This window comes from Gammaproteobacteria bacterium (genome assembly GCA_017999615.1).
Lineage (GTDB): Bacteria > Pseudomonadota > Gammaproteobacteria > JAABTG01 > JAABTG01 > JAGNLM01.
In genome coordinates, this window is record JAGNLM010000004.1 from 450 (window position 1) to 115,792 (window position 115,343).

Genomic DNA, 115,343 nt, shown 5'->3' on the forward strand with positions numbered 1-115,343 from the left:
CTGCCGCAGGCTTCGCAGGGACCGCCGGCTGGGCCGGGAACGCCGGCATCGCGGGCTGGCTCACCGCAGGGGCCGCGGGCTTGGCAGGGACCGCCGGCTGGGCCGGGAACGCCGGCACCGCGGGCTGCGCTGCCGCAGGCTTCGCAGGGACCGCCGGCTGGGCCGGGAACGCCGGCATCGCGGGCTGGCTCACCGCAGGGGCCGCGGGCTTGGCAGGGACCGCCGGCTGGGCCGGGAACGCCGGCACCGCGGGCTGGCTCACCGCGGGCGCCGCGGCAGGAGCCGGGGCCTGGCTCGCGGGCGGAGCGAAGGCAGGGGCGCCATAGCCCTGGGGCCCGTATCCGGGGGCGCCGTAGCCGCGAAACGCCTGGCCTGGAGCACCGTAGGGGGGCGCGCCATAGCCAGGGGCGGGAGGCGCATAGCCAGGAGCGCCATAGCCCTGGCCGCCGTAGGCTGCACCGCCATCCTGGCCACGCATCCCCTTGCGGCAGTCTTCGACCTTCTTCTGGCACTCCTTCTTGCAATCACGGCCGCTCTCAGGGGTTACGGGTCCGTAGCGGCAGTAATCCAGGCAGCTCCGACGGATCTGCTCGCACTCCTGCTGGGCCTGCGCCAAAGGCGCCGCGACCAGTATCACCGCCGCGCTCGCCGACAGGCACATCCGCACGACCTTCTCGACTCTCATTGGGAAACTCCTCCATCCCTGCGACGCGCAGGGCCGGCCTGAAGTATAGGCCCCGCGTCTCCAGACCCTCCAGCCGGGATTTTCCCTCCCTCTGACTTCCCGCATGGGGGCTGCGAAGATTGGCCTCGGACCGTATGATGTGCCCTCGATTCTCGCCGGGAGGCTTCTCCATGCAGGTCGCAAACAACATGGTCGTGACCATCGACTACACGCTCACCGACAACGACGGAACGGTGCTCGACTCCTCCGACGGCGGCGAGCCGCTCGCGTATCTGCACGGACAAGGCAACATCATCGTCGGCCTGGAAGAGGCGCTTGAGGGGCTCTCCGCCGGCGACGCCGTGGACGTGACCGTCCTTCCCGAGAAGGCCTACGGCGAGCGGCGCGACGACCTGATTCAGGTCGTTCCCCGGGAGCGTTTCGTGACCGACGGGGAGATCGAGGTGGGAATGACGTTCCACAGCCACGAATCCGACAATGGCGGGCGGGTCGTCCGAGTGGTAGAGGTCTCGCCCGAACAGGTCACGATCGACGGGAACCACCCGCTCGCGGGGGTCACCCTCAATTTCTCGGTCAGGATTCAGGACGTGCGCGAGGCCAGCGCCGAGGAGCTCGACCACGGTCACGTCCACGGCCCGGGCACCCACCACCACTGATTGCGGGGGAGCGAGACGATGGCGATCGAGGAAGGGAAACCGGCACCGGCGTTCACCCTGACGGACGCATCGGGCAGGAAGGTCTCGCTGAAGGACTTCCAGGGCAAGGACGTCATCGTCTACTTCTATCCCAAGGACGACACCCCCGGCTGCACCAAGGAGGCCTGCGGCTTCCGGGACCTCTGGGCGGACATCGAGGCCCTGGGGGCGACGGTGGTCGGCGTGTCGCCGGACGACGCCTCCCGGCACGGCAAGTTCGCAGGCAAGTACGGGCTCCCCTTCACCCTGCTCTCCGATCCAGACCACGCCGTGATGGAGCAGTACGGCGCGTGGGGCGAGAAGAGCATGTACGGCAAGAAGACGATGGGCGTGATCCGCTCCACCGTCTGGGTGGGGCCAGACGGCAGGGTGAAGAAACACTGGAAGAAGGTGACCAAGGCCGAGGCCCACCCTGCGCAGGTTCTCGAGGCCCTCCAGTCCGGTTGACCGGTCTCGCCCGGTTTTTCGCAGCGCCTCCGAGCGAGCTGCTTGTGGCGCAAAAGACCCAGTTTTGCCCCTCACAACCGCGCAAGGTTGCAAAAAGGAAACAAAGTGTCGTAGTATTTAGACACTTCGAGACTCAGGCCCAGTGAGGCCAGCCGCCGGCAGGTGGTCCCGCGCAAGCGCAGGCACGGCCAGCGACACCTCGACAGGCCACAAGGGGCGAGACAGCGAAACCATGAAGGCGATCATCCTCAGCGCTGGGCAGGGCACACGGCTTCTTCCGGCGACCGAGCGTGCTCCCAAGTGCACCGTGCCGCTGGCGGGGAAACCACTCATCGAGTGGCAGCTCGACCACCTGGCCCAGTGCGGGGTCGAGGACGTCACCGTGGTGGTGGGCTTCGGCGCGGAGTATGTGGACGCCCTGGTCGCCCGCCGTGCGGGCTCCGGTCGCGTGCGTACCCTGTTCAACCCGGACTTCGCGGTAGCGGACAATCTCTTCAGCTGCTGGATGGCGCGCGGGGAGATGACCGAGGATTTCGTGCTTCTCAACGGGGATACGGTGTTCGAGCCGGCGATACTCGAGCGCCTGCTCGCGTCCCCCGTTCAGCCCGTGACGCTCGCCATCAACCGCAAGGCACACTACGACGACGACGACATGAAGGTGGAGCGCTCGGGAGCGCGGCTCCTCAAGGTCGGCAAGGACCTGCCCCTGGACCAGGTGGACGGCGAGTCCATCGGCATGATGGTCTTCCGTGGCCAGGGGCCGGCGCTGTTCCGCGAGGCCCTCGGTCGCGCCGTGCAGCGCAAAGAGTCCAAGAAGCAGTACTACCTCTCGGTCATCGCCGAGCTGGCTCGCGAGGGGTACGTCTGGACGCAGGACATCTCCGGGCTCGAGTGGAGCGAGATCGACTATCCGCTCGACCTGGTTCGCGCCTCGAAGCTCGCAGCCGGCTGGAAGCACGCGGCGGGAGAGCGCACCTCCCGGACGGCGGGCCCCGCCCGCTAGCGCGGGTCGACTCTACCGCGCAGGATCCGCTCGGCGTACTCCCGGTCGGAGACCTTGTCGACGTCCACCGCGGCCTCGGGATACGGCAAGAGCACGGTCCCGATCCGCACACCCAACTGGAGCGAAAGCCGCTCCAGGGCTTGGCCGAGGGTCAAGCGCCCCGTGAGGTAGCGCAGGACCGTTCCCCAGCCGAGCGCCCGCAGCATGCGCCAGGGCCGCTTGCGCTCCCCCTCGACGCGCCGCCAGAAGTCCGCCACACCCCGGGCCGCGGGTGAGAGGAAGGCGTAGAGATTGCACCCGCTGTAGACGTCGTCCCGAAAGCGCAGGCCCGTGCGGTGCATGCCGGGAAAGGCGGCCATGACCTCCTTGTAGCGGGCGAGCCCCACGACCAGTTCCGAGCCGGCCCTTCGCGCGTGGCCGCAGAAGTACTCCACCACCTCGGGGCGCAGCAGCGCGTGGTCCCCCGTGGTGAGGAGCACTGGCTCCGACTCGGGCAGGCTCTGCAGGGCCGCCAGCGCACTCGTGCTCGGGGTCGGACCAGGGGGCAGCCAGTCCCAGGCTCCCGTGGCCACACCCGCGCGTAGCTCGCCGTCCTGCTCCAGGGCCTCCCGGGGTGGACCGCAGAGCACGCAGCGGCCCACCTGGGGACTGCCCGCGAGGGCGTCGAGGACACGCAACAGCATGGCCCGCCCGCCGACCGGGACCAGGGACTTGTAGCGAACCCCGGCGGAGAGCGCCAGCGGGTCGTCGGGGGTGCGGTCGCCCGCGAGCACGACCGCCGTGAAACGCGGCGCTTCGTCCCGGACGCTAGCGGGGGACACGGCAGTTGACCCTCGAGGCCGCCATAACCATCATTCGATCCTCCCTCAGCGACAGGCCTCTGGCACCTTCCCCATGGCGATCAGCATACGCGAAGTCGAGACCCGGGCCGACCGCAAGGAATGGGTGCGCTTTGCCTTCGAGCTCTACCGGGACGACCCGCACTGGGTCCCGCCGATCATCTCCGACGACCACGCCTACTTCGACCCGGATCGAAACCCCGCCTTTGAAGTGAACCGGGCTCGGCGATTCCTCGCGCAGTCGGGAGGCCGCACCGTCGGCCGGGTCTGCGCCAGCGTCAACGAGCTCGAGGCCGGGAAGCTCGGCCACCTGCGGGGACGCTTCGGGTGGTTCGAGTCCATCGACGACCCGGAGGTCGCCGGACGTCTCCTGGAAGCCGCCCGCGATTGGCTGCGCGGGCAGCAGTGCACGGAGATGACGGGGCCCCAGGGGTTCACGGACCTCGATCCGGAGGGACTCCTGATCGAGGGATTCGAGCGCCTGCCCACCATCAGCGGAAGCTACAACCCGCCCTACTACCGGCAGCTCCTCGAGGGCTTCGGACTCACCCGGGACGCCGACTACATCGAGTATCGCCTGCGCGTCCCGGACGAATCGCCGCTGCTCGAGCGCCTGCGCAAGCGCTACGGTGGGAACGACCGGTACCGGGTCGTGACCTGCCGGAGCCGCCGCGAGCTGCTCGGACACGCGCCGGCCATCTGGGCGTTGCTGGAAGCCGCCTTCGCCCCGCTCTACGGGGTGGTACCGCTCACCGACACCCAGCGCGAGTACTACACCCGAAAGTACTTCAACTACCTCGACCCGGAGCTGGTGAAGCTGCCCTTCTCCCGCGAGGGCGAGCTGGTGGGATTCTTCATCGGCATGCCGGGGCTGAGCCGGGCCCTGCAGCGCGCCCGGGGCCGTCTGCTGCCCTTCGGTTTCCTGCCGATCCTGCGCGACTACCGCCGCCCGGAGACGGTGGAGTTCCTGCTGGCCGGGGTGAAACCGGGCGAGCCCTCCGCCATCGTCACAGCGGTCACGCTGATCGACATGTACGACACGCTGCGCCGGCGGGGCGTGCGCTTCATGGAGACCAACCGCGAGCTCGAGGACAACACCACCGTCAACCGGATCTGGCTCAATTTCGAGCAGGACTACTTCCGCCGCTCGCGCGTGTACCGGATGCCGGTCTGAGGTGGCGAGACCCTGACGTGACGGAACTGGTGCTCGCCCACCTCTCCGACCCGCACCTCACCCATCTGGGGGAGGTGCGCGGCCGGGAGCTCCTGAGCAAGCGGGTTCTCGGGTACCTCTCCTGGCGCACGCACCGCCGGCACGTGCACCGCTCGGAGGTCCTGGACGCGCTCCTCACCGACCTGCGCGGCGTCGCCGCAGACCAGGTGGTCGTCACCGGGGACCTCACCCACATCGGTCTGCCCCAGGAGTTCCGCCAGGCAGCCGCCTGGCTGCCCCGCATCGGCGCACCGGACCGCGTGTTCGTCATCCCGGGAAACCACGACGCCTACCGGTGGGCCCCCTGGTCCGAGACCTTCGCGCTCTGGGCCCCGTACCTCGCCTCCGACCCAGGGGCTCCGGCGGCGTCCACCGACGGCCGGGCCCCCCTGCCGACCCTGCGCGTGCGCAACGGCGTGGCCTTGATCGGTCTCAGCACCGCGCGACCGTCCCCTCCCTTCATGGCCACCGGCCGGATCGGACGGGCGCAGCTCGAGGCCCTGGGGGACATGCTCCGCACGACCGGGGAGCGAGGGCTCTTCCGGGTGCTGTTGATCCACCATCCCCCGGTGCCCGGCAGCATCCGCTGGCGCAAGCGGCTCACCGACGCGCCCGCGCTGGGTGCGGTGCTGGCCGAGCGGGGTGTCGAACTGGTGCTCCACGGTCACGCCCACCGCGACTCCCGTCTCTGGCTCCCGACCCCCGCCGGAAGGGCCCCGGTCATCGGCGTGCGGTCCGCATCAATGCACGGCCCGGACGCGGCGCGGCGCGCCCAGTACCATGTGTTCCGTATCTCGCGCCGGGGGCGAGGCTGGAACGTGCGCCTCTCGGTGCGGGAATACGCGCCCGAGGAGCACCGCTTCACCCCGGTGGGCGCGTGGGAGGTGGACTCGCCCGGCCCCCGGGAGAGGGGCACAGACAGCGACAGGGAGAAGGAGATGGAGACGGAGACGGAGACATGAACGAGACCATTCGCCGGTTCGGCTACCCCGCGACCCTCATCCGGGAGTATCCCGACTGGGTCGTCCTGCTGCGCCCCCGGCAGGCCACCCTGGGGACGCTCGTGGTCGCCTGCAAGGACGACGTCCTGCGGCTCTCCGACGTGTCCCTCGACGCCTTCGCCGCGCTGAAGCAGGTGGCGGTCGACGTGGAGACGACCCTGCGTGCCGAGTTCGACTGCCAGCGCATCAACTACCTGATGCTGATGATGGTCGACCCGCACGTCCACTGGCACGTCCTCCCCCGCTACCACAGCCCGAGGACCTTCGCCGGCATCACGTTCCCGGACCCCGGCTGGCCAGCCCTGCCGGACCTCTCCTTCGCGACCCCGACCGAGCCGGGCGTGCAGGCCGCGCTGGTGGAGCGTCTGCGGGCGGCGTGGCCGAAGAGCTGAACCGCCACCCTGACCCTCGACCCACCCTCTCCCTTCTCGGTACCCCAGGGCCCCATGTCACCGAACCCACTCAAAGTCTGCATTACCTCCTCGTCATCCTTCCCCACTCCTGGCGGCGTGGAGATGCGCATCAGCAGATACCTCAAGGGGTTCACCGAACGCGGCGTAGAAGTCGAAGTGATCGCCGGGACACCGGCACTCGCCAAGCTCACGGAGCACGACACGACCGCCGACTGGCGGAGCTTTCCCCTGGGCCACGTCTTCCCCCCAGAGTTCCTCGACAACGTGCCCATCCACCGCATCCGGCTGGGCGACAAAATGAACAAGGAGAGAATTCATTTTCTCGGGGAACAGATCATCAAGCTCTTGGACAGTGGTTTCGTCAACCCGCATATCTTCCACAGCCTTTCCACCAAGCCCAACTTCACCATCCCTCTTCTCAAGGCCTTGAAGGCCCGCGGCAAAGGGCTCGTCTTCTCCTACGCCATCGCCCACAACGCCCCCATTTGGCCACCCAAGAAACTGATCTCAGGGCTCGCAAAGAGATATTTCCTGCGGCAGGCCTACAATCAGTTCGACACCATCATCGTGGCGACAGACGCCCTGAAGGGCCTTCTCAGGTCGCTAGGCGTCACCTCGCAGATAGCCGTCATCCCCAACGGGGTCAACATCGAAATCTACAGGCCTGCCGAAACACCTGCCGAAAAGGTCTCGCTGCGAAAGGAACTCGGCCTGCCCCCCGACTGCCAGCTTGTTTGCGGCGTAGGCACCGTCTATCCCCGCAAAGGCTGCGACATACTCCTCGAGGCGTGGCATCGCCTGTCCGAGAAATACCCGAATCTACACGTCGTTTGGTTGGGTCGGCGGAGAGATCTCTTCGTCCCTGAGCTTGCGGACTACCGGAAGAGAATGGATGAGCTCCTCACGCGTGGAGATGCCCCCGCCCGCATTCACATGATCGGACACTCGGACAGGGTCTCCTCCTATCTCAGGGCCGCCGATATTTTTGCCTTCCCGAGCGAGAGAGAGGGCATGCCGAACGCTGTTCTGGAAGCCATGGCATCGGGACTGCCAACAGTCATGACGTACTACCGAGGGTACTCCGAGGAAATAGGCCGCAACCATCATGAATACATCATGACGGAACGAAACAGTGAACGGCTCGCTGCGTCACTCGAGTTATTGCTTTCTTCCGAGGAATTGAGGCGCAACCTGGGAAACAACGCGGTCAGCTTTATTCGCAAGACGATGCCATTGTCTCGGAGCATCGACCGACACGTTGACGTCTACCGTGCCGTTGCCGAGAAGACACATTACCCTCAATGACCTTTGCCAGGAACCGAAGTCCTGAGATGACTTCTGAGGCAATTATGTTCCCGACAGATCCTCGCCCCACGATTGCGTTTCCGACGCGACTGCTCGCGACCCGCGGAGGCCCGGGACCCAAATGACGCCAAACACTGTTCCATACGAGGATTACCGTCGATCACACCAAGGAAAAGGTTTGGATTACAACGAGAAGTTCTCCCACTATCCTCATCGCTCGGTAGCCTGGGGAATTGAGCAACGCATCCTCCTGGGAATTCTTCACGCCCGATTCCCCACCCCGGGAGCCGTGCGCCTGCTGGATTTTGCGTGCGGAACGGGACGGATACTTCGGCTCTTCGAAGACAGGGTCGGAACCTCCACCGGAGTCGACGTCGCCGACTCCATGCTGCAGGTGGCTCAGGCCACTCTCACGCGCTCGGAACTTCTCCTGGCCGACGTGACTCGGTCGAGCAGCTTCGACAATCGGCGGTTCGACCTGATCACGGCGTTTCGCTTCTTTCCTAACGCCGAACATGCCCTGCGCGACTCGGCAATGGCCAAGCTCGCGTCCTTGTTGGCGTCCGATGGATTGCTGATTTTTAACAACCATCTTCGCTGCACGGGAACAACCATGCGCGCGAGGCGAGTCCTACAGCGCCTTGGGCGCCCTCAGACCGAGCGCAGGCTTCATTGCATGAGTGACTCGGAGGTGGAGCAACTGGTGGCCACCCACGGCCTGCATATCGTGGAGCGACATCATCTCGCCCTGATGCCCGTACTCAAGGAAAAACGCAGTTTCTTGCCGCAGGCCGTGCTCACTCGCATCGAGGAATGGGCTGCGGACAACGCGCGTTTCGACCGCTTCTTCAACACGAAGATTTATGTCGTTCAATCCGGCACAGGGTGAGTTGGCTGCTGGCTTGCCACGGAAACGCCCGCTTCTGCTCATCGAGTTGATAGGGCCCGCCGGATCGGGCAAGACCACGGCAGCAGAACCGCTGACTCATGACCTCCAAGCCCGGGGGCTTTCGGTGCTTTCCTGCGAGAACCTGCGCAGGGGAGATTTGAGGCGGGGCGGCCGGCACGTCCAGAAATCCAGTCCCTTGTATCGGGCAGCCCGTTTATTGAGGCTCGCTGCGACTCACTGCGTATTCACCACGTCCGTGTTCCTTGCGGGCATTCTTCTCGGTCCTCCTTATCGCAAGCGTGCCTACTACGCCACCCGCGCCTGTGGGCAATTGGACTTCCTCACCCACCTCCGGCGTGAGGCGTCATTCGACGTCGTGCTGGTGGACGAGGGTATTGTGAACGTGCTCTGGTCCATGACGTTGGGGGCCCCGCGGTGGCGTGGGTCAGGGCTGCTCCGAACTGCTCTGGCTGCCTATGTGCGCGAATCGAATGCCAGGGGCATCGTAATGACGGCCGATGCGGACCTACTTGCCGCTCGTGCGTTCTCGCGCACCGGATCCTCCCGTTTCTCCGTGCGCGCCGATCCAGTGCAACGCGCAGAGTTCCGCAGATGGCTTGCCTATCACGAAAAACTGGTCGAATTGCTACCAGATGGGTTCGTCGTGGCCCAAGTGGATGCCAATCGCGACCCCGAGAGTGTGCGGGTGGAATTGCTAGCTGAGACGGAAGGCCTGTTCGACGCGAAGGTCTGACTGTCGGCCTGCTGGGTCAGTGTTCATCCTTACGCAAGAGGTCGCGCTCCGGAAGCCGCGAATTGTCCCACGGGCATGGGTACCAACGCCCCGTCTTCCAACCTCACCACCCGGTCCGCGATCTCGGCCAGCCCCGTCTGGTGCGATACGGCCAGCATCGTCACCTCGCCCCTCAACCGGGCCAGCGTCTCGCACAACGCCGCCTCGCTCGCAGGGTCCAGCGCGCTGGTCGCCTCGTCGAGGATCAGGAGCTTCGGGCGGCGGACCAGCGCCCGGGCAATGGAAATGCGCTGGCGCTGACCACCCGAGAGCATGCTGCCCCGCTCACCGACGGTCGTCTGCATCCCTTCCGGCATCGCACTCACGAACTCCCACGCCCCGGCTGCGCGCAACGCTCGCTCCGCGTCGCCCTCGGTGAGGTCGGGGTCACCCAGGATGACGTTGTGCAGCACGCTCTCGTGCAGCAGCAGGGTCTCCTGGGGAACGTAGCCGATCATCCGGCGCCACGCCTGGAGGTTGCACTCGCCCAGGGCAACCCCGTCCAGCGTCAGTCGGCCGGACGTGGGCTCGAGCAGACCGGTCACCAGGTCGAGGATGGTCGTCTTCCCCGCACCCGAAGGCCCCACGATCGTGGTGAAGGAGCTCGCTGGAAGCCTCAGGGTCAGGCCGCGCAGGATGGGCCGGTCGCCGAACGCGAAGTGCACGTCCTCGAGGGCCAGTTCGCGCTCGAACACCGGTGTACAGCCGTGGGGCTCGGCCTCAGGCGACCCCTCCGCTCGGTCGATGGTGCCCCGCAGCGACCAGTAGGCGCTCTCGTTGACCGACATCTTCTGATATTCGTGCTGCAGCTTGCCCGCGAGCTTCAGCACCCGCAGCAGGAGCAGCATCAGGACCACGACGCTCGCGAGAGGCAGGCCCCAGACGTTCACCACCAGGTAGGCGGCGCCAGCGACGAAGGCGATAGCCACGGGCTCGTGGATCGCCCGCAGGCCCTCGACGCTCAGGACCTCCTTGCGCATCGCCTTGTTCATGCGTCGCGTCTCCGCCTCCAGCACCACGTTGGCCCCGCCCGCGAGCCCCATGGTCTTGAGCGCCTTCACCGACTGCAGCGTGTCCGCCATGCGCCGCAACAGCGACACGAGCACGTCCGTCTGCCGGCGCCCGGCGCGGCGGGCCTTGCGCACCAGCCGCCCCAGGGAGAGCGTGATGGCCGCCCCCCCCAGCACCGCCGCGAGCGTGGCCTGCCAGGACACGAAGAGGGCAGCGACCGTGTACACCAACGTCTCGACGGCGTGCGCGAGCGCCCGTGCGCCGCTCAGATAGGCGTTGGATGCGCGCACCGTCTCCGTGGCCATCGCGTTGGCGAGCGAGCCCACCGGCTGATGCAGGAAGAACTCCCAGCGGGCGCGCAGCAAGGCACGCAGCAGCCGCAGGCGCAGGTCGGTGCCGATCTGCGCCACCGTGTACCCGACGTGGCGATTGGCCAGCAGCACCATCGCGGCCTTCAGGCTGACGCCGACGACGATGATCAGCAGCAGCGGCCCGAGGGATGGGTCGATGCCGAGGCCGTGGAGGAACTTCCCCAACCCACGCTCGCTCTGCCCCCCACTCTCGGCGTTGGCCGCAAGGTCCAGGATGGGGAACAGCGCCGACAGGCTGATCCCCTCGAACACACCCGCCACCAGAAGGGCGACCAGGGTGACCAGCGTGCGCCGGGGGTAGGCCCGGGCGATCTCACGGAGGAATCTCATGGTGGCCGGGTGGGTCTAGGGAGCCCCCGTCCCCCCCGCCTCCCCCGCGATCGGCCGCAGGGCGAGGAAGGCCGCGAGGATGGCGTCGACCTGCTCCGGCGTGTGGGCCGCGCTCAGGCTGCAGCGCAGCAGGCAGGCCCCCGAGGGCGTGGCGGGCGGAAGGATCAGGTTGACGTAGACACCGCGCGCCAGCAGGTCGTGCCACCAGACCAGCGCCTGCTCCTGGCTTCCCACCTCCACCGCCACCACCGGGCTCGGCTGGGGCCCCAGCCGGAAACCGGCGCCCGCGAGCCCGTCGTAGAGGTGATGGACGTTGCGCCAGAGGTGCTCGCGCAGTTCCTCGCGCTCGCGCAGGATGCGCAGGGCGACGCGGGTCGAGGCGATGACCGAGGGCGCGGGCGAGGCGGTGAAGATGTAGGAGCGCACCGCGTTGCGCATCAGGTCGAGCTCCGGGTGGCGGCTGACGCAGAACCCCCCGACCGAGCCGAGGCTCTTGCTGAAGGTGCCGACCACGAGGTCGACGTCGTCCTCCACGCCTGCCTCCTGGCAGAGGCCCCGCCCGGTCGCCCCGAGCACGCCAAGCGAGTGCGCCTCGTCCACGAGCAGACAGCCTCCCAGCTCCCGCTTGACCGCCGCCATCTCGGCGAGCGGGGCGCGGTCGCCGAGCATGCTGTAGATGCCCTCCACCACGATGAGGGTGCGCTCCGCCCTCTCGCCCAGCCGGCGCAAGCGCTTCTCGAGGTCGGCCGCCTCGTTGTGCCGGAAACGGACCACGTCGGCCCCGCTCAGGCGCGTGCCCTCGTAGATGCTCGCGTGGCAGTCGGCGTCGAGGAGGATCGTGTCGCCCTGTCCTGCCAGGGTGCTGACGACCCCCATCGTCGCCAGGAAGCCGGTGGAGAACACGACGGCGGAGGGTACCCCGTAGAATTCCGCGAGCTCGCGCTCGAGCGCCAGGTGGCTGCCATACGTGCCGTTCGCCATGCGCGAGCCGGTGGTTCCGGTGCCCTGCTCCGCCACGGCCCGCTGGGCGGCCTCGATGCATTCGCGCTCGAAGGTCAATCCGAGGTAGTTGTTGGTGCCGGCCAGGATCACCCGCCGGCCCTCGATGAGGCCCTCGGTGGCCGAGACGATCCGCTCGGTCACCACGCCGATGGGCAGGGTACCGAACGCCGCGAGCTGGGCCCGGGTGGCCGCGAGCGGCTGGAATTTCTCGAATAGCTTCATGGCAGGGGCCCCTTCACCGCGTCGGTGGCGGTAGCATACCGTATCCCTGACACCCCACCACGTACTCCTGAGCCTGCGTTGATCGCGACCCGGTACATCGCCCGCGAGATCTATCAGCCCTTCCTGGCGGTGGTGACGGTGCTGCTGGTGGTCTTCGCCGTGTACACCACGGCCATCGTCCTGAACGACGTGGTGGCGGGCGCGCTTCCCGCCCACGTCGTCCTGCGCCTGGTGCTGATCAAGTCGCTCATCGCGCTGGAGGTCCTGCTGCCCGTGGCGTTCTACTTCAGCGCCGTCATCGGGCTGGGGCGCCTGCACGCCAGCTCGGAGATGCTGGCGCTCGCCGCCTGCGGGATGGGGGAGCCCCGGGTACTCAGGACCGTCCTGCTACCCGCCTTCGCCGTCGCCTTGCTGTCAGCCGTACTCTCGGTGAGCGTGCGGCCCTGGGCCTTCCAGCAACTCTATGTGCTGAGGGCCGTGGCCGACGCCGAGTTCGACATCGAGGACCTGGAGGCAAAGCAACTCTTCGTCAGCCCGGACTCGCGCTATGCCGTCTATGCGGTGTCGGTGGACCACGCGGCGCGCAGCGCCCACGACGTGGTCGCCCAGATGCGCAACGGGGAACGGCTGCTCGTGATCGAGGCCGAGAGCCTCCATCAACCTCCGCAGCGTCTCGAGGACAGCCCGGTCTTCGAATTCTCGCGGGGCCGGGCCTTCCGCATCGACCGCCGGGGGACGCGCGACACGACGATGGACTTCGGGGTGCTGACGGTGCGGCTCGAGGCACCGGAACCCCCGGAGATCGGCTACAAGATCAAGATGCAGAGCACGGCGGCCCTGAGTCACGCCACGGCAGGCAAAGGACTCGCGGAGTTCCAGTGGCGCCTCTCCACGCCGGTGTTGACGCTCCTCCTCGCCGCGCTCTCGGTACCCCTCAGCCGCGCACCCCCGCGCCGAGGCCGGTTCCTTGGCCTGGTGATCGCGATGCTCGCCTTTGCCCTCTTCTACGCCCTGCTCCTCAGCGCCAAGAACCTGGTCCACGACCGGCTGGTGGGCCCGGTGCCCGGCCTGTGGTGGCCCATCGCGCTCCTCGCGCTGACGGTCCTCGCCCTGCTAGCCTGGCCCTGGGTCCGGCGCCGCTGGCACCCGCGATCTGCCTCACCCGCCTATGGCTGACGGGCGCGGGTCCACGCCGCGCGTCACTCTGATCGACCGCTACGTCGGCCGTACGGTCCTCGGCGCCCTCGTGCTCGTGCTGCTCGCGCTCCTCCCGCTGTTCACCATCCTCGACCTGGTCCAGCAGCTCGACGAGGTGGGCAAGGGCAACTACGGCTTTCTCGACGCGGTTCGCTACGAGCTGATGGTGCTCCCGCGCCGGGCGCTCGACCTGCTGCCGTTCCTCGTCCTCACGTCCACCACCATCGGGCTCGCGATCCTCTCTCACTTCGGCGAAACCATGGCCATGCGCTCCTGCGGCGTCTCGCGGCGCCGGCTCGGGCTCGCGGTGGTCAAGGTCGGGCTCGCGCTGATGGTGCTGGCAGCCCTCTCCGACGAATTCGTCGCCTCGCCCCTGAATCGGCAGGCCACCCGGGAGCGGGCCGTTGCGCTGGAGGGTCGGGAGGTGCTGCTCAGCGAGGACGGCTTCTGGATGCACGCCGGCTCCCGGTTCGTCAGCATCGGCCAGGTGCTCCACGGCCGCCTGCCCCAGGAGATCGACATTCTCGAGGAGGCCGAGGACGGCCACCTGCAGCGATTCGTCCACGCGCGCGAGGCCGACATCGCGAACCCCAGGTGCTGGCTGCTGCGGGACGTCATGGTCAAGCACCTCGGCCCGGGGGCGCCCCTCTCCGAACGGATGGAGGAGCTCCCGTGGGACTCCTACCTGTCGCTGAAGCAGGTCGAGATGCTGCAGCTGGAGCCCCATGTGATGTCGCCGGCGCAGCTCTTCGGCTATGCGAGGTATCTGGAAAAGACCGGTCAGAACCCGGCCCGTTACGAGATGGCGTTCTGGCAGAGGGCCACCTTGCCGCTCGTGACCAGCGCCATGGTCCTGCTCGCCCTGCCCGCGGGCTTCGGCCGGCCTCGGTCGTCGGACACCGGCAAGCTTGTCCTGTTGGCGGTTGCCGTGGGTCTGGCCTTCCAGGTCGTCAGCCAGCTCGCGGCAAACGCCGGGCTGGTGTTCTCCATCCCGGCGCCGGTGGTGACCCTCGGGCCGCTGCTGCTCGTCTTCGCGGGGGCCTTCTGGCTGTTGCGCAGGGCCGGCTGAATCGGGAGGGCGCTCCCCCACCCGCTGAGCTACCCCTACCGGAAGGCACCGCGCCGATACAGGCGCCAGGCGAGCCCCCAACCGTAGATCAGCGGGTGACGGCGCTCGCGCTCCGAGGCCTCGACCCGCACGCCCGAGTGGCGCTCGAGCTTCCATAGGAGGTAGTCGACCCCACCCTGGAAGGTGAATGCCGACTTCGCAAGGCGCAGCGCCGACAGGGTCTTGCCCTGGACCCGCCGCGCGGACCAGGCCAGCCGGCTCCGCCGCCGGGTCCGCGGCGGTATGCTGGCCTCGTGCAGGGGAATGCTGGCCTCGCCCATCGAGCCCCCCTCTCCGGCGACGCTGCGCACGGGCCAGGCCAGCACGCCCAGGGCGGGCGCGGTGACCTCCCGGTAATACTCCGGGTCGCTCTCGACGATCAGGGCACTGCGCTGGCTCTTCTCGGCCCGCAGCTCCGTGGCGTAGCTGAGGGCGAGTGCCCGTTCCCAGAGGTCCGCCTCCGTGAAGCGCTCGGGCAACGCCGGCAGGGCCCGCCAGAGCAGGGTGACCACCGCCTGCCCCAGGGCCTGCAGGAGCTCTCCCCTCACCCGCTCGTCCGCAGCGTAGAGGATCGCCGTCGGCTGGGCCAACCGGCCCCACAGGTACGACTGGAACCAGCGTGCGGAAGTCCCCCGGAGCAGGTGGCGCATGGAGAACACGGCGTACTTGCACCGCACCCGCCCGGCCGGGACTGGCACTTCGAGGTAGAACACGTTCGGGGGCAGCAGCGCGTTCGCGAGGGCCGTGAGGGGATCGCGGTACGCCGAGCGGTAGCGGTCCACCACCACGTACAGGTCCACGAGCCCGTCCAGGGCGTTGCCCGAGCGCAGGCAGGAGCCGTAGAAGAGGATGCCGCGCAGCGCCGGGCCATACCTGCGCCGAAGCGCCTCGCGCAGGGCACCGAGCTCCGTCCCGGGCACGTGGCGCGAGGCCAGCCGAACGAGCGCGGCGACGAGGCCCGTTCCCGGCGCCGGCGGGCTAGAAGCGGAGGAAAGCGACCCTTCCACCCACCGACACCCGCACCGGTCCCGCCTTCCGCGACGCCTGGTAGACCTCCCCGTCCACGGTCACGGGACCGTCCATCTCCAGGCTGAGACTGTCGAGCTTCCCGCTGTGGTAACCGTGCTCCGGCGTGGCGAACCGCCCTGCACGCCCCCAGAAGAGAGGGAGCAGCGTGCGCGCCGCGTGGCCAGCACGCGCCCTCAGCCGGCTGTGGTAGAAGGCACCCTCGGCGTCTCCCCAGTAGGGGCGAAGCCCTGCGAACAGTCGCTCGAGCGAACTGGCCAGCACCAGGAGATAATCCTGTTCCTGGTCTTCCTCCTCGCCGCCCGCCTGTTCCCTGGCCACGCGTCCCGCGACCGTCATCGGCCGGGGCGAGGCGTACCGCTCGTCACCGCGGGCCATCGCCCAGAGAACCCGCAGGGTGCAGAGGGCCGGGGCAAGGCTGTCCCGCAGACCCCGGCTGTGAACCCTCCGGTGGCAGAACTCGATCCCCCGGACGATGGCGCCGGTCCCGAAGAACATCCCGAACTGGGCTGGGCCCTCGGGGCTCACGTCGACCCGGAGCACGGGCCGCTCGACGAGCGTGCCCTCCAGCTCGCCCGACGGGTCCAGGAGCCGGCGCAGCGACGGCAGCAGGGCCTCCCTCGACCCGACGTCTCCCGCCGTCATGTTGGTCGTACCCCCGCGCAGCAGTACGAGCAGGGGCAGCCGGGGAAACGGCCCCTCGAGCAGGAGCGTGGTGAGCACTGCCGCCACGGTCCCGTCGCCGCCGTTGACCACAAGCAGGTCCGGCGGGTCGGCTCGCATCTCCCTCAGCGCCTCGGAGACGGCCCGCTGGCCCCGGGCCTCCCGGTACACGACGCCCGATCGCGCCGACAGCAGCGCCCGCACCTCTGCCAGGTGTCGACGGTTACGGCCGCTCTCGGGATTGGTGACGCAGGCGAGGCGCAGCGGCCGGCGCAGTCGGATGGGCTGGTCGGCCACGGCCGGGCGGCGGCGTCAGCTCCGGCCCCCGTTCGGGGACCGGGCCCCCCCGCCAGCGAACCAGCGCACCGCCAGGGAGCGGTCGGTCGGGTCCTTTCCGGCGCCTTCGAGCCAGGAGACCAGCGGCCCCACGGAGGCGCGCTCGCGGTAGGCCATCGCCAGACGAGCCAGAAGGAACGCCGCGGACAGCAGGGTCCAGAGGGTCACCGCCTCGAGCCCCAGGTCGGGCCGGCCCGCCAGGGCGCCCAGGGTGAGCAGGATGAGCGAAGGGTTGCGGCGCGCGGTGACGAGGCGCGAGTAGGAGTCGACCTTGCGCCAGCAGAAGATCCCGAAGCGCCCGAGCCACTGCTTGAAGGCCCCCTCCGTCAACCGCCCGAGGATGTAGCCCACGAAGAGCAGCCAGACCGTTACCTTGACGGACGCCGGCAGCAGCAGCGGCTGGTAAGAGGACAGGCCAACGGCCCAGGCGAGATACCAGAAGGGGGGAGAGATCAGGTCCAGGATGTGGTCGAAGAAGTGACCGAACGTGCTGGAGGTCACGGTGACCCGCGCGAGCTTACCGTCCACGGTGTCCAGATAGGTCATCAGCCAGGCGAGCGCCAGCCCCCACCCGAAGTGGCCGTACCCGAACAGGAACAGGACCACAGTCGCGAGGGCCCAGTTGAGCGCCGTGACCTGATTGGGCGTGATGCCCCAGTGGGCGCAGAGGCGCACACCCCACTGGGCAGGCACTGGCCAGACGAAGCGCGTCACCAGGTCCGTGATGCCCTTGTAGGCGGCGCCAAAGAGGAGCCGCTCCAGTTCGGCCCGCGACCCCTCCGTGATGGGGAGCACGAACGGCGGGTCCGCCTTGCGCAGACGCTCCTGGAAGGCAGGCGTCAGATCGTCCGCGGAGACCGTGCGCAGACCCCCCGGAAGGGGCTCCCCGGCGCCCCGGGCCTGCAGGCGCGCCGCCACCTCCCGGGCCAGGGCGCCCGGCACGTGCGCGGCCACGGGGATCGCCTCTTCTCCCACGCCCGCCCGCAGCACGGTGCCGGGGGCGTCGGTCAGCGCCCACAGCGTCCGGGCGTCCATCAGATAGTCGCCCCGCAGCAGGAGAACCGTGTCGCCGGCCGGAACCTGGGCCAGGCTGTCCACGAGGGCGAGGCTGCCCTTTCGGCGCATGAGCCGGCGCACCCGCTCGCGCAGGGACAGGTCCCAGAGGCGGACCGGCGTCTCGTCGAGGATGTGAATGACGGTGGCCATGTCAGCCCGCCCCTTCGACCAGCCGGTCGATCTGCAGGGCCAGGTCCCGGACCGTGCGCACGTCCGGCAGCACGTTCAGCGGCACCGTGATGTCATAGCGGTCCTCGACGTCCATCAGCAGCTCCATGATCTTCAGGGAACTGAGGTCCAGGTCCGCCGTGAGGTCGGTGTTCTCGTCGATGACCTGGCCTTCCGGGGCGAAGGGCCGCAGGATTTCGAAAAGGGCCGAGCAGACTTCCGCGTGCGTGGGCATGGCTCCTTGACCGCCTGTGTCCATACGAATGTGATGTTAGCGGGTTTCGCGCGAACCGCCCCGCGCCAGCGCGCGCGGGCCCTGCGGGCTCACGCCCCACCCTCCGGGGTTCCCGGGGCCAGGGTACGTTGCAGCCCCTCGGAGAACTCGACCTCCGGCCGCCAGCCCGTTGCTGCGCTGAAGGGCGCGTTGTCGCAGACCCAGTCGGGGTGGCCCAGCTCCCGGACCTTGCCGGGCGTCAGCATGGGCACCGCCCCGAAGAGCCGGGCCCGCGCGGCGTTCACGCGGGCCGCCCAGGCGAGCAGCGCGGTCGGCACGCTCAGAAGGCGCACAGGGCGACCCCTGAGACGGGCGGCGATCCCGGCGGCCTCGGGCCACGAGTAGCCTCCGGGACGGCCGTCGTGGAGCTCGAAGGGCCCCTCCGGCGCGGCATCCAGGTGCAGCAGACGCTCGACCGCCGCGACGAGGTCGTCCACGAAGAGCAGCGAAAATCGCCCGCTCCCGTTCCCCGGTGCCAGGGCGAGGCCGCGCATCATCATGCGCAGCAGCGGGCGCATCTCCCGGTCGCCCGGCCCGTACACGGCCGACGGACGAAGCACGACGCGCCGCAGCCCTGCGCCCGCCGAGGCCAGGGCCTCCTCCCCCGCGCGCTTGCTCGCCGCGTACGGGGAGAGCCCCGGCTCCCGCGCGGCCAGCGACGACAGCTGAACGAAGAGCGGTGCGGGATGGGCATTCGCCGCCGCCCGCGCGAGGTGGAACACCCCTTCGACGTTGGCGGTCCGGAAATCGGAATCGTCGAGCCCCCGCACGGCACCGGCGCAGTGGACCACGGCCCGGGCGCCGTCCACCAGGCGGGCGAGGCTCTCGGGCTGGGCCAGGTCGCCAGGCACCCACTCGATACCGGCCCGGCGCAGCCCCTCCGGGCGGGACTCCCCGCGCACGAGGGCCCTGACGAGCCAACCGCGGGCGGCGAGACGGCGCGCCGCCGCACCGCCGATGAAACCGGTCGCGCCGGTGATGGCGACGACCGACGCCTCCGGGGCCACCTCGCTCAAAGCGAAGGGATCAGGCGACGCGCAGGGCGCCCGCCGCCCCTTCACCGGCCTTCGCGTCCCCGGTCCGGGGAGCCGCGGCGGCCTGCTGGCCGCGCGAATCGATGAAGTTCTGGCGGGCCTTGGAGCGCGAGAGCTTGCCCGAGGAAGTCCGTGGCAGCGTCTGGGGCGGCACCAGCTCCACGTGACACTCGATGCCGAACTCCGAGCGCACGAGACCCTCGAGCCGCTTGACCAGGTCCGCCCGGACCGCGGGGTCCGTGTCGCGGTTCTGCACCACCATCATGACCCGCTCTTCGTCGTCGGACCAGGGCACCGAGAACGCCAGGCAATCGCCCGGACGCACCTCCGGCTGCTGGTGGGCCAGGTACTCGAGGTCCTGGGGCCAGACGTTGCGTCCATTGACGATCATCAGGTCCTTGCTGCGACCCGTCAGGAACAGGTTCCCTTCCGCGCGGTAACCGATGTCGCCGGTGTTGAGCCAGCCGTCCGGCGACAGGGTTTCGCTCGTCGACTGGGGGTCCCGGAAATAGCCCGACATCACGCTGGGGCCCCGCAGGAAGATCGTGCCGGTCGTCCGGTCACCGAGGGGCTGCCCGCTCTCGTCCCGGACCTCCACCTCGAAGTCCGGTATGGGCGCACCGCAGTTTACGAACGTGCTGATGCGCGCGGGGGACGCGTCCTCGTCGGAACCGGCTGCGACCGCCTTCCCTTCAACGGCGAGCCGCTCGCTGTCCACGCGGTCCACGGACACCCCGGTGCCCAGGGGCGAGAAACTCACCGCCAGGGCGCACTCGGCCATTCCGTAACACGGCAGGAAGGCGCCCGGATCAAAGCCGCTGGGTGCCACGGCCTCGGCGAAACGCTGGAGCACCTCCGGGTGGATCATCTCCGCGCCGACGCCGGCGACTCGCCACGCGCTCAAGTCGTAGTCCGCTGCCTCGCCCGGACGCAGGCGCCGGGCACAGAGCTCGAAGCCGAAGGGCGGGCTGAAGGAAATCGTGGCCTTCGACCGGGACAGCAGGCTGAGCCACTGGCGGGGACGCATGGCGAAGTCCCGTGTCGCGAGGTAATCGACCGAGACCTGCCCCGCCACGGGAGTCAGCACGAGACCGACCAGGCCCATGTCGTGATAGAACGGGAGCCAGGAGACCGCCCGGTCGCCGGGGCGCAGTTTCACGCCGTGGCGGATGATTCCCGCCAGGTTGCTGAGGACCGTTTCCTCGGTGATGGCGACACCGCGGGGGAACCGCGTGCTCCCGGAGGTGTATTGCAGGTAGGCGAGCTCACCGGGCCCCGATGGGACCAGCTCGTCCGTGCTCTCCGGCAAGGCGTCGAACACCGACGGCTCGCCCACGAGCCGCAGGTCCAGGTCCTGCGCCGCCTCCTTGAGGTATTCGAGGAATCCTGCAGGCGACATGGCCAGCGCCGCGGCCGAGCTCTCGAGCATGCCCCGCAGCAACTGCACGTAGGCGTTGTGGCTGCCGAGGCTGACATGCACCGGCACCGGCACCGGCACCAGGCCCACGTACTGGCACGCGAAGAAGAAACGCAGGAAATCCGGGGAGGTGTCCGCGACCAGGACGAGCCGGGACCCGCGCTCCAACCCGAGGCTCGCCAGCCGGCGTGCCAGCAGGAGCGCCTCCTCGCGCAAGCGCGAATAGGGCAGAACCGCCGTCAGTTCGCCGCGGGCCGAGTAGAAATTGCACCCCGTCTCGCCCAGCGCTGCGTAATCCAGCGCCTCCGCGAGATTCGTGAAGTCGGCAGCCCGAAAGGGCAACCGATTCATGGTCGGCGTGGGTCTCTGATCCGAGGATGCGCCCATTCTCGCTCTCTGTCCTCCGACACCCCTTGGTGCTACCCGCCCGCTTCGAGGCCCGTATCAGCCATGCGCCAAAGAGACCCACTCGGCGCGACCTCTGGCCACCGGTCAGACACTCGGTAAAAGTACCCCTCGCCAGGGGCATCGCCCCGGGCTGTCCTGTTGATGCAACACCTGTATTATTACAGCAACACGAGCGTTTGACAATATGACGTTCAAGCCGGATTCGCCTCGAAATCGACAGATACCTCGTGGATACCCTTTCGCCCGAGGAGGGAATTATAGTCGGTCGGGGCCAGCCGCAACGCCAGGATGAGGTCCATCACGTTGGTGCCGGTCATGCCCGTGTGGATCAGGTCACCGCTCGCCTCCAGGAAGTTTCCGGCATCGGCCCGGTCGAGGCAGTCCTCCGGTGAAAGGCCGGCGAGGGTTCCCCGCGCCACCGTGCCGCCGTCCACCACCGCCCCCGCGTCCTCGCTCGACCCATCGCGCCCGTCGGTTCCTGCGGCGAGCAGCACGACGTCGGGTGACCCCGCGAGGACCATCGCCGCGGCGAGAGCCAGGGTCTGGCAACGCCCCCCCCGCCCGGGCGTGGGGGGCAGGCGCACGGTGGTCTCACTGCTCCAGATCTGCAGCCCGGGAGGGCTCGCGAGGATCCGCTCCGCGATCCGCACACCGGCCTGGCGGGCATCGCCCACCAGTGGCTCTGCGTGCCGCTGCACCGCGTAGCCGAGCCGGCGGCCCCGGTGGGCGGCGACGAACCGGGCGTGGGCCCCTGAGGCGACCACGGCGTGGCGCAAACCCCTGAAGGACTCCTCCGGTGCCGGGGGTAGCGACCCTGCCACCAGGTTCTCCAGCCACTGCGGGAGGACGATCCCGCGACCGTCAAGGTCCGCTGCCCCATGGGGGACGACCAGGCCGGAGCCGATGCTTGCGAGCTCGTCACCGGGGACGTCCGCCATCACCAGATGAAGCGCGGGCCTCCCGCGCAGCCCGGCCGCGAGGCGCCCCCCTTTGATGGCGGACAACGCCTTGCGCACTCGGTTGACCGCGTGGATCGGCAGGCCCGAGGCCAGCAGCCAGCGGGTGGCTTCCCGCAGGGCATCGAGGGATACGCCGGGGGCCGGAAGCTACACCAGGCTCGAGGCACCGCCCGAGGTGAGGAACAGCAGGCTGCCCTCCGGGGGGATCTGGGCCAGTGCCTGCACCACGGCCTTGCCTGCCGCGACACTGCGCTCGTCCGGTACGGGGTGCGGGGCCTCGAGGCACCGCAGGCCGGGAAGCCCGGAGGGATGCTCCGCGCACGCGCCTTCAGGGGCCACCGCGAGCGCACCGGCGACCGCGGGGCCCAGGGCGTCCAGGGCCCCCTCGAGCATGGGGACCGCCGCCTTGCCCACCGCGACCACGTGGACCGGCGGCACCAGGTGCGCCTGGCGAAGGTATTCACGGACCCGGCGCCGGCCATCCACGGCCGCGAGCGCGGCGCGATAGAGCCCCAGCAACTGCCGGCGGGCCGTCTGTAGCGCTGCAGCGGCCATCACGCGGAGTTGTGCAACTCGATGTTGTCGCCCTCGATGCGCCGCCGGGTGTGCTCCTTCGCCTCGTCGTTGCGCGAGCGCTCGAGCCGCTGGAGGTAAGCGACGCTGACGTCGCCCGTCACGTACTCGCCGGTGAAGATCGAGGTGTCGAAACGCTGCAGTCTGGGGTTGTGCCGGTTCACGGCGCGGATCAGGTCCTCGAGGTCCTGGTAGAACAGGCGATCCGCACCGATGAAGGCCGCCACCTCCTCCACCGTACGCCCGTGGGCCACGAGCTCGTGGGCCGCCGGCATGTCGATGCCGTAGACGTTCGGGTAGCGCACGGGCGGGGCGGCGGAGGCGAAATACACCTTGCGCGCGCCCGCCTCCCGGGCCATCTGGATGATCTGCGCCGAGGTCGTCCCGCGGACGATCGAGTCGTCCACCAGCAGAACGTTCTTGCCGCGGAATTCGAGGTCGATGGCGTTCAGCTTCTGGCGCACCGAGCGCTTGCGCTCCTTCTGGCCCGGCATGATGAACGTGCGCCCGATGTAGCGGTTCTTGACGAACCCCTCGCGGAATTTCACCCCGAGCCGGTTCGCCAGAGGCAGCGCCGCCGTCCGGCTGGTGTCCGGCACCGGGATCACCACGTCGATGTCGTGGGCAGGCCACTCACGCAGGATGTGCTCGGCAAGCTTCTCGCCCATGCGCAGGCGCGCCTTGTACACGGAGACGTTGTCGATGATCGAGTCCGGGCGGGCCAGGTAGACGTATTCGAACAGGCAGGGCGCGTACTCAGCGTGCTCGGCACACTGGCGCGTGTGCACCCGGCCCTGGAGGTCCACGCACAGGGCCTCGCCAGGCTCCACGTCGCGAGACCGCTCGAAGCCCAGGGCGTCGAGCGCGACACTCTCCGAGGCCGCCATCACCTCCGGACCACCCGCCGTCGCACGCTCCCCGAACACCAGGGGACGGATCCCGAAGGGGTCGCGGAAGGCCACCAACCCGTAGCCGACGATGAGCGCGACCACGGCGTAACCACCCCGGCAACGGCGGTGTACCCCAGCCACCGCGCGGAAGATGGACTCCTCGGTGGGCCGGCGCTCACCCTGCTTGGAGAGCTCGTGCGCCAGCACGTTCAGGAGGATCTCGGAGTCCGAATCGGTGTTGATGTGCCGCAGGTCCTCCACGAAGAGGTCGCGCTTGAGGTCCGCAGCGTTGGTCAGGTTGCCGTTGTGAGCCAGCGCGATCCCGAAGGGCGAGTTGACGTAGAAGGGCTGAGCCTCGGCGGAGCTGACGCACCCGGCCGTGGGATAGCGCACGTGTCCGATCCCCGTGCGGCCGAGAAGGTTCAGCATGTGGCTCTGCTGGAAGACGTCCCGGGCAAGCCCGCGGTCCTTGCGCAGGTAGAGCCGGTCGTCGTCGCACGTCACGATGCCGGCCGCGTCCTGGCCCCGGTGCTGCAGGACCATCAGGGCGTCGTAGATCGACTGATTGACGGCGTCCCGGCCGACGATTCCGACTATCCCACACATGGCTTCACCTCGTGGCGCCCGGGCGGGGCTCGGTCCGCCGGTTCAGTAGCGGATCTGGGCGGCAATGTCAGGAGGGAGAAAGCCGCGTATCCACAGGGCAATCTGCTGAAACTGAGGCAGTAGCGACGAACCGCCCCACCAGGGGTCCCGCGGCAGCGCGGTGAACCCGGCAAGGAGCACCAGTATAGCGACGATCACCACGCCCCGGGCAACGCCGAACAGCACACCGAGCGTACGGTCCGTGCCCGACAGGCCCGTCTTCTCCACCAGGTGCACGGCGAGGAAGTTGACCAGGGCAGTGAGCAGCAGGGCCGCGAGGAACAGTCCGAGGAACGCCACGGCAAGGCGCAGGGAGGGAACGGTGATGCCGGCGGGAAGCCAGCGGGCCAGCTCGCGGGTGAAGGTCAGAGCGACCCAGAGGGCCAGAACCCAGCCAGCGAGAGACAGGGCCTCACGCACGAACCCGCGCAGCAGGCTCATGAGCGCCGACAGGCCGATGACACCGAGGATGCCGTAATCGACCGCGGTCACGGTCGGGGCGGTCCCCCGGCCGATTCACCGGCAGGAGCCTCGGTGCGGGCGGCGCCCGGATAGGGCACCACCACACCCTTGATCCCGAGGTCCCGCGCCAGCCGCTGCTGGGCCGAGACCGCGTTGGCCTTCTGCAGCTCCGGCCCCAGGTAGACCCGCGTCGTCTTGTCCGGCGCGGTCTCCACGAATGCCACGAAGCCCCGCCCGCGCAGGGCGTCCCGCAGGGCAACGGCATTCGCGGCGTTGGCGAACGACGACAACTGCACCGCCCAGGCCGCGAGACCCACACGGGCCTCTGCGGGCGGCACGGCCTCGGTCGCCTCGGGGCCAGCGCCCTTGCCGGGCGCCGCAACCTCAGGCGCGGCGGCCCTGGCTGCCTTGCCGGGAGGTGCAGCCTCCGGCGCGGCAGGCTTCGCACCTTTGCCGGGCGGAGGGAGGTCCGGGAGGGTGTCCGGTGGCGGGAGCGGCTCGGTGGGCTCCTCGAACGGAGCGCCGGCCTCGGGCGGTGCCGGCGGTGGCGTCAGGGGGGGCGAGACCTCGTCGAGACGCAGGAGGCGCCCGGGAAATGCCTGGGTCGGCGCAGGCGGGATCGGCGAGGCCCCCTTCCCGGCAGGCTCCAGCCGGCTGGGGTCCAGTACCATGGGCGTCACGATCACGAAGAGGCTGACCAGGATCGCCGCCCCGACCAGCCGCTTCTTCATGCGGTCATCCATGTACGAGAGTTTCCGAGCTTGCCCGGGAAGATTCAACGCGCAGGGCCGGTCCGACCGCGAGGAAGGAGCCGAACACGACGATCCGGTCCGGTGGGCGGACATCCTCGAGGACTGTCCGGTAGGCCGTCTCGATGTCCGGGTAAAGCGTAACCCCCCCCACGACGCCAAGACCCTCGAGGATAGCCCGGACCGCTTCGGCCCGCTCACCCCGGGGTCCCGGCAGGTCGGCGACGTGCCAGCGGTCCACCACCGGGGCCGCGGCCCGCAGCGCCGCGTCGAGGTCCTTGTCCCGGAGCATCCCGAACACCGCGTGCGTCACTCCTTCACAAGGGCGTTCCGCGAGGAACGCGGCCAGTTCGCGCACCCCTTGAGGGTTGTGGGCGACGTCGAGGATGCGCTCCACGGGCCCCTGGAGGATCTGCAAGCGCCCTGCGACGCTCGCCGTCCGCAGACCCCGCTCCACCGCGGCCCGGTCCACCGGCAACCGGCGGTCCACCGCCTCGAGGGCCGCGAGGGCCGTCGCGGCGTTCTGCAACTGGAATCGCCCGGGCAGGGAAGGCGGCGGCAGGTCTTCAAGCCGCTGGTGGAGTCCCGACCAGTCCCATCCGCCAGACCCTGCCTCGTAGCCGTACTCCCGGCCCAACCGGCGCAGGTCGACCCCGTGCTGACGGGCGGCCTCGAGCAGGCTTCGGGGCGGATCCCAGTCACCACAGACCGCGGGGCGCCCGGCGCGGAAGATGCCGGCCTTTTCACGTCCGATGGACTCGCGGTCGGAACCGAGCCAGTCCATGTGGTCGAGGTCGACGGTCGTCACCACCGCCACGTCGGGGTCGAAGGCGTTCACCGCGTCGAGCCTGCCTCCCAGGCCGACCTCCAGAACCACGGCGTCGAGTCCCGCCCTGCGAAACAGGTCCATCGCCCCCAGGGTGCCAAACTCGAAGTAGGTGAGCGAGGTCTCGCCCCGGGCGTGGTCCACCCGCGCGAAGGCCTCGCAGAGCGCGTCGTCGCCGACGGGCTGCCGGCGCAGGCGCACGCGCTCGTTGTACCGCAGCAGATGGGGGGAGGTGTAGGCACCGGTGCGGTAACCCGCCTCCTCCAGGATGGCCTCCAGGAACGCGACCGTGGAGCCCTTGCCGTTCGTGCCCCCGACGGTGAGGACGCTGCAACCGCACGCCGGCCACCCCATCCGTCCCGCCACCGCGTGCACCCGCTCGAGCCCGAGCGCGATGCTCTGGGGATGCAGGGTCTCCTGCCAGCGGAGCCAGTCGTCCAGGGTGCGAAAGCGCACGAGCGAGCCCCCCTTGCCCGCGGCAGGCACCTCGCCCCCCTGCCCTCTTCCCATCCTCAAGCTGCCGGCGCGGCAGCCTCTCCGGCGGGCGGCGGCGGGGATTCGCCCGCGGGGCCATTGGCGGCGGGCGGCAGCACCGGCGACGGGCGGCCGGTGAGGATCGCGATCAGCGAGGCGAGCGTCGCGCGCATCTTCCGGCGGTCCACGATCAGGTCGATGGCCCCGTGGTCCACCAGGAACTCGCTGCGCTGGAAGCCCTCGGGCAGGGTCTCGCGGACCGTCTGCTCGATCACTCGCGGCCCGGCGAAACCGATGAGGGCCTGCGGCTCGGCCACATTGATGTCGCCCAGCATCGCCAGGCTCGCGGAGACGCCGCCCATGGTGGGGTCGGTCAGCACGGAGATGAAAGGGATCCCGCGCTTGCTGAGCCGCGCCAGGGCGGCGCTGGTCTTCGCCATCTGCAGCAGCGAGTAGAGCGCCTCCTGCATGCGGGCACCGCCGCTGGCCGAGAAACAGACGAGGGGGGCGCCACTCTCCAGGCTTGCGTCCACACCCCGCACGAACCGCTCCCCGACCACCGAGCCCATCGACCCGCCCATGAACCGGAACTCGAAGGCCGCCGCCACGACCGGCATCCCCGCGAGCTGACCCTTGAGCACGACCAGCGCGTCCTTCTCGGACGTCGCCTTCTGGGCCTGGACGATGCGGTCCTTGTAGCGCTTGCTGTCCCGAAACTTCAGGACGTCCACCGGCGCCAACTCCTCCCCCAACTCCTCCCTCGGCTCGGCGTCGAGAAAGGCCTCGAGGCGGCGCCGGGCGTCGATGCGCATGTGGTAGCCGCACTTGGGGCAGACCTCGAGGTTGCGCTCGAGCTCGTTGCGGTACAGCACCGCGTTGCAGCCCGAGCACTTGGTCCACAGACCCTCGGGCACGGTGTGCTTGCTTCCGCCTTCGGTGCGGATCCGGGAGGGCAGCAACTTTTCGAACCAGCTCATAGTTTGTCCATCGCCCGTCGCATCTCCGCGAGCAAACTACCCAGCTCTTCCGGGACCCGTCGGGGCTCGCGAGCGAGCTGCTCCACGCGTCCCACCAGGGCACTGCCGACCACCACGGCGTCGGCGACCCGGGCCACCGCCGCGGCCGAGTCCGCGTCGCGCACCCCGAAGCCCACCGCGACGGGCAGAGTGGTGCAGGCCCGGATCCGGTCCAGCTGGCGCCCCACGTCCGCCACGTCCAACCGCGCGGCGCCCGTGACTCCCTTCAGGGACACGTAATAGACGAATCCCCGCGCACGCCCGCAGATGAGCGCGACCCGCTCGGGCGGGCTCGTGGGCGCCAGGAGAAAGATCGGGTCGACCTCGTGGCGCTCGAGACAGGACACCAGCTCGTCGGCCTCCTCCGGGGGCAGGTCGACGGTGAGCACCCCGTCCACGCCGGCCTCCTGCGCCGCGCTGGAGAAGGACTCGTAGCCCATGGCCTCGATGGGGTTCAGGTAGCCCATCAGCACGACGGGTGTCTCGGGGTCATCCCGCCGGAAGTCCCGCACCATTTCCAGGACCTTCCGCAGCGTCACGCCGTTCGCCAGCGCCCGCTCGCTCGCCCGCTGGATGACCGGGCCGTCGGCCATCGGGTCGGAGAAGGGAACGCCGAGCTCGAGCACGTCGGCGCCCGCCGCGACCAGGGCGTGGAGCAACGGGACCGTCACCCCGACCTGCGGGTCGCCCGCGGTGACGAAGGGGACGAGCGCCTTGCGGCGCCGCGCCGCGAGCTCCCCGAAGCGCCTGCCAATCCGGCTCATACGCGGATCCCCTCGCGCACCGCCACGGTGTGGATGTCCTTGTCCCCACGCCCCGAGAGGTTCACGACGACGACGCGGTCGCGGCCGAGGGTCGGCGCGAGGCGCGCGGCGTAGGCCAGGGCGTGGGCCGACTCGAGTGCAGGGATGATGCCTTCGGTGCGCGTGAGGTCGTGGAACGCGGCGAGGGCCTCCTCGTCCGTCACGCTGACATAGGTCGCCCGCCCGATGTCCTTCAGCCATGCGTGCTCCGGCCCCACGCCGGGATAGTCGAGGCCGGCCGAGATCGAGTGCGTCTCGATGATCTGGCCGGCGGCGTCCTCCATGAGATAGGTCCGGTTGCCGTGCAGGACACCCGGACGACCGGCCGACAGGGGCGCCGCGTGGCGCCCCGTCGCGAGTCCGTCACCACCGGCCTCGACCCCGTAGAGGGCCACCCCCGCGTCGTCCAGGAACGGGTGGAAGAGCCCGATCGCGTTGGAGCCCCCGCCGACGCAGGCCACCAGCGCGTCGGGCAGTCGCCCTGTGCGCTCGAGACACTGCTGGCGAGCCTCCCGCCCGATGACCGCCTGGAAATCCCGCACCATCGCCGGGTAGGGATGCGGACCCGCCACGGTGCCGATGATGTAGAAGGTGTCGTCCACGTTGGTGACCCAGTCCCGCATCGCCTCGTTCAGGGCGTCCTTCAGGGTGCGCGAGCCCGACGTGACGGGGACGACCTCCGCACCGAGCAGCTTCATGCGATAGACGTTGACCGTCTGGCGCTGGATGTCCTCCGCCCCCATATACACGACGCACGGCATGCCGTAGCGCGCCGCGACCGTGGCGGTCGCCACGCCGTGCTGCCCCGCGCCCGTCTCGGCGATGACCCGGCGTTTGCCCATCCGCCGCGCGAGCATGGCCTGCCCGACGGTGTTGTTCACTTTGTGCGCGCCGGTGTGGTTCAGGTCCTCGCGCTTCAGGTAGATCCGGGCCCCGCCCAGGCGGTCGGACCAGCGGGAGGCCAGATAGAGCGGTGAAGGCCGGCCCACGAAGTCCCGCAGGTCCGCGTCCAGTTCAGCCAGGAAATCCGGGTTCTCACGGTAACGCTCCCACGCGAGCCGCAACTCCTCGAGGGGCTGCATCAGGGTCTCGGCCACGAAGCGCCCACCGTACGGGCCGAAGTGGCCCCGAGCGTCGGGAAAGGCCCCGATCAGGCTGCCCACGGTCCTGTCATTCACCGACTGATGCACCGAGCACCTCACGCATGAACGCCTCGACCCGAGCCGGGTCCTTGACACCCTTCGAGGCCTCGACCCCACCGCTCACGTCGACCCCGTAGGGCCGCACCGTGCGCACGGCTCGGGCGACGTTCCCGGGGTCCAGGCCGCCGGCCAGCACCACGGGCAGGTCCAGATCCCCCGGCACGCGTGACCAGTCGAAGGTCGTGCCCGTTCCACCCCGGACACCCTCCCGGAAGCCGTCGAGCAGCAGCGCCCGGGCCGAGCGGTAACGCCGGGCCACCCCGCGCGGGTCGACACCCTCCCCCATGGACAGGGCCTTCATGTAGGGCCTGCCATAGGCCTCGCACGCCTCGGGGGGCTCGTCCCCGTGGAACTGCAGGAGGTCCACCGGCACCGCCCCCAGCACGCGCCGGACCCACTCCGGCTCAGGGTCCACGAAGAGCGCCACGACGCTCACGAAGGGCGGCAGGGCGGCCACCACCCCTCGGGCCTGTTCCACCTCCGCCGACCTCGGGCTGGGGGGGTAGAAAACCAGGCCGATGGCGTCGGCACCGCAGGCACCCGCCCAGGCCCCGTCCTCGGGACGGGTGATTCCGCAGACCTTGACCCGGGTACGTACCGGTCTTCCCGCCGCCACCCTCGCCCCGCGCCTCCCCTGCCCCCGGTCCTTGCGTGGCCTGCGCCGCGCCGCCAGGAGGGAAAGGTATCAGAGCCAGGGCAGGGGCGGAACCGCCGGCACTCCGAAGTGCCCGGGATACTCGACACGCGCCAGGTAGAGGCCCTGGGGCTCCGCAGTCACCCCGCCGAGGCGCCTGTCGCGTCCCTCGAGCACCTGGCGGGCCCAATCGGGCGGACTCTTGCCGAGGCCGATCGAGATCAGGACGCCCGCAATGTTCCGCACCATGTGGTGGAGGAAGGCGTTGGCCACCACGTCGATGCTGATCAGCCGGTCACGGCGGGACACCTCGAGGCGCTCGATCCGGCGCACCGGGCTACGGGCCTGGCAGGCCGAGGCGCGAAAGGCGGAGAAGTCGTGCTCGCCCAGCAGGAGGTCGCCACCCGCCTGCATGCGCTCCTCGTCGAGCGGCCGGCACTCCCAGCACACCCGGTCACGCAGCAGCGCGGGCCGCAGGGGATGGCAATAGATGAGGTAGCGGTAGTGCCGGCGGACCGCCGAGCGGCGGGCGTCGAAGTCCCCCGCCACAGGCCTCGCCCACGTGAAGCCCACGTCCGGGGGCAGATTGGCGTTACCCCCCAGGAGCCACGCCCTCTCGGCCCGTCGCACGGGAACCTCGCAGTGGACCACCTGCCCCCAGGCGTGGACCCCTGCGTCCGTGCGCCCTGCGCAGACCACACGCACGGGCCCATCCGCGACCTGCGACAAAGCGGTCTCGACGCTCTCCTGCACCGTGCGCCGGCCGGGCTGGGCCTCCCAGCCCGCGAACTGGCTCCCGTCGTACTCGACGCCGAGCGCTAGACGCAAGGCGTCCCCAGGACGCGTCAGGAGGCGAGGCGGGCGAGCAACTCTCGGGCCTCCCCCTGCTGGGTGTCGTTGCCCTCACTCAGGACCTCGCCCAGGATGCCCCGCGCGCCCTCGGTGTCGCCCATGTCGATGTAGGCCCGCGCCAGATCGAGCTTGGTGCCCACCTCGTCCAGGGACCCGAGCGCCTCCCCGTCGAGGAAGAAGCTCGCCTCGTCCGGCTCACCCCCCGAAACGTCGAGGTCGAGCTCGAAATCGACCTCCGGGGCCCCCTGCCCAGCACCCGGGGCCGCCTGGCGGCCTGCGCCAACGGCGGTACCCGAATCCCGCGGGGTCAGGCTCTGCAAGACCTCGTCCGGCACGCCTACCGACGACCGCACCGGGGCAGCGGGCAGATCGAGCGGTTCCAGGGCGAGGTCCAGGCTCGGCGGCTCGGCCGGCCCGGAGACCGCCGGCGGTGCGGCCCGCACCCCGGCCGCCAGCGGCGTGCCACGGGCGCTCACGGACAACGGCTCCAGGCGCAGGTCGACCGACGGCTCGGCCGCCACCGGGACGGCAGGCGACGGCTCGGCGAGTCTCTGCGTCGGCGCGAGCGTCGGGGAAGGCGCCTCCAACTCGAAATCGAGGAGGCTGCTCTCGGGCTCCGCATCCGCGGCCTCGGATCCCTCGCTCAGGTCCAGGTCCAAAGCCTCCGTCGCCTCCGCCAGCGCCGCGGCGATCGCGCTGTCGTCCGCCTCGAAGGCTGGCCGACCGACACCGGATTGCGCCGCGACCTTTTCCGTCGCCTCGTCGGGGAGGCCGAGGTCGAGGTCGAAGTCGATGGACTCGGAGGAAGGCTCTTCGGCGCCCATCAGACCCAGGTCGAAGTCCACGGCCCCGCCGCCCAGGTCCAGACCCTCCGCGACAGGCTCGCCCGCAGCGGCTTCGCTCTCCAGCCCCAGGTCGAGGGCCGACTGCATGTCTTCCGCAGACAGCTTCAGCGTGCGCTCGAAGTCAGGTCCACCCACTGCGGGGGCCATGGCGGGGGCCATCGCCGGCGCCACCGCGGCGGCAGCCGCGGCCACCGCCGCCGGCGCGAACAGGGCACGCCCCGGAGAGAGGTCGGCCCACCACTTGCGCGCGCGGCCCAGCAGCGGGCTGTCCTCACCGAAGGCGTCACGCAGCGCAGCGGCGTCGCGCTCGAACGCGGCGGGGTTCTTCGCTGCGTGTTGAACCTCGAGCAACTTCAGGCGGTACTCGGGACGTTCCGGGTGCGCCGCAATCGCCTCGCGGACCAACTCCTCGGCCTGGGAGAACCGCTCGTAGGCCAGGTAGACGTTGACCTCCGCCATCGGGTCCTCAGCCCTGGAGTCCTCCGCTTGCACCTCGGCGGTGGGCGACTCGATCACCGGCTCCTCGACCGGTTCCACGAAGGTCGGTTGGGCGACTGTCGCGACCGAGGGAGCGGCGGCGCGAGGCACCGCGCTCACGACCGCCGTCGACGGCTCGTCCGGGCGGGTTGCGGCGGCGGGACCGGGCGATTCCTCCGCGGGCCTGCGGCGACGCACCGAGAACAGGCCACCGACCAACGCCAGCAGGCCTGCGAGACCGCCCCAGAACACGCTGGGGTTCTCACTGACCGATTTCACAACGGACTGGGCCTTCTGGGAGGCCACCTCGCTCAGCGTGGGAGCCGGGGCCGAGGCCGGCGCAGCGTCCAAAGGAGCGGCTGGGGGAGCGGCCGGTTTCGAGACGGCCGGTTCAGGAGCAGTGGGCGCGGAAGCGGCCGGTGCCGGAGCGGCTGCGGTGGTCATCGGTTCCGCCGGAGCAGAGGGCGCAGGTGCGGTCGGGGTCGCGGGGACGGGCTTCGGCTCGGGCTCCGCGGCATTCACCCCGGCTTCCGGGGCCGTGGTCAAGCCGGCCTCCCCTGCGGGAGTCCCGGCAGGCAGGGGCTCGACCGCCGGCACAGGCGCCGGCTCCGTCACCACAGGCTCCTCCGCTCTGGCCTGGGCGACCAGGGCCTGCTGCTGCAACGCGGAGAGCGTCTCGTCCTTCAGCTTGATGAGCCGCTGAAGGTCCTGAATGAGGGCCTCCGCCTCGGCGAGCCGGGACTGCAGCTCCGCAATCTCCCGGCGGCGTCCGTCCAGATCCTCCTGAAGCACTGTCAACTCCCTCTTGAGTGCGGTGGTTCCACCACCCCGGCGGGTTCCCGATCCCTCCTCGGTACCAGCGGCGACGAGCTCGAGCCGCGACTGGGGCGCAACCGCCACAGGTGCCGGTGCCGGCTCCGCCGCGGGCTTGCGCGCCGGCCCTGCCACTGCCGCGGCCGTGGGGGCCGGGCGAGCGGTCCGCGCCGCACCCTGGCGGTAGTCCTCCCACGCCGTCTGCTGGCGCCGGAGGTCCGCAAGCGCCTGGGCGTGGGTCACGGCGTCCAGGGACTCCCGGTCCGGGACCCTGAGGACGTAGCCGCTCTTCAACGCGTTCACGTTGCCCATGGCGAAGGCCTCGGGATTCGCCTGCAGCAACGCCACCATCATCTGTTGAGTACTGACGGACGCATCCGGCCGGACCCGGTTCGCGATGCTCCAGAGCGTGTCGCCCGAGCGGACCGGACCATAGCTCTCCGCGCCGCCGACCTTCGGCTCCGGTGCCGGCGCTGCAGCCTTCGCGCCCTCGGAGGCAGCCTTGGGCTCGGCCGCGACGGCCGCCGGCGGCGGCTGAACCTCCACCGGCTTCACGGGCTCGGGGCGGGCAGGCCCTTCCGCAACCGGCATCTCCAACGGCGGCGGCAGGGGCTCGGGCTTCGCCCGAACCACGGGGCCCTGGACCCGGGCGGTGGCAGCGGCACCGTACACGGGCGGGTCGAGCAGGGCGGTGTACTCCCTCACCAACCGGCCCTGGGGCCAGTTCATCTCGAGCAAGAAATTCAGGAACGGTTCCTTGACCGGCTGGCGGGTCGAGACCTTCAGAACGGCCTTGCCCCCGGGGCGCTCCTCCACCTTGAAGCGCAGCCTGGAGAGGACGTAGGGACGGTCCACGCCGGCCCGCAGGAACTCCTCCGGCGAGGCGAGCTTGGCCCTGAGGTCGGCGAGGTCGTCGCCCCGGACCGAGAGCAGATCGATCTCCGCTTCGAACGGCTCGTTCAGCGAAGAACGGACCTTCAGGTCGCCGAGGGCCAGCGCGGATGCCCCCTGGGGGTACCCGAGGGCCAGCGCAACCAGGATCGGGATGATTTTTCTCGTCATCTCCAAGTCCCTACCATCCGAGGTTCCACAGTCAGAGGTATGTAGCGACCAGGACCTCGGCAATCTGAATGCTGTTGAGGGCCGCCCCCTTGCGGACGTTGTCCGAGACGACCCAGAGGTCGATCCCCCGGGGGTGGGAGATGTCCTCGCGGATGCGGCCTACGAAGACCGGGTCCTGGCCGGCCGCCTCGGTCACGGCGGTCGGGTAGCCGCCGGGCTTGCGCTCGTCGACCACCACGATCCCCGGAGCGCCGGTGAGGAGCTCGCGCACCCGCTCGGCGGAGATCTTCTCCCGGGTCTCGATGTGCACGGCCTCCGAGTGGCCGTAGAACACCGGCACGCGCACGGTGGTCGGGTTCACCTGGATGCGGTCGTCCCCCATGATCTTGCGGGTCTCCCACACCATCTTCATCTCCTCTTTCGTATACCCGTTGTCGAGGAAGACGTCGATGTGCGGCAGCACGTTGAAGGCGATCTGCTTCGGATAGACGTGCGCCTCGGCCGGGCGGCCGTTGAGGAGCGCGGCCGTCTGGGTCGCGAGCTCCTCGATGGCCTCCTTGCCGGTGCCCGAAACGGCCTGGTAGGTGCAGACGTTGACCCGCTCGATTCCGACAGCGTCGTAGATGGGCTTCAGGGCGACCAGCATCTGGATGGTCGAGCAGTTCGGGTTGGCGATGATGCCGCGGTTGCGGTAGTCGGCGATCTTCTCCGCGTTGACCTCGGGCACGACGAGAGGGATGTCGTCCTCGTAGCGGAACTGGGAGGTGTTGTCCACCACGACGCAACCCGCCGCGGCCGCCTTCGGTGCGTAGACCGCCGACACGCTGGCCCCCGGAGAGAACAGGCCAACCTGCGCCCGGGAGAAGTCGAACTCGGCGAGGTCGCCGACCGGAACGTCGCGGCCCTGGAACCGGACCGTCTTGCCTGCCGAGCGGCTGCTCGCCAGGGGGTAGAGCTGGCGCACCGGGAACTTCCGCTGCTCCAGGATCTCGATCATCGCCTCACCCACTGCACCCGTCGCACCCACCACTGCCACGTCGAAGGTCCGGTTCATTGCGTTCGAGCCCCTGTTCAGGTTCGGTCTAGAGTGCCGCGATGACGGCGTCGCCCATTTCGACGGTGCCGACCCGGCGCGTGCCCGACGACGCGATGTCGGCGGTGCGCAGCCCCTGGTCCAGCACGCGGCCAACGGCCGTTTCAATGCGCTCCGCCAGGTCCGCTCGGGCGAAACTGTGGCGCAGCATCATGGCCACGGAGAGGATGGTGGCGAGCGGGTTGGCCACACCCTTGCCGGCGATGTCCGGCGCCGAACCGTGGATGGGCTCGTACAGGCCCTTCCCGTGGGCGTCCAGCGAGGCCGAGGGCAGCATGCCGATGGAGCCCGTGAGCATCGAGGCCTGGTCGGAGAGGATGTCGCCGAACAGGTTCCCGGTCACGATGACGTCGAACTGCTTCGGCGCCCGCACCAGCTGCATCGCGGCGTTGTCCACGTACATGTGGGAGAGCTCGACGTCCGGGTAGTCGCGGCCCACCCGCGTGACCACCTCGCGCCAGAACGCGGTGGTCTCGAGCACGTTGGCCTTGTCGACCGAGCAGAGCCGGCGCTTGCGTCCACGGGCCAGCTCGAAGGCGACGCGCGCGATCCTCTCGATCTCGCTCTCCCGGTAGACCATCGTGTTGTAGCCCTGGCGCTCCCCGCTCGGCAGGGTACGGACCCCCCGCGGCTCGCCGAAGTACACGTCGCCGGTCAGCTCCCGCACGATCAGGACGTCGAGCCCGGAGACGACCTCCGGCTTGAGCGTCGAGGCGTCGGCGAGCTGCGGGTAGAGCAGCGCGGGCCGCAGGTTCGCGAAGGCCTCGAGCCCCTTGCGCAGGCCGAGCAGTCCCCTCTCGGGCCGGCGGGACGTCTCGAGGGAGTCCCACTTCGGCCCGCCCACCGCGCCGAGCAGGACGGCGTCCGCCGCCTGGGCACGGGCGAGCACCTCGTCCGGAAGGGGACTGCCGGTCGCGTCGATGGCGGCCCCACCCACCTGGGCGAATTCGAGCCGCACGTCGAGCCCCGCCGTCGCCCGCAGGGCCTCGAGGACCTTCACCGCCTCGGCGACGATCTCCGGCCCGATGCCGTCACCGGGGAGAATTAGAACGGTCTTGCTCATGGTCATGCCCCCCCACCCTGCGCCTTCACGTCCGCGAACAGCCACGGGGCCTCCTGGCGCCGGCGCACCTCGTAGCCGCGGATGGCCTCCGCGTGCTGCAGCGTCAGGCCAATCTCGTCGAGGCCGTTCAGCAGGCAGTGCTTGCGGTAGGAATCGACCTCGAAGTGCAGCACCGCCCCCGCCGGCGTCGCCACGGTCTGCTCCGGAAGGCTCACCGTGAGACGGTACCCCGGCGTCGCCTGCACTTCACGGAACAGGCGGTCCACCTCGTCCTCGGGCAACACGATGGGAAGGATGCCGTTCTTGAAGCAGTTGTTGTAGAAGATGTCGGCGAAGCTCGGGGCGATGAGCGCCCGGAAACCGTAGTCGAGCAGGGCCCAGGGGGCGTGCTCGCGGCTCGACCCGCAACCGAAGTTGGTGCGGGCGAGCAACACCGTGGCCCCCTGGTAGCGCTCCTGGTTCAGCACGAAGGCCGGGTTGAGGGGCCGGGTCGAGCAGTCCTGGCCCGGCTCGCCCCGGTCGAGGTAGCGCCACTCGTCGAAGAGATAGGGGCCGAAGCCGGTGCGGCGGATGGACTTCAGGAACTGCTTGGGAATGATCGCGTCGGTGTCGACGTTGGCGCGGTCGAGAGGAGCGACCAGGCCGGTGTGCTCGGTGAAGGGTTGCATGCGTGGTGTCCGGATGCCTCGAGGGCGCGCTCGCGCGCGCTATCGCTTGAATGTTCAAGGATACCGGAAACCCCAGGGGCCGGCGACTGCGCCACGCCGGGAGGGTGAGCCGGCACGCTGGATGCGCAAGGCATGAGGCCCGCTCCACCCCCCGGGCCCGAGCCCGGCGGCCCGCCCGAGGGAGGGTCCGAGCTGGCCGCCCGCATCCGGGCCTGGGGCCGCGCCCTCGGGCTGCAGGCCATCGGATTCACGGGGGTCGACCCCGGCCCCGCCGAGGCCCACCTCCTGGAGTGGCTCGCGCGGGGCCACCAGGGCGGGATGGACTGGATGGCCCGTCACGGCACCCGCCGCAGCCGGCCCTCGGAGCTCGTCCCGGGCACCCGGACGGTCATCTCCGCGCGCATGGGCTACCTTTCCGCCGTCGCCGCCCCCTCGGCCAAGGTCCTGGCGGACCCGCTGCTCGGCCACGTCTCGCGCTACGCGCTGGGGCGCGATTACCACGAGGTCCTGCGAAGGCGCCTGGGGCAGCTCGCCCTGCGCATCGCCGAGGCCACCGGTCCCTTCGCCCACCGGGTATTCGTGGACAGCGCCCCGGTGCTCGAGAAGCCCCTGGCCGCGCAGGCCGGCCTCGGGTGGGTGGGCAAGCACACCAGTCTGCTGAGCCGGGACGCCGGCTCCTGGTTCTTCCTCGGGGAGATCTACACGGACCTCGAGCTCCCCCACGACGCACCCGGCGGAAGCCACTGCGGCCGCTGCACCGCCTGCATCGACGCCTGCCCGACGGGTGCCATCGTGGCTCCCTACCGCCTGGACGCGCGACGGTGCATCGCCTACCTCACCATCGAGCTGCAGGGCCCCATCCCCGTCGAGATGCGCCCCGGGATGGGCAACCGTATCTTCGGCTGCGACGACTGTCAGCTCGCCTGCCCCTGGAACCGATTCGCGCGGCCCACCCCGGAGGCCGACTTCCTTCCGCGCCACGGCCTGGATGCTCCCCGCCTGTTGGAGCTCTTCGCGTGGACCGAGGAGCAGTTCCGGGAGCGCACCGCCGGAAGCCCCCTGCGCCGCACCGGCTACGAGCGCTGGCTGCGCAACCTCGCGGTCGCTCTCGGCAACGCCCCGACCCGGCCCGAGGTCGTCGAGGCGCTGCGCTGGCGCCAGGGGCACCCCTCGGCCCTCGTCCGGGAGCACGTGCTCTGGGCGCTCGGCCGGCACGAGTCGGCGCACGGCGAATGACCGCCCCCTATCCCCGCTGGCCCATGGAGCGGCCCCCGCCCGTTCCCTATACTGGACTCATTGAGGAGGGTCCGCGATGCAAAAACTGAAGAAGGTCATCGAGAATGCTTACGAGCGGCGGGCCGAGATCACGCCGCGCAACGTGGAGAGCGCCCTCCGGGACGCGGTCGACGCGGTCATCGATCAGCTCGACCGCGGAGAGCTGCGCGTCGCCGAGAAGAAATCGCGGGACTGGGTCCTCAACGAGTGGGTGAAGAAGGCCGTGCTGCTGGCGTTCCGCATCCAGGACAACAATTTCCTGAAGGGCGGCTTCACCAACTACTTCGACAAGTTCCCCTCGAAGTACGCCGCCTTCAACGTGCGGGACTTCCGGGATTCCGGGGTGCGCGTCGTGCCGCCGGCCTCCGCCCGCAAGGGCGCCTACATCGCTCCCGGCATCGTGTTGATGCCCTCCTACGTGAACCTCGGGGCCTACGTCGACAGCGGCACCACGATCGAGACCTGGGCGACGGTCGGCGCGTGCGCCCAGATCGGGAAGAACGTGACACTGTCCCCCGGCGTCGGCATCGGCGGGGTGCTGGAGCCCGCCTCCGCCCGGCCCACCATCGTCGAGGACAACTGCTTCATCGGGGCGCGCTCCGAGGTCGCCGAAGGGGTCATCGTCGGCGAGGGCTCGGTGCTCGCGATGGGTGTGTTCCTCGGCCAGAGCACGCGCATCTACAACCGGGAGACGGGCGAGGTCACCTTCGGACGGGTGCCCCCCGGCTCGGTCGTGGTCCCGGGCAGCCTGCCTTCGGCGGACGGCCGCTACAGCCTGTACGCGGCGGTGATCGTCAAGCAGGTGGACGAGAAGACGCGCGCCAGGGTCGGCGTCCACGAGTTGCTGCAGACGCTCTGAGGCGAGAGGCGGGCGCGCCGCACGAGGCGGCGTCCCGGCGGGCCGCGGCGCACCGGGCAGCGGCTCCCCGGACAGCGGCTCCCGGGGTAGTTGCGCGGCCGGCGCCCGACCCGCCGCCTCAGGGCCGCGGCGCGGCGGGCTTCCGGGTCGTGTCGGCCCCGGCCTGGCAGAGCACGCGCGGGATCCCCTGGGCAACGTACCAGCGCTTGGCCTTCTCGTCGTACCACCACGTCTGGGGCTCGCTCGCCTCGCGCACGACGCCGGTGTCGAGCTCCACGTACGCCAGCGCCGCCCGCACCTGGGCCTCGTCGAGGTTCGGCCCGAACTGCACGTCGCGGGGCTGGAAACTGCTCACCCGCACGTCGGTGCGCGGCACGCAGGGCTGGGGAGGCGGATCCCCCGGGCGCGGCCGGATCGCGCTGGCCGCGGTGTCGAAATAGGCCCAGCGCAGGGCAGAGCCGTAGTTGCGGAGCGTGAGGTCGAAATCCATCGTCCGCGCCGTCTCGTGGACCGCGCAGCCTGCGAGGCCGAGCGGCACCAGCAGAAGCCCGAGCATGCGGTTCGTCATGGGTGAGAGCACCTGAAGTCACGAACGCGTGAAGAACGCGGTGGCCATCTTAACCGGCGGGGAGGCCCTGCCGCGAATCACCCGAAGTCCCGCGAGCGCGCCTGCAAGGTGCCGATGAGCGCACTCAGGTCCTCCAGCCGGCTCGCCACCACGTGCACCACCGCCCCCTCGCGCTCCACCGTCCCCGTGACGGCCAGCAGGCGGGACGCCAGCAGGGCCTGGCGCTGACGCTCGGCGAGGCGCGGCCACACCACCAGGCTCAGGGTGCCGGTCTCGTCCTCCAGCGTCACGAAGGTGACCCCCGAGGCCGTCACCGGGCGCTGGCGACAGGTGACCAACCCCGCGGTCCGCACGCGCGCGCCCGGTGCCAGCCCGTTCACCACCGAGGCCGGGAGCAGGCGCCTCCTCCCCAGGGAGGGGCGCAGGAGGGCCATGGGATGCCGGCCCAGGGTGAGCCCGAGGCTCGCGTAGTCGGCCAGCAGGTCGTCGGCCTCCCCCGGCACCGGCAGGTCGGGCTCGACTTCCTTCTCGGGCAGCCCCGCCAGGAGCGGCGGCGGCTCCGCCACGCCGAGGACCGCCCAGCGCGCCCGGTGCCGGTCGCCCGCGAGACCCGCGAGCGCACCCGCGGCAGCCAGGGCCTCCAGGTCCCTGCGCTCGAGCCCCGCCCGCCGGGCCAGGTCCGACACGCCCTGGAGCGACGCCCGTTGGCGCGCCTCGACGACCCTCTGGGCGCCCACCCGCGAGAGCCCCTTCACCATCCGCAGGCCGAGCCGCACGGCCGGCCCCTTCGATGCCGTCGGCCCTTCGAGGGTGCAGTCCCAGTCGCTCACGGTCGCGTCCACCCCGCGCACCTCGACCCCGTGGCGGCGCACGTCCTGGACGACCTGGGACGGGCCATAGAAGCCCATGGGCTGGCTGTTCAACAGGGCTGCGGCGAAGGCCGCCGGCTCGTGGCACTTGAGCCAGGCCGAGACGTAGACCAGCAGCGCGAAGCTCGCGGCGTGGGATTCCGGGAAGCCGTATTCGCCGAACCCCAGGATCTGCTGGAAGATGCGCTCGGCAAACTCCTCCGCATAGCCGCGCGCGCGCATCCCCTCGACGAGGCGGACCCGGAAGGGCTCGAGTCCGCCCTTGCGGCGCCACGCCGCCATGGAGCGGCGCAGGCCATCGGCCTCCCCTGGCGTGAACCCCGCCGCGACCACCGCGAGCTTCATCACCTGCTCCTGGAAGATGGGCACGCCCAGGGTGCGCTCGAGCACCCCGCGCACCGCCGGGCTCGGGTAGGTCACCGGCTCGGCCCCCTGCCGGCGGCGCAGGTAGGGGTGGACCATCCCGCCCTGGATCGGCCCGGGGCGCACGATCGCGACCTCGATCACCAGGTCGTAGAACGTGGCGGGCCGCAGGCGCGGCAGCATCGCCATCTGGGCCCGGGACTCGATCTGGAACACGCCCACCGTGTCGGCCCGCTGGATCATCGCGTAGACCCGCGGGTCCTCGGCCGGAATGTTGTCCAGGCCGAGGGGGTGCGGCACCCCGCTCCCGGCGGGCGGTGCGCCGCCCCAGGCGGAGCGATAGCCGTTCACCAGGTCGAGGGCGCGGCGGATCGCCGAGAGCATGCCCAGGGCCAGCAGGTCGACCTTGAGCAGGCCCAGGGCGTCGAGGTCGTCCTTGTCCCACTGGATGACCGTTCGCCCCGGCATGGCCGCGTTCTCGATCGGGACCAGCCGCGAGAGCGGGCCCCGCGAGACCACGAAGCCGCCCACGTGCTGGGAGAGGTGGCGGGGAAAGCCCACGAGGTCGCGGACCACGCGGGCCAGACGGTCCAGCACGGGACTTCGTGGGTCGAGACCCACCTCGGCGAGCCGCTCGTCCGCCAACGGCTTGCCGTCCCACCAGTGCAGGGACTTCGCCAGGCGGTCGACCTGCTCGGGGGCCAGCCCGAGCGCCTTGCCCGCGTCGCGCACCGCGCTGCGGGGCCGGTAGGTGGTGACCGAGCCCGTGAGCGCGGCCCGGTCCCGGCCGTACTTGCCGTACACGTACTGGATCACCTCTTCGCGCCGCTCGTGCTCGAAATCCACGTCGATGTCGGGCGGCTCGCCGCGCTCGCGCGAGATGAAGCGCTCGAAAAGCATCTGCGATCGCGCGGGGTCGACCTCGGTGATCCCGAGGCAGAAGCAGACCGCGGAGTTGGCCGCCGAGCCCCGGCCCTGGCACAGGATCCCCCGGCCCCGGGCGAAGCGGACGATGTCGTGCACGGTGAGGAAATAGGGCTCGTAGGCGAGCTCGGCGATGAGGGCGAGCTCGTGCTCCACGAGCCCCCACACCCTCCGGGGCGCACCGTCCGGCCACCGGGCGCGCATCCCCTCCTCCGTCAGCCGGCGCAGGTGACTCGTCGGTGTCTCGCCCGGCGGCACCAGCTCCTCCGGGTACTCGTAGCGCAGGCACTCGAGGGAGAGCTCGCAACGCCCGGCCACGGCGACGGACTCGGCCAGGAGCGCGGGCGGGTAGAGGCGCTCGAGCACCTCCCGCGGGCGCAGGTGGCGCTCCCCGTTGGGGTACAGGGCGTATCCCGCCTCGGCCAGCGGCACCCCCAGACGGATGGCCGTGAGCGTGTCCTGCAGTTCCCGGCGTCCCCGCTCGTGCATGTGCACGTCGCCCGCGGCGACCGCCGGCAGACCGGCCGCCCCGGCGAGGGCCTGGCAGTGCGCGAGCCATCGGCGGTCGCCGGGACCCCGGGAGAGCTCGACCGCGAGCCAGGCGCGGCCGGCAAAGCACTCGGCCACCCGCCGGGCCTCGGCCGCGGTCGTGCCCGAGCTGGGAAGCAGCAGCGCGAGGCAGCCCGGAAGCCCCCCGCCGAGGTCCGCCCACTCCAGTCGATAGCCCCCCTTCACGGACTGCCGCCGGCCGAGGGTGACGAGCTGCGACAGGTTGCCGTAGCCGTCCCGATCGGTCGCGAGCAGGACGAGCGCCGGTCCGTCGGCGAGCCGCACCTCGCTGCCGATCAGGAGCTTCAGCCCCCTCGCCTTCGCCGCTCCGTGGGCACGCACCACACCGGCGAGCGAGCATTCGTCGGTCAGGGCCAGGGCCTCGTAACCGAGCTCGGCCGCCCGTTCCACCAGTTCCTCGGGGTGCGAGGCCCCCCGCAGGAAGGTGAAGTTGCTGAGACAATGCAGCTCGGCGTAGGGCAGTGTCATCGAAGCCGTTTACCTCTCCGCGCCTCCGCGCCTCCGCGCCTCTGCGGTAGACCCGGCAACCGCTCAACCGAACAGGCCGTGCAGGAACCAGCCGTGGGGCGGGGACCGGTCACGGTAGACCCAGAGACGCTCGCCGGCCTCGCTCTCGGCCACGTAGTAATCTCGGGCGACGTCCTCGCCGTCCCACCACCCCCCCTCGATGCGCTCCGGTCCCTCCCGCAGCGCGAGCGCCCCACCCCAGCGGGGCCGGCCCTCCGAGGTTTCGAGGGCCCGCGGCGCGTCCAGGAGCCAGAGGGGCCGCCGTCCGGGGCGGGGTCCCCCCGTTCCCCCTTCCCCCGCGCGGGGACACCAGGCCCGCTCCGGACGGTGGTCCGGGAGCGCGGACAGGCCGTGGACGGCCTCGGGGCCCAGGCGCACCCGGAGACGGTCGATCAGCTGCTGCCAACCCTCCTCGGAGCGCTCGGCCGCATCGAACAGGTCGAGGCTGCGCCCCGCCAGGTGAACGACGCGGTCCGCCTTCAGGGCAAGGCCCTCCACCGGGGAGGGCAAGAGCACCTGCCGCACGCGCTCGCGCAGGAGCAGCTGCAGATGGGGGGCGCTCCGGGAGGGACCCGCCAGGCCGATGTCCAGGCAAGTGGCGGGACCCCTGGCGTGCTCGAGCACGACGGTCACCCGCTCGACCGCCCCCGCCACTGCCCGCAGGTAGCCCGCGAGGTCCAGGATCAGCCGGTTCAGCGGGAAGAGGAGCTCCTCGGCGTCAACCGCCTCGCCCGGCAAGCGCAGGCGGGCCGAGAAGGTACGCGGGGGCACCCAGGACTCGCGCGGGTCGGGCACCGTGCCGAGCGCCCGGTCCAGGAGGCCGAGCACCTCGTTTCCCAGGCGGCGCCCGAGACCGTCCCGGGGCAAGCGCAGGAGGTCCCCGAGGGACAGGACCCCCAGACCGGCAAGGGTCTCCAGGGTTTCGGCAGCCAGCTCCGTACAGGTCAGGGGGAGCGGCGCCAGGCGTTCCCGCAGACGGCCTTCGTCCACCTGCACTTCCGGCCTGCCTGCGCGCGCCAGCAGCCAGGCACCGCCCGGCGTGGGGGCCACCGCCAGGACGGACCGATACCCCATCCCCGCCAGACCCGCCGCCACCGCGCCCCGAAGCGCATCGATCCCGCCGAAGAGGTCCAGGCTGCCCCCCACTTCCAGGAGGAGTCCGCGAGCGGGCATCAAGCTTACAAACGACGTGAACTGTACAGCCCAACTACCTATATTACTTACCGCTTCTTCTTCCGCTCCCCGGTCCCGCTCCAGCACCCGCAGGTGCGGCGCCAGGGCCCAGGCCGCCGGCAGGCTCAGTCCGGGGCGGACCCCGAGGGAGCGGGCGCCCTCGTTGACGGCGACGAGGCGCCGGCGCCCTCCCCGGCCTTCCACCACGGCGAGGGACGACCCCGGCGCAGAGACCCGGCCGAGCAGGTCCAGCGACAGGTCCGGCAGATAGGCCGCGAGCCAGAGCACCGGTGGTACACCCTCACTCGACGGGCACCAGCAGGCTGCCGGAGGGACCCCGCCCCCGGCATTTGAGCAAGCGAACGGCCAACCCCTGCCCCGAAGGCTCCAGCAACAGGCGCAGGCGCGCCGGCGAGGGCACGTCCGCGTGGCGGTGGGAGCGGAACACGATCCCCAGGGTCCGGCCTTCCTCGGCGGCGAGTTGCAGGCGACGCAGGGTCCGGTCGTCTGCCGGCCGCTCCCGCGGCCAGGCCAGAACCGCCCCGCACAACCCCGAGCGCAGGACCTGCTCGGCCGCCCAGAAGACGTCCCCCGCCGCCCGCACCACCAGCAGGCGCGAGAGATCGAGACCCCCGCCCATCAGCGCGGGCGCATAGGGGACGTGGGGGGGATCGACCCAGGCGGTGCGCCGGCCCTGCCCGACGAGCCGCGCCAGCGCGGGGAGCAGGAGACTCACCTCCCCGATCCCGGCGTGTCTCGCCAGGACCTCCACCAGCCCCTCCTGCGGCCACCCCCCGCCCGGCAAGGCCCGGTCGAGTCCCGGCCACCCCGTCGGCACCGCCGCGCCGGACACCGCAGGCCCCTGGCGGCCGCGCCACAGGTCGGGACGCTGGAGAAGGCTGTCGAGGGCGCCCGTCATCGGCAGTCCGGAACCGGCGAACGGCGATCTCCCTGGGGGATGCCCCGCATCTACGGCGCCTCACCGTTGCGGATGAGCCCCACCCCCAATCCCTCGAGGACGAGCGGCTGGCGCTCCAGATCCACCTCGATGGGGGAGAAATCGGGATTGGCGGGCAACAACCAGACCCGCCGCCCCTCCCGCCGCAGGCGTTTGACGGTGACCTCGTCGCCGAGGCGGGCCACCACGACACTCCCGTCCCCCGCCTCCGGCGTGCGGTGCACGGCCAGCAGGTCGCCGTCCAGGATGCCGGCATCCCGCATGCTCATCCCCCTCACCCGCAGGAGGTAATCCGCGCGCGGCCGGAACAGCCTGGGGTCGATCTGGTAGCGGGCCTCGATGTGCTCCTGGGCCAGGATGGGGCTGCCCGCCGCGACCCGCCCGACCACCGGCAGCCCCGTCCCCCCGCGCAGGCGGATGCCGCGGGAGGCGCCTGCCAGGACCTCCAGGACGCCCTTGCGCGCCAGGGCGCGCAGGTGCTCTTCCGCGGCGTTCACCGATCGATAGCCCATGGCCGAGGCAATCTCGGACCGGGTGGGCGGCAAGCCGTGCTCCCGGACGAAGTCCTGGATGAACTGGAACACGGCTTGCTGCCTTGGCGTCAGGTCGGACATGGCCTCTCCGGAGACTGTAAATATATACAGTCATCCCAAGAACGCAAGACTGGCAGGGACGCGTTCCCGGGCCGGCGATGCCCCTCGTTCCAGGGAAGCTTGTTCCGAGAGCCCAGGTCCATTAGAATTCCCTTATATGTCAAGCGGAGGACTGCCCTCCGCGCGCACCGACCAGGGAGATGGCAGCAAGCAGCGGGGCAAGGATGCCCACTTTGCCCGGGAGGCAATCGCCTCCCGTTTTTTTTTGCCCGTGCCACGACTATCCTGGCCAGCGAATGGAGAGGAGCCCCTCCCCCGCGATGCCCGGCACCCCCGCCCAACCGCTGCCGGCCACGCCCCCCGCGCCCCCTGACCACCGGCTCTCCGTGGCGCCGATGCTGGACCTCACGGATCGGCACGCCCGCTATCTGATGCGCCTGCTGACGCGCCGCACCCTGCTCTACACCGAGATGGTCACGACGGGGGCGCTCCTGCGAGGGGATGCGGCCCGCCACCTGGACCACGATCCGGCGGAGCACCCCCTGGCGCTCCAGCTCGGGGGCAGCGAGCCCGCGGACCTCGCGGCCTGTGCCCGCCTCGGCGCCCGCTGGGGGTACGACGAGATCAACCTCAACGTCGGCTGCCCGAGCCCGCGCGTGCGCTCGGGCGCCTTCGGGGCCTGCCTGATGAACGAACCGGGGACCGTGGCGGATTGCGTGCGCGCCATGGCCGACGCCTCGCCGGTGCCGGTGACGGTCAAGACCCGCGTGGGCGTGGACCACCGGGACTCCTACGAGGAGCTCGCCGAGCTCGTGGCCACCGTTGCCGAGGCCGGCTGCCGGACGTTCATCGTGCACGCCCGCAAGGCCTGGCTCTCCGGGCTGAGCCCGGCGGAGAATCGCAGCGTCCCGCCGCTGCGATACGACCTGGTCTACCGGCTGAAACGCGATTTCCCGGACCTGCGGGTGGTCCTGAACGGCGGAGTCACCAGCCTCGCCTCGGCCCTGGGGCACCTCGAGCACGTGGACGGCGTGATGATTGGCCGGGCCGCCTACGAGGACTGCTACCTGCTCTCCGAGGCGGACCAGGTCATCTTCGGCGAGCCGGGGCCCGGCCCGAGCCGCGAAGAGGTCGTGCAGGCCTACCTCCCCTACGTGGAGCGAGAGCTCGCCCGGGGCGTTCCCCTTGCGAGGATGACCCGCCACCTCTTCGGCCTCTTCCACGCCCAGCCAGGCGCCCGGGCCTGGCGCAGGCACCTGACGGAAGGGGCGGCACACCCGGAGGCCGGGGCCGAGGTGGTCCACGAGGCGGTCCGCCGCCAGGGTGGGCTGGACGCGCCCCCCCGGCGCCAGAACCCAGCGACCGACACCGGGTCGAACCCACGAGACTGAACTGGAAGCCCTGCCATGCGCGACGCCACTCCCCGCACCACCCACCTGCAGGATTACGCACCCCCGCCCTACCGCGTGGAGACCGTCGAGCTGCGCTTCGAGCTCGGCGAGGGGACGACCCGGGTGGGCTCCACGCTGAGGCTCCGGCGCGACCCGTCGGCCGCGCCCGGCACGCCACTGGTGCTCGACGGGCAGGACCTGGAGCTGCTCGCCCTCGCCCTCGACGGCGTGCCCCTCGAGCCGGGCCGCTACCGGACGGACCCCGGGTCGCTCACCGTCGAGGACGTCCCCGAGAGCTTCACGCTCACGGTCGAGACCCGCATCCGCCCCGAGGAGAACACGGCGCTCGAGGGGCTCTACCGGGTGGGAGGCCTGTACTGCACCCAGTGCGAGGCGGAGGGGTTCCGCAAGATCACCTATTTCCCCGACCGGCCGGACGTGATGGCCCGCTACACGACCACCCTCGTGGCCAACCGTGAGGCCTGCCCCGTGCTGCTCTCGAACGGCAACCCCGTCGAGCGCGGGGAGCTCGGCGACGGGCGCTACTGGGTGCGGTGGGAGGACCCGTTCCCCAAGCCCTCCTACCTCTTCGCCCTGGTCGCCGGCAGGCTGGTCGAGGTGTCCGGCAGCTTCGTCACCCGCTCGGGGCGCGAGGTGGCGCTGCGCATCTACGTCGAGCCCCGGAACGCCGACCAGTGTGCCCACGCCCTGCGCTCCCTGCAGGAAGCGATGCGCTGGGACGAGGAGGTCTTCGGGCGCGAGTACGACCTGGACATCTACATGATCGTCGCGGTCGACAGCTTCAACATGGGGGCGATGGAGAACAAGGGCCTGAACGTCTTCAACTCGAAGTACGTGCTGGCCCGGCCGGACACCGCCACCGACGCGGATTATTCCGGGATCCAGGGTGTCATCGCCCACGAGTACTTCCACAACTGGACCGGGAACCGCGTCACCTGCCGGGACTGGTTCCAGCTGAGCCTGAAGGAGGGACTCACGGTCTTCCGCGACCAGGAGTTCTCGGCCGACAGGAACAGCCGCCCGGTGAAGCGGATCGCCGACGTGCGCCGCCTGCGCACCCACCAGTTCGCCGAGGACGCGGGCCCCATGGCGCACCCGGTGCGCCCGGAGTCCTACATCGAGATCAACAACTTCTACACCTCCACGGTCTACGAGAAGGGGGCCGAGGTGGTCCGCATGGCCCACACCCTGCTCGGGCGCGAGCGCTTCCGCCGAGGCATGGATCTCTACTTCGCGCGCCACGACGGCCAGGCGGTGACCATCGAGGATTTCCTCGGTGCCCTGGAGGACGCCAACGGCGCGGACCTGGGCCAGTTCCGGCTCTGGTACAGCCAGGCCGGCACGCCGGAGGTGGGCGTGCGCGAGGCCTACGACCCGGCGGCGCACACCTTCGAGCTGACCCTCTCCCAGCGCTGTCCGCCCACGCCGGGACAGCCCGCCAAACGGCCGATGCACATCCCGGTCGCCCTGGGGCTCCTCGGGGCGCGCGGTGAGGACCTTCCCCTGCGGCTCGAGGGCGAGCCCAGCGCGGGCGGGACCACCAGGGTCCTCTCCTTGCGGGAGGCCGAGCAGACCTTCCGCTTCGTCGACGTTCCCGCGCGTCCCGTGCCCTCGCTGTTCCGGGGCTTCTCGTCCCCGGTGCGCCTGCGCGCCGAGCAGGGCGACGAGGACCTCGCCTTCCTGATGACGCACGACTCGGACGCCTTCAACCGCTGGGACGCGGGCCAGCGGCTGGCCACGCGCGTGCTCCTCGCGCTCAGCGCGGACGCCCGGGCCGGGCGCCCGCTCCACTGCCCCGAGCACCTGGTGCGCGCCTTTCGCCGGGTGCTCGAGGGGAGCGCCGCCGACCCCGCCTTCGCCGCCGAGGCCCTGACCCTGCCCGGCGAGTCCTATCTGATGGACGAGATGGCGGTGGCCGACCCGGAAGCCGCCCACGGCGCGCGGGAGTTCCTGCGGGGCGCACTGGCCACCGGGCTCGCGGAACCGCTCGCGGTGACCTACCACGTCCACCGGGGCGGCGGACCCTATCGGGTCGAGCCCCGGGAGATGGGGCGAAGAGCGCTTCGGAATCTCTGCCTCGCCTACCTCGCGGAGGTCCCGGGGCCGGCCCGCGCGGCGCTCGCCGTGGAGCAGTTGCGGCAGGCCGACAACATGACCGACACCGTGGGCGCCCTCGGGGTGCTCGCGAACCTGGACGTCCCCGAGCGGGCCGAGGCCCTCGACGCCTTCTACCGGCGCTGGCACCCGGACCCCCTGGTCGTCGACAAGTGGTTCAGCCTGCAGGCCACCTCGCGCCTGCCCGGCACCCTCGCCGAGGTCCAGCGCCTGCTCGGGCACCCGGCCTTCGAGCTCCGCAACCCCAACCGTGTGCGGGCGCTCGTGGGCGCCTTCGCCCAGGGCAACCCCGTCCGCTTCCACGCCGCCTCGGGCGAGGGCTATGCCTTCCTCGCCGACCGGGTGCTGGAGCTCGACCCCCTGAACCCCCAGGTGGCGGCGCGGATGCTGGGCCCCATGACCCGCTGGAGGCGCTTCGACCCGGCCCGCCAGGCGCTCCTGCGCACCCAGCTCGAGCGCGTGCTCGGGCGCCCCGGCCTGTCCAGGGACGTGTTCGAGGTGGCCTCGAAGAGCCTGGCTGAATGAAGAGGAGCCTGGCCGACCGGGTCTAGGGCCGGTGACCGGCCGCGTAGGTGGCGATGAAGTCCGCCACCTCCTCCGGTCGCCCCAGGTCCAGGACCGGAACCTGGGGGCGCGGGTCGAGGGGGCCGTCGGTCGCCACCGCGATCACGTGGGGGTCCTGGGGGTAGAGCGGCGGCCGACCCAGGGCGGACCGATAGAGCTCGATCTTGGGAAAGGCCTCGTGCTTGAAGCCCTCGACCAGGATCAGGTCGACCTCGCCCGGGTCGAAGCGGGCCAGCAGGTCTGCGAGCGCAGGGTCTGCCCCGGCGGGGGTCTCGCCCATCATCGCCCAGCGCATGCTTGAGGCCACCAGGACCGGTGAGGCGCCCGCGGCGCGGAGCTCGTAGCTGTCCTTGCCGGGGGTGTCCACCTCGATGGCGTGGTGGCTCTGCTTGAGGAGCCCGACCCGCAGGCCGCGCTGGCTCAGCATGGGCAGGACCGCCACGAGCAGAGTGGTCTTGCCGGTGCCGCTCCAGGCCGCGACGCCCAGCACGGGCACACCGATGTCCAACGGGCCGCTTGACACTTCCGCTCCCTCCCGATTCGTCTTACGCCCGCGGGCCCCGGCGCCGTACCGCGCTCAGCCCGAAAGCCCCGACAGGCGCCGCTCGATCGCCGCCCGCTCCTCGGGCGTGTTGACGTTCGCGAAGACCTCTCCCCGTGCGGAGAAGTCGGCAGTCACCAGGCGGTGCCGGGCGTACCAGACCTGGACCTTGCGCTCCCCCGCGGCCAGGTACTCCCCCAGGTCGCCGAGGAGCCGGCAGGACAGCAGGGCGAAGGCCTGCTGCATCCGCTCGCCGTCGTGGGCCACGGCGATGTCGGCGCCCTCGCCCCTCAGCGCCCGGTACAGCACCGCGGCCAGGTCGCCGGGGACCAGCGGGGCGTCGCAAGGCACGGTGAGCAGGTAGGGGGAGCGCGCGACGCGCATCGCGCTGGCCACTCCCGCGAGCGGCCCCCAGAAGTCCCCCACCGCGTCCGCGACCACCGGGTATCCCAGCGCCTCGTAGCGCTCCCGATTGCGGTTGGCACTCAGCACCACCGCGCCGACCTGGGGCTGCACCGCCTGGAGCACGTGCTCCACCATCGGACGACCCGCCAGCGGGACGAGGCCCTTGTCCTCCCCCCCCATGCGGCGGCCCCGTCCACCCGCGAGCACGACGGCCGTGACCTGGCCACGCACCTCGGCGAAGGGGGGGGGTTGGGGCAGTGCAGGTCCCATGGAGGTGCCGAGTCCCGGGTCAGACCGGAACGATCCCCTGGATCTCGATCCCGCTCGCGGCCACCACCTCGTGCGCGGTCTCGGCGTGCTCGCGCGCGACCTGCACGCAGGCCCCGCAGTCCGAGCTCAGGTGCCGCGGCACGGGGATCATCCGGCAGGGCACGCCCCGGGCGGTCAGCAGCCTCTCGATGCGCACGGCATGGCTCGTCGAGTGAACCAGGATGACGACGTGGCCACTATCGCTCATCGCACCCCCGCCGCCAATCTCCCGACCGCCTCCAGCGCGTCAGCCACCTCCGCGGACGTATTGAAGGTCCCCAGTCCGAAGCGCACCGTCCCCCCGGGGAAGGTCCCGAGCGTGCGGTGCGCCGCCGGCGAGCAGTGCAGCCCCACACGGCAGAGCACTCCGTGCTCCTCGTCCAGCCGGAGCCCCACCTCCGATGGTGCGAGCCCTGCGATGTTGAGCGAGACGGTAGCGGTCTGCCGCCCCGCGTCCCGAGGACCGTACACCACCACCCCGGGAATCGCGGAGAGTCCGGCCAGCAGTTCGGCCGTGAGCCCCCGCTCGTGGTCGCGGATCGCCCCCACCCCCCGCGCCAGGACCCAGCGCACCGCCGCAGCGAGTCCGGCGAGCCCCACCGCGTTCGGGGTACCGCTCTCGCACCGGTCCGGGAGGAACTCCGGCTGCTCCTCCCGCTCCGAGCGGCTGCCGGTGCCCCCGTACTTGAGCGGCGTGAGCGCGGCGGCGTCCACCCGCTCCCCGACCACGAGCCCACCCGTCCCCATCGGGCCGCAGAGGGACTTGTGTCCCGAGAAGGCCAACAGGTCGATCGCCTGCGCCTCGACGTCGATCGGCACGGCACCCGCCGTCTGGGCCGCGTCCAGCAGGAACAAGACCCCGCGCCGGCGGGCGAGCCGGCCAACCTCCTCGACCGGCAGGAGCGTGCCGCAGACGTTCGAGGCGTGCGTGAGGACGATCATCCGCGTGGCGGGAGCGAGCGCGGCCTCCAGGGCCGCCACGTCGAGCTCACCCGCCGCCGAACAGGGCACCACCGTCACCGCCACACCCTGCGCCTCGAGCGCGCGCAGGGGGCGCATCACGGAGTTGTGCTCCAGGCTGGACGTGACCACGTGGTCGCCGGGGCGCAACAGCCCCAGGAGGGCCAGATTGAGCGCCTCGGTCGCGTTGGCCCCGAACACCACCCGCAGGGGGTCGGCGGCGTGGAAGAGCTCTGCCACCGCCTCGCGCGCCCCGTACACGACCCGGGCCGCCTCCACCGCCAGGCGGTGCCCCGCGCGCCCCGGGTTGGCGCCTACCTCCGCCAGGAACCGGGCCATCGCCTCGGCGACACAGGGCGGCTTCGGCCAGGAGGTGGCTGCGTTGTCGAAGTAGACCATGGCGAGCGGGGCGCCGGGCCGCCAGGTGTCCCGCGGCCCGGCGCCCTCTCCTCCTGTTTCCCTATTTCCGGATCGTGAGCTTGAACCCGTCCCCTGCCGGTTCCACGTCGACCGAGCAGCCCGCCATGCGCGCGATGCGGCGCACGTTCTCGCGCGAGGTCACCGTGTCCACCACCACCTCGATTGGAAACTGGCCCGCCTGGATCGCCTCGCGGGCCATCATCGCCGGCTGCGGACAGGAGAGCCCCCGGGCATCCACTTCGATGAAGTTCATCGCGCACCTCCCCTGGACACCTTCTCGCGCATGGTGAAGCCCATCAGGACGGTGGCCACCAGACCCAGGACCACCGCCCCCATGCCGTAGACGGTCAGGCCGCCCACTTTCACGACCCCCTCCACGACCGTGTCGGGGGTGCCGGCCAATCCGAAATTGTGCGCAATCCCGGCCCCGACGATCATCCCCAGCACGAACACGGCCGCGTCACCGTCCCCCTCCCCTGCGAGGAAGAGTTGCCGCCCGGGGCAGCCGCCAGCGAGCGCGAACGCGAGGCCAGCGAGCACCATCCCGAGGAAATTCCAGAAGTAATCGCTGTGGGCCACCGGCTGGGGCGAGAACCCGAAACTCACCTGGCCGAGGTACAGGTTGGTGGCGAACGCGACCACCAGCAGCGCGACGAGGCCGCTCAGCAGGTGCGTGTCGCGCATCAGCATGACGTCGCGCACCGCACCCATGGTGCAGAAACGGGTGCGCTGGGCCAGGATGCCGATGAAGAGCCCCGCACCCAGCGCGATCCACAACGGCGCGTGCATCGAGCCCGGCCCACTCTTGCTGAAGAAGATCGGCCCGTCCTTCGTGAACGTCGGCTCGAAGACGAGGAGCGCCAGCAAGCCAACCATGAGAAGGGGCAGGACCCAACCGACGGCCGTGTGGGTCTTCTGGGCGCGGCCGAGGTTGAAGCCCGCCTTGAGGAACTGCACGCCGACCGCGATGCCGGTCACGAGCCCCGCGAGGCCGAGGACCGCGTTCAGGTCACCGCCGGCGAGGCGCAGCACCGCCCGCCAGGGGCAACCGAGGAAGGCGAGCGCCCCGATCATGGCGAACACGCCGAGCACGAAGCGGACGATCGGCGCCGACCCGGCGCGGGCCCGGAACTCGCGGAAAAGATAGGCCGCGACCAGCGCCCCGAGCACGAATCCGATGATCTCGGGACGGATGTACTGCACGACGGCGGCGCGATGGAGCCCGAGCGCGCCGGCGATGTCGCGCTCGAAGCAGGCCACACAGATCCCCATGTTCTTCGGGTTTCCCAGGTACTGAAGCAGTGGGGCCAGAACGCCAATGGCCGTCCCGGCCAGGATGATGCCCCACCCCGACGCAAAGAACCGCGTCATTGCGGACATGACTTGCCTCTCTTCGGTCGTTTCATTGCGCGGCACGCGCGCCGGGTTCCGCCGTCACGCGGCGGATGGGGTCACCCACGGGGGCGCCATGGGGTGCGGACCGGAACAGCCCGCCGGAGTGTCGGCGGCAGGGTCGCGGGGCGCCCAGGGGCTCGAGTGCGAACCGTAGTCCATCGCCTGCAGCGGGGTCAATCGAAAGTTGTCATGCCAGCACGCGGGGTCCCCGCGGAACGCCCCGCGCTGGGCCCGCAGGGCGGGGGCGCCGGCAAGCCGTTGGCCGTGCGAATGGCACGAAGCCCTCCCTGGCGCTAGCATCTGCGCCTGGGCCCCTCGCGGGCGAGAATCCAGTCCATGTGCCCCGCATCCCCCGTATCCCCCCTGCCGGCAGTCCACCGGGTCCTCGCGCTGCCGGAGGCCGGTCCCCTCACCGAGCGCTTCGGCCACACGGCGGTGACCGAGTCGGTGCGCGCCGTCCTCGCGGAGGCCCGGCGCCAGCTGACGGGCGGAGCAGACCACCCGAGGCACGACGTCGATGCCGCCTCAGTCCTCGCCCGGGCGCGGGAGAGCCTCGAGGCGGGGGCCCAACCGTCGCTGCGGCGGGTGTTCAACCTGACGGGCACCGTGCTCCACACCAATCTCGGGCGGGCCCTCCTCCCGGCCGAGGCGGTCGAGGCAGTCGCTGCCGTGCTCGCCCGCCCCTCGAACCTGGAGTACGACCTGGAGCGGGGACGCCGGGGTGACCGGGACGACCACGTGGAGGGCCTGCTGCGCGAGATCACGGGGGCCGAGGCCGCCACCGTGGTCAACAACAACGCCGCGGCGGTGTTCCTCTGCCTGAACACCCTGGGCCTGCGCCGGGAGGTGTTGGTATCGCGAGGCGAGCTGGTGGAGATCGGCGGCTCGTTCCGGGTGCCCGACATCATGGCCCGGGCTGGCTGCCGGCTGCGGGAGGTGGGAACGACGAATCGGACCCACCGCCGGGATTTCGAGGAGGCGCTCGGGCCCCGCACCGCGCTCGTCATGAAGGTCCACACGAGCAACTACGAGGTGCAGGGCTTCACCGCCTCCGTCCCTGAGCCAGAGCTGGCCGCCCTGGCCCACGAGCACGGAATCCCGTTCGTCGTGGACCTGGGGAGCGGCAGCCTCCTGCACCTCGAGGACTGGGGCCTGCCGGCCGAGCCGACCCCTCGGGACACCCTCGCCCACGGGGCGGACCTCGTCACCTTCAGCGGGGACAAGCTGCTCGGTGGACTGCAGGCCGGTCTCGTCGTGGGGCGCAGGGACCTGGTGGCCCGGGTGAAGAGGAACCCGCTCAAGCGGGTCCTGCGGGTCGGGAAGGAGACGCTGGCCGCCCTCGAGGCCATCCTGCGCCTCTACCGGGACCCGGACCGGCTCACCGAGCGCCTGCCCACGCTGCGCCTGCTGACGCGCCCCGAGGCCGACATCCGCGGCGCGGCCGAGCGCCTTCGCCCCGCACTCGCCCGGGCGCTCGAGGGCATCGCGGTGGTGGAGGTCGCGCCCTGCTCGAGCCAGGTGGGCAGCGGGTCGCTTCCGGTCGACCGCCTGCCGAGCGCCTGCCTCGCCCTGACACCGGCGCGCCGGCGCCAGGGCGAAGGCACGGCGTTGAAGCGCCTGGAGAAGGCCCTGCGAGCGCTGCCCGTTCCGGTCGTGGGGCGCGTCGGCGACGGCGCCCTGCGCCTCGACCTCCGTTGCCTCGAGCCGGCCGACGAGCCGGCGTTCATCGGCCAGCTCGGGCAGCTCGCCCAGGCCCTCGCGGGGTGAGCGCCCCATGCTGATCGGCACCGCCGGACACATCGACCACGGCAAGACGGCCCTGGTCAAAGCCCTGACGGGCGTCGACGCCGACCGCCTGCCCGAAGAGAAGGCCCGCGGCATCACCCTCGACCTCGGCTATGCCTACGTGCCCCTGCCCGACGGCACGGTTCTCGGCTTCGTCGACGTCCCGGGCCACGAGCGGCTGGTGCACAACATGCTCGCGGGCGCGACGGGCATCGACTTCGTGCTCCTCGTGGTGGCGGCGGACGACGGCCCCATGCCCCAGACCCGCGAGCACCTGGAGATCCTCGACCTCCTGGGGCTCGCCCGGGGCGCCGTGGCCCTGAACAAGACGGACCTGGTGGACACGAGTCGGCTGGCAGCGGCCACGGCCGAGGTGGAGGCGCTGCTCGCCGGTACCGGACTCGCCGGCAGCCCCATCTTTCCCGTGTCCGCCCGCACCGGCGAGGGGATCGAGGTCCTGCGCCGCCACCTCGAGGCGGCCGTGGCCTCCACTCCCGCGCGGGAGACCCGCGGGCGGTTCCGTCTCGCCATCGACCGCTCGTTCACGCTGGCCGGCGCGGGTACGGTCGTCACGGGCACGGTGTTCTCGGGTGTCGTGCGCGTGGGCGACCGGCTGACGCTCTCCCCCGCCGGGACCGCAGTCCGCGTGCGCAGCCTTCACGCCCAGAACCGCCCGGCCGACGAGGGCCGGGCCGGGCAGCGCTGTGCACTGAACCTCTCCGGCGTGGAGCGCGAGGAGGTCCACAGGGGCGAGTGGGTGCTTGACCCCGCCCTCCACGCCCCGAGCCCCCGGCTCGACGGGCGGATGCGGCTCCTGCCCACCGAAGCGCGGCCCATCAAGCACTGGGCCCCCGTGCACGTCCACCTGGCGGCCGAGGACGTGACCGGCCGGCTCGCGCTCCTCGACAGGGAAGAGCTCGAGCCGGGCGACGAGGCGCCCGTGCAGCTGGTTCTCGATCGTCCCGTCGGGGCCCTGCACGGTGACCGCTTCATCCTGCGCGACCAGTCGGCCACCCGGACGATCGGGGGCGGCAGGGTGCTCGACCCGTTCCCTCCAACCAGGGGCCGTCGCGCCCCGGAGCGTCTCGCCCTGCTGAGCGCCCTGGACGCCGACGACTCGGTGGCGGCGCTCTCCGGAATGCTCCAGGCGACGACCAGGGCCATCGATCTCGACCGTTTTGCCCTCGCATGGAACCTGCGGACGGAGGAGCTGGAAGGCCTCCTCGGCACGCTCGACGCCGTGCGTGTCGACTCGGGGGGCGTGCGCATGGCGCTTCCCCGCACACGCTGGGACCGGCTGAAGCAGGCCGTTTTGGATGCCCTCGGCGCCGAGCACGAGCGTGTCCCCGAGAACCTCGGACCCAACGCGGAGCAGCTTCGCCGCCTGGCCTCCCCGGCGCTGGACCGGGCGGTCTTCGCCCGACTGGTCGAGGAGCTCCGGCAGGCCGGCGCGCTCACGCGCTCGGGGCCCTGGCTGCACCTCCCGGGGCACCGGCTGCGCCTCTCGCCATCCGAACAGATGCTGTGGGACCGGGTACGCCCCTTGCTGCGCGTGGAGCCCTACCAGCCGCCCAGGGTGCGGGACCTCGCCCACCGGCTGGGGGTGGCCGAGGCAGTCGTACGGCTCACCCTGCGGCGCGTAGCGGCCATGGGCGACGCCTACCAGGTGGCCCACGATCACTTCTACCTGCCCGTCAGCCTCCAGGAACTCGCCGCCATCGCCCTGCGGCTCTCGCAAGAGGAATCCGGGCTGCACGCCGCCGTGTTTCGCGACCAGATCGGGACGGGCCGCAAGATCGCGATCCAGATCCTGGAGTTCCTCGACCGGTCGGGCTTCACACGGCGGGTGGGCGACCAACACCGAGTGGTCCAGCCCGAGCTCTTCTCCGGGCTGTCCTAGGGACGAGGGCCGGCTCCCTTAGCCCGCTTAGCCCGGCGAAAGCCCGGCGGCTTACCTCCAGAAAAAATGGCCCGGGCGAGCCCGGGCCAAGCCATTGGAGTAAGGAGTCGGAGGTCACTCGCCCACGGTATCCCGGCGCGATCTCCGCCGCAGACTATAGAGTCGCGGGACGTTGGACCGGGGCGGCCCATTGATCCATTTCGTGTAATTTATGATGGGTCCCGCGTCCGATTCCTGAGCACGGGGACCGCCGCGCCGGGGACCCCCGCCCACTCGCGCCCGGAGGTCGCCTCGGGGTATGCTCGCGTCCTCACAGCGCCACCTTCGCGAAGAAAAGAAGGAAGAGATCGCTCCCGGTGGGGCGGCCGGGCTTCAAACCCGGTAGGGGCCGCAGGCGGTCCCTGGTGGGTTCGACTCCCACTCTCTTCCGCCAACCCCCAAAGGCCCGCCCTCGGGCCAACCCGAAAAAGATCAGAAGCCGAAAAGGTTCGGCGAGATCTTGTGGAACCCCTTCTGCTGGATCCACAGGTCCAGGGTCATGGTCGCCACGTCCTCGAGCTCCGGCGTGCGGGAGCCTTGCCGGGCGTCGACCATCTTGATGTAGCCCCCGCAAGCCGAGCAGGCCTGAACCGTCACGACCGAGGGCACACCCTCGGACATGTAGTAGTGCAGCTCGTGGTCGTTCGTGGTACCGCAGGACAGACAGCTCGCCCGGCCGTAATACCAGTCCGAGTGGCACACACCGCAGCGGGCGAAGCGCCCGCCTTCGAGGTCGTCCTCGTCCGCCAGATAGGAGACGACCGGGGGAAAGCCGCAGACCGGGCAGACCGGCTTCAGCCACTGCTGACGGTCATACCCTGAGAACGAGGCCGGGATCACGAGCGCTCCGCCGAGAAAACCCATCAAGGCAAATCGCTCCACCGGCGGGGCCTGCTTGTCCCGGAGGAACGACTGCACGAGCCGCTCGAGCCCGTCGTCGTCCGTCTCCAGAAGACGCCGGGAGCCTGCCGCAAGCTCGGCGGCCGGCGCACCCGAGCAGAGATCCAGGAAGGCCCGCAGTGACCCCACGTGCTCCTTCCAGGGGATCTCCGCGACCGGCCTGGCGTCCGGCCTCCCCTCCTGCACCATACCGAGTTGACGCTCGAGCACCTGCCCATAGAAATCGAGGATCGACTCGACCTCTGGGTGTTGTTGCTTGAGCGACGGGAGCCGCCCGAGGGCGGCCCCCGTCTCGGCACGAAACCTCTCGATGCCGTTCAGCTCCATGCCGCTTACGCCTTCCTGACCATCTCACGGTACCACTTGGGATGGTGGGCCTTCGCCCAGTCCGCCGTCACCTTGCCCGTCGCCAACGCCGACAGGGTCCCTGGCATGCCCAGGGTGCCCATGTAGATGTGGACGATGAAGAAGGCGCCCGCGGCGATGAACATCACCTCGTGCACCACAGTGGCCAGCAGCACCAGGTCACGGACCCCGAAACCGGGCAGCCATGGACCCACCTGCGCGGCGAAGGCGTCCGGGAACCACATGGCCAACCCCGAGACGAGGAAGACGATCGTCCCCCAGAACACCGTGACCCAGAAGTACATCTTCTGGCCCGCGTTGTACTTCCGGGTCTCGGGAAGCTTCTCCTCGTGATTGGTCATGTAGTGGACGATCCCCACCATCCACTTGATGTCGTCCGTGTCGAAGAACATGTCCTTGATGTAGGCGAGGATCATCAGGAGCCCGAAGACGCTGAAGACGACTCCCGCCCAGGGGTGCAGCCAGCGAGCGAACTCGCCACCCCCCAGGACAGTGAGCAGCCAGTGCATTTTCGGGAAGGCGATCCCGATACCGGAGAGGAACGCATACAGGAAGCTCACCGCGGTACCGAGGTGGACCAGCCGGTCGAAGGCCGTCAGACGCGTGATCATCACGTTGGCCATGGTCATTCCTCCTTCCCGTGCGATTCAACGGTCTTCGGTCCGGCCGTGACCAGGTGCATGAACATCGCGGCGATCGAGCCGAGAATGGCCGCGCCACCGATCCACTTCAACGGCCCCTTCCAGAGGTGGACCAGGGACGAGATGGCCGGGTCTTTCGGCAGGTCGCCGTAGTGCTCGACCTTGTCCCCGTGCGGCAGGGCGTAGACGTAGCCCGCGCCGCCGACCCCCGCGGAGTCGTAGAGCGCCGCATTGGGGAAGCCCCGATCCTTGAGGCCCGCCACGACCTTGTGGCCCAGTTCCACCATGTCGGCGCGGGTGCCGAAGTGCAGCGCGTTGGTCGGACAGGCCTTCGCACATGCCGGCGTCATCCCGTTGCCGACCCGGTCCAGGCAGAAGTTGCACTTGAACGGATGGTCGTTGGCATCGTAGCGGGGGATGTCGAACGGGCATCCCGTCCGGCACATCCCGCAGCCGATGCACTTGGACTGGTCGAAGTCCACCACGCCGTTGGCGTACTGCACAATCGCGCCCGGCGACGGGCAGGCCGTGAGGCAGCCCGGGTCGTCGCAGTGCATGCACTGACGCTTGGTGATGAACCAGGTCCAGCCGCGATCCGTCTCCGCCTCCTGGTACTTCATCAGCATGAACAGGTTGGCGGCGAGGTCCGGTGCCGACTGGTAGCTGAATCCGTTCTCCCGCAACTCCTCCTCGGTTGCGATGGCCGGGTTGAGGTCGTGCCACTGGATGCACGCGACCTCGCAGGCCTTGCAGCCCGTGCAGGCGGAGATGTCCACGAGGATCCCCAGCTGCTCCTGCTCCTTGATGTCGAGCACCGGCTCCTTGGTGGCACTCATCCTGCGGATGGCGAGCCCCGTCGTACTGCCGCTGGTCAGGTAGCTCATGCCGCACCTCCCGTCGCCTTCTCGACGTTGACGAGGAACCCCTTGTACTCAGGAGTGAGCGCGTTGGGGTCCCAGACGAACGGCGTCAGAAGGTTCACCAGGCCACCCTTCGCCAGCCCCTGGAAGCCCCAGTGGATGGGAATGCCGACCTGATAGACCGCCTTCCCGTCACAGGTCAGCGGCTTGATGCGTCGGGTCACCATGGCCAACGCCTCGAGCGAGCCCCGGGCGGAACTGACCCGCACGCGGTCGCCGTTGGCGATTCCCTTCTCCTTCGCAAGCTCCACCGGCATCTCGATGAACATGTGCGGGAACGCCCGAGCGGGCCCCTTCATGAACTTCGTGTAGAAGTGGTAGTGCTCGGTGACCCGGTAGGTCAGGGCGACGTACGGGAACTTGTCCGGCGTTCCGAGGACGTCGTGCTCCGACTTGTAGACCTTCACCACCGGATTGGTCGGGTTCGCCGGATGCAGCGCATTGGCGATGGGCGACTCGTACGGCTCGTAGTACTCCGGGAACGGGCCCTCGACGAGCGCGGGTGCGAACAGCCGTCCGACGCCCTCCGCGTTCATGATGAACGGCCCCGTCGCGGGGGGCAGCGTCGGGCCGATGTCGGGCACGTCGTGGCCGACCCAGCTCTTCGTCCCCTCGTTCCACCACAGGTACTTATTCTTGTCGCTCCAGGGCTTGCCGGAAGCGTCCGCCGAGGCACGGTTGTAGAGGATCCGGCGGTTGGCGGGCCAACTGAAGGCGTAGTTGGGGAACACACCGAGCCCCGAGGGGTCCTCGGTTCCCACCGCCGCGGAGCGGTTGCCAGAGGGCGGATAGACGCCACCGTAGATCCACATGCCGCAGGAGGTGGTGCCGTCGTCCTTCAGCTGCCCGAAGGTCGACAACCGATCACCCTTCTTCACCACGACGTTGCCCTTGTCGTCGACCAGGTTCTCCAGGGCGAATCCGTTCATCTCCTGGAGGATCTCGTCGGCGCTCGGGCTCTCCGGGTTCTTGTAATTCCAGGTGAGGTTCACGATCGGGTCGGGGAAGGGACCCCCTTCCTTCTGGTACAGGGCCTTCAGGCGCCGGTAGAGCTGCGAGAAGATCCATTTCTCGTCGCGGCAGTCACCCTGGGCATCCGGCCCCTTGTAGCGCCACTTGATGGTCCGGCCGCTGTTGACGAAGGTGCCGTCCTTCTCGGCGAAACCGAGGCCGGGCAGCAGGAAGCACTCCGTCTGGATCTTGGCCGGGTCGAGGTCCTTCGAGGTCTTCCAGAAGTACGCCGTGTCGATCGGGAAGAGATCGACGTTGACCATCCACTTCAGCTTCGACATGCCAATCGCGGACTTGTTCGCGTTCGGGCTGCTGGTCAGGATGTTCGCGCCCAGCACGAACAACCCGTCCATCTTGCCGTTGTACATGTCGTCCAGGATGGAGTTGTACGCCTTCGGCGTCTCGTACTTCGGCAGGTAGTCGTAGGCGAATTCGTTCTCCTTCGTCGCCGCCGAGCCCCACCAGGCCTTCATCAGGCTCACGAAGAACTTCGGGGTGTTCCCCCAGTAGTTCATCGAGTTCTCACGGTTCGCCTTGGGGGTGAACGCGTCCAGGTACTGCTGCAGCGTCTTGTGCTCCGCTTTCGGCGCCTTCAGGTAGCCGGGCAGCGCCGCGGTGAGCGCGCCGAGGTCGGTCGTCCCCTGCACGTTGCCGTGGCCGCGAAGCGCACCGATCTGCCCGCCGGGCACACCGATGTTGCCGAGCAGAAGCTGCAGCACCGCCATGGAGCCGATGAGCTGGGTGCCGAAGGAGTGCTCCGTCCAGCCCAGCGCGTAGAGGTGGGTCATCGCCTTGTCGGGCGCACCCGTCTCGCCAATCATCTTGGCGACCTCGAGGAACTCCTCCTTCTTGACGCCGCAGACCCTCTCCACCAGCTCCGGCGTGTAGCGCTCGTAGTGCTTCTTCGTCAACTGGAAGGCGCACCGCGGGTCGCTCAGCGTCGGGTCCTGCTTCGCCATCTTGTTCTCTTCGACCTCGTAGCCCCAGAGCGACTGGTCGTACTTGCGCGCCTTGGGGTCATAGCCCGAGAACAGTCCGGTGGCAGCGTCGAAGGAATACGTGTCCTTGACGATGAAGGGTGCGTTGGTGAAGGCCTTCACGTAGGCCTCGTGGTACATCTTGTTCTGGAGGACGTGGTTGATGACGGCCCCCATGAACACGAGGTCGGACCCGCAGCGGATGGCGACGTGCTTGTCCGCCACCGCAGCGGTGCGGTTCAACCTCGGATCGACCACGACGATCTTCGCGCCCTTCTTCTGCCGCGCCTTGATCGCCCACTTGAACCCGCAGGGGTGAGCCTCCGCGGGGTTGCCGCCCATGACCAGGATCAGGTCGGCGTTCTGGATGTCCATCCAGCCATTCGTCATCGCACCACGACCAAACCGCGGGGCCAGACTGGCCACCGTGGGGGAGTGTCAGATGCGCGCCGGTGTTTCGAGTGGTACCAGCCCCAGGGCGCGGTTGAGCTTGACGCCCAGGTACCCCTCCTCGTTGCCGGTCTGGCTCCCGATCACGGTCGCCATGTTCACGACGCGGTTGACCGTCTGACCCTTGTCATCGGTCGCCTGGAAGCCCCGGTCGCGGGTCTCCTTGATCAGCTTCGCGATGCGGTCGAGCGCGAAATCCCAGGTCGTCTCCTCGTACTCCGAGGAACCGGCCTTGCGGTGCATCGGCTTCGTGACCCGCATGGGGTTGTTGATCTGGTCGATAAGCGAGGCGCCCTTCGGGCAGAGCGTCCCACGGTTGACGGGGTCGTCCGGGTTCCCCTCCACGTGGATGGCCCGCGCCTTGGCGTTCATCGACCCATCGGTCTGGGAGTAGACCAGAACGCCGCAGCTCACCGAGCAGTACACGCAGACGTTCTTCGAAACCTTCGCGGCGCTGACCTTCAGTGCCGGCACCGCTGCCTCGGCCGATCGGGTGTCGAAGCCAAGGGCTCCGGCCCCGACCGCCGTACCGGCGGTCAACTTCAGAAAACCTCGCCGTGTCAAATCCATCGAGTGCTCCCCCTGTCGGGTTGCCCTGCTTCCTGGCCGACCCAAGCGTCGGCCGTTGACTCCCCGGTCCCGGCCCGTCCCCACAGCGAGGTCCGGTCCGATTCCCGGGGGGACACCAGAGTTTACGTGGATCTATTTCTGATGAAATGCGTTGGGTCAATTCCACCCACCGCCTCATGCGCATCATGCATATCCCGTGAGGGATATCCCGGCTAAACATTGGGGGCACTCCGGGGGACCTCAAAAAAGCGGCCGGCCACGGAAACCGCGGCCGGCCGTTTCTCTCAGAGCGGTCGCATCCCCCCGGGGAGCGGACGGCCGAGACCCGGCCGCACCACCCTGCCCGGCGGGGCAGAATCTAGCGGAACGGGGTCATGATGCTCTCGGGACGAGTGAACTTGTTGATGTCGAAGGCCATCTGATTCATCGTCCCGGTCATCACGCCGATCGACCCGTTCATCGTCGCCATCGAGCCGTTCATCTGGTTCATGGCCTTCGTCATGTTCCCGATGTTGCCGGTCATGGCGCCGATGTTCTCGTTCAGGGCGTGCATGTCCTTGCTCATGCTGCCGATGTTGGAGGCGATGTAGTCCATGCCCCCGCGCATCGCGTTCAGGTCACCCCCCATCGCCGCCTGCCCATCCACCATGCTCTTGGCCATGACCTTCATCTGAGCGGTCATGATCCCCATGTCATTGGCCATGCTGGTGACGTCCTTGCCCATCTGGACCACGGCCGTCGTCATCATGGTCATGTCCCGACCCATGTTGAACATGAACAGGCCCATCCCCAGAAAGGCACCGGCAGCCACGATCATCAACACACCGACGATGCCGACCTTCGCCGCTTTGCCTACGGTCCGGCCCCCACCCGGCTCCGCATCCGCAGCGGGCGCGGAATTGCGGTGGGCGCGGTGAGACACTTCGCCTTCCTTCGTCTCGGACACGGCATTCACTCCAGGTTCTCGGGCCGCCGGAAGCGGCGCCAGTCGCGGAAGCCCTCGCGCTCGCTCAGACCAACCTGACTCGCGCCAGAGCAGGCGGAACAACGGTCGGGATGCGCGGCCTCCGGGCCGCAGAGAAACTCAAACGGCCTGCCTGCCCCCCTCCACGGGGGCAGGCAGGCTTACCGATTGACTGCCTGGCGGATCGCCCCGTAGCGCCCTCCCGGCGCCACTGACTACAGGCTCCCCGCCCAACGACCTCAGGTGAACATGTCGCTGACGATGTTGTTGTACCAGCTCACGCCGTACACCGCCTCACGCTTGCGCGTATCCAGAGGTGCGCCCACCGTAGAAATCCCGCCCGAGCCTTTCACGTCGGCCAGCACACCCTCGGGATTGACCTCGTAGACACCGGCCACGGAGATCCCGTAGTCGTGCGACAGCAGGCTGTAGCAGGTGTTGGTGAGGAAGGGCTTCTCGACCTTCATGCCGAGGATGGCAGCGGCGACGTTCGCCGCCGCGACCTTGGCCTGCGTGTTCGCCGCGTAGCCGGACTTCGGCATCGCACCGGCGATGCAGGAGTCGCCCACCACGAACACACCTTTGGCCTTCTTGGACTCGAAGGTCGCCTGGTTGACCGGGCACCAGCCGGAGTCGTCGGTCAGGCCGACCTTCGCAGCGATCGCGCCGCAGCGATGGGGCGGGATGACGTTCAGGACGTTCGCCTTGTAGTCCTCGAACTCCGTCTTCGCGGTCAGGGACTTCGCATCGACCTCCATGACCTTGCCACCCGCGGAGGCGCCGACCCACTGGATCATGTCACCGTAGTTGTGCTTCCAACCCTCGACGAACAGCGCCTGCTTGGAGAAGGCCTCCTTGGCGTCCAGGATCATTACCTTGGCCTTCTTCTTGCCGGCATGCGTGAGGTTCATCGCAATCTGGGCGGCACGCTCGTACGGCCCCGGCGGGCAACGGAACGGATTCGCCGGCGCCACGATGACGACCAGTCCACCGTCGGGCACGGCGTCGATCTGCTTCTTCAGCAGCAGCGTCTGGGGACCCGCCTCCCACGCGTGGGGGGCAAGCTCGGCGGCTTCCTGACCATAGCCCGGAATGGCACCCCACTTGATCTCGATGCCCGGCGCGACAATCAGGTAGTCGGCCTTCAGGCTCTTGCCACCCTTCGTCTTCACGGTCTTCGAGACGATGTCGATGTCCAGGACCTCGTCCTGAAGCACCTTGATGCCCCGCTTCTCGAGGCCCGCGTAGGTGAAGGTCAGCGACTTGATGTCGCGCTCTCCGCCCAGCACCTCGTTGCTGAACGGGTGGGAGATGTACTCCTTCTTCCGCTCGATCAGCGTGACCTCGGCATCGGGCACGTACATCTTCGTGTACTTGGCGGCGATGGCGCCGGCATAACCGCCACCAATCACCACCACGGTGGCCTTGGGGGCCCCGAAACCGATCATCGGGAAGCCGACTGTGCCCACTGCGGTCGCAGCACCGGCCAGCTTGACGAAATCGCGACGATTCATAGTGCTCATGACGTTCTCCCTCCTCACTTCGCGCTGGCGTAGAACGCGGCGAGCGCCTTCACGTCGTCGTCGCTGACCGGGGTCAACATGTTGCGCATGATCATCGCGGCGCCCGGGATGGCCTTCTTGGCATCCTTGTAGTCCAGCATCTGGAAATACAGGTAGTCGGCGTACTGGCCGGCCATGCGGGGGGCGCTCGGCATCGGGGAGATGCCGGTCGGCCCGTGGCAGCCCGCGCAGCCGTTGGCGCTGTGAATGGTCTTGCCCTTCTCAGCCGCCTTCGCGTCGACCGGGATCTTGCCCGAGACCCACGGCTGGGCCGCGAGGAACTTGGACATATCCAGGATCTCGCCCGGGGTGTAGCCCCTGCCGAGACGCTCCATCACCGTCCCGAAGCGGGTCCCGTCCTTGTACGCGGCCATCGTGGAGGCCAGGTACGCCTCCGACAGCCCGCCGATGATCGGGGCGGGGCCGACGCTCGCGCCCAGGGTCCCGTGGCAACCCGCGCAGGTGTTTCCGACGACCGCCGCCGCGGTGGGTCCGTTGGCACCTGCGGAGGCGCTTGCGGCCAACATGCCGGCAGCCAGCACCGCACCTAGTTTCTTGTTGTACATCTCGAGCCTCCCGTGGCTTGGCACAAATGATGAGGGGGAATCACCCCTACGCGTACGCCCCAAGGGGGTACCAGCTGAATTGTCGCCCCCGCGCCCCCTCGGGGGCGCGGGTCGACTGATTGAAATCAGTGATACCCCCTTGTCTGACCTTCCCAGCCCCACCGTCACTTCGCGGCGGCGACCTTACCCTTGGTGACGGAGAACTCCTTCGTCACGCTCTCCATCTCGAAGGAGGGGATCTTCACCGCCCCCTTGCCCAGGATGATGTCCGCCACGCCCTGCGGGTACGAGCGGTAGTGCAGCTTCGCCACGACCTTGAGGTTGCCAGCGTCGGCGGGCACGTTGAACGGGTACTTGGCGTACTTGTAGCCTCTCGGCGGAATGGTCGGGCTGTCGACGAACCGGGCAACCTCCCAGGGCAGCACGGTGTCTTTGCCGTCCTTGTCCACGGCGTGCGAATTGAACGCCACCGCGTCGGCGGGCAGCTCGTTCTCGGCGGTGAGGGTGCCCGAGCGCATCAGCTCCCGGCCCTTGTTGTCGGTGACGACCGCCTCGACCCAGATCTGCCGGACCTCGGTCAGGCTGGTGGGGAGGTGGTGCCCGGCACGGGCGTTGATGACCTTCACCTTGAGCAGGTGCAGGTTGTCCTTCAACTGCTCCACCTTGACCTCGAGCTCGGCGGCGTTCTGCAGGCGCTCGACGGCGATCGCCTTGTGCTCCTCACCGCCCTGGACCTTCATCAGGGGCGCGATGATTGCGTTGCCACCGACGAAGCCGTGCTCGTGGACCAGGGAGCGGTCGGTCGGGCCACCCATGCCGGCCGCGCCGCCCAACTCCTTCTCACCCACCTCCTTGGCGGGCTTCAGGGTGTCCGCCACCTTGATCGCCGTCTTCACCGGCGTCATGTGGCAGTCCTGGCACTGGATGCCGTTCTGGGCGTAGATGGAGTACTTCCACTCGTCGTAGGTCCGCTCGACCGGGAAGTGATTGGTCGGGTGGAAGATGTTGTGGCAGTTGCCGCAGAAGGCCGCCTTCGTGTGGAGCTCGGAGTGGGCCGTCTCGTGGAACGGCGACTTGGAGTCCTGCAGCGGGCCGCGCTTCACGGGCCCCGGCGACATCACGAAGGACGCGTTGCCGTGCTCCAGGGTGGCCGTCTTCAGCACGTTGGAGGCCGAGATGGTGTGGCAGAGGTCACAGGAGACGCCCTTGGCCGCCACCCCGGGCGCCGTGAACTCGCCGTGTACCGGCTTGTTCGGGTCGAACTTCACGGTTCCGCTCGCGATGCCCGGTCCCGTGTGGCAGGCGCCGCAGTGGTTGAACGTCGCACCCTTGGTCGCCTTGTCACCGAGGGCCCAGAGATTCTGGAACACGGGGTCCGTGAACGCGATGGAGTGCATCGAGCCCTGCCAGCCCGCCGCCTGGCGCGGGTGGCAACCCACGCACATCGACGGGTCCTGCCAGTCATCGACCTTCGCAGCCTTACCGCCTTCGACCGTGATGTACGAGGGCGGGAAGGGTTGTTCGGCAGTGGCACCCGCCTGGGGCGCTGCTGCATCCGCAAGGGCAAGTGCGGGGATACCTACGACGAAAGCCGCCACGGCAGCCAGGCCGCGTCCTCTCATGGCATTCTCCTCATGGCTTGGTTTTGTGCTCCGCCCGGGTGCTGGTGGTCAGTCCGGGGGGCCGGTATGGCATGTTTTGCGCTTGTATTTGCAGCAATCGACATGCCATAGCGTAACTCCTTGATCCGCTGTACAACACGTGACGCGGCACGTTGCGAGTTGCGCAACGCGCGGAGTTATCCTAAGGCAATGCCGAGCATCGGGGACGACCGGGGCCCCTTTTTCGTGTGTGTCCTGCGGACGCCTTGCCAGGGACGCGTCTCGCGGGTCCCGGGGGCCCTGCCGTTGCATGATGTTGCGGTGTTGCGCGGCGCGAAAGGAAACGGTCGGGTACTTCGAGGGGAGGCGGCGTGCTGGAAGACATCGAGCCTGTGCTGGACCTGCTCGCCGCCCAGACCGAGAGCGGCGTGCTGATTGCGGAGAAGGACGGGCGCCTTCTCTACCTGAACGACACCGCCCGCACGCTCCTGCGCGTGCCCGCCGAGACTCGCCTGCAGGCCCTGGGGGACCTCGCCGCCGTGCTTCCGTTGCCGGTCCTCGCCGCGTGCAAGGAGGCGTCCTCCAGCTTCCCGGAAACGCGCCTGCAGACCTTTCGGGAGGAGTTCCAGGGGCCGGACGGCACGCGCTACTACGAATTTCACCGGGGCCTCGTGCACCTGCCCGTGAGCGGCCGGGACGTGGTGGTGCTGATCGTCTGCGACCGCACCGAGCATCGCCAGTGGGAGGCCATCTTCCAGGGCAAGTCCGGGTTCGGTCTGGTCACGGCGGACCCCGAGATGCTGCAGATCGTCGCCCGGCTGCAACAGATCGCCCCGACCGACGCCTTCGTGCTCTTCCAGGGGGAGTCGGGAACCGGAAAGAGCGAGCTCGCGCGCTACCTGCACCAGATCAGCAGGCGCAAGGAGGGCCCCCTCGTCGAGTTGAACTGCGCAGCCATCCCGGACAGCCTGATCGAGTCCGAGCTCTTCGGCCACGTGAAGGGGGCCTTCACGGGGGCGATTCGCGACCGCCCCGGGCGCTTCCAGGTGGCCAACGGCGGCACGCTCTTCCTGGACGAGGTCGCCGAGATCCCCCTGCACCTGCAGCCCAAGTTGCTCGGCGCCCTGCAGGACGGGCGCTTCGAGCCCGTGGGCTCCGACCGCAGCGTCTCCGTCGACGTACGTGTCATCAGCGCCTCGAACCGAAACCTGCGGGCGGCGGTCGACACGGGGGCCTTCCGGCCCGACCTCTATTACCGTCTGGCCGTCATCCCGATCTACGTGCCTCCGTTGCGGGAGCGCCCCGGCGACATCCCCATGCTGGTGAGGCACTTCCACTCGAAGTTGACCGCGCGCGGCTACCCGTCGGGCGTAACCTTCGGCCGCGAGGCCATGAAGCTGCTGATGGACTATCCCTGGCCGGGCAACGTCCGCGAGCTCGCCAACGCGGTCGAGCACAGCGTCATCTGCGCGGAGAACGGCCTGGTCACCCTCGCGAGCCTGCCCCAGGACCTCTGCCGTTTCCAACGGGAACAGGTCCCGCAGGCGCCACGGACCGACTCCCTGCCCCCGGGCGGCGACCATCAGTGCCAGGAATTGCTCGAAGCGCTGGAGCGAACCGGCGGCAACCGCGCCGAGGCCGCGCAGATTTTGGGGATTGACCGCAGCACCCTGTGGCGGCGCATGCGCCGCCTGGGTCTGGAACGCTGACCCCCCCTCAGCGCGCCGGGACGTACGGCGCGTAGGGGCTGGTCGCGGGAGCGTAGCCGCCGGAGCTCGCGGGGGAAGTCTCCCGCGGGCGGTCGCTGCGGCCGTCCGTCCGCCCCCAGGGCCGGTAGTCCTCGGCTGGGTACGAGGGCCCGGGGGGGTACGCAGGCGGGCGGTAGCCCGAGTCCGGGGCGGTGCCACCGGCGAACGGCGGCCAGGAGCTCTCGGGCGCCGGGGAAAACTGTGAGGCTGGTGGCCATTCCGGCGCACGCTGGGCGGGCGCGGGCCGCTCGGGCGCGGGCGCCTCGTGGGGCGCGAACGCACGGTAGACGAGAAGGCCGGCGAGGAAACCCGCCACCGCCGCGATGACCACCTGGCGCTGCCGGCGCACCCGTCTGGCCGAAGGGGAGGGCTTCGCCGGAGCGGGCTTCGGCGGAGCAGGTCTCGCCGGAGCGGGAGCGACGCGCTGGGGTGCGGCGGGCGCGGGCGCCTCGGTCACCCTCCCTTCGGCCACCCGACGGCGCACCGGACTGGGCCGCGGGGGCTGAGGAGCCTCCTTCTTTCCTCCTGCCCGCTTGGGCAGAGCTGCCGGGGCGGGTTTCGGGGCGGGAGAGAGCAAGGGCGGACGTTTCGGCGTGCCCGGCCGCAATGCATCCGCCTGGGGCAGTTCCCCGGGCGGGTCCTCGTCCGGGGGAAAGGCCTCCGGCCCCGGCACGGGGGACAGCCGCGAGCCGCCGATCGCCAGGGCCGACTCCATTCGGATCCCCCGGCGTTTCCTTTTCGTTATGTTGGCCACGGGTCCGACCTTTCGCTCACCCAACCCACCACTCCTATAACTTATACACGTTCTCGCGCGATCGCGTTGAACACGATCGCGTCCCGGGCTACCGCTCGATGGTGTAGAAAAGATCGGCGCCCTGGGCGTCGCCCGTCTCGGTCTGCAATTGCAGGCGGCGGGTCAGATCGTAGCGCAGCCGCAGCCGGTTGACCGAGGAGCGCAGACTGCTCAGGTACTCCACGAAGAGCCGGGGGCTCAGGTACTGACCCACCGCGAGCGAAGGGCCGGCGGCGCCGCCGTCCTCGACGCTCAGACGGTCGATGCCCAGCTGCCGGCCGAGCTCGCCCGCGAGAAGACGCCCCCCCGCCATCGCCGCCGCACCTTTCACCGCCTGACGGTCCTGGTCCGAGGCGGACGAGTCGAGCGGGCGCCCGAGCACCAGGTACCCTATCACGTCCGACTGGGGTCGCGGCGGGGTGGAGAAGAACTCGAGGTGTGGCTCCTGTGCGAGGCCGGTCACCCTGACCCCGGCAGTCACCTCTGGCCCTTTCGAGACGGCCTGGATGTCGAGGCCGGGGTTGTCCAGGGGGCTGCTCGCGTAGACCAGCCAGCCCCGCTCGATGGTCAGGTCCCGCCCGAGCCCCGTATACACCCCGTCCACGACCCCCACGCGGCCCGTCCCCCGGGGGTCCTTTCCGGGTTTCTGGGCAACGCCGAGGTGACCCGAGAGGCGGCCGCGCAGGCCGAAGGCGTCGACCAGCACCTGGTCCCCGAAGCGCACGTCCACGCGCACGGTCAGGGGAAGTCCCTGACCCTGCTGGCGCCGCTCCTCCCCTTTCATCACCAGGTCGGGAGACGGAGAGACCGTGCCCTCCGGAAGCGACCGGGGTTTGATCCGTGCCGAGGGGACGAGCACCCGCCCCTCGACCGCGGCCTCGCCTGCACTCAGGCGCAGGAGCAGGTCCGGCGACACCGATGCCCGGTACTCCGGCACCCGCACAACCGAAAAGTCGCGGCCGGTCACCCGCACCTCGGTGGGGAAGCCGCGCGCGGGGTCGATTCGGGTCGACCCCGAGACCTCGAGCTCACCGTCCCCCGAGCGGGCGCCCCCGTCGTAGACGAGCCGGTCGGCGCCCTGGCTGCGCACCCCCAGGCGAAGATCACGGACGTCGAGACCGGCCATGGGGACCTCCAACCGGCCGCCCTCGAGCCCCCCCTGGACGCTCAGCCGGGGCGACCCGACCGTTCCCGCAACACTCGCGTCCAGCGCCAACCGTCCCTCGACCGCCCCGAGGTCCGGGGCGAAGGCACGCACCCAGGCCAGGTCCGGCACCCGTGCCTGCAGCCGGCCCGTCAGGGCCTGGCGGGACAGGTCCGAGACTGCCGGCGACCAGCGCGGGAGCTGGATGCGCCCGTCGGCGCTCGCCAGGTCACCCAGGAACAACTTGGCCTCCGCGAGCACCCCCGAGCGGTCCACACGCGCCAGGACGGTGCTCCGGGAGAGATCGAGGGACGACAGCGCCTCGCTCCCGGGGAGGGTCACGGACGCCCCCGGCAGGGCGACTCGGGCCTCCGCCTTGAGCTCGCCCGACGCCGCCCCCGAGGCGCTCGCCTCGGCATCGACGGCCCCGGAGAGCCGAACGTCGGGGGGCAGGAAAGGCCCCGCGAGGGCAAGGGGGACCGAAGCCAGAGACAGTCCACCCTTCCACGAACCGTTGGCCACCCGTTCGCCCGAGGCACAGACCCGCGCGGCACCGCTTGCGAAACACAGGGGCTTCGCCCGCACCTCCGGCCCGACGAAGAGCTCCGCTGGGCCCTGCAGGCGCCACTCCCCCCAGGGCCCTGCGTCGAGCCGGGCCCGCTCGAGCCTTCCCACCCACGCGTTCTCGCCCTGCAGCCGCCCGGCGAGGGCCACGGAAGCGGCCACGCCGAGCTCCCCACCGGTCAGGTCCAGCGTCAGCCGGTGCTCGCGCCCCGACCCCCGCCCCTCGACCTTCAGGTCCCCGGCGGCTTTGCCCCCAGCCTTGAGCCCCGCCGCCTGGAGGTCCACCTGGAAGAGCCCCTCCGGGGCCAGGGTCACTTCGAGGTCGGCCGCGAGGCGTTCGAGGCCGTGGTCCTGGAACGAGACGCTCTTCCCGTTCAGCCGCCCACGCACCTGGGGGCTGGTGAGGGTCCCGGAGACCTGCCCCTCCCCGGACAACGAGCCCCTGGCCTCGGGAAGCAACTGCCCGAGATCCGGCGCCCGGAACGACCATGCGAGGTCCAGCGCCTCGCCGACCCTGCCCCGGGCCTCGACGTTCGCCTCGCCCGAGGTCAGGGTCAGCGTGCGGACCTCCACGCTCCCGCCCCTCGCATCCACCCTGGCCTGCAGCAGGGCGTGGTCGAGAGGCGGCACCCCAGGCTGCTCCAGGCGCGCGTCGCGCACCTCGATCCGCTCCAGGATCACCTCGAGCGGAAGCCTCAGCCCCGCCAGGTCCAGGGGCTCCGACCGCTCCGGCGGCGGTTCGGCGGCAGGGGCACCGGGGACGACCCGGACACCCTCGAGCTCCAGCGCGACGACCCGCAGACGGGCGGCCAGGAGCTCGATCGGCCGCCAATCCAGGGCGACGCGGCCCAAGTCCAGGGAAATCAACGGGTCGCGATAGACGAGCCCACGGATCTCCAGGGGCCCCAGGAGCCGCCCGCTCACCGAATCGACGGTCAACTCGCCGGGGGCCAGGCGGGTGCCCACCTGAAGGGCGATCCGCAGCCCCGCCTCGGTCCCCAGGATGATCCCCAGGGCGAGCACGACCAGGAGCACGAGCGCGAGCGTCCCGTGCCAGACCCAGCCGAGGGTCCTCGCGAGCCAGCGGAGGATGCCCCAGAGCCCGGCAAGGGTTCTCACAGGTCCGGTCCGACCGAGATGTAGAACTGGACGCCACCCTCCCCCCCGGCGATCGGCCTGGCCACGTCGAACCGGACCATTCCCACCGGGGACAGCCAGCGCACACCGACTCCCACGCCCTGCTCCAGCTCCACGTCCCGGAAGGAGTCGAAGGCGTTGCCGGTGTCGTAGAAACCCGCGACGGCCCACTTCTCGGCGACCACCCGCTCGAGCTCGACGCTGGCGGTGAGCAGACCCTTGCCGCCCCTGCGGTCCCCGTCCCCGTCCCGGGGCGAGAGCTTCTCGAACTTGTAGCCCCGCACGCTGTTGTCACCGCCCGCGTAGAAGCGCCGCGAGGGCGGGATGTCCTCGACGCTCCCGGCGAGGGTCCCTCCGACCTCCGCCCGGGCGATCACCCGCACGCGGTCCGAGGGCGAGCGCACGGCCTTGGCCCGGACCTTCCCCTGCAGGAAGCTGCCGCTGGAGAGGACGTACTCGGAGGCCCCCTGGACGGTCAGGTCCACGCGCGTGCCGCGACGCGTGTAGAGCGGGTCGTCGGCCACCTTCCACACCCAGGTCGCGCTGGGCACGAGGCTGTAGAAATTCTCCTCGCCCCCTCCCTCGGGCACCTCGAAGTCGTACGAGACACCGAGGATGCGCTGCCAGTGCCCCCAGAAGAGGTGATGGCTGACGCCGACCCCCACGTCGAGACCCTCGCGGCTCACCGTGTCGTAGCGTTCGACGACCGAGTCGAACGAGAGGAACTCGCGCCTCGGCTCCGCGAGGGGGATTTTGTAGCTCGCCTCCGCCCGCTGCAGCACCGGGGACAGGGAGAGGAGCGTGTGGGCACTGTGGCCCCGCTCGCCGATGTAGCGCCGGGTCCAGTCCGCGCTGACGCGGGGCCCCGTGTCGGTCCCGTACCCGACCCCGAAACGGTACCGGTTGGGCTTGTTGCGCTCGAGCGTGACGTCGATCGGGACGCGCTGCCCTTCCACCCGCTCGAGCTGCGGAGCCACCTCGACCTCGCGGAAGTACTCGGTGTCGAGCAGCGCCCGCTGCAGGCCGATCAGGCTGCCGAAGGCATACGGGTCGCCCGGCCGGAAGTCGACGAAGCGGTGCAGGAACTCCGGGTCGAAGCCCTCCTGCTCGAGGTGCACGTCCCCGAAGTAATAGCGCGGGCCGGTCTCGAGGTGCAGGGTGACGTCGGCGCGGTAGGGATCCAGGCCGACCAGGATCTCGCTGCGCGTGTAGTGGGCATCCAGATAGCCCCGGTCCTGGGCGACCCGCCGCAGGCCGCTCTTGGCGGCGTCGTAGGCGGACTGGGAGTAAGGCTGGCCGGCGGCGAGACCCACGGTCGGGAAGCTCACCTCGGAGGCGCCCTCCCCCGAGACCTGGAGGTCGACCGAGCCGACCGGAATGACCTCCCCCGGATCCACGCGATAGCGGGCGACCCAGGCCCCGTCCGCTTCGCTCAACTCACCCTGGACGTCGACACGAAACAGGCCGAAGGGCGTGAGCGCCCGACGGATCTCCTCGGGTGCGCGCTCGTGGAGACGGCGCAACCGCCCTTCCTGCAGGCTCGGGTTCTCGCGCTCCCGGTCGATCGACAGGAACGCGAGCACGTTGCGCCGCTGCTCGGCCGGCAAGCCCTCGACCTCGACCTCCAGCTCGCCCCCCCGGACCGGGCACGCGAGGAGCAGGACCAGGCAGGCGAGCGTTCGACACAGCGGTTGCGACGGCACTGCGGTGTCTCCCGCCCCTCGTTTCGTGACGGCCTACAGGATGCCGGATGGGAGGCCTCCAGGCGAGTCCGACTGCGTCCCGAAGGGCGCACGGGCGGGCTTGCGGACCGGTCCCTCTCCGGCCAGACTGCGCCGGCCCGCGCGCCGGCGCGGCCCGCACACGGAGGCAGACACGGTGACTCTACTTTTCTTCGCGTTGGGTCTGGGCGCCCTCGTCCTGGGTGCTGAGCTGCTCGTGCGCGGCGCGTCCCGGCTCGCGCTCTCCATCGGCATCTCACCGCTCGTGGTAGGGCTCACGGTGGTGGCCTTCGGCACCAGCGCGCCCGAGCTCGCGGTCTCCGTGCAGTCGGCCTGGTCCGGGCAGGTGGACATCGCCATCGGCAACGTGGTGGGCAGCAACATCTTCAACATCCTGGCGATCCTCGGGCTTTCGGCGCTCATCGTGCCCCTGGTGGTCCACCAGCAGGTGGTGCGCCAGGAGGTCCCGATCCTGATCGCGGCGTCTCTGCTCCTGTGGGGGTTCGCCGCCGACGGTGCCATCGGCAGGACGGAAGGGGCGGTGTTCTCCTTCCTGCTGGTCTTCTACACGGTGTTCGTGATCCGCCAGAGCCGGCGCGAGACGGCGGCCGTGCGCGCCGAGTACGCGCAAGACATCGTGGGCGAGGAGCCCGGCGGGTGGGGCGCGCACTGGGCGATGCAGGTGCTCCTGATCGTGGCCGGCCTCGCCCTGCTGGTGCTCGGCGCCCGCTGGCTGGTGGATGCCTCGGTCGCGTTCGCGCGCCATCTCGGGGTGAGCGAGCTCGTCATCGGGCTCACCATCGTGGCCGCCGGCACCTCGCTGCCCGAGGTGGCGACCTCGGTCCTGGCCGCCGTGCGCGGGGAACGGGACATCGCCGTCGGCAACGCCGTCGGCAGCAACCTCTTCAACATCCTGGCCGTGCTCGGGGTCTCGTCGCTCACCGCCCCCAGGAGCCTCACCGTCGCCCCGTCCCTGCTGGCCTTCGACCTGCCGGTGATGACCGCGGTCGCGGTCGCCTGTCTTCCGGTCTTCTTCATGGGATACCGGATTTCCCGCTGGGAGGGACTGTTCTTCCTCTCAGGGTACGTCGCCTACACCGTTTACCTCGTCCTCTCGGCCACCCGCCACTACGCCCTCAGTACGTACAGCCTGGTCATGGGCGCTTTCGTTCTGCCCCTGGTCGTGGTGACCCTGGCCGTGCTCACCTGGCGGCACTGGCGCGCGCGGGGCGAGTCCTCCGGGTCCTGAAAAGGGGCGTCAGGGAGCGGAGCGCCGCGCCGCCTTCGCGGCGGACTCCAGCAATCGCAGCACCGAGCCATCGCCCAGGCGCTGGGCCTGATCGAGGGGGGTCTCGGCGTTGGCGCCAACCGCACCGGTGTCGGCGCCGTAGCGCAGGAGCAGTTCGACCAACTCCGCCTGGCGGCGCGCGACCGCGCCGTGGAGCGGAGTGGTGCCGAGCCGGCTCGCCGCGCTCACCGCGGCGCCCCGCTCGGCAAGCACCCGCGCGGTAGCCACCTGGCCGTAGCGCACGGCCCAGTGCAGCGGGGTCGCGCCGATCCGGCTCGGCTGGTCGATCGCCGCTCCGAGCTCCAGCAACAGCTTCACCACCGCCACACGGCCCGCGCCCGCCGCGTGGTGCAGGGGGGTGAGCCCGGAGCGGTTGCCGGCGTTCACGTCGGCCCCCGCCTCGGCGAGCCGCACGACGAGCATCGTGTCCCCGAGCGCGGCGGCCTCGTGCAACGGCCGGTCGCCCAGGCGCTCCGGGTGGCTGCGGTCCTCGCGGGCCGTCGGCGCGTTCACCTCGGCACCGGACCGGAGCAGCAGCCCCACCATCGACAGGTCCGCCGCGCGCACCGCGAGGTGCAGCGGCGGGTCCCCCTCGGCGGAGGGCCGGTTGGGGTCCGCACCGCGCTCCAGCAAGCGTTGCGCGAGACCGAGATTGCGCCGGAGCACCGCCGCGACGAGCGCCGGGTCCTGCCCCGGCGACACGGCGTTGGGGTCGGCCCCTTCAGCCAGCAGGCGCGTCGCCTCGAGCTCGTCCCCCCGCTCCACCGCCGCGGACAACCCGCCCGCAGCAGGCGCCTCGACCGGCTCGGCCGGGGTGAAGAAGGGCAACCAGCCCTGCACCACGCGGCCCGCCTCGCGCAGCGGTTTCCCCAGCTCCGGCGCCTCGGCCCCGGCCAAGGGGACCGCGAGGGACAGGGCGATCAGGGCGAGGAGGCGGGGGCGGGTCATCGGCGGGGCGTCAGGCGTCGAGGTCGGGGATCAGGTCGCTCTCCATGCGGCTGATCATGTCCTTCAACTGGAGCTTGCGCTTCTTCAATCGCCGGAGCGTGACCTGGTCGACGGACGGCCCCTCGAGCAGCTTCTCGATGAGCTCGTGGACCTCACGGTGCTGCGCACGCAGGTCCAGAAGGCGCTGGCCGATGGCACCCACCTCGTTCCCGGACATCGCGAGCTCCCCGAGCCTCCTGTAACGCCCGAACGTGGGGTCCTGGCCCTCGGCCGCCGTGGCCCTGCCTTTGGACCCTCTTCGCACATTATCGTTGAACGCGGGCCGGCCGCCAGCCCCCCGCGTTCACTCGGACAGTGCGCTCGGGTACACTTCTTGGCCATGACCGACCAGGAAGATTTCGCGTCCCTTCTGGGACAGTTCGAGCGTGCGCAGGTGGGACCGGCGAAGGCCGTTCCCCAGGCGGGCGACCGCGTCCGGGGCCGGATCCTGTCCATCGGCGCCGAGCGCGCCTTCGTGGACCTGGGTGCCAAGTCCGAGGGCACGATCGACGTCGCGGACCTGACCGACCCCGAAGGCCACCTGACGGTGGGGGTCGGGGATCCGGTCGAGGCGGTCGTGCTGAGCCGCGACGACCAGAGCGGCACCCTCCTGCTGGGACGCGGCACGGGGCATCGCTTCCACGACAGCGCGGAGCTCCAGCAGGCTTTCCACAGTCAGCTGCCGGTGGAGGGGGTCGTCACCGGCATCACCCGCGGCGGCGTCGAGGTGCAGGTCGCCGGGCAGCGCGCCTTCTGCCCTGCCTCCCAGCTGGACAACCGCTTCGTGGAGGACCTCCAGTCCTTCGTCGGACAGCGGCTCACCTTCCGGATCACCCGGTATCAGGGCGGCAAGCACAGCAACGTGGTGGTGTCGCGCCGGGTCCTGCTCGAGGAGGAGCAGCGGGCGCGCGTGGAGGAGATGCGGGCGCGGCTCGAGGTCGGGGCCGTGCTGCGGGGCACGGTGACCTCCATCAAGGACTACGGGGCCTTCGTCGACCTGGGCGGCATCGAAGGGATGGTGCACGTGAGCGAGCTCGCCCACGGCCGGGTCGCCCACCCCCAGGACGTCCTCAGCGCGGGCCAGACCGTGGACGTGTCCGTGCTGCGCATCGAAAAGACCGGCAACCCCAAGCGCCCCGAACGCATCGCCCTCTCGATCCGTGCCCTCACCCCCGCGCCCGGCAGGGAGCCCGTCGACGCCGAGGCCCTGGCGCGGGCCACCGAGCGCAAGAGGCCGAGCGAAGGCATCGGCTCCTTCGGCGAGCTGCTGCGCGAGACCCTCAACCGCGCCCGGAAGTGACCGGCGCAGCCCCCGGGCGCCGCGGCCCTGCCCCGGGGTCAGTCGCGCGGGTACCCCACGGACTGCGCCAGGATGACCTGCTGCCTCGGCCCGAGCCCCAGCGCGGCCGCGACCGCCTGACGGTCGACCGACCCCCGCACGACCGTCGCCAGCCCCGCCGAGGCGCAGTAGAGGTACACGTTCTGCGCGATGAACCCCGCGTCGGTCGCGGCGTAGAACGACTGCTGCTCGGCCGCCGCCCCGGCCATGCGGTCCAGGTTCGCCACGTAGACGAGATTCACCGGGACCTGCGGCACGAAGTCCTGCGTCCCCGTGACCGCACGAATGTCCCGCGCCACCACCCGCTGCAGGGCGTGGGCCACCGGGTCGAAGCGGTAGGCGCCGTCCGCCAGCGCGACGTAGACGTCGATCTCCCGCCAGTCCCGCGCCGAGGGCGCGGTCCGCTTGCCCGACTCGGGCCGACTCACTCCGGCCGCCGCCCAGAGCAGGTCGGACAACACCTGGGGCGGAAGCACCCGGGTGCTGAACTCCCGGGTGGAGTGGCGTGTACGCAGCGCCTCCATGAGCGCCATGCCCCCGTCGGTGCGCGGAGAGGGGAGCACCACTCCGTCGGCCGGACCACCGGAAACCACGCCCGCAACGCTCATCAGCAGCACTCCCACTCGCAGTTTTCCACGCATGCTATCACCCTCCTCCAGACGTCTTCACCCGCCGGCCCCTTGTCCGATAAGATTAGACAATCCTTATTCACCAGCCTCGAGGTCTTCGCGATGCCCACCTACGATTACCGGTGCGACTCTAACGGACGTGTGGTCGAGGTCAACCATCGGATGAGCGAGGAGGTCGCCAACTGGGGCGACCTTTGCGCACGCACGGGGACGGACCCTGGCGACACACCGCTCGACGCCCCCGTGAAGCGCCTCGCGACCGGCGGTCACGTGCTCACCGGGGGGGGACGGAGCACCGCACCGGAGCCCTCCTGCCCGACCGGCTCGTGCTGTGCCGGTGGATTCTGCGGTCTGAACTGACCGACGGACCGCCGAGCGGGTCCATCCAAAGGCTGAGCTTGCCCGTCCGAAAGGCGGCCGGGAACCCACCCGGCCGTTCTCCTTCCCTTCTCGCAAGGACGCCGCCTCATGTGGTTCAAGAACCTTTCCCTGTACCGTTTCCTCCAGCCCTTTGCCTGGACCCCGGAGGAGCTCGACGCCCGCCTCGCCGCCCGCGCGTTCCGTCCGACCACGGAGCTCGAGGCGCAGTTCACCGGGTGGGTCTCCCCCCTCGGGGAGGACCGCCCGCCGGGCGTGCACGCCGCGGGGGGATACCTCGCGTTCTGCGCCCGCACGGAGGAGAAGGTCATGCCCGCCGCCGCGGTGCGGGACGCGGTGTCCGCCCGGGTGCGGGAGATCGAGCAGCGTGAGGGGCGACCCGTGCGCGGGCGCCGGCGCGCCGAGATCAAGGACGACGTCATCTTCGAGATGCTCCCCCGCGCCTTCACCCGCAGCCGCGTGAGCCACGCCTGGGTCGACCCCGGCGCGGGCTGGCTCGCGGTCGACGCCGCGAGCCCGCGCAAGGCGGAGGAGATGATCACCTTCCTGCGGGAGACGCTGGAGACCCTGCCGGTGATCCCCCTGGCGGTTGCGAGCGCGCCCCACGCCGTGATGACCGGCTGGCTGACCTCGGGGGAGATCCCTCTCGACTTCCACGTCGAGGACGAGTGCGACCTGCTGGACCCCGGGGAGGACCGGGGGACCGTCCGGGCCCGGCGTCAGGACCTGGGCTCGGAGGAGATCCGCACGCACCTGGACGCGGGTAAGGTGGTCACCCAGCTCGCGCTCACCTTCGAGGACCGGCTGAGTTTCGTCCTCGACCAGCGACTGACGGTCAAGCGCCTGAAATTCCTGGACATCGTGCAGGAGGCGGCGCGCGAGGTGGACGCCCAGAGCGCGGCCGAGCGCTTCGACGCCGACTTCGCGGTGATGAGCCTGGAACTCGCCCGCTTTCTGCCGCGCCTGGTCCATGCGTTCGGCGGCGAGGCCCCGCGCGAGGGCTGACGACCCACCCCGCGCAGGCGGGGTCGGCGCCTCGGCAGGACGGGCTCAGCGGGCCCCCCCCCGGCAGACGCGCGCGAGGTCGGGCGTGCGCGCGAGGGAATCCGCGACCTGGCGGCGCAGGTCGTAGGCCACCGGCTGGTTGATGAGGAGCGCGAAGGGCTCCCAGCGCCCGCCCCGCTGCACGTAGCCGGCGTAACAGCTGATCCCGCGCAGGGTGCCGCTCTTCGCCCGGATCCGCTCGTCCTGAGCGGGCAGCAGGTCCCGATAGGGTGCGAGGAGCCGCAGCACGTCGACCAACTGGCGCGCGCTGAGCCGGTTGCCACGGGAGAGTCCGGCCCCCTCCTCCACCCGGTAGCCACGCCAGCCGAACCGGCGGTCCGCCCACGCGGCGAAGGCTGCTTGCGCCGCCTCGAGGGTGAGGGGCCGCCCGTCGCCCCGGTCCCCGAGTGCCAGGAACAACCCGTTCGCGACGAAGTTGTTCGAGTACTCCAGCATCGAGGCAATCAGGGCGCCCAGGTCGCGGGCGCTGCGATACCGGTGAAGGTGCCGCGCGCCCCGCGGCAGGACCCCGTCCCGGTGGTCCTCGCCCACCACCACGCCCTCGGCGCGCAGCTTCGCCGCGAGGAGCTCCGCGAAGTAGCGCGCCGCCGCCTCCCCGTCCCGCAGGTTGACGCGGTGCTTCCCCGGCGGCAGTGAACGGCCGAGCTCCACCGCGAGCGCCGTCAGGGGCGTCTGCTCCTCGGCGCTCTGCACCCCGGCCCGGGTGCGCAGGACGTGCAGCGTGTTGAAGTTCACCGCGAGCGCCGAGAGGGGTGCGTCGTAGGGGTTGTCGCTCGCGGAGCGGCCCGGGATGTCGAGGCCAGCCGCGTAGCGCGTGCTGTCCGTGCCGATCCCGGCGACGCGGTCCAGACCCCGGGCCTTCACCTCGCGGGCCAGCCGCTCCAGATCCTCCGAGACCAGGAAGGGGTCGCCGGAGCCCCGCACCCAGAGGCGCCCATCGTCGCCCCGGTAGAGGTCCGTCTCGAACCGGTGCTCCAGGCCCCAGCGCTCGATCGCCGCTAGCGCCGTGAGGAGCTTCATCGTCGAGGCGGGCACCCGCGGCTGGTCCGCCTGCCGGGCGATGACGGCGACACCCGCCTCCTCCACGAGCAGGCTCGCCTCGCGCAGGCCGAGAACCTGCGCGAGGGCGCCCGGCTCCGCCGCCCCGGGCGAGGCCGCGGGCAGCGCGCAGCCGAGGAGGAACCCGAAGAGGATGCGGAGGCCTGCCCTCATGCCAGATTGGCGTGGTAGTCCTGCAGGCTCTTCACCCCCCCGCGCCCCTGGCGGGCCGCCGCGATCCCGCGCACCGCGGCGAGAGCGGCCGCCACGGTGGTGATGTAGGGGACCTTGTACTTGATGGCCGCCTTGCGGATGTAGGAGTCGTCGGAGACGCTCTGGCGCCCCGCGGGCGTGTTCACCACCAGCTGGATCTCGCCGTTCTTGATGGCGTCCCCGATGTTCGGGCGGCCCTGGTGCATCTTCAGGATGGCGCCCGCCTCGATCCCCCGCTCGGCGAGGAACCGGGCCGTGCCCTCCGTCGCCAGGATGGAGAACCCGTTCGCCGCGAACCCCCGGGCCACCTCGGCGAGCCCCGCCCGGTCGCGCTCCGCCACCGTGATGAGGACGGTACCCTCGAGCGGCAGCGGCGCGTTGGCCGCCTCCTGCGCCTTGAAGTAGGCGAGACCGTAGCTCTCGGCCATCCCGAGCACCTCGCCGGTGGAGCGCATCTCCGGACCGAGCAGGGGGTCGACCTCGGGAAACATGTTGAAGGGGAACACGGCCTCCTTGACGCCGAAATGGGGGATGGGCCTGCTCCGCACCCCGAGCTCGCCGAGCCTCGCCCCCAGCATCGCGCGGGTCGCGAGCTGCGCCATGGCGATGTTGCACACCTTGCTCACCAGCGGCACGGTGCGGCTCGCCCGCGGGTTGGCCTCGAGGATGTACACGGTGTCGTCCATGATCGCGTACTGGATGTTCATCAGGCCCACGACGCCCATCTCCACCGCGATCCGCCGCGTGTACTCCTCGATGGTCTCCACGTGCTTGCGCGGGATCGAGACGGGCGGGATCACGCAGGCCGAGTCGCCCGAGTGGACCCCCGCGAGCTCGATGTGCTCCATCACGGCCGGCACGAAGGCGTCCGTGCCATCCGCGATGGCGTCCGCCTCGGTCTCGATGGCGCTGCGCAGGAATTCGTCGATCAGGATGGGGCGCTCAGGCGAGACGTCCACCGCCTTCGCCATGTACTCCCGCAGCATGGACTCGTCGTGCACCACCTCCATGGCCCGCCCGCCGAGCACGTAGGACGGGCGCACGATGAGCGGATAGCCGATGGCGCTCGCGACCGTCAGCGCCTCGGAGAGATCGTGGGCCATGCCCGAGCGGGGCTGGGGGATGCCCAAGCGCTCCATCAGGGCCTTGAAGCGCTCCCGGTCCTCGGCCTCGTCGATGGTCTCGGGGCTCGTGCCGATGATCTTCACGCCCGCGGCCGCGAGCTGCGCCGCCAGGTTGAGCGGCGTCTGGCCACCGAACTGGACCACGACCCCCTCGGGCTTCTCCTTCTCGTAGATGGCGAGCACGTCCTCGACCGTGAGGGGCTCGAAGTAGAGCTTGTCGGAGGTGTCGTAGTCGGTGGACACCGTCTCCGGGTTGCAGTTGACCATGATCGACTCGTAGCCGAGCTCGCGCAGGGCGAACGCCGCGTGCACGCAGCAATAGTCGAACTCGATCCCCTGCCCGATGCGGTTCGGCCCGCCGCCGAGCACCATGATCTTGCGCGCCGAGCTGACCGGCACCCGGTCCTGCCCGTTGTAGGTCGAGTAGTAGTACGCCGCCCCGTCGACGCCGCTCACCGGCACGGCGTCCCAGGCCTCGACCACCCCGAGCGCGGTGCGCCGCGCGCGCACGCTCTCCTCGGAGACGTGCAGGATCTGGGCGAGATAGCGGTCCGCGAACCCGTCGCGCTTGGCCCGGACCAGGAGCTCGTCCGGCGGCAGCCGGCCGGCGTACGCGAGGACCTCCTCCTCGAGCTCCACCAGCTCCTTCATCTGCTGCAGGAACCAGGGCTTGATGTGGGTGCGCTCGAACAGCGCCTGCACGTCGGCCCCCTTGCGCAGGGCCTCGTAGAGCACGAAATGCCGCTCGCTAGAGGGCTCCACCAGGAGCTCCATCAGCGAGTCGAGGGAGCGCTCGTGGAAGTCCTTGGCAAACCCCAGCCCGTAGCGCCCGATCTCGAGCGAGCGGATGGCCTTCTGGAAGGCCTCCTTGTACGTCTTGCCGATGCTCATGGCCTCACCCACGGCCCGCATCTGCGTGCCCAGCCGATCCTGGACCCCTTTGAATTTCTCGAAGGCCCAGCGGGCGAACTTCACGACGACGTAGTCGCCGGACGGGGTGTACTGGTCCAGCGTCCCGTCGCGCCAGTAGGGGATCTCGTCCAGGGTCACGCCGCTCGCGAGCATCGCCGACACGAGGGCGATGGGGAACCCCGTGGCCTTGGAGGCCAGGGCGGACGAGCGCGAGGTGCGGGGATTGATCTCGATGACCACGATGCGCCCGGTCTTCGGGTCGTGGGCGAACTGCACGTTGGTCCCGCCGATGACCTCGATCGCGTCGACGATGTCGTAGGCGTACTTCTGCAGCCGGTCCTGGACCTCGCGGGAGATGGTCAGCATCGGGGCGGTGCAGAAGGAGTCCCCCGTGTGCACCCCCATGGCGTCCACGTTCTCGATGAAGCAGACCGTGATCTTCTTCCCCTTCGCGTCGCGCACCACCTCGAGCTCGAGCTCCTCCCACCCGAGCACCGACTCCTCGACCAGGACCTGGTGCACCAGGCTCGCCGAGAGCCCCCGGGTGACGATGGTCTCGAACTCCTCGCGGTTGTAAGCGAACCCGCCCCCCGTACCCCCCATCGTGTAGGCCGGGCGGATCACCACCGGGAGCCCGATGCGATCCAGCACCGCCCAGGCCTCCTCGAGGCTCGTGGCGATCTCGCTGCGCGGCATGTCGACTCCGAGCCGCGTCATGGTCTCCTTGAAGGTCTCGCGGTCTTCCCCGCGCTTGATCGCCTCGAGGTTCACCCCGATCACGCGCACCCCGTAGCGGTCGAGCACCCCGCGCCGGGCAAGCTCCGAGGACAGGTTGAGACCGGTCTGCCCGCCGAGGTTCGGGAGGAGCGCGTCGGGGCGCTCGGCCGCGATGATCTGCTCCAGGGTCTCGACGTTCAGCGGCTCGATGTAGGTCCGGTCCGCCATGCTGGGGTCGGTCATGATCGTGGCCGGGTTCGAGTTCACCAGCACGATCGAGTAGCCGAGCTTGCGCAGGGCCTTGCACGCCTGGGTTCCGGAGTAGTCGAACTCGCAGGCCTGCCCGATCACGATGGGACCGGAGCCGATGATCAGGACCTTCTTGACGTCGTCGCGTCTGGGCATGGGGGAATTCTCTCCGAAGGGGGCGGCGTGGGGCTCGAGCCGGGGCCGAGGACGCCACGTTCATAGTGGGTCGCCCGAAGGGCGTCAAGAGGGAAACGCACGCCCGGCCGTTTCACGGCTATCATGCGGCACGCGCCCGGGCCGTGCCCAGCCGCCGCGCACGGCCGCCCCGGCCTCCCTCCCCCGCGGACTTCCGCACCCGAGGAGGGGCGCGCCCGGGCTTGCGGGCACGAACGATACAGGAGCAAGCCCCATGGAAAACTTCGTCTTCTACAATCCGACCCGGATCCTCTTCGGCCAGGGCCAGATCGCCGCGATCGGGTCGTACATCCCGGCGGGCTCGCGCGTGCTCGTCACCTACGGCGGGGGCAGCGTGGTGAAGACCGGGACCCTCGCCCGGGTCCACGAGGCGCTCCGCGGCTTCGAGGTCCTCGAATTCGGGGGGATCGAGCCCAACCCCACCTACGAGACCCTGATGCGGGCGGTGGATCTGGCGCGCCGCGAGCACGTGGACTTCCTCCTCGCGGTCGGCGGGGGCTCGGTCATCGACGGCACGAAATTCATCGCCGCGGCCATCCCCTTCCGGGGCGAGCCCTGGGACATCCTGGCCTCGCGCGCGAGGGTCAGCGCCACGGTGCCCCTCGGCACCGTGCTCACCCTGCCCGCCACCGGCTCGGAGATGAACCGCTTCTCGGTCGTGAGCCGCGCGGCCACCCGCGACAAGCTGGCGTTCGCCAGCGACCGCGTGTTCCCCCGGTTCTCGGTGCTGGACCCGACCCTGACCTACACCCTGCCCCCCCGTCAGGTCGCGAACGGCGTCATCGACGCCTTCGTGCACGTGGCCGAGCAGTACCTGACCTACCCCGTGGACGCGCGGGTCCAGGACCGCTTCGCCGAAGGGCTGCTCCTGACGCTCGTCGAGGAGGGTCCGCGGGCGCTCGCCGAGCCCGAGGACTACGCGGTTCGCGCCAACGTGATGTGGGCCGCTACCCTGGCCCTGAACGGCCTCATCGGCACCGGCGTCCCGGAGGACTGGGCGACCCACATGCTGGGGCACGAGCTCACCGCGCTGCACGGCCTCGACCACGCCCAGACGCTCGCGGTGCTCCTGCCGGCGATGCTGCAGGTCCGCCGGGCCGCCAAGCGGGCGAAGCTGCTGCAGTACGCCGAGCGGGTCTGGGGCCTGCGGGACGGGGACGAGGAGGCCCGCGTGGACGCGGTCATCGCGCGCACGCGCGAGTTCTTCGAGTCCCTGGGGGCGGCGACCCGGCTCTCCGCCTACGGCATCGGCGCCGAGGCCATCCCGCCCATCCTCCAGCAACTGGAGCGCCACGGGATGACCGCCCTCGGCGAGCACGGGGACGTCGGCCTCGAGGATTGCCGCAGGGTCCTGGAGCTCGCGCTCTGAGGTCCGCGACCCCGCGCCCGCTCCGGGCGGATGGGCGCGCCCGGCTCGGCGGCGCCAATCTTCCGGTCAGGCCGGGGCGCGGATTAAGCTTAGCCCCGACCGCCCTTCCATCGCTCCAGTGAGGTCTCCCATGCCGGCGCTACGCTCCCGAACCACGACCCACGGCCGCAACATGGCCGGTGCCCGCTCCCTGTGGCGCGCCACGGGGCTCACCGATTCCGATTTCGGCAAGCCCATCGTCGCCATCGCGAACTCGTTCACGGAGTTCGTGCCGGGACACGTGCACCTGCGGGACCTGGGGAAACTGGTCGCGGGGGCAATCGCCGAGGCGGGGGGGGTCGCGCGCGAATTCCACACCATCGCCATCGACGACGGCATCGCCATGGGTCACGGCGGCATGCTGTACTCGCTACCGAGCCGGGAGCTCATCGCCGACTCCGTGGAGTACATGGTGAACGCCCACCAGGCCGACGCCCTGGTGTGCATCAGCAACTGCGACAAGATCACCCCCGGAATGCTGCTCGCCACCCTGCGCCTGAACATCCCCACGGTGTTCGTGAGCGGCGGCGCGATGGAGGCCGGCCGGGCGGTGGTCGACGAGAAGGGTGTGGCGACGGCGGGCCTGGACCTCATCGACGCCATGACGGCCGCGGTCGACCCGGGAGTGAGCGAAGCGACGTTGACCGCGATCGAGCGCTCGGCGTGCCCCACGTGCGGCTCCTGCGCGGGCATGTTCACGGCGAACTCCATGAACTGCCTGCTCGAGGTCATCGGCCTCGCGCTTCCCGGCAACGGCACGACGCTGGCGACCTCGGCCGCGCGCAAGGGCCTCTTCCTCGAGGCGGGCCGGCTCGTGGTCGAGCTCTGCCGACGCTGGTACGACGAGGAGGACCGCTCGGTGCTGCCGCTCTCCATCGCGAGTCGGGCGGCCTTCGAGAACGCAATGCGCGTGGACATCGCCATGGGCGGGTCCACCAACACGGTGCTGCACCTGCTCGCCGCCGCCCGCGAGGCCGGCGCCGACTTCAACCAGGACCACATCGACGCGCTGAGCCGGGTCACGCCCTGCATCTGCAAGGTCGCGCCAAGCTCCCACTACCACATGGAGGACGTGCACCGCGCGGGCGGGATCCCCGCCATCATGGGAGAGCTGGACCGCGCCGGCCTGCTCGACCGCGGCGTGCACGCGGTGCACTCCGCCAGCCTGCGGGACTGGCTGGCCGCCTGGGACGTGCGCGCCGCCTCCCCCAACCCTGAGGCGGTGGAGCTCTTCCACGCCGCCCCGGGTGGCGTACGCACGACCGAGGCCTTCTCCTCCAGCAACCGCTGGGCGTCGCTCGACCTCGACGACGCGAACGGCTGCATCCGCTCGGTCGAGACGCCCTACTCCGCCGACGGCGGCCTGGCCATCCTCAAGGGCAACCTGGCCGTCGACGGTTGCATCGTGAAGACCGCCGGCGTGCCCGCGCACCTCGGGACGTTCCGGGGTCCGGCGCGAGTCACCGAATCTCAGGAAGAGGCCGTGGAGGCGATCCTCTCCGGGCGCATCGCACCGGGGGACGTCGTCGTGGTGCGTTACGAGGGTCCGAAAGGCGGGCCGGGGATGCAGGAGATGCTCTACCCCACCGCCTTCCTGAAAGGGCGGGGCCTCGGCCCGTCCTGCGCCCTGGTCACCGACGGACGGTTCTCGGGCGGGTCGAGCGGGCTGTCCATCGGCCACGTCTCCCCCGAGGCGGCGTCCGGCGGCACCATCGGGCTGGTGGAGGACGGGGACCTCATCGAGATCTCCATTCCCAACCGCTCCATCGAGCTCCTCGTGGACGAGGCGACCCTGGCCGCGCGGCGCGCCCGGCGCGAGGCCGCCGGCTGGCAGCCGCGCAGCCGCCAGCGCGAGGTCTCCAACGCCCTCAAGGTCTACGCCACGATGGCCCTCTCCGCCGACAAGGGCGCAGCCCGCCAACTCCCGTGATGACCGCCCGCGGTCCGGCCTGCTGCGCGCCCGGCCACCCGCCGGGCCCGGGCGGGCCTTGACCGCCACGGCCGCATCGGCCATCCACGCGACGGGCCTCGTCAAGTGGTTCGGCGCCGGCGACGGGCGCACCTATGCCGTCAACGACGTCTCCTTCGAGGCCCGCTTCGGCGAGATGCTCTACCTCGTCGGGCCTTCGGGCAGCGGCAAGACCACGCTCCTCAGCATCGTCTCCGGGATCCTGCGCCCCAACGCGGGCCGCGTGACGGTGAAGGGGACCGACATCTGGACGCTCGGCAACAGCCGCCTCGCCGAGTTCCGGCTGCAGTCGGTGGGATTCGTGTTCCAGGACTACCACCTCTTCCCGCGTCTCACGACCGCGGAGAACGTGGCCATTCCCCTCATCCTCAAGCGCCGGCACTGGAAGGCCGCGCTCGATGAGGCCCACAAGTACCTGGAGGTCGTCGGTCTCAGCGACCGGGCCGAGCTCCCGCCCGTCAAGCTGAGCGGAGGCGAGCAGCAGCGGGTCGCCATCGCCCGGGCCATGATCGCGCAGCCGGACCTCCTGATTCTCGACGAGCCGACCGCATCGCTCGACGGCGAGACCGGCCGCCGGATCCTTTCCTTCGTCCAGGCGAACGTGCTCACCGCCACCCGCGCGATCCTGATCGTCACCCACGACAGCCGCATCTACGAGTACGCGGACCGCATCATGCACATGGAAGACGGCCGGATCACGGGGCTCGAGGACGCACCCAAATGAAAGGCAGACTGATCTTCTTCCTCGCCGCCGCCGGACTCCTCACGGGTCTCGCGAGCGCCTACTACTTCAACGTCCCGCGCACCCATCAGCCCCCCGCCTTCAGCCCGGCGCCGAACCCCTACCCGCGGGGCATCTACGCCAACGGGATCATCGAGAGCGCCCAGAGCAACGGCGAGAACGTGAACCTGTTCCCCGAGGTCTCCGGCACGGTCTCGGGCATCCTGGTGAGCGAGGGCCAGACGGTCACCCGGGGGACGCCGCTCCTCACCATCGACGACTCCGTACAGCGGGCCGTGGTGGAGCAGCAGCGGGCCCAGGCCGAGGCGGCGCTCAACCAGTTGAGGGCGCTGAAGGCGGAGCCCCGTCCCGAGACCCTGGCAGTCGCCCAGGCCCAGCTCGGGCTCGCGCGCGCGACCCTCAAGACCGCGCAGGACCAGTACGACAAGCAGAGCCGGCTCTACGAGACCGACGCGAAGGCGGTCAGCAAGGACACCGTGGACAACGCCGCCAACGCCGCCCGGGTGGCGGCGGCCGGCGTCGAGGTCGCCCAGCGCCAGCTCGAGCTCACCCGGGCCGGGGCCTGGAGCTACGACATCGAAAACCAGCAGCGCCAGTACGACGCGCTGCACAACGCCTATCTCGCTTCCGCGGCACAGCTCGACCGTTACACGATCAAGGCGCCCATCGACGGCGTCATCCTCTCGGTGCGGGCGGCGGTCGGGAGCTACATCTCTCCCCAGGGGTCCTACGGCACCTACACCGGCGGTTTCACACCGATCATGGTCATGGGCGGCCCCCAGGAGTACCTCGCCGTGCGCTGCTACGTGGACGAGATCCTCGTGCCCCGGCTCCCGCCCCCCGAGCGCCTGCGCGCCGCCATGTTCGTGCGCGGCACGAGCTTCAGCCTGCCGCTCGAGTACGTGCGCACCCAACCCTACGTGGGCCCCAAGATCGCGCTCTCGAATCAGCGCACGGAGCGGGTCGACGTGAGGGTGCTGCCGCTCATCTTCCGCTTCTCCAAGCCCGCCGGGATGGCCCTCTACCCCGGGCAGCTCGTGGACGTGTACATCGGCGAAGAGAGCGCCTCGTGACCGGCATGCTGCGCCTCGCCTTCAAGCTGCTCGTGAACGACCGCGGGAAGTTCACGGCGCTGCTGGTGGGCATCACCTTCGCCGTGTTCCTGATGGTGCAGATGACCTCGCTCTTCGCCGGGATCCTGAACAAGGCCTCCGCGACGGTCAGCAACATCGGCGCGAGCGTCTGGGTCATGGACCCCTCGGTGAACACCGTGGCGAACAGCCTGCCGATGCCTGGCTACGTGCTGGACGCCGCGCGCAGCGCCGAGGGTGTGAAGTACGCCGTTCCCCTGTACTCCGGGTCGGCGCTGGTGAAGCTCCGGGACGGCGTCTACCAGTCCGTCACCGTCCTCGGGCTCGACGACACGAGCCTCTTCGGACGCCCCGAGATGATGGCGGGGAACATCGAGGACATCTACGCGGAGAGCGCCTTCATCGTCGTCCGCGACACCGAGTACCGCAAGCTGAAGAACCCTGAGGTCGGCACCGAATTCGAAGTGAACGACCACCGGGGCGTCATCGTGGGCATCGCGAAGGTCGCCTCGAGCGGCCTCTTCGGGATGCCCTCGCTCTACACGACCTACAGCAAGGCCGTGCAGTACATCCCGTCCATGCGTTTCACGACGTCCTACATCCTGGTGGAGCCGAAGAGCCCGGCAGACATCCCGGGCATCAAGGTCCAGATCGCGCGGCTCGGCTACCTGGCCCTCACCAAAGAGGAATTCATCGAGAAGATCTCCGAGTTCTACAAGTACCAGACGGGCGTCGGCACCAACCTGCTGCTGATGACGGTCATCAGCTTCATCGTCGGGCTCTCGATCTCCGGGCAGACCTTCTACACGTTCATCCTGGAGAACCTGGAGCGGTTCGGGGCGCTCAAGGCCATCGGGGCCAAGAGCCACGAACTGGTCGTCATGATCCTGTTCCAGGCCTTCCTCACCTCGGTCACCGGATACGGCCTCGGGGTCGGCCTGTGCGCGGTGCTCATCGGCATCGCCAAGCTCCGGCTGCCGAGTTACGCGGCGATGATCACCTACGACAACCTGGGTCTGGCGCTCCTCATGGTGGTGGTCATCGCGAGCATCTCGAGCTACATCGGGGTTCGCAGGGTGCTGCGCATCGAGCCCTTCGACATCTTCCGCGCCTGACCCGGCCGCGGCTCACGCTTCGTCGTGTCACGATCCCCTGTCACGATTCGTCGTGTCACAATTCCTCGTGTCGCGATTCCTGGTGCTTGCGGCCGAGCTCGGGGTTGAAGCGCACCAGCCACGCCTCGATGTTCCCCTGGATGCCGGGGTCGGTCTCCACGACCGCGAGGCAGGACTGGCAGAGCGGGTACTGATACCGGCGGTCGGGCCAGGCCTGGGGCGTGAAGGCCATCAGCGCGATCTTTTCGCCCCCCTGGAACTCGCGCGCGCAGCCGACGCAGTGCGTCGCCTGGAACGAGCGCTCCTTCACCGCCTTGCCGACCCGCTTGCGCGTCCTGCCCTTCGCCATCTCGCCTCCTCGTTCTGATGACCGGCCCTCGGCCGATATCACTCCACCGCTCGTCCGATGGCCAGCCCTGCGCCGATGTCACTCCACGGCGTGCAGCCGCTGCCCGAGCATGTCCGGGGTAACCAGGGTCACGCCGCCCGGGGTGACCCGGAAGCGGCGGGCGTCCTCCACCCGGTCCTCGCCGACCACCAGCCCGTCCGGCAGGCGGCAACCGCGATCGATGACCGCCCGGTGCACCCGACAGTCGCGCCCCACTTCCACCTCGGGCAGGATGACCGAGTCGCCGATCATCGACCCCGGCCTTGTCTTGACGTTGGAGAAGAGCAGCGAGCGGCTCAGGCGCGCCGAGGAGATCACGCAGCCCCCCGACACCACGCTGTTCACCACCACGCCGCAGCGGTCCTCGTCGTTCAGCAGGAACTTGGCCGACGGCAGCTGGGCCTGGTGGGTGCGGATCGGCCACTGCTGGTCGTAGAGGTCGAGCTCCGGCGCCGGCTCCACCAGCTCCATGTTCGCGGACCAGTACGCGTCCACCGTCCCCACGTCCCGCCAGAAGGCCTGCTGACCGGTCACCGGGTCGGTGAAGGGGTAGGCGTAGACCGCCGCGCGCCCGATCAGGTCGGGGATGATGCTCTTGCCGAAGTCGTGGTCGGAGTCCCGGTTGCGGGCGTCCCGGATCAACTCCTCGAAGAGGAACTCGGTGTTCAGGACGTAGATCCCCATGGAGGCGAGCGCCTGCCCCGGGGAATCCGGCATCGGTCGGGGCTGCGCCGGCTTTTCCTCGAAGCCGCGCACCCGCCCGTCGGCGTCGATCGCCATCACGCCGAAGCCCTTCGCCTCCTCCAGGCCCACCTGCACGCAGCCCACGGTCATGTCCGCCCCGTGCTCCCGGTGGAACAGGAGCATCGGGCCGTAATCCATCTTGTAGATGTGGTCGCCTGCCAGAACGAAGACGAAATCGGGCCGGTAGGTGCGGATGATGTCAAGATTCTGGTAGAGCGCGTCCGCGGTCCCGGCGTACCAGTTGTTCGAGGTACGCTGAGACGCCGGCAGGATCTCGAGGAAGTCCCCGAACTCGCTCTGCAGCCCGGTCCAGCCCCGGACCAGGTGGCTGATGAGCGAGTGCGCCTTGTACTGGGTCAGCACGCCGATGCGGCGGATCCCGGAGTTCACACAGTTGGAGAGCACGAAGTCGATGATGCGGAACTTCCCGCCGAAGTGAACGGCAGGCTTGGCCCGCCACCGCGTGAGCTCCTCCAGGCGCGAGCCTCGCCCCCCCGCGAGCACCAGGGCGAGCGCGTTGCGCGTGAGGCGATTCACCAGGCGTGCGTTGAATTCGTTTTGCATGACGCCCTCCCGAGGTCCTGCCGGAGCTCGCGAGGAGCCCCGGCCCTGCAGGCCAAGACGACCCTCAGCGCGGCAGACGCGCGCCCACGTAGCGGCCCAGGTATTCGGCGAAGCTCTCCTTCAGCTCGGGGTGCGCGAGCGCGTGCTCCACCGTCGCCACCAGATAGCCCAGCTTGTCGCCGCAGTCGTAGCGCTTGCCGCGGAACTGGTAGGCCATCACGGGCTCCTCCGCCAGCAGCATGGCGATGGCGTCGGTCAGCTGGATCTCGCCGCCCGCACCCCGCTCGGTCTGCTCCAGCAGGGTGAAGATGCGGGGCGAGAGCAGGTAGCGACCCACGACGCCCAGGTTCGAGGGGGCGTTGGCGGGCTTCGGCTTCTCCACGATGCGCTCGACCCGTCCCACCCGGTCGGCCACCGGCTCGGTCTTCACGATGCCGTAGCGGTCCGTCTCCAGGGGGTTCACCGGCTCCACGGCGAGCACGCTCGCCCCCCCGTGGGCCTCGTGGACCCGCGCCATCTGCTGCAGGCAGTTCAGGTCACCCCCGTCGATCAGGTCGTCGGCCAGGATGACCACGAAGGGGTCGTTCCCCACCACCGGCTTGGCGCACAGCACCGCGTGCCCGAGCCCAAGCGGCTCGGCCTGGCGGATGTAGATGCAGGCCACGTTGTCCGGCAGCACCTGCTGCACCAGGGCGAGCAGCTTCTCCTTGCCGCGCTTCTCCAACTCGGTCTCGAGCTCGTAGGCCTTGTCGAAGTGGTCCTCGATGGAGCGCTTGTTCCGCCCGGTGATGAAGATGAGCTCCGTCGCCCCCGCCGCGACCGCCTCCTCCGCCGCGTACTGGATGAGCGGCTTGTCGACGATGGGGAGCATCTCCTTCGGGTTCGCCTTGGTCGCCGGCAGGAACCGGCTGCCCATGCCTGCAACGGGGAAAACGGCCTTGCGGATCGGTCGGATCATCGTTTGACTCGCTGGAGAATCGTTTCTGGGTCAACCACGGCCTGGCGTCAGCTCTTCCCCGCCTGTCGCTCCAGGCGCGGGACGGACAGGGCGAGCACAGCGTACACGACCACCCACCCTGCGATCAGCGCCCATTGTGCCCCCGGCACCACGGCGACGGCGAGCAGCGCCGAGAGCGCGCAGGCGAGCATGAGCGAGTACTCCGCGAGCACGGTCCTGCGGTGGGTCCAGCCCAGGCGCACCAGACGCTGATAGTAGTGGGAGCGGTGGGCGTGCCAGACCTTTTCGCCGGCGAGCGCACGCCGCACGAGCGTGACCGTCGCGTCCACGACGAAGGGCGAGAACACGAGGGCCGCGACCCACAGGGGAAAGAAACCCCCGCGATGCCCCCACAAGGCGAAGCCCGCGGCGAGGAAGCCCAGGGTCGAGGACCCCACGTCGCCCATGAAGATGCGCGCAGGGGGGAAGTTGAAGAGGAGGAACCCCGCGGACGCCGCAGCCACCACCGCACTGGCGAGCGCGTAGTCGAACCGCCCGCCGAGCAGCCCCAGGAGGGCGAGCGCGCCGAACCCGGAGACGCCCATCCCACCCGCGAAGCCGTCCATCCCGTCCATGAAGTTGTAGAGATTGGTCATCCAGACCGTCGCGAGCACGGACACCCCGGCCGCGAGCCAGGCGGGCCAGGCCCAGGCGGCACCGGGAAGCTCGAGGGCCGGCGGAGAGAGACCGGCGGCGACGAGGCCGCCCGCCGCCCCCACGTGCACGACGAGCCGCACCGCCGGGGGCAGGGGCCGAAGGTCGTCCGCGAAGGATACCGCGGCCACCGCGGCCGCCCCGAGGAGCACCGCGGCCAGTGCGCCACCCGGCGGGCCGCCGGAGGCCGCCGACAGGGAGCCCGCGAGGAGAGCGGCCACGAGACCCGCGACGAGACCCGCGACGATGCCAATCCCCCCGGTGCGCGGGGTGGGCCGCTCGTGGAGGGAGCGCTCGTTCGGGTGGTCCAGGATGGGCAGCCCCCAGCGGGGGTGCGCCAGGACGGCGACGGCCGCCGCCGCCACCCCGAAGGCCACGAGGGGCGCGAGGGCCGCGAGGGCCACGAATGGGTTGACCGGCGCGAGGCTAGAGGGCATCGGGTCTGGACGCCGCAGCGACGACGTCCGGCAGGGCGTCCCAGAGCGTGCGCGTGGGACGGTACCCGAGCTCCTGCCGAATCCGGTCCGAGCGATAGCACTCGGAGCCGAGGAGGCGCTCCGCGACACCCGAGTCGAGGGGTGTGGGTAAACTGAGGGCGCGCAGGAGATCGCCCGTCCAGGCGAGGAACCGCAGGAGGGCCGCGGGGAACGCCCAGCGGGCGGGCTCGAGGCCGAGCGCCGCGCGCACCCTGCGGTAGACCTCCCCGGTCGAGTAGTCGACGCCGTCCGTCACGATGTAGGTCCGCCCCACCGCCTCGGGACGGTCCGCCGCCAGCAGGGTGGCCTGGACCAGGTCCTCCACGTGCACCATCGAGCGCCGGTTTCGCACCTGGGGCAACGGCGGAAAACGTCCGCGGCGGATCGCGGCGACCATCCTGGGGAGATTCCCCTTGCCCCCCGGGCCATAGACCATGGCGGATCGGAGAACCACGACGGCCATGCCGTACCGCTCGCCGGCCTCCCGCACCCACTGCTCGGCCTGCCCCTTCGCGCGTCCGTAGGGCGTCGCCGGAGGGCCAGCCCAATCCTCGTCGACGCACCCGGAGCCCGGGTCGCCCATCGCCTTCACCGTGCCGAGAAGCACGAAACGAGAAACCCCGACCTCTCCCGCCGCCTCCGCGAGATCCCGGGACCCGAGGGCGTTGACCCGCCAGTGCCGCTCGGCCTCCACGGGGGACTCGGCACTGCCGGCGTGGGCGTAGCCCGCGCAGTGGAACACGGCGGAGACGCCGCGGCAGGCCGCCTCCAGGGATCGGGGGTCCTCCAGGTCACCGGTCACCGTCTCGCAACCGGCGGGCGGTGCACCGGACCCACTGCGGGACAGGACGCGCACGACGCCTCCCCGGCTCACCAGGTGACCGACGAGCCGTCGGCCGACGAAGCCGGAACCGCCCGTGACCAGGACCGTCACGTCAGTCCGGCTCGAACGCGCCGGCGTAGTCGCGCCGCAGGGCGGGGTCCTGTGCCTCCTTGAGGAGCAGGCAGTTCCCCACCGCCAGGGTATCGAGCTCCGTCCCCATGAAGCAGTGGAAGGCGTCCTCCGGAGTGCAGACGATCGGCTCGCCGCGGACGTTGAAGCTCGTGTTCACAACCACGGGGCAGCCGGTGAGGGCCTCGAACTCCGAGAGCAGCGCGTGATAGCGGGGGTTGGTCTCCCGGTGCACTGTCTGGATGCGGGCCGAGTAGTCCACGTGGGTCACCGCCGGGATCTCCGAGCGCGGGACGTTCAGCTTCTCGATCCCGAACAGCGCCTGCTCCTCGTCCGACATCGCTCGCCGCCGGCCCTTGGCCACATCGGCAACCAGCAGCATGTAGGGGCTGTCGCCGTCGAACTCGAACCAGTCCGCGACCCGCTCGCGCAACACCGAAGGCGCGAAGGGACGGAAGGACTCCCGGTACTTCACCTTCAGGTTCAGCATCCGCTGCATCGTGGGCGACCGGGCGTCCCCGAGGATCGAACGGCCCCCAAGGGCCCGCGGCCCGAACTCCATGCGCCCCTGGAACCAGCCGAGGGCCCGCCCTTCCGCGATCTCGCGGGCGCATGCCCGGGGCACGTCATCGGAGGGCAGCACTCCGAAACGAGCCCCCGCGGCGGTGAGCCGGCGCTCGATGTCCTGCTGCTCGAACGCGGGGCCGAGGTAGGACCCCTGCATCCGGTCGGTCCTGCCGTCGGCCTCCCGGGGCTGGCCGGCGAACCCGTGATAGGCGGCAAGCGCCGCGCCAAGCGCGCCGCCCGCGTCACCTGCCGCAGGTTGCACCCAGAGCCTCTTGAAGCGCCCGTCGCGCAGGACCTTGCCGTTGGCGACACAGTTCAGCGCCACACCGCCCGCGAGGCAGAGGTTCTCGGCCCCGGTCTCCCGCGCGACGGAGCGCGTCAGGCGGAGCATCGCCTCCTCGGTGACCGCCTGGACCGACGCCGCCAGGTCCATGTGGCGCTGGGTGACCGGCTCGCTCGGCTTGCGCGGCGGACCGCCGAAGCGCTCGTCGAACCGCCGGTTGGTCATGGTCAGGCCGGTGCAGTAATCGAAGTAGTCCAGGTTCAGGCGGAAGGTACCGTCGGGCTTCAGATCGATCAGATCCTCCAGAATGGCTTGCGCGTAGCGCGGCTCGCCGTAGGGCGCGAGCCCCATCACCTTGTACTCGCCCGAGTTGACCCTGAAGCCGGTGTAGTAGGTGAAGGCCGAGTAGAGCAGGCCGAGCGAGTGCGGGAAGTGGATCTCCCGCAGGATCTGGATGCGGTTGCCCTCCCCTTGCGCGAGCGAGGTGGTGGTCCACTCGCCGACCCCGTCCAGGGTGAGGATCGCCGCCTTCTCGAACGGCGAGGGGTAGAAGGCGCTCGCCGCGTGGCTCAGGTGGTGCTCGCCGAAGAGCAGACGCTCTTCCCAGGGGTAGCGCAGCGCCCAGCGCTTGAGCTCCCGTCGCAGCAGGTCCTTCAGGAACAGCTTCTCCCGAAGCCACACCGGGATCGCCACACGGAACGAGGAGAACCCCCGGGGTGCGAAGGCGAGGTAGGTCTCTAGAAGCCGCTCGAACTTGAGAAACGGCTTGTCGTAGAAGGCGACGTAGTCGACCGCATCGAGCGTCGTCCCGGCGTGCGCGAGACAGAACTCGACCGCGTGGCGCGGAAAGCGCGAGTCGTGCTTCTTGCGGGTGAAGCGCTCCTCCTGGGCTGCGGCCACGACCGCGCCGTCGCGCACCAGCACGGCCGCGCTGTCGTGGTAGAAGGCCGAGATACCGAGCACCTGCACGCCAAGACCTCCTGGACCTGGGGGAATCAGAAGAGCGTGTAGATGAAAGGCGCCACCGCCGTCCCCTGGGTCAGCACGATGAGCGCTCCCAGCAGGGCCAGCACCAGCAGGATCGGGAGCAGCCAGTACTTCTTGCGCACCCGCATGAACCGCCACAACTCTCGGATGAAGGACATGGAGTTCGCCCTGGAACGGGTCGGATAGCCTAGAACTGATCGGACATGGACTCCGGCGTCGGGCCGGGCGGATCGCGCACGATCCAGTAGCTCGGCGCATCCGGCTCGCGCCGCAGCCGCAGGGGGTCCTTGCCGGCGAGACGCATGGCGAGCCCGATCGGCGCCACGACCCCGTAGAAGACGACCGCCGCCATCACCGGGCTCACGAGCCGCCCGAGCCAGAGGCCCAGGCGCGTCCAGGCGCGGTTCGGCGCACCCAGCAGGGATGGGCGAACGAGCGTGACAGCTGCCATCGCGCCACCCGCCGCCAGCGCCCAGTACCGAACGCCTCCGCCGGAGAGGAACGGGAGCAGCGCCAGGACGAGGAAGAAGACCGTGAAAACCCAACCGAAGGCGCGGTTCGAAGAGCTGGCTACCTCCGGCTCGCGGTCCAGAGATTCGTGTGAAGTCATCCCGCGGCTCGTCCCCAACCTCCCTCAGCCATTCGCCGGATCCGGCACCACGACACTGCTGGCCGCCGGCTCGACGCCACCCCTCCTCGCCTCCCCAAACTCCGGCACCAGAACCTTCAGCAGGTGGACGAGGCGCTGCTCGTCGTAGGCGGCACAAGCCGCCTCCATCTCCTCGAGCGACCGGGCCAACGTTTCCTGATCCACCTCCCGGACGTGGGCCAGGCGCAGCTTCTCGTGAGCAGTCGGCACCGGCTGCTCCTCCTCGTGGAAGAGCTCCTCGTAGAGCTTCTCCCCCGGACGCAGACCCGTAAAGACGATCGGCACGTCGACGCCCGGCCGCTTGCCGGAGAGCCGGATCATCTGCTCGGCCAGGTCCCGGATCCGGACCGGCTCACCCATGTCGAGAACGAAGATCTCACCGCCCTTCCCGGCCACCGCCGCCTGCAGGATCAACTGCGAGGCCTCCGGGATGGTCATGAAGTAGCGCGTGATGTCCGGGTGCGTCACCGTCACCGGACCGCCTGCGGCGATCTGCTCCCGGAAGGTGGGCACCACGCTGCCGGCGGAGTCGAGCACGTTGCCGAAGCGCACCGTGATGAAACGCGTGCGCCCCTGCCCGTTCAGGTTCTGGCAGACCATCTCCGCGACCCGCTTGGTCGCCCCCATCACGTTCGTCGGGTTAACCGCCTTGTCCGTGGAGATCAGCACGAAGGCCTCGCAGCCGAAGGCCACGGCCGTCTGGGCGACATTGCGCGTGCCGAGAACGTTGTTGCGAACCGCCTCGCGGGTCTGGTCCTGGAGCATGGGCACGTGCTTGTAGGCGGCGGCGTGGAAGACAATGTCGGGTTGAACGTCCGAGAACGCAAAACTCACGGCAGTCACGTCGCAGATGTCACCGAGTCGCGCTCGCAGCGTGACGTTTGGAAATGACCCGCGGAACTCCTGCTCGACCCTGAAGAGGTTGAACTCACTATTCTCGAAGACCACCAGCGCCTTGGGTCCGAGCCGGCCGACCTGCCGGCAAAGCTCGGAGCCAATGGAGCCGCCACCGCCAGTGATCAGCACGACCTTGTCGGAGAGACCCTGAGTGATTGCCCACCAGTCGAGTGTGACGGACTCCCGGCCCAGCAAGTCTTCGATGGAAACCTCGCGCAGGTCCTGCGCCGACAGGTGAGCCGAAGGGGCATCGTGCAGCCTCGGCAGCGTCCGGAACGGCACACCCGTCTGCTCGCACTGAGTCACGATTCGTTGCATCGTCCGGCGACCAGCCGAAGGTATCGCAATCAGGATCATCTCGATGGCGTACTGCTGGGCCAGCGCTGGCAGCTGCTCGGTCGTCCCGAGGACCCGCACGCCGTGGACCTCGCGGCCGAACCTGCGCGCCTCGTCGTCCACGAAGCCGACCGGCTCGTATCCCCAGCGCGGGTCGCGCAGAAGGTCGCGCACCAGCAGCTCGCCGGCACGCCCGGCCCCAACAATCAGCGCCCGCTTACCCGACCCTGCGTACAGCCGACGGTCTTTCGTCCAGCGGTAGGCGAGCCGGGGGCCTCCGAGAAGCAGCGGCAGCAGAATCGCGTAGAGTACGAACGCCGAGCGGGGTACATACTCCATACGGGTCAGGAGCAGGACGGCTGTGACGAGCAGGACCGTCCCGAGCGCGGTCGACTTCAGGATTCGCAGCAAGTCGGGCAGCGAGGCGAAGCGCCACACGCCCCGATAGAGGCCCATCGACCAGAAGACCGCCCCCTGCACCGTCACCACCACCGGGAGGAGCGTGAGTGCCTGCCCCAGGTAGTCCGGCGGAATGCTGCCCAGGTTGAAGCGAAGCCAGAACGCCCCCATCCACGCGACCGGGATCATGAACAGGTCGTGGGTGAACGCGGTCGCCCGGTGGCGAAGGCGACTGACCCAGTCGGGTAGATTCTCGGAATTCACTGGCCCCGCCCAACGCCCTACGCGATCCATTCCAGCCGGACGATGCACAAAACGAATCGCAGCCCCAGCGGAAGGCCGCAGCCGCAAGCCCCAAAGGAAGCCTGACAACTCCGGGCCGACCGGCAGGATCCTCTACGAGCGGGGCACCAGCGAGTCCACCACCTGGACAACGGGCCGCAGTGCGGACTCCGCTGGCCGCGAACTGCCAGCCAAGGATAACACCGCCACCGCACCCTCGCACGGCAGGAGCCATGCGACGGGCGCACCTCCACTCCCGATGTCCGCCGATGCCAGAAGGTCGGGGCGAAGAAGGTGCCGCCCCTTCCTTCGCCTCGACCGTTCGCCTAACTGGGGTCCCAGGATCCTGGCTGGCCGCGTCGCGTGCGCTTGAGCGCCTGCCGATATAGGTCCAGGGTGCGGCGGACGATGTGGGCCTCCGAGAACTCCCGCTCGGCAAGCCGCCGGCCCTCATCTCCTAACCGCCGGCGGAGTTGCCCGTCCTCGCCAAGCGTCCGTATCGCTCGGGCAAGGGCCACAGGGTCTCGCGGAGGTACTAGCAGGCCGGTCTGGCGGTGCCGGGCGACTTCGCGCGAACCGGGTACGTCGGCGGCGATGAGTGCCCGCGAGCAGGCCGCAGCCTCCAACAGCGACTTGGGCAACCCTTCCCGGTACGACGGAAGGACCGCGATGTGGGCCCGCGCCCAGACCCCTGGCACATCGTCGGAGACCCCACGCCAGGTGACGACCCCCTCGGCCTCCCATGCGCGGAGCTGTTCAGCTGGAACCGATCCAGGGTTCTCCGGGTCCGGCGCCCCGACCAGCCACAGGCGCAGGGGAACCCCTTGGGCTCGAAGCAGACGCGCTGCCTCGACAAACTCGCCAACCCCCTTGTCCCAGAGCATGCGCGAAACAAGCGCCGCGACCACCGGTTCCGCCGGCTCCGGGGTGGGGGCGAAACGCACGGTATCTACGCCCGACCCGGGGATTGTCACGACGCGCTCCGCGGGTACCCCAAGAGCCCGGATCGCCGCCGCGTCGTCCGGGTTCTGGACGATGCTGTAGCTCGCCCTCCGCCGGAGCAGCAGCGCGAGGGCCAGACGGACCACTGGTCTAAGCAGGCGTGCACGCGGTCCTTCCGAGGTGAAAACGAAACCCATGCCGGCAATGGCATTCACGACGACCGGCACGCGGGTGAGCGCCGTGACCGGCCCTCCGTAGAGGATGGGCTTCAGCGCGACGTGGTGGGCGATATCGGGGGCAACCTCCCGGTGCACGCGGAGGAGCCCCGAGAAAGCACCGAATTCCCGCCAGGGGCGGTGCTCCCCCCGCCGAAGCTCGAGTGGGAAGACGTCGAACCCCTCGGCGGCGATCGCCTCCCCCTCCTCTCCGACCCGAGTTGCGACGACCACTCGCCAACCCGCGTCTCTCGCCGCCCGAGCAACTGGCAGCCGGTGGGAGCGGAAATACCAGTCCTCGGTAACGACGAAGAGCAGCGTGACCGGGTTTCGCATCAGTTCAGCGACTGCTGGCCCTGTCCGTGGCTAAGGCGCTGGCCGTCGGTCCAGGCCTGGAGCATCAGTACCGTCCAGAGGCGGTACGCCCAGTTGCGTCGGCCCGCCAAGTGCTCCTCCCAGTAGGCCCGTATCGGCACCGGATGCAGGAGCCCGCCGGCCTCGAGGCGATTCCTCGCGAGCAACGACTCCGCCCAGTCTCTCAGCGGACCCCGGAGCCATTCGCCGATGGGCACCCCGAACCCCATCTTCGGGCGCTCGACCAGCGCCGGCGGTACATAGCGGTAGAGCACGCGGCGGAGCAACCACTTCCCCTGCCCGTGGCGCATCCGCAACCCTACCGGCATCCGGAGGGCAAGCTCCACCACCCGATGGTCCAGGAGCGGGACCCGGGACTCGAGACTCACTGACATCGCAGCCCGATCGAGTTTTACCAGCAGGTCGTCCGGCAGGTAGCTCAGCAGGTCCAGGTAAGCCATGCGCAGGGAAAAGTCCGGCAGGCCGGGCCACTCCGCGGGGCGAGTGAGCACGGTAGGCGGCTCCCGCCCCCCCGGCCGCATAACCTGCTCTGGGCTGCGCCAGAGTGAGACAAGACCGTAGTAGAGAGCATCAGGACCCTCCACCCCCAGTATCTCCGCAAGCTTGTGGAGCTTATCGCCAGGGTTACTTGCCGCCAGCCGCTGGGGGATCAGTGCGCGGACACTGGCATACAGACGGTCCCAGGCGTGGGGAGGTACCGACCGCACGAGCCGACCGAGGCCTGCCCGCAAGGGACGGGGAACCCATCCGAGCCCTGTCCACAGCCGCTGGCCCCACGCGTAGCGGTAGTAACCACCGAAAAGTTCGTCGCCCCCATCCCCCGATAGACTCACTTTCACCGCAGAGCGAGCAAGCCTGCTCACCAGCAGGGTTGGCAACTGAGAAGAGTCCGCGAATGGCTCGTCGTAAATGTCCGGCAGCGACGGGATTACCGCCATGGCCTCGGACGGTGCGACGTACAGGTCTGTGTGGTCGGTACCCAGGTGCCGCGCCACAGCGCGGGCGTGCTCGGCTTCGTTATAGGTCTCCTCCCGGAAACCGATGGTAAACGTCCGGACCGGGTGCGCACTCTGGGCCTGCATCAGAGCCACGACGAGGGAAGAGTCGACCCCTCCGGAGAGGAAGGCGCCCACGGGCACGTCAGCCACCATCTGCAGGGAGACCGCCTCGGCGAGCACCCGCTCGACTTCCTCCGCCGCTTCCCCTTCGTCCCCAGAGAAAGGCTCAGTCAGTACCCGCTCCGCCGCCTTGCGAGCGGACCAGTAGGGCGCGAGGACCAAGCCAGGCGCCTCACTCGGTGGCGTAGGCGGGACGCCGTCCGGCCAGGGGCAGGCCCGTGCGCCCGCCACATCGACCCGCAGCCACGTTCCGGCCGGCAACTTGAATACGTCCCGGTAGGCCGAATACGGCGCTGGGACATAGGCGTGTCGGAGGTAGAGGGCGAGGGCATCGCGGTTGGGCTCGCCCTGCCAGGCAGGGTGGGCCCGAAAGGCCTTGAGCTCGGAGGCAAAAACGATTCCGCCCCCAACCCAGCCGTAGTAGAGGGGCTTCTCTCCAAGCCGGTCACGGGCAAGGCAGAGGCTCCGGGTCTCGGCGTCCCAGAGCCCGAACGCAAACATCCCGACGGTCCGGGCCAGGGTTCCCGGGAGCCCCCAGTGGGCGACTGCGGCCAGCACCACCTCGGTGTCGGAACGACCGCGCCAGCGGGCCGCAGCCCCTGCCGCATCGAGCTCCGCGCGCAGCGCGCGGTAGTTGTAGACCTCGCCGTTGAAGACGATGGTGTAGCGCCCACAGACCGAGTGCATCGGCTGGTGCCCGGCCGGCGACAGGTCGAGGATCGAGAGCCGCCGGTGGCCCAGGGCGACCCCTGCCGAACCATCCACCCAGAAGCCCCCGTCGTCCGGTCCACGGTGCACGAGCACCGCTGTCATTCGCCGGACGGCCGCCTCGAGCTCCTCCGTACCCGCGCCCGACGCCGTCAGCCACCCGGCAATCCCGCACATAGCGTCAGCGCCCCTCCAACAGCCTGGATTCCCGCGAACCGCGGTTTGGCAAACTCAAGGCGACGTCCTTACAGACTGGACCTGGAAGAAGACCCCCTGCCAGCATGCCATCTCTTCACTCGGATCCAGCAACACGCACGGAAGCAGGCACCGACTGACCGGGGAACGGAGGTTCTCGTCCCGTCCCACTACCCAGACGGAGTCCTGGCTCAGAGACAGCCTCCGACGCCTCCGGTTGCGGCAGGAGAGATGTCACGGGGGTCGCGGGCTGGGTCAAGAGGCCCTCGTAGAGCCCTGCATAACGGGCCACGCAGACCTCCAGGGAATAACGCTGGGCGACGCGGGCACGCCCTGCGCTGCCGAATCGCTTTCGCAGCTCTGGATCGACAGCAAGCTCTGCCAGAGCCAGCCCCAACGCATGAAGGTCCTGCGGCGGGACGACTCTGCCGGTCTCACCGTCCTCCACCGCTTCCCCGTTACCTCCCACTGCGGTCACGACCATGGGCAGCCCTGCTGCCATCCCCTCGAGAATGCTATTCGAGAACCCCTCCTCGTGGGACGCGAGAACACCGACGTCGCTTGCCATCAGGAGCGCGGGCACGTCACTGCGCGAGCCGAGGAAGTGCACGTGCGCCTCGATGCCAAGCCGCTTCGCCTCGGCCTCAAGCACATGCCGGTACTCGCCTCCCTCGCCGACGCAGAGGAGCCGCCAGTCGACGCCTAGCGACGCGCGGATCCCCGCGAGGGCCTGAAAGAGGTCCCGGTGCCCTTTGTAGGGAATCAGGTTCGCGACGCAGATGATGAGCAGCGTCTCCTCGGACACCCCGAACTGCGCCCGCAAGGAGTCGCGCCGCGCGGGACCCGCAAAAGGCCGGAGGTCTATGCCGTTGTGCAAAAGCCCAACTCGCTCTGGCGAGACCCCCTCGGTGAGGAGGTCCCTCACCACCGCCTGCGAATTACCCAGTACGGCGGTCATTCGCCGGTGAAGCCAGCGCTCCAATCCCGCGAGGACCCGGTGCCGGGCCTGGTATCGGTTCAGACTCCGCCGGCTCATCACGCGCACGGGGACCCCCGCCGCAAGGCTGCAGAACCCACCGAGCAGATAGGCCGCAGGCAGGTAGAAATGGGCGACCGACGGTCGCCGACGCACCAACTGATACGCGAGGCAGAGGGTAGTGAGGGGCAGGATGACCCCTGCGCGAAGCCAACGGGGTAGCAGCCGGATTCGGTCGGCCGCAGGGGGCGCGATCACCTGGACACCCGCGGATTCGAGAACTGGGGCCAGGACCCCTCGATGCGTCAGAGTGTAAACGACCGGCCGCACCCCCCGCGCCACGAGTTCCGGCAGGACCTGCGCGAGGTGGCGCTCGGTGCCTCCGACATCCAGGTCCCCGATGACGCAAAAGACCTCCGGGCCCACCCACTGCCGAGCCGGCAGGTGCAATCCCTGGCTCACAGACGGCCCTGGTCGGACCGGCATGGCCGCTCGACCCCATCGCCAACCGGGACGGGCCCCGAGCATGACCCGGTCATGGGGCGTGGTCCCCAAGCAGCCGGGCGAAAAGGGCGTCCCACTCCCTCCCCACCGTCTCGGGCGCAAAGCGCTCGGCGACCTCTCGGGCCCGAGACCCAAGTCCGGCCCGCAGTGCCGAATCACTCATCAATCGCGCCATCGCCTGCGCAAGCAGCTCGGAGTTGTCGACGGGCACGAGCAGACCATCGACGCCCGAACGCACGATGTCCCGGGTCCCGCCCGAGTCCGTCGCGACCACCGCAAGGCCCGCAGCCATGGCCTCACAGAGCGCGTTTGGAAAGCCCTCGTAGCGGGAAGGCAGAACAAACAGGTCCGCATCCCCGAGGGCGGCTTCGGAGTCCCGCGTGATGCCGGGGAATTCGACCCGGTCAGTCAGACCGAGCGCCCGTGTCCTGGCCTCCAGGGAAGCACGCTCGACTCCCTCACCATGGACGGTCAGGGACCAGTCTGGGTAGAGGGGCGCGACTCGAGAAAAGGCCTCCAATAGGACATCGAACCCCTTCTCCCGGCCAAGGCGGCCCAGTGCTACGACCCGACAGCGGCCCTCCCGGGGACGATCGGGCCGGCCCGTGGCGGGCACCACGGGGTTGGGGACCACCACGGTGCGCCGGCGCACCCGGGCCGGGAATGCGTCGACGAAAAGTCGGGACTGCACCACCACGGCGTCGGCCCACCGGTAGGTCACCCGACGCAAGAGCGTCCAGGGAAGGCCAATGGGGTGGCGCCGGGGGTCGGTGCGCTCGGCGACAACGACCGGCGCGCGGAGCCCCCGACCCGCGATGAGAGTGAGGACGTTGGTCGTGTCGCAAAAGCTCAAGACCAACGCGGGCTTCGCCCCTCGGAGCGCTCTGCGCAGACGACCGACCCGCAGTCCGTTGTTAACTAGAGCCTCGCCGAGCCCGCGGCTCTCCCCCGGCAACGATAGGTAGCGCGCCGCGACGCCCTGGCCAAGCGGGTGGAAAGGCTGCTCCCCGCCAGGCCCAAGGACCAAGAGGTCGACGTGGTCACCCCGCGCCGCCCAGGTCGACGCCAGGAAGGACAGCACTCGCTGGGCACCTCCGGGACCGAGCCCCTCGATGACCAGGCTCAGGCGCACGCGCGATCGCCGCCGCAAATCGGCCCTCGGCGGGCCGTCGTCATCCGCATAGGGACGCGCCGGCCCCGTGAGCTACGGCCCCTCCACCCGCTCGAGCAGCCCCAAAGGGATTATTCAATGACCGCTGACATCCCAGCTGACCGTCAACCCGACAGCCAACGCTCTTGCCACGCCTGAAACATCAGGATGACCCAGATGGGGTACTGCCAGTTGGTGGTTCCAGCCAAGTGCTGGGACCAGCGCTCCCGGATAGGGGCCGGGTCGAAGACCCCCTCCTCTCGTAGCCGTGACTCCGAGATCAGGGACTCGGCCCAGTCCCGCAGTGGACCCCGGAGCCAGGCATCGATGGGGACGCCGAAGCCCATCTTCGGCCGCTCGATGAGCTCTCGGGGGACGTGCCGGTAGAGGACTTGGCGCAGTGCCCACTTGGTCACCCCGCCCCGCTCCTTCAGGTGCCGCGGTAGCCGCCATGCGTACTCCACCACCCGGTGATCCAGCAGCGGCACCCGGGCCTCCAGGCTCACCGCCATGCTCGCCCGATCCACCTTGGTGAGGATGTCGTCGGGCAGGTAGGTCACCGTGTCGATCAGTTGCATGCGATCGGTGTCGTCTGGGACCTCCATTGCCCAGGCCCCGTCCCAGAACCCCGCGACCTCTTCCCGGCTTCCCAGGACCAGCGCCTCCGGGTCATGCCAGTGGCTGACTAGGTCACGGTAAAGCCTGTCCCGCCCCGCGGGGCGCAGCAGGCCTGCAAGGCGCTTGGCCTTGTAGCCGGCGTGGCTCGGCCGTATCGGGCCCGGCAGCAAGCGCGCCGCACGATCCCACCAGCCCCCCGGGACACGGTCCAAGAACGCCGTCACCGTCCCCCGCAGGGCCGTAGGCACCCGCCCCACCTGGGCGCAGAGGTCCCTCAGGTAGCCGTACCGGGTGTAACCCGCAAACAACTCGTCCCCCCCGTCCCCCGACAGGGCGACAGTGACGTGCCGGCGGGTCATTTCGGAGACTAGGTAGGTGGGCAGCTGGGAGGAGTCCGCGAAAGGCTCGTCGTACCAGTCCGGGATCTCTGGGATCAGCGCCAGGGCGTGCCGAGGCTCCACGTACAACTCATGGTGCTCAGTACCCAAATAGGCGGCGACAGCCTTGGCGTGGGGGGCCTCGTCATAACCCGACTCCGCGAATCCGATGGAGAAGGTCTTCACCGCCTCGCTGCTGTATTCCTGCATCAACGCCACGACGGTGGAGCTGTCGATGCCGCCCGACAGGAAGCCCCCCAAGGGCACGTCGGACACCAGACGGGCCCGAACCGCCTCGGAGATCACCGCCTCAAGACCCTCTACCGCCTCCCGGTCGCCAGCCCGAAGCGGCTGGCGCAGGCCGGACACGGCCATCGCCCTCGCGTCCCAGTAGCAGGTATCGTCGACCGTGTCGTCGCCCTCGATGGTCACGAAGTGCCCCGGTTCGAGCTTTCGGATCCCGCGATAGATGGACCGCGGCGCGGGCACGTAGCCGAACCGAACGTAGGCCGCCATGCTGTCCCGGTCCAGCTCCCCCCGCCACCGAGGATGGCGGGTGAAGGACTTGGGCTGGGAGCCGAAGAACAGGACTCCGGAGTTCCACCCCCAGTAGACAGGCTTCTTGCCCAGGCGGTCCCGGGCCAGGGTCAGGCGCCGTTCAGCCCGGTCCCAGAGGGCGATGCCAAACATCCCCGTTGTCTGGGCCAGCGTCCTCTCTACTCCCCAGACGGCGAAGGCCTCCAGCAGGACCTCCGTGTCGGAGTGCCCGCGGAAGGAGGCGCCCAGAGCCTCAAGCTTGGGCCGGATGGCCTCGGCGTTGTAAACCTCACCGTTGAACGCGATGACATAGCGCCCGTTGGAAGACACCATGGGCTGGTGGCCCGACTCCGTGAGGTCGATGATGGAGAGTCGCCGGAAGCCCACGGCGTAACCCGCCAGCGGGTCCACCCAGACGCCGCCGTCGTCGGGACCCCGGGCGCGGATGGATTCGGCCATGGCCGTGGCGAGAGCCGCCGCCTCGGATGCACCGTAACGACCCCGCCGGTCCAGGAAGCCAGTGAACCCGCACATCGCAGACGCCCCGCGAAAAGGCCGCCGGCCTAGCCGCTCCGGGCGCCGGCGGCCCGCCTTCTCAAGAGGTACTCGGTGTTGGCCTCGCCCTGGGCGATGCGCACCAGGTCGAAGCCCAACTCCTCGTCGGCGAACTTGAGCACGTCGGCGTCGTGGGAGAACTCCATGGGCCAGCCGCCCACCCAGTCCCGGATGTCGGTGAGGTAGCTCATGCCGCGCTTGAAGCGGTACTCGTACGCCGTCTTGATGACGTCGGAGAGCTTAAGGGGGTTGCGCCCCATCGAGAAGTTCCAGATGTACCACCAGACGAGCCGGGCCCGCCCCAGCTTGGACGAGCGGACGTAGCGCTGTTTGATCTCCAGCCACTCCTCCGCGGTGGGGTTGATCTGCACGTCCGCGGAGTACAGGGCGATGTAGAACAGGCCGCCCTCCCCCACGGGGTACGAGGCGTTGCGGATCGCCGTCCACTGGTCTCCGGTGTGGTGGAGCACACCCCAGGAGTAGACGATGTCGAACTGGCCCAGGGAGCGGACGTAATCGGCATCCAACACTGAGCCCTGCTGCACCGTCCAGTTGTCCGGTGCCCCTGCCTTCTCCGTGCGCAGATACTCGGTGGTGCGCACGGAATCGATGTCGTAGTCAAAGCTGGAGACGCGCTCCGCACCCGCCTGGTAGGCGGCCAAGGAGTGCAGTCCGCTCCCACAGCCGATGTCCAGGAAGCTCTGTCCCTGCAGGTCTTCGACCCCCAGGAAGCCGAGGAGGTGCCTCTTGGAGACGTCCACCTTCCCCTGGCTGAAGCCCTTCTCAATGAAATTCTTCCAGTTCTTGCCGAAGCCGAACCGCAGCTCCTTGGGGTCGTTGTCAGTGCTCATTCGGGGAGTGTCCTTGTAGTCGACATCGGGATCCCGCAGGCAAATCCGCCGGGTGGTTTAAAGTGGGCACGGCGCAGCGTGCCGCTTACGCCTTGTCGATGCGCCGGCGACTGCTGGCATAGGTGGCCAGCGTCTCGTCCAGCATCCGCTCTAGCGCGAAGGTCTCCCGCACGAAGGCCGGGGCCCGCTCGCGGGCATTGGCCCGCCAAGGCGAGTCGTCGAGCACCGCTATCACCCGCTCGGCCAGCCTTTCGGGCGCTTGGGGCCTCACCGCCCACCCCGTAATTCCAGACTCGATGGTCTCCCCCGCGCCACCGGCGTCGGTCGTCACCACGGGCACGCCCAGCGCCTGCGCCTCCAGCAGGACGTTGGGCAGGCCCTCCATGCGCGAGACAAGCAGGAACACGTCCATCAGCGCCAGGGGAAGGGCCGGGCGCTTGACCCGGCCGGGTGTCAGCAGACGCTCGCTGATCCCCAGTCGCTCGGCGAGCGCACGAGCCTCTCCAAGAAGCGGTCCGTCGCCCACCATCAGAAACCGGGCGTCAGGTCGCGCCTGGGCCACCAGGGCTGCGACACGGACCCACAGGAGTGGTCCCTTTTCTTCGCAGAAGCGTAGGACCGTCCCTACCACAGGGCCAGCAGGCCGGATCCCCGCATCCTCTGCCCAGCGACGAACCTCTTCTTTGGGGGGCCGACGGAACTCATCCACCAGTAGGCCGTTGTGAAGCACACTAATTCTGGAGCGCTCTATTCCGAGCCAGCAAGCATAGTCGGTGGCGCCGGCTCGGCTGTTGTTCAGCATCTGCACCCGCGGGTGATCCGCCAGCAACCGGTAGCCACCCCGCATGTAGGGCTGGTAGAGGGCGAAATGGGTCGGGGCGACGCTCCGGGTGCTGAGGACGAGAACGGGCACTCCAACCACCGCGGCGGCGATGCCTGCCTTGATATTGGTCTCATCCTGCCAGGCATGGACCACCTCCGGACGCAGAGTGAGGAATGCCGCCGCGTAGCCGAGGATTCCCTCGGCAATCCAGTAGGGCACCGTCTGGAGGATCGGGTCGAGCCGTTGGCGGACAAGCCTCAGGTCATCCTCACGGGCTTCCGGTACCAGATCCTGTACCCGATGGACCGCTACCCCTGCGGCCTGCAGATCCGGAAGAAAGAAGTCATGACCTTCGGCGTCGAGCCGCTCGCAGAGGACGGAGACGTGGTGCCCAGCTGCGCGAACCGCGAGGCCCGCTGCTGTGTTTGCCACCTGCCGCTCCGCCCCTCCACCGCCGAGGCTCGCACTCACCAGCAAGACTCGGTTAGCGGCGAATGCCCCCTTCGGAAGGATCCCGTGCGCAAGCTGGGCGCGCCCCTTCTCAAACGCTTCGTTGTAGCGCCGCTCCGTCAAGCGCCGAAGCAAGGGGGCCAGAAAGGCAATGTTGGGAAGGGTGAACCTGGACCAGGCTCCCCGTTGTCGCGACAGGGCGACAGTAGGCAGTCTGCGTTGGGCGCTAACAACGGCCGCGGCAGCCAAATGCCAGCGCAGATCCCGATCCAGCCAGCCGCGGCGGCCCTTGGGGAAAACCAAGCTCGTAACCCCCCGACGCAGCGCCTCCCTTGCCATCCGAACGCCGACCTGCCCGTGCTCACCGAGGAACAGTATGCGGTGAGCGCAGTGCCCGGGGAGATTCCAGGTGCCGAGGTCAGGCACAAAGTGTCCCACACGCTCAGGGAACTGCGCGGCAGTGGTCTCGTCGGGGCCGTGGGCGATGACAGAGACCTTCGGGTCGTGGCTCAGGACCTTGGCCATGACCCCGTCCGTGACCGGGTAGGGGACCGCGATGGTCAAGTCTTCCTCACCGAACGACTCCCGAACGTCCTCTAGGGCCCGGAGGATCTCCTCCGGGCGAGAGAGTCTCCCGCCGTCCAGACCAAACCCACGTGCCGCTCGCTCCCTCAGCGGCACGGTCATTCCCTTACGTTGCCGGCAGCGGGCGTCAGGCCGGAGCCCACGAGCCAGCGCAGTGTGCCGGAGAGCCCGCGACGCTGCGCCAGGACCGACTCCAGGACGCGCTCCATCTGCGCGGCGGTGCGGCGGATGTCGTATCGCCGGGCGACAGCGGCATGGGCCGGAGACGGGCGCAGGGTCCCGAGCCGCCACCGCCCGACCATGTCAAGTAACGCCTTCCGAGCCCCTGGCACATCCGCCGGCTCCACCACTGGGTACCCCAACTCGTCCATGACATCCCCCACCGCACCCGAGCGCGGCGTGATGCCCAGGATAGGCCTGCCGAGCATCAAGTAGTCCACGAACTTGCTCGGCAGGAACACGCTGTTCTGAGACGAAGCGTCGATGAGCAGAAGCACGTCAGCCCGGGCGGCCTCGCGCAGGCTCTGGAAGTACGCCACTCGGGGCACGAAGCGCACCGTGTCCCCGAGGCCCAGCGACTCCACCAGGTGGACCGTGTCTGGCGGGGTCAATCCCACGAAGACCACCTCCAACGTAGAGCCGTCCACAGAACCGGCGGCCCTTAGCTCGTGCAGGGCCCGCAGCAGGGCGTCGGGCGTGCGCATACCCTGCAGCAATTGTCCCGTAAACACGATCCGCAAGCCGCCCGGCTCCCGTTCTTGCACCGCGCCATCACCGCCGATTGCGGCGTTCAGCATCTCCCGGTCGAAGCCGTGGGGCAGCACGTGGACCTTGCTGCGGTAGCGCGCAGGGTATTTCGCCATGACCAGGTCCGCGGTGCGCTCGGTGACGAACACCAGCGCGTCCGCCCACCGGACCACCTGCGCCTCCAGGCGGCGCTCCACTGCCCGCTCCTCCTCGGTCGCTCGGGTGAAGTAGGGGCTATCCACCCAGGGGTCACTGAAGTGGGCGATCCAGGGCAGGCGCCAGAGCCGCGCCCGCAGCCGCAAGCCGACCATGTGGTCACTCCAGGGCTGCGCGAAGGTCAACAGCACGTCCGCCCCGCCGGCACGCACACAACTCCGGACCGCCTCGGAGGCCCGGTCCACCCAGGCAGCGACCGTCGGGTCCAACGTAATCTTAGGCTCCCGCTGCCGCCGCCAGAGCGACCGCTGGCGGAACGGGTGCTCGGCCGGGGGGTCCGTCATGTCCACCGGGACCGGCAGATAGCTCCCGGAGTAGTAGCTGGCCAACTCCACGTCGTTGACGCCTCCCTCGACCTCCACGCTCGGCTTCAGGCAGACCACGGAACACCGCCAGCCGGACTGCGAGAGCTGCCGCAACAGCCGGGAGACCTGGATGGCCCGGGGAAACAGCATGGGCGGCATGGCCCAGGAGACTGCAATGAGGCGCCTCATACGGACTGCCAACGACGCAGCCAGATCTCCAGCACCGCCAGGTTCCAGAGACGGTGCCGCTGCAGGGTCGTCGCGCCGTCGGCGCTGCCCTCGAGCAGGGTCCGAGCGATGAAGGCGTCTTCGAGCCAGACTCGCAGCAGGGCCTCCGCCCCCGACAGCAGGTCGGTGACGCGCCGCCGCAGTGGCCCGCTCAGCCAGTCGTAGGCCGGCACCGGGAAACCCTGCTTCGGGCGCTCAATGACCACAGAGGGCAGGCGCCGCCGCGCGAACTCCCGCAGCACCCACTTGGTCACCAGCCGCCCGTCCCCGCCCCGGCCCACCTTGCTGGAGGCCGGGGCGCGGGCCGCCCATTCCACCAGCCGGTAGTCCAGGAACGGCGTGCGCAACTCCAGGGAGTTCGCCATGGACATCCGGTCCGCCTTCATCAAAAGGTCTTCCACCAGCCAGTCCTGGCAGTAGGTGTAGAGCACTTGGTGCAGCGGGTGACAAGGTCCCAGGCGCTGGAGCGCCCGACGGACGCCATCCAGGCTGTCCGGCCATGACGCACCACCACGAAAGGCGGCCCGTTTGTCCTCGGAGGAGAGGTAGTTGGTCATGGCGTAGGGGACCGAGGCTTCCCGAATGTCCGGCCAAGGGCCGCCGGCACCCAGTCCCAGGGCCTGCCGCAGTCGAGCGCCGAGGGCACGCCAACCTGTGGGGCGCCGCGCGGCCGCTGCGGCCGACTCCCACGACTCCACCAGGCGGTCGAAGTTGTAGCCGGCAAGGACCTCGTCACTGCCCTCCCCCGACAGCACTACCTTGACCCGTTCTCGCGCCAGGCGTGAGACATAGTAGAGGGGCACCGAGGCCAAGTCGGCCAAGGGTTCGTCTGTGTAGTACGCCATATCCGGCAGAAAGTCCCAGAACTCCTCGACCCCTATCTGCACCACGTGGTGGTCAGCGCCCAGGTGGTTCGCTACGGTCCGGGCGTAGGGGATCTCGTCAGTGGCGGGGCAGTCCCGAAAACCCACCGAGAACATACTGACGCTGGAGGCAACACCCTCGGAAGCCACCGAGGCCACCGCACTGGAGTCCAGTCCTCCGCTGAGAAGGATACCAACGGGCACGTCGGCCACCATGCGCTGGTGCACCGCATCCTCGAACAGAGCCCCGAACTCGTCCACCCAGCGCCCACGGCGCCGAGGACCCTTGACGTACGGGATGTCCCAGTACCGCGTCAGCGCTGGGGCGTTGCCGCGGACGTCCGCCGCCAGCCAATGCGCGGGCGGCAGCTTGTGGATCTGCTCCCACACCGTATCCGGGGCCGGCACGTAGCGCAGGGTCAGGTAGTCCCAAAGGGCCTGGGGTCGGAGGGTCGGAGATTGGGGGCACGCGGCGAGGATGGCCTTGATCTCCGAGCCGAACAGCAACTCCTGGCCGTCCCATCGGTAGTACAGAGGCTTCACCCCGAGCCGGTCGCGCACCAGCCAGAGCCGCTGCCGGCGGGCGTCCCAGATCGCGATAGCGAACATCCCGTTCAGCGCCCGTATGCCGTTGATGCCCTGCTCCTCGTACTGACGCAGGATCACCTCGGTGTCGGACTGGGTCCGAAAGGTGTGACCGCGTCGCCGCAGAGTCTCGCGAAGCTTACGGTAGTTGTAGATCTCACCGTTGAATACGAGCTGCACCGCGCCGTCCGTGCTGGACATGGGCTGGTGTCCCGAGGCCAGGTCGACGATGCTCAGGCGGCGCATCCCCAGACCGATGCCGGGGGCATGAAAGTAGCCCTCTTCGTCGGGACCCCGGTGCACGAGGCTGTCACACATGGCCCTGAGCGTCTCCAGGGCCTCCCCCGGTTCCCGGGTGACGCCGAAGTACCCGGCGATGCCACACATGAAGGCGGCTAGTTTCCCGCCGCCCCTGCCGACGCGTCCCTCTCCGCCAGGGCGACCACGTCGCGGAACTGGAGCGAGGGCACGCCGCGGTCCCGGATGACGTCCAGGGCGCGCAGGAACGGCGCCTGGCCCACCACGTGGGCGGGGTCCACGTAAAGGGACAGGAGGCCCGGTATGCGCTCCTCCGTCAGCCGGCGCACGGTCTCCTCGAACAGCTCGTAGTACTCGTCCTTGAGGGCATACCGCTC

94 protein-coding genes, 1 tRNA gene and 2 pseudogenes (1 of these 97 only partly in view) are annotated in these 115,343 nt (G+C 69.8%); 28 read left to right on the forward strand and 69 right to left on the reverse strand.

Annotated features, from left to right (window positions below; genetic code table 11):
- Positions 1–685: hypothetical protein (locus KA217_05460; protein MBP7711899.1), on the reverse strand; the 685-nt coding region annotated here is incomplete at its 3' end.
- A gap of 170 nt (positions 686–855) precedes the next feature.
- On the opposite strand from KA217_05460, the gene KA217_05465 reads away from it, so the two are divergent.
- From KA217_05465 to KA217_05475, 3 genes are all read left to right on the forward strand, one after another.
- Complete coding sequence (locus KA217_05465) at positions 856–1,341, forward strand: peptidylprolyl isomerase (protein MBP7711900.1); 486 nt, start codon at positions 856–858, stop codon at positions 1,339–1,341.
- Between the two features lie 18 nt (positions 1,342–1,359).
- Positions 1,360–1,827, forward strand: coding sequence for a thioredoxin-dependent thiol peroxidase (bcp, locus tag KA217_05470; GenBank protein ID MBP7711901.1), 468 nt, complete (start codon positions 1,360–1,362; stop codon positions 1,825–1,827).
- Between the two features lie 232 nt (positions 1,828–2,059).
- Positions 2,060–2,830: a phosphocholine cytidylyltransferase family protein gene (locus tag KA217_05475; protein ID MBP7711902.1), complete on the forward strand. Its 771-nt coding sequence runs from the start codon at positions 2,060–2,062 to the stop codon at positions 2,828–2,830.
- Here KA217_05475 and KA217_05480 read toward each other — a convergent pair.
- Positions 2,827–3,651, reverse strand: coding sequence for a nucleotidyltransferase family protein (locus KA217_05480; GenBank protein MBP7711903.1), 825 nt, complete (start codon positions 3,649–3,651; stop codon positions 2,827–2,829). The two genes, KA217_05475 and KA217_05480, sit on opposite strands and share 4 nt — an antisense overlap.
- Before the next feature lie 73 nt (positions 3,652–3,724).
- Between KA217_05480 and KA217_05485 the strand changes: the two genes are divergently transcribed.
- The 6 genes from KA217_05485 to KA217_05510 all read left to right on the forward strand — a co-directional run bounded on the left by KA217_05485 (position 3,725) and on the right by KA217_05510 (position 9,244).
- Positions 3,725–4,843: a hypothetical protein gene (locus KA217_05485; protein ID MBP7711904.1), complete on the forward strand. Its 1,119-nt coding sequence runs from the start codon at positions 3,725–3,727 to the stop codon at positions 4,841–4,843.
- Positions 4,844–4,860: 17 nt separating this feature from the next.
- Entirely contained in the window at positions 4,861–5,844 is a 984-nt protein-coding gene (locus KA217_05490) for a metallophosphoesterase (GenBank protein ID MBP7711905.1), read from the forward strand.
- The gene (locus KA217_05495; GenBank protein ID MBP7711906.1) at positions 5,841–6,275 is read left to right on the forward strand and encodes an HIT family protein; all 435 of its coding nucleotides are present in this window, start codon (positions 5,841–5,843) and stop codon (positions 6,273–6,275) included. The genes KA217_05490 and KA217_05495 overlap by 4 nt, the downstream gene beginning before the upstream one ends.
- 123 nt (positions 6,276–6,398) lie before the next feature.
- A complete protein-coding gene (locus KA217_05500) occupies positions 6,399–7,601 on the forward strand; it encodes a glycosyltransferase family 4 protein (GenBank protein ID MBP7711907.1) in 1,203 nt (400 codons plus the stop codon).
- A gap of 178 nt (positions 7,602–7,779) precedes the next feature.
- Complete coding sequence (locus KA217_05505; protein ID MBP7711908.1) at positions 7,780–8,490, forward strand: methyltransferase domain-containing protein; 711 nt, start codon at positions 7,780–7,782, stop codon at positions 8,488–8,490.
- Entirely contained in the window at positions 8,465–9,244 is a 780-nt protein-coding gene (locus KA217_05510) for a hypothetical protein (GenBank protein ID MBP7711909.1), read from the forward strand. The genes KA217_05505 and KA217_05510 overlap by 26 nt, the downstream gene beginning before the upstream one ends.
- Positions 9,245–9,273: 29 nt before the next feature.
- Here KA217_05510 and KA217_05515 read toward each other — a convergent pair whose 3' ends face one another.
- Complete coding sequence (locus KA217_05515; protein MBP7711910.1) at positions 9,274–10,995, reverse strand: ABC transporter ATP-binding protein; 1,722 nt, start codon at positions 10,993–10,995, stop codon at positions 9,274–9,276.
- A 15-nt stretch (positions 10,996–11,010) separates the two neighbouring features.
- Positions 11,011–12,219 carry an aminotransferase class I/II-fold pyridoxal phosphate-dependent enzyme gene (locus KA217_05520; GenBank protein ID MBP7711911.1) on the reverse strand — a complete coding sequence of 403 codons (1,209 nt, stop codon included), beginning with the start codon at positions 12,217–12,219 and terminating at the stop codon, positions 11,011–11,013.
- A 78-nt stretch (positions 12,220–12,297) separates the two neighbouring features.
- Between KA217_05520 and lptF the strand changes: the two genes are divergently transcribed.
- Together lptF and lptG are read left to right on the forward strand one after the other, a co-directional pair.
- The gene (lptF, locus tag KA217_05525; GenBank protein MBP7711912.1) at positions 12,298–13,395 is read left to right on the forward strand and encodes an LPS export ABC transporter permease LptF; all 1,098 of its coding nucleotides are present in this window, start codon (positions 12,298–12,300) and stop codon (positions 13,393–13,395) included.
- Positions 13,388–14,485 (forward strand): LPS export ABC transporter permease LptG, encoded by a 1,098-nt coding sequence (lptG, locus tag KA217_05530; GenBank protein ID MBP7711913.1) that lies wholly within the window; start codon positions 13,388–13,390, stop codon positions 14,483–14,485. The genes lptF and lptG overlap by 8 nt, the downstream gene beginning before the upstream one ends.
- A 35-nt stretch (positions 14,486–14,520) precedes the next feature.
- Here the strand turns inward: lptG and KA217_05535 are convergent, their stop codons facing one another.
- From KA217_05535 to leuD, 20 genes and pseudogenes are all read right to left on the reverse strand, one after another.
- Complete coding sequence (locus KA217_05535) at positions 14,521–15,531, reverse strand: hypothetical protein (protein MBP7711914.1); 1,011 nt, start codon at positions 15,529–15,531, stop codon at positions 14,521–14,523.
- The gene (locus KA217_05540) at positions 15,503–16,510 is read right to left on the reverse strand and encodes a hypothetical protein (GenBank protein MBP7711915.1); all 1,008 of its coding nucleotides are present in this window, start codon (positions 16,508–16,510) and stop codon (positions 15,503–15,505) included. The genes KA217_05535 and KA217_05540 overlap by 29 nt, the downstream gene beginning before the upstream one ends.
- Before the next feature lie 15 nt (positions 16,511–16,525).
- Entirely contained in the window at positions 16,526–17,755 is a 1,230-nt protein-coding gene (locus KA217_05545) for a CDP-alcohol phosphatidyltransferase family protein (GenBank protein MBP7711916.1), read from the reverse strand.
- 1 nt (position 17,756) lies between these two features.
- Positions 17,757–18,008 (reverse strand): acyl carrier protein, encoded by a 252-nt coding sequence (locus tag KA217_05550; protein ID MBP7711917.1) that lies wholly within the window; start codon positions 18,006–18,008, stop codon positions 17,757–17,759.
- A gap of 89 nt (positions 18,009–18,097) precedes the next feature.
- Positions 18,098–19,054, reverse strand: coding sequence for an SDR family NAD(P)-dependent oxidoreductase (locus KA217_05555; GenBank protein MBP7711918.1), 957 nt, complete (start codon positions 19,052–19,054; stop codon positions 18,098–18,100).
- Positions 19,055–19,073: 19 nt separating this feature from the next.
- Positions 19,074–20,885 (reverse strand): fatty acyl-AMP ligase, encoded by a 1,812-nt coding sequence (locus KA217_05560; protein MBP7711919.1) that lies wholly within the window; start codon positions 20,883–20,885, stop codon positions 19,074–19,076.
- Positions 20,886–21,097: 212 nt separating this feature from the next.
- Positions 21,098–22,420 (reverse strand): annotated as a pseudogene (locus KA217_05565) (DUF4147 domain-containing protein).
- The gene (purF, locus tag KA217_05570; GenBank protein MBP7711920.1) at positions 22,420–23,934 is read right to left on the reverse strand and encodes an amidophosphoribosyltransferase; all 1,515 of its coding nucleotides are present in this window, start codon (positions 23,932–23,934) and stop codon (positions 22,420–22,422) included. The pseudogene KA217_05565 and the gene purF overlap by 1 nt, the downstream one beginning before the upstream one ends.
- Before the next feature lie 42 nt (positions 23,935–23,976).
- Positions 23,977–24,465 carry a CvpA family protein gene (locus KA217_05575; GenBank protein MBP7711921.1) on the reverse strand — a complete coding sequence of 163 codons (489 nt, stop codon included), beginning with the start codon at positions 24,463–24,465 and terminating at the stop codon, positions 23,977–23,979.
- Positions 24,462–25,166: an SPOR domain-containing protein gene (locus KA217_05580; protein MBP7711922.1), complete on the reverse strand. Its 705-nt coding sequence runs from the start codon at positions 25,164–25,166 to the stop codon at positions 24,462–24,464. The genes KA217_05575 and KA217_05580 overlap by 4 nt, the downstream gene beginning before the upstream one ends.
- 4 nt (positions 25,167–25,170) lie before the next feature.
- On the reverse strand, positions 25,171–26,520 hold the full coding sequence (folC, locus tag KA217_05585) for a bifunctional tetrahydrofolate synthase/dihydrofolate synthase (GenBank protein MBP7711923.1): 1,350 nt from the start codon (positions 26,518–26,520) through the stop codon (positions 25,171–25,173).
- Positions 26,521–26,522: 2 nt separating this feature from the next.
- Positions 26,523–27,461, reverse strand: coding sequence for an acetyl-CoA carboxylase carboxyltransferase subunit beta (locus KA217_05590; protein MBP7711924.1), 939 nt, complete (start codon positions 27,459–27,461; stop codon positions 26,523–26,525).
- Positions 27,458–28,264: a tryptophan synthase subunit alpha gene (gene trpA / locus KA217_05595; protein MBP7711925.1), complete on the reverse strand. Its 807-nt coding sequence runs from the start codon at positions 28,262–28,264 to the stop codon at positions 27,458–27,460. The genes KA217_05590 and trpA overlap by 4 nt, the downstream gene beginning before the upstream one ends.
- Positions 28,261–29,481, reverse strand: coding sequence for a tryptophan synthase subunit beta (gene trpB / locus KA217_05600; protein ID MBP7711926.1), 1,221 nt, complete (start codon positions 29,479–29,481; stop codon positions 28,261–28,263). Before trpB ends, trpA begins: the two co-directional genes overlap by 4 nt.
- Positions 29,474–30,121, reverse strand: a complete 648-nt coding sequence (locus KA217_05605) for a phosphoribosylanthranilate isomerase (protein MBP7711927.1) — start codon at positions 30,119–30,121, stop codon at positions 29,474–29,476. Before KA217_05605 ends, trpB begins: the two co-directional genes overlap by 8 nt.
- A gap of 69 nt (positions 30,122–30,190) precedes the next feature.
- Positions 30,191–30,967 (reverse strand): tRNA pseudouridine(38-40) synthase TruA, encoded by a 777-nt coding sequence (gene truA / locus KA217_05610; protein ID MBP7711928.1) that lies wholly within the window; start codon positions 30,965–30,967, stop codon positions 30,191–30,193.
- Positions 30,968–30,984: 17 nt separating this feature from the next.
- Positions 30,985–34,188 carry a hypothetical protein gene (locus tag KA217_05615; GenBank protein MBP7711929.1) on the reverse strand — a complete coding sequence of 1,068 codons (3,204 nt, stop codon included), beginning with the start codon at positions 34,186–34,188 and terminating at the stop codon, positions 30,985–30,987.
- A gap of 31 nt (positions 34,189–34,219) precedes the next feature.
- Complete coding sequence (locus KA217_05620; protein MBP7711930.1) at positions 34,220–35,242, reverse strand: aspartate-semialdehyde dehydrogenase; 1,023 nt, start codon at positions 35,240–35,242, stop codon at positions 34,220–34,222.
- Positions 35,243–35,270: 28 nt separating this feature from the next.
- A complete protein-coding gene (gene leuB / locus KA217_05625) occupies positions 35,271–36,344 on the reverse strand; it encodes a 3-isopropylmalate dehydrogenase (protein MBP7711931.1) in 1,074 nt (357 codons plus the stop codon).
- 2 nt (positions 36,345–36,346) lie between these two features.
- Positions 36,347–37,012 (reverse strand): 3-isopropylmalate dehydratase small subunit, encoded by a 666-nt coding sequence (gene leuD, locus KA217_05630; GenBank protein MBP7711932.1) that lies wholly within the window; start codon positions 37,010–37,012, stop codon positions 36,347–36,349.
- Between the two features lie 132 nt (positions 37,013–37,144).
- Here leuD and queG point away from each other — a divergent pair, with 132 nt between their 5' ends.
- Entirely contained in the window at positions 37,145–38,248 is a 1,104-nt protein-coding gene (gene queG / locus KA217_05635; GenBank protein ID MBP7711933.1) for a tRNA epoxyqueuosine(34) reductase QueG, read from the forward strand.
- Positions 38,249–38,324: 76 nt separating this feature from the next.
- Positions 38,325–39,146: a 2,3,4,5-tetrahydropyridine-2,6-dicarboxylate N-succinyltransferase gene (gene dapD, locus KA217_05640; protein MBP7711934.1), complete on the forward strand. Its 822-nt coding sequence runs from the start codon at positions 38,325–38,327 to the stop codon at positions 39,144–39,146.
- A 118-nt stretch (positions 39,147–39,264) separates the two neighbouring features.
- Here the strand turns inward: dapD and KA217_05645 are convergent, their stop codons facing one another.
- The 5 genes from KA217_05645 to lexA form a co-directional block, all read right to left on the reverse strand.
- Positions 39,265–39,714 (reverse strand): hypothetical protein, encoded by a 450-nt coding sequence (locus tag KA217_05645; protein ID MBP7711935.1) that lies wholly within the window; start codon positions 39,712–39,714, stop codon positions 39,265–39,267.
- Between the two features lie 77 nt (positions 39,715–39,791).
- Positions 39,792–42,908: an error-prone DNA polymerase gene (locus KA217_05650; GenBank protein MBP7711936.1), complete on the reverse strand. Its 3,117-nt coding sequence runs from the start codon at positions 42,906–42,908 to the stop codon at positions 39,792–39,794.
- Between the two features lie 63 nt (positions 42,909–42,971).
- A complete protein-coding gene (locus KA217_05655) occupies positions 42,972–44,408 on the reverse strand; it encodes a DNA polymerase Y family protein (protein ID MBP7711937.1) in 1,437 nt (478 codons plus the stop codon).
- Positions 44,409–44,421: 13 nt separating this feature from the next.
- Positions 44,422–45,039, reverse strand: a complete 618-nt coding sequence (gene imuA / locus KA217_05660) for a translesion DNA synthesis-associated protein ImuA (protein MBP7711938.1) — start codon at positions 45,037–45,039, stop codon at positions 44,422–44,424.
- 50 nt (positions 45,040–45,089) lie between these two features.
- Positions 45,090–45,692, reverse strand: coding sequence for a transcriptional repressor LexA (lexA, locus tag KA217_05665; protein ID MBP7711939.1), 603 nt, complete (start codon positions 45,690–45,692; stop codon positions 45,090–45,092).
- A gap of 299 nt (positions 45,693–45,991) precedes the next feature.
- Between lexA and dusA the strand changes: the two genes are divergently transcribed.
- Positions 45,992–47,062, forward strand: coding sequence for a tRNA dihydrouridine(20/20a) synthase DusA (gene dusA, locus KA217_05670; protein ID MBP7711940.1), 1,071 nt, complete (start codon positions 45,992–45,994; stop codon positions 47,060–47,062).
- A gap of 15 nt (positions 47,063–47,077) precedes the next feature.
- Positions 47,078–49,723 (forward strand): aminopeptidase N, encoded by a 2,646-nt coding sequence (gene pepN, locus KA217_05675; protein MBP7711941.1) that lies wholly within the window; start codon positions 47,078–47,080, stop codon positions 49,721–49,723.
- A 22-nt stretch (positions 49,724–49,745) separates the two neighbouring features.
- Here pepN and mobB read toward each other — a convergent pair whose 3' ends face one another.
- The 6 genes from mobB to KA217_05705 all read right to left on the reverse strand — a co-directional run bounded on the left by mobB (position 49,746) and on the right by KA217_05705 (position 53,777).
- Complete coding sequence (mobB, locus tag KA217_05680) at positions 49,746–50,264, reverse strand: molybdopterin-guanine dinucleotide biosynthesis protein B (GenBank protein MBP7711942.1); 519 nt, start codon at positions 50,262–50,264, stop codon at positions 49,746–49,748.
- Positions 50,265–50,339: 75 nt separating this feature from the next.
- Positions 50,340–50,978, reverse strand: a complete 639-nt coding sequence (gene mobA / locus KA217_05685) for a molybdenum cofactor guanylyltransferase (protein MBP7711943.1) — start codon at positions 50,976–50,978, stop codon at positions 50,340–50,342.
- A gap of 19 nt (positions 50,979–50,997) precedes the next feature.
- A complete protein-coding gene (locus KA217_05690) occupies positions 50,998–51,225 on the reverse strand; it encodes a DUF3343 domain-containing protein (GenBank protein MBP7711944.1) in 228 nt (75 codons plus the stop codon).
- Positions 51,222–52,376 (reverse strand): aminotransferase class V-fold PLP-dependent enzyme, encoded by a 1,155-nt coding sequence (locus tag KA217_05695; GenBank protein ID MBP7711945.1) that lies wholly within the window; start codon positions 52,374–52,376, stop codon positions 51,222–51,224. Before KA217_05695 ends, KA217_05690 begins: the two co-directional genes overlap by 4 nt.
- A gap of 61 nt (positions 52,377–52,437) precedes the next feature.
- Positions 52,438–52,650 carry a sulfurtransferase TusA family protein gene (locus tag KA217_05700; GenBank protein MBP7711946.1) on the reverse strand — a complete coding sequence of 71 codons (213 nt, stop codon included), beginning with the start codon at positions 52,648–52,650 and terminating at the stop codon, positions 52,438–52,440.
- Positions 52,647–53,777, reverse strand: coding sequence for a YedE-related selenium metabolism membrane protein (locus KA217_05705; protein MBP7711947.1), 1,131 nt, complete (start codon positions 53,775–53,777; stop codon positions 52,647–52,649). The genes KA217_05700 and KA217_05705 overlap by 4 nt, the downstream gene beginning before the upstream one ends.
- Positions 53,778–54,128: 351 nt before the next feature.
- On the opposite strand from KA217_05705, the gene KA217_05710 reads away from it, so the two are divergent.
- The 3 genes from KA217_05710 (at position 54,129) to KA217_05720 (ending at position 57,910) form a co-directional block, all read left to right on the forward strand.
- Positions 54,129–55,559, forward strand: a complete 1,431-nt coding sequence (locus KA217_05710; GenBank protein MBP7711948.1) for an L-seryl-tRNA(Sec) selenium transferase — start codon at positions 54,129–54,131, stop codon at positions 55,557–55,559.
- Positions 55,560–55,566: 7 nt separating this feature from the next.
- Positions 55,567–57,477 (forward strand): selenocysteine-specific translation elongation factor, encoded by a 1,911-nt coding sequence (gene selB / locus KA217_05715; GenBank protein ID MBP7711949.1) that lies wholly within the window; start codon positions 55,567–55,569, stop codon positions 57,475–57,477.
- 339 nt (positions 57,478–57,816) lie between these two features.
- Positions 57,817–57,910: transfer RNA gene (locus KA217_05720), tRNA-Sec, on the forward strand.
- A gap of 38 nt (positions 57,911–57,948) precedes the next feature.
- Here the strand turns inward: KA217_05720 and KA217_05725 are convergent.
- The 8 genes and pseudogenes from KA217_05725 to KA217_05760 all read right to left on the reverse strand — a co-directional run bounded on the left by KA217_05725 (position 57,949) and on the right by KA217_05760 (position 68,065).
- Complete coding sequence (locus tag KA217_05725; GenBank protein ID MBP7711950.1) at positions 57,949–58,743, reverse strand: formate dehydrogenase accessory protein FdhE; 795 nt, start codon at positions 58,741–58,743, stop codon at positions 57,949–57,951.
- Positions 58,744–58,748: 5 nt separating this feature from the next.
- A complete protein-coding gene (locus tag KA217_05730) occupies positions 58,749–59,411 on the reverse strand; it encodes a formate dehydrogenase subunit gamma (protein MBP7711951.1) in 663 nt (220 codons plus the stop codon).
- Positions 59,408–60,307: a formate dehydrogenase subunit beta gene (fdxH, locus tag KA217_05735; GenBank protein MBP7711952.1), complete on the reverse strand. Its 900-nt coding sequence runs from the start codon at positions 60,305–60,307 to the stop codon at positions 59,408–59,410. Before fdxH ends, KA217_05730 begins: the two co-directional genes overlap by 4 nt.
- On the reverse strand, positions 60,304–63,351 hold the full coding sequence (fdnG, locus tag KA217_05740) for a formate dehydrogenase-N subunit alpha (GenBank protein ID MBP7711953.1): 3,048 nt from the start codon (positions 63,349–63,351) through the stop codon (positions 60,304–60,306). Before fdnG ends, fdxH begins: the two co-directional genes overlap by 4 nt.
- A 358-nt stretch (positions 63,352–63,709) precedes the next feature.
- Positions 63,710–64,198, reverse strand: a pseudogene (locus KA217_05745) (LPXTG cell wall surface anchor family - like protein).
- 356 nt (positions 64,199–64,554) lie between these two features.
- Positions 64,555–65,838, reverse strand: coding sequence for an FAD-dependent oxidoreductase (locus KA217_05750; protein MBP7711954.1), 1,284 nt, complete (start codon positions 65,836–65,838; stop codon positions 64,555–64,557).
- Positions 65,839–65,852: 14 nt separating this feature from the next.
- Positions 65,853–66,443: a c-type cytochrome gene (locus KA217_05755; protein ID MBP7711955.1), complete on the reverse strand. Its 591-nt coding sequence runs from the start codon at positions 66,441–66,443 to the stop codon at positions 65,853–65,855.
- A 164-nt stretch (positions 66,444–66,607) separates the two neighbouring features.
- Entirely contained in the window at positions 66,608–68,065 is a 1,458-nt protein-coding gene (locus tag KA217_05760; protein ID MBP7711956.1) for a cytochrome c family protein, read from the reverse strand.
- Between the two features lie 350 nt (positions 68,066–68,415).
- Between KA217_05760 and KA217_05765 the strand changes: the two genes are divergently transcribed.
- Positions 68,416–69,753, forward strand: coding sequence for a sigma 54-interacting transcriptional regulator (locus KA217_05765; GenBank protein ID MBP7711957.1), 1,338 nt, complete (start codon positions 68,416–68,418; stop codon positions 69,751–69,753).
- Between the two features lie 881 nt (positions 69,754–70,634).
- On the opposite strand, the gene KA217_05770 is transcribed toward KA217_05765, so the two are convergent.
- Positions 70,635–73,412, reverse strand: coding sequence for a translocation/assembly module TamB domain-containing protein (locus tag KA217_05770; GenBank protein ID MBP7711958.1), 2,778 nt, complete (start codon positions 73,410–73,412; stop codon positions 70,635–70,637).
- On the reverse strand, positions 73,409–75,133 hold the full coding sequence (locus tag KA217_05775) for an outer membrane protein assembly factor (protein MBP7711959.1): 1,725 nt from the start codon (positions 75,131–75,133) through the stop codon (positions 73,409–73,411). Before KA217_05775 ends, KA217_05770 begins: the two co-directional genes overlap by 4 nt.
- Before the next feature lie 40 nt (positions 75,134–75,173).
- Here KA217_05775 and KA217_05780 point away from each other — a divergent pair, with 40 nt between their 5' ends.
- Entirely contained in the window at positions 75,174–76,400 is a 1,227-nt protein-coding gene (locus tag KA217_05780; protein ID MBP7711960.1) for a calcium/sodium antiporter, read from the forward strand.
- 9 nt (positions 76,401–76,409) lie between these two features.
- Here the strand turns inward: KA217_05780 and KA217_05785 are convergent, their stop codons facing one another.
- Both KA217_05785 and KA217_05790 read right to left on the reverse strand, forming a co-directional pair.
- Positions 76,410–77,387 carry an ankyrin repeat domain-containing protein gene (locus tag KA217_05785; GenBank protein MBP7711961.1) on the reverse strand — a complete coding sequence of 326 codons (978 nt, stop codon included), beginning with the start codon at positions 77,385–77,387 and terminating at the stop codon, positions 76,410–76,412.
- A 10-nt stretch (positions 77,388–77,397) separates the two neighbouring features.
- Positions 77,398–77,604, reverse strand: coding sequence for a YdcH family protein (locus tag KA217_05790; GenBank protein MBP7711962.1), 207 nt, complete (start codon positions 77,602–77,604; stop codon positions 77,398–77,400).
- 162 nt (positions 77,605–77,766) lie between these two features.
- On the opposite strand from KA217_05790, the gene KA217_05795 reads away from it, so the two are divergent.
- Positions 77,767–78,726 (forward strand): S1 RNA-binding domain-containing protein, encoded by a 960-nt coding sequence (locus KA217_05795; protein ID MBP7711963.1) that lies wholly within the window; start codon positions 77,767–77,769, stop codon positions 78,724–78,726.
- 38 nt (positions 78,727–78,764) lie between these two features.
- Here KA217_05795 and KA217_05800 read toward each other — a convergent pair whose 3' ends face one another.
- The gene (locus KA217_05800) at positions 78,765–79,373 is read right to left on the reverse strand and encodes a SagB/ThcOx family dehydrogenase (GenBank protein ID MBP7711964.1); all 609 of its coding nucleotides are present in this window, start codon (positions 79,371–79,373) and stop codon (positions 78,765–78,767) included.
- 123 nt (positions 79,374–79,496) lie between these two features.
- Between KA217_05800 and KA217_05805 the strand changes: the two genes are divergently transcribed.
- Together KA217_05805 and KA217_05810 are read left to right on the forward strand one after the other, a co-directional pair.
- Positions 79,497–79,754 (forward strand): zinc ribbon domain-containing protein, encoded by a 258-nt coding sequence (locus KA217_05805; GenBank protein MBP7711965.1) that lies wholly within the window; start codon positions 79,497–79,499, stop codon positions 79,752–79,754.
- A 108-nt stretch (positions 79,755–79,862) separates the two neighbouring features.
- A complete protein-coding gene (locus KA217_05810) occupies positions 79,863–80,777 on the forward strand; it encodes a recombination-associated protein RdgC (protein MBP7711966.1) in 915 nt (304 codons plus the stop codon).
- 45 nt (positions 80,778–80,822) lie between these two features.
- Here KA217_05810 and KA217_05815 read toward each other — a convergent pair whose 3' ends face one another.
- Positions 80,823–82,049 (reverse strand): D-alanyl-D-alanine carboxypeptidase, encoded by a 1,227-nt coding sequence (locus KA217_05815; protein MBP7711967.1) that lies wholly within the window; start codon positions 82,047–82,049, stop codon positions 80,823–80,825.
- A complete protein-coding gene (gene carB, locus KA217_05820) occupies positions 82,046–85,246 on the reverse strand; it encodes a carbamoyl-phosphate synthase large subunit (protein MBP7711968.1) in 3,201 nt (1,066 codons plus the stop codon). Before carB ends, KA217_05815 begins: the two co-directional genes overlap by 4 nt.
- Before the next feature lie 253 nt (positions 85,247–85,499).
- Between carB and KA217_05825 the strand changes: the two genes are divergently transcribed.
- The 5 genes from KA217_05825 to KA217_05845 all read left to right on the forward strand — a co-directional run bounded on the left by KA217_05825 (position 85,500) and on the right by KA217_05845 (position 91,610).
- Complete coding sequence (locus KA217_05825; protein MBP7711969.1) at positions 85,500–86,654, forward strand: iron-containing alcohol dehydrogenase; 1,155 nt, start codon at positions 85,500–85,502, stop codon at positions 86,652–86,654.
- Positions 86,655–86,784: 130 nt separating this feature from the next.
- Complete coding sequence (gene ilvD / locus KA217_05830; protein MBP7711970.1) at positions 86,785–88,623, forward strand: dihydroxy-acid dehydratase; 1,839 nt, start codon at positions 86,785–86,787, stop codon at positions 88,621–88,623.
- A 58-nt stretch (positions 88,624–88,681) separates the two neighbouring features.
- Positions 88,682–89,386, forward strand: a complete 705-nt coding sequence (locus KA217_05835; protein MBP7711971.1) for an ABC transporter ATP-binding protein — start codon at positions 88,682–88,684, stop codon at positions 89,384–89,386.
- The gene (locus tag KA217_05840; GenBank protein ID MBP7711972.1) at positions 89,383–90,477 is read left to right on the forward strand and encodes a biotin/lipoyl-binding protein; all 1,095 of its coding nucleotides are present in this window, start codon (positions 89,383–89,385) and stop codon (positions 90,475–90,477) included. The genes KA217_05835 and KA217_05840 overlap by 4 nt, the downstream gene beginning before the upstream one ends.
- Positions 90,474–91,610, forward strand: coding sequence for an ABC transporter permease (locus KA217_05845; GenBank protein ID MBP7711973.1), 1,137 nt, complete (start codon positions 90,474–90,476; stop codon positions 91,608–91,610). The genes KA217_05840 and KA217_05845 overlap by 4 nt, the downstream gene beginning before the upstream one ends.
- A gap of 55 nt (positions 91,611–91,665) precedes the next feature.
- Here the strand turns inward: KA217_05845 and KA217_05850 are convergent, their stop codons facing one another.
- The 19 genes from KA217_05850 to KA217_05940 all read right to left on the reverse strand — a co-directional run.
- Positions 91,666–91,959 carry a hypothetical protein gene (locus KA217_05850; protein ID MBP7711974.1) on the reverse strand — a complete coding sequence of 98 codons (294 nt, stop codon included), beginning with the start codon at positions 91,957–91,959 and terminating at the stop codon, positions 91,666–91,668.
- Between the two features lie 78 nt (positions 91,960–92,037).
- On the reverse strand, positions 92,038–93,306 hold the full coding sequence (gene glgC, locus KA217_05855; protein MBP7711975.1) for a glucose-1-phosphate adenylyltransferase: 1,269 nt from the start codon (positions 93,304–93,306) through the stop codon (positions 92,038–92,040).
- A 64-nt stretch (positions 93,307–93,370) separates the two neighbouring features.
- On the reverse strand, positions 93,371–94,264 hold the full coding sequence (gene galU, locus KA217_05860; protein MBP7711976.1) for a UTP--glucose-1-phosphate uridylyltransferase GalU: 894 nt from the start codon (positions 94,262–94,264) through the stop codon (positions 93,371–93,373).
- 47 nt (positions 94,265–94,311) lie between these two features.
- Entirely contained in the window at positions 94,312–95,394 is a 1,083-nt protein-coding gene (locus tag KA217_05865) for a glycosyltransferase family 4 protein (GenBank protein ID MBP7711977.1), read from the reverse strand.
- On the reverse strand, positions 95,384–96,367 hold the full coding sequence (locus KA217_05870) for an NAD-dependent epimerase/dehydratase family protein (protein ID MBP7711978.1): 984 nt from the start codon (positions 96,365–96,367) through the stop codon (positions 95,384–95,386). The genes KA217_05865 and KA217_05870 overlap by 11 nt, the downstream gene beginning before the upstream one ends.
- 1 nt (position 96,368) lies before the next feature.
- Complete coding sequence (locus tag KA217_05875) at positions 96,369–98,204, reverse strand: carbamoyltransferase (protein ID MBP7711979.1); 1,836 nt, start codon at positions 98,202–98,204, stop codon at positions 96,369–96,371.
- Positions 98,205–98,230: 26 nt separating this feature from the next.
- On the reverse strand, positions 98,231–98,380 hold the full coding sequence (locus tag KA217_05880) for a hypothetical protein (GenBank protein MBP7711980.1): 150 nt from the start codon (positions 98,378–98,380) through the stop codon (positions 98,231–98,233).
- 29 nt (positions 98,381–98,409) lie between these two features.
- Positions 98,410–98,832, reverse strand: coding sequence for a hypothetical protein (locus KA217_05885; protein MBP7711981.1), 423 nt, complete (start codon positions 98,830–98,832; stop codon positions 98,410–98,412).
- 24 nt (positions 98,833–98,856) lie between these two features.
- A complete protein-coding gene (locus tag KA217_05890; GenBank protein ID MBP7711982.1) occupies positions 98,857–100,797 on the reverse strand; it encodes a polysaccharide biosynthesis protein in 1,941 nt (646 codons plus the stop codon).
- Positions 100,798–101,111: 314 nt separating this feature from the next.
- Entirely contained in the window at positions 101,112–102,278 is a 1,167-nt protein-coding gene (locus KA217_05895) for a glycosyltransferase family 4 protein (protein MBP7711983.1), read from the reverse strand.
- A complete protein-coding gene (gene asnB, locus KA217_05900; protein ID MBP7711984.1) occupies positions 102,278–104,320 on the reverse strand; it encodes an asparagine synthase (glutamine-hydrolyzing) in 2,043 nt (680 codons plus the stop codon). Before asnB (KA217_05900) ends, KA217_05895 begins: the two co-directional genes overlap by 1 nt.
- 115 nt (positions 104,321–104,435) lie before the next feature.
- Complete coding sequence (locus tag KA217_05905; protein ID MBP7711985.1) at positions 104,436–105,776, reverse strand: glycosyltransferase; 1,341 nt, start codon at positions 105,774–105,776, stop codon at positions 104,436–104,438.
- A gap of 73 nt (positions 105,777–105,849) precedes the next feature.
- Positions 105,850–106,950, reverse strand: a complete 1,101-nt coding sequence (locus KA217_05910; protein MBP7711986.1) for a glycosyltransferase family 4 protein — start codon at positions 106,948–106,950, stop codon at positions 105,850–105,852.
- A gap of 143 nt (positions 106,951–107,093) precedes the next feature.
- Positions 107,094–109,034: an asparagine synthase (glutamine-hydrolyzing) gene (gene asnB / locus KA217_05915; GenBank protein ID MBP7711987.1), complete on the reverse strand. Its 1,941-nt coding sequence runs from the start codon at positions 109,032–109,034 to the stop codon at positions 107,094–107,096.
- A gap of 29 nt (positions 109,035–109,063) precedes the next feature.
- Entirely contained in the window at positions 109,064–109,906 is an 843-nt protein-coding gene (locus tag KA217_05920) for a class I SAM-dependent methyltransferase (GenBank protein ID MBP7711988.1), read from the reverse strand.
- Between the two features lie 85 nt (positions 109,907–109,991).
- Entirely contained in the window at positions 109,992–111,704 is a 1,713-nt protein-coding gene (locus KA217_05925) for a glycosyltransferase (GenBank protein MBP7711989.1), read from the reverse strand.
- A gap of 158 nt (positions 111,705–111,862) precedes the next feature.
- Positions 111,863–113,221, reverse strand: coding sequence for a glycosyltransferase family 4 protein (locus KA217_05930; GenBank protein ID MBP7711990.1), 1,359 nt, complete (start codon positions 113,219–113,221; stop codon positions 111,863–111,865).
- Positions 113,218–115,095, reverse strand: coding sequence for an asparagine synthase (glutamine-hydrolyzing) (asnB, locus tag KA217_05935; GenBank protein MBP7711991.1), 1,878 nt, complete (start codon positions 115,093–115,095; stop codon positions 113,218–113,220). The genes KA217_05930 and asnB (KA217_05935) overlap by 4 nt, the downstream gene beginning before the upstream one ends.
- 8 nt (positions 115,096–115,103) lie before the next feature.
- Positions 115,104–115,343 carry the 3' portion of a polysaccharide deacetylase family protein gene (locus tag KA217_05940; protein ID MBP7711992.1) on the reverse strand. 729 nt of this gene lie beyond the right edge of the window, so 240 of the gene's 969 nt are visible here — the last part of the coding sequence; its start codon lies off the right edge, out of view — the gene reads right to left on this strand; the stop codon is at positions 115,104–115,106.

Bases quoted from the DNA above. Each gene is read 5' to 3' on its own strand.
- imuA (MBP7711938.1), bottom strand. From the start codon at position 45,039: ATGACGGGCGCCCTCGACAGCCTTCTCCAGCGTCCCGACCTGTGGCGC.
- KA217_05815 (MBP7711967.1), bottom strand. From the start codon at position 82,049: ATGAGGGCAGGCCTCCGCATCCTCTTCGGGTTCCTCCTCGGCTGCGCG.
- leuD (MBP7711932.1), bottom strand. From the start codon at position 37,012: ATGCAACCCTTCACCGAGCACACCGGCCTGGTCGCTCCTCTCGACCGC.
- KA217_05690 (MBP7711944.1), bottom strand. From the start codon at position 51,225: ATGAGCGATAGTGGCCACGTCGTCATCCTGGTTCACTCGACGAGCCAT.
- KA217_05810 (MBP7711966.1), top strand. From the start codon at position 79,863: ATGTGGTTCAAGAACCTTTCCCTGTACCGTTTCCTCCAGCCCTTTGCC.
- KA217_05475 (MBP7711902.1), top strand. From the start codon at position 2,060: ATGAAGGCGATCATCCTCAGCGCTGGGCAGGGCACACGGCTTCTTCCG.
- KA217_05800 (MBP7711964.1), bottom strand. From the start codon at position 79,373: ATGAGCGTTGCGGGCGTGGTTTCCGGTGGTCCGGCCGACGGAGTGGTG.
- dapD (MBP7711934.1), top strand. From the start codon at position 38,325: ATGCAAAAACTGAAGAAGGTCATCGAGAATGCTTACGAGCGGCGGGCC.
- KA217_05510 (MBP7711909.1), top strand. From the start codon at position 8,465: ATGTCGTTCAATCCGGCACAGGGTGAGTTGGCTGCTGGCTTGCCACGG.
- folC (MBP7711923.1), bottom strand. From the start codon at position 26,520: ATGGGAAGAGGGCAGGGGGGCGAGGTGCCTGCCGCGGGCAAGGGGGGC.
- trpA (MBP7711925.1), bottom strand. From the start codon at position 28,264: ATGAGCCGGATTGGCAGGCGCTTCGGGGAGCTCGCGGCGCGGCGCCGC.
- KA217_05560 (MBP7711919.1), bottom strand. From the start codon at position 20,885: ATGGGCGCATCCTCGGATCAGAGACCCACGCCGACCATGAATCGGTTG.
- KA217_05805 (MBP7711965.1), top strand. From the start codon at position 79,497: ATGCCCACCTACGATTACCGGTGCGACTCTAACGGACGTGTGGTCGAG.
- carB (MBP7711968.1), bottom strand. From the start codon at position 85,246: ATGCCCAGACGCGACGACGTCAAGAAGGTCCTGATCATCGGCTCCGGT.
- asnB (MBP7711991.1), bottom strand. From the start codon at position 115,095: ATGTGTGGCATCGCCGGGTACTTCGGCGTCACCCGGGAACCGGGGGAG.
- purF (MBP7711920.1), bottom strand. From the start codon at position 23,934: ATGTGTGGGATAGTCGGAATCGTCGGCCGGGACGCCGTCAATCAGTCG.
- KA217_05795 (MBP7711963.1), top strand. From the start codon at position 77,767: ATGACCGACCAGGAAGATTTCGCGTCCCTTCTGGGACAGTTCGAGCGT.
- asnB (MBP7711984.1), bottom strand. From the start codon at position 104,320: ATGTGCGGGATTGCCGGGTGGCTGACGGCGTCGGGCGCGGGTACGGAG.
- KA217_05850 (MBP7711974.1), bottom strand. From the start codon at position 91,959: ATGGCGAAGGGCAGGACGCGCAAGCGGGTCGGCAAGGCGGTGAAGGAG.
- KA217_05645 (MBP7711935.1), bottom strand. From the start codon at position 39,714: ATGACGAACCGCATGCTCGGGCTTCTGCTGGTGCCGCTCGGCCTCGCA.
- KA217_05780 (MBP7711960.1), top strand. From the start codon at position 75,174: ATGCCGGATGGGAGGCCTCCAGGCGAGTCCGACTGCGTCCCGAAGGGC.
- fdxH (MBP7711952.1), bottom strand. From the start codon at position 60,307: ATGAGCTACCTGACCAGCGGCAGTACGACGGGGCTCGCCATCCGCAGG.
- KA217_05885 (MBP7711981.1), bottom strand. From the start codon at position 98,832: ATGACTTCACACGAATCTCTGGACCGCGAGCCGGAGGTAGCCAGCTCT.
- KA217_05695 (MBP7711945.1), bottom strand. From the start codon at position 52,376: ATGGTCTACTTCGACAACGCAGCCACCTCCTGGCCGAAGCCGCCCTGT.
- KA217_05920 (MBP7711988.1), bottom strand. From the start codon at position 109,906: ATGAGCACTGACAACGACCCCAAGGAGCTGCGGTTCGGCTTCGGCAAG.
- KA217_05700 (MBP7711946.1), bottom strand. From the start codon at position 52,650: ATGAACTTCATCGAAGTGGATGCCCGGGGGCTCTCCTGTCCGCAGCCG.
- KA217_05895 (MBP7711983.1), bottom strand. From the start codon at position 102,278: ATGCGAAACCCGGTCACGCTGCTCTTCGTCGTTACCGAGGACTGGTAT.
- KA217_05550 (MBP7711917.1), bottom strand. From the start codon at position 18,008: ATGCCCACGCACGCGGAAGTCTGCTCGGCCCTTTTCGAAATCCTGCGG.
- KA217_05465 (MBP7711900.1), top strand. From the start codon at position 856: ATGCAGGTCGCAAACAACATGGTCGTGACCATCGACTACACGCTCACC.
- asnB (MBP7711987.1), bottom strand. From the start codon at position 109,034: ATGTGCGGGTTCACTGGCTTCCTGGACCGGCGGGGTCGTTACGGTGCA.
- KA217_05890 (MBP7711982.1), bottom strand. From the start codon at position 100,797: ATGGATCGCGTAGGGCGTTGGGCGGGGCCAGTGAATTCCGAGAATCTA.
- lexA (MBP7711939.1), bottom strand. From the start codon at position 45,692: ATGTCCGACCTGACGCCAAGGCAGCAAGCCGTGTTCCAGTTCATCCAG.
- KA217_05725 (MBP7711950.1), bottom strand. From the start codon at position 58,743: ATGGAGCTGAACGGCATCGAGAGGTTTCGTGCCGAGACGGGGGCCGCC.
- KA217_05620 (MBP7711930.1), bottom strand. From the start codon at position 35,242: ATGAACCGGACCTTCGACGTGGCAGTGGTGGGTGCGACGGGTGCAGTG.
- glgC (MBP7711975.1), bottom strand. From the start codon at position 93,306: ATGCAAAACGAATTCAACGCACGCCTGGTGAATCGCCTCACGCGCAAC.
- KA217_05730 (MBP7711951.1), bottom strand. From the start codon at position 59,411: ATGACCATGGCCAACGTGATGATCACGCGTCTGACGGCCTTCGACCGG.
- KA217_05925 (MBP7711989.1), bottom strand. From the start codon at position 111,704: ATGGCCAAGGTCCTGAGCCACGACCCGAAGGTCTCTGTCATCGCCCAC.
- KA217_05515 (MBP7711910.1), bottom strand. From the start codon at position 10,995: ATGAGATTCCTCCGTGAGATCGCCCGGGCCTACCCCCGGCGCACGCTG.
- KA217_05785 (MBP7711961.1), bottom strand. From the start codon at position 77,387: ATGACCCGCCCCCGCCTCCTCGCCCTGATCGCCCTGTCCCTCGCGGTC.
- galU (MBP7711976.1), bottom strand. From the start codon at position 94,264: ATGATCCGACCGATCCGCAAGGCCGTTTTCCCCGTTGCAGGCATGGGC.
- KA217_05930 (MBP7711990.1), bottom strand. From the start codon at position 113,221: ATGAGGCGCCTCATTGCAGTCTCCTGGGCCATGCCGCCCATGCTGTTT.
- KA217_05760 (MBP7711956.1), bottom strand. From the start codon at position 68,065: ATGAGAGGACGCGGCCTGGCTGCCGTGGCGGCTTTCGTCGTAGGTATC.
- dusA (MBP7711940.1), top strand. From the start codon at position 45,992: ATGCCCGGCACCCCCGCCCAACCGCTGCCGGCCACGCCCCCCGCGCCC.
- KA217_05840 (MBP7711972.1), top strand. From the start codon at position 89,383: ATGAAAGGCAGACTGATCTTCTTCCTCGCCGCCGCCGGACTCCTCACG.
- mobA (MBP7711943.1), bottom strand. From the start codon at position 50,978: ATGGGACCTGCACTGCCCCAACCCCCCCCCTTCGCCGAGGTGCGTGGC.
- KA217_05500 (MBP7711907.1), top strand. From the start codon at position 6,399: ATGCGCATCAGCAGATACCTCAAGGGGTTCACCGAACGCGGCGTAGAA.
- KA217_05580 (MBP7711922.1), bottom strand. From the start codon at position 25,166: ATGAAGAAGCGGCTGGTCGGGGCGGCGATCCTGGTCAGCCTCTTCGTG.
- KA217_05495 (MBP7711906.1), top strand. From the start codon at position 5,841: ATGAACGAGACCATTCGCCGGTTCGGCTACCCCGCGACCCTCATCCGG.
- queG (MBP7711933.1), top strand. From the start codon at position 37,145: ATGAGGCCCGCTCCACCCCCCGGGCCCGAGCCCGGCGGCCCGCCCGAG.
- KA217_05485 (MBP7711904.1), top strand. From the start codon at position 3,725: ATGGCGATCAGCATACGCGAAGTCGAGACCCGGGCCGACCGCAAGGAA.
- selB (MBP7711949.1), top strand. From the start codon at position 55,567: ATGCTGATCGGCACCGCCGGACACATCGACCACGGCAAGACGGCCCTG.
- KA217_05705 (MBP7711947.1), bottom strand. From the start codon at position 53,777: ATGTCCGCAATGACGCGGTTCTTTGCGTCGGGGTGGGGCATCATCCTG.
- KA217_05750 (MBP7711954.1), bottom strand. From the start codon at position 65,838: ATGAGCACTATGAATCGTCGCGATTTCGTCAAGCTGGCCGGTGCTGCG.
- KA217_05545 (MBP7711916.1), bottom strand. From the start codon at position 17,755: ATGGCCACCGTCATTCACATCCTCGACGAGACGCCGGTCCGCCTCTGG.
- KA217_05590 (MBP7711924.1), bottom strand. From the start codon at position 27,461: ATGAGCTGGTTCGAAAAGTTGCTGCCCTCCCGGATCCGCACCGAAGGC.
- bcp (MBP7711901.1), top strand. From the start codon at position 1,360: ATGGCGATCGAGGAAGGGAAACCGGCACCGGCGTTCACCCTGACGGAC.
- lptG (MBP7711913.1), top strand. From the start codon at position 13,388: ATGGCTGACGGGCGCGGGTCCACGCCGCGCGTCACTCTGATCGACCGC.
- KA217_05755 (MBP7711955.1), bottom strand. From the start codon at position 66,443: ATGTACAACAAGAAACTAGGTGCGGTGCTGGCTGCCGGCATGTTGGCC.
- pepN (MBP7711941.1), top strand. From the start codon at position 47,078: ATGCGCGACGCCACTCCCCGCACCACCCACCTGCAGGATTACGCACCC.
- KA217_05790 (MBP7711962.1), bottom strand. From the start codon at position 77,604: ATGTCCGGGAACGAGGTGGGTGCCATCGGCCAGCGCCTTCTGGACCTG.
- KA217_05825 (MBP7711969.1), top strand. From the start codon at position 85,500: ATGGAAAACTTCGTCTTCTACAATCCGACCCGGATCCTCTTCGGCCAG.
- KA217_05520 (MBP7711911.1), bottom strand. From the start codon at position 12,219: ATGAAGCTATTCGAGAAATTCCAGCCGCTCGCGGCCACCCGGGCCCAG.
- KA217_05710 (MBP7711948.1), top strand. From the start codon at position 54,129: ATGTGCCCCGCATCCCCCGTATCCCCCCTGCCGGCAGTCCACCGGGTC.
- KA217_05650 (MBP7711936.1), bottom strand. From the start codon at position 42,908: ATGACACTGCCCTACGCCGAGCTGCATTGTCTCAGCAACTTCACCTTC.
- leuB (MBP7711931.1), bottom strand. From the start codon at position 36,344: ATGAGCAAGACCGTTCTAATTCTCCCCGGTGACGGCATCGGGCCGGAG.
- KA217_05880 (MBP7711980.1), bottom strand. From the start codon at position 98,380: ATGTCCTTCATCCGAGAGTTGTGGCGGTTCATGCGGGTGCGCAAGAAG.
- KA217_05615 (MBP7711929.1), bottom strand. From the start codon at position 34,188: ATGACGAGAAAAATCATCCCGATCCTGGTTGCGCTGGCCCTCGGGTAC.
- ilvD (MBP7711970.1), top strand. From the start codon at position 86,785: ATGCCGGCGCTACGCTCCCGAACCACGACCCACGGCCGCAACATGGCC.
- KA217_05865 (MBP7711977.1), bottom strand. From the start codon at position 95,394: ATGCCCTCTAGCCTCGCGCCGGTCAACCCATTCGTGGCCCTCGCGGCC.